We start from the raw sequence: 111480 nt of genomic DNA, 5'->3' as shown, positions 1-111480 counted from the left end.
CATCGTGCGCATGGTGACGGGCGAATCGCAGCAGCGCATGGCCGAGTTCTGCCTGATGGCCACCTTGATGCTGCAGAAAAACATGCCGCGCGCACTGGCCCAGCACCGCCAGCAGCAGTGGATCGAGTTCAACCCGCCCTATGTGGCCAGCGAGCTGCGCGTGGGCATTCTGGGCCTGGGCACCCTGGGCGCTGCTGCCGCGCAGATGCTGCGCGCCGTCGGCTACCCGGTGCAAGGCTGGTCGCAAACACGCAAGCAGATCGAGGGCGTGACCAGCTACTGCGGCCAGGATGAGCTGAGCGAGTTCTTGCGCAGCAGCCAGGTGCTCATCTGCCTGCTGCCCGATACGCCGGCAACCCGGGGCATCCTCAATGCCGCGCTGTTTGCCCAGTTGCCCACCGGCGCCCAGCTGGTCAATGCCGGCCGGGGCACCCAGCTCAACAGCGCCGATCTGGTGACCGCACTGGACAGCGGCCAGCTGGCCGGCGCGCTGCTGGATGTCACCGAGCCCGAACCCTTGCCAGCCGATTCGCCGCTGTGGACGCATCCGCGCATCATCCTCACACCCCACATCGCCGCCAGCGCCAGCCGCCGCGCCAAGGCGCGCCAGGTGGCCTTGTCGATGGCGCAGTGGCAGGCCGGCCAGGCGCTGGACAACTGCTTTGACCGGGTGCGCGGTTACTGATCAACCCGGGTAAATGCGCCGGCCAGGCAGCTGAAAGCCGGGCCGCTGCAAAGCCGCCACTGGCGCCATATCCGAGTGTTTTGCAGTGCCAAGCCCTTAGGCCGATCAAGGCTGAGCAATAGCCGCTAGGATGCGAGCCGCCCTCGTCTGCATCCCCCTTCCTCCCATGTCCACCCCTCCTCTTGTGCCCAGCCAGCGCGCCACGCTGATTGGGCTTTCTGCCGTGCTCTGCTGGTCTGTACTGGTGAGCCTATTCCGCAGTGTTGCGGAGCACCTGGGGGCGATAGGCGGGGCCGCCTGTGTGTTCTCGCTCAGCGCCTTTCTCGTCACCTGGCGCTTTGGCCTGCCGCGCGCCGCACAGCTCAAGGCCATGCACCCGGCCTATCTGCTGGGCTGCGGCCTGCTGTTTGTGCTCAACGAGATCGCGTTTTCGCTGTCGATGGGCTGGGCCAGCCACCGGGGCCAGACCCTGGAGCTGGGCATGATCAACTACCTCTGGCCCAGCCTGACCCTGGTGATGGCCACGGTGCTGGGCCTGCAGCGCTTTCGCGCCGGCCTGGTGCCGGGGGTGCTGCTGTCGATAGCGGGCATTGTGCTGGTGGTCAAGGGCGACAATGCGCTGTCCCTGGCCAGCCTCTGGGCCAATGTGCAAAGCAACCCGCTGGCCTATGCGCTGGCGCTGTGCGCGGCCTGCCTCTGGCCCTGCTACTCGGTGGTGTCCAAGCGCTACACCCAGGGCGCCAATGCGCTGCCGGCTTTTCTCTGGGCGGTGGCCGCTGTGCTCTGGATCAAGTACGCGCTCAGCCCTGAGCCACCGCTGCGTTTTACCCTGCCAGCGTTGCTGCAGCTGGGCCTGCTCAGCGGCCTTACTGCTTTGGGCTACAGCTGCTGGGACCATGGCCTGCGCGCCGGCAACCTCACGGTGATGGCCGTGGGCTCCTACTTCACCCCCGTGCTGTCGGCGCTGGTCGGCACGCTCTGGCTGCAGGTGCAGCCGTCCTGGAGCTTTTGGCAAGGCGTGCTGCTGGTCACGCTGGGCTCGCTGGTCTGCTGGTGGACCACCCGCAGCCCAGGGCCGGCAGACGGCAAAAAGCTGGCGGGCTAAGAGCTGCTTACGCAGGGCGGCATCGCCAGCCCTTGTATACACATACAAACACCTAGGCGGCGCGCCCTGGCCAAAAGCGCGCGCCGCACTATAGTGGGCAGGTTGCCCGCGTTTTTTCCGAGTTGCCCATGGACTACACCCGCCCCAACCATATCCCCACCACCGCCGAGCAAGAGGCCGAAAAGCGCCTGGAGCTGCGCGGCCTGATCGCATTTGCCGTGCTGACCGTGGTGGCGACCATCGCTGCCGCCCTGGTCTTTGGCAGCCATATTGCCTAAGCCCTGATCCCGTCATTTCTCGCCAGCCATACCGCGCCAGCCAGCCTGGCCGCCAGGTGTGGCTGCGGCGCGCTGGCCGTCTGCCTGCAGGGCTGCGCTTTTCCGGCTAGGATGCAAGGCGCCTTCCGCACCTGTCTCTGCACCCGTCCGCGTCCATGTCTTCCTCTCCCATCCCCGCTCCCCAGGCCCCTTCGCAACGCGCCACCCTGATTGGCCTGTCGGCCGTGCTGTGCTGGTCCACCTCGGTGGGCCTGTTCCGCAGCGTGGCCGAGCACCTGGGCCCCATTGGCGGCGCGGCGGCGGTGTTTAGCTTAGGGGCCTTGCTGGTCACCCTGCGTTTTGGCCGGCCGCGCCTGGCCCAGTTGCGCGCCATGCACCCGGCCTACCTCTGGGGCTGCGGCCTGCTGTTTGTGCTCTATGAGATCGCGCTGTCGCTGTCGCTGGGCTTTGCCAGCAACCGCAGCCAGACCCTGGAGCTGGGGATGATCAACTACCTCTGGCCCAGCCTGACGATTGTGCTGGCGACCGCCTTGGGGCTGCAGCGCTTTCGCGCCGGCCTGGTACCGGGCGTCTTGCTGGCCATGGCCGGCATTGTGCTGGTGCTCAAGGGGGACAGCGCGCTGTCCATCGCCAGCCTCTGGGCCAATGTGCAAAGCAACCCGCTCGCCTATGGCCTGGCGTTCTCGGCCGCCTGGCTCTGGCCTTGCTATTCGGTCATTGCCAAGCGCTATGCCCATGGCGCCAATGCGCTGCCGGCCTTTCTCTGGGCCGTGGGCGCCGTGCTCTGGGTCAAGTACGCGCTCAGCAATGAGCCTGCGCTGCACCTGTCCTGGGCGGCCATCGTGCAGCTGTGCATGCTCAGCGGCCTCACCGCCCTGGGCTATAGCTGCTGGGACCATGGCCTGCGCGCCGGCAACCTGACGGTGATGGCCGTGGGTTCCTACTTCACCCCCGTGCTGTCCGCGCTGGTCGGCACGGTCTGGCTGCAGGTGCAGCCATCCTGGAGCTTTTGGCAAGGGGTGGCGCTGGTGACGGCCGGCTCGCTGATCTGCTGGTGGTGTACCCGCAGCAAATAAAACGACGCAGGGCTGAAGCGTTCAGCCCTTGCGCGCCGCTTCCAGCGTGGCGATATCGATCTTTGTCATGCCCATCATCGCCTCGAACACGCGCTTGGCCGCAGCGTGGTCGGGGTCGGACATGGCAGCGGTCAGCATGCGCGGGGTGATCTGCCAGGAGATGCCCCAGCGGTCCTTGCACCAGCCACAGGCACTTTCCTGCCCACCATGGCCGACGATGGCGTTCCAGAGGCGGTCGGTCTCGGCCTGGTCATCGGTAGCGATCTGGAAGGAAAAAGATTCGTTGTGCTGAAAATGCGGCCCGCCGTTGAGCCCAATGCAGGCAATGCCGGCCACATTGAATGCCACCACCAGCACATCGCCCTGCTTGCCATCGGGGTAGTCGCCCGGCGCGCGGTGCACGGCGCCTACCGAGCTATCGGGGAAGGTCTGGGCATAAAACTGCGCGGCATCCAGCGCATCGCCCTGGTACCAGAGGCATACGGTATTTTTCGCGGTCATCGTCGGTCTCCTGCGTCAAGCGAAACAGACGTCTAGACTAGCTTCTAGCAGCACAGCTGCGGGTAGGACAGCGCTGCACAGCCGTGACAATGGCGCCGCAGCGGGCGCATGCGGTTCAGCCGCCGTTGCGCCGTTTCTCGCGCAGCATGAACAGGTAGAGACCCTCGACCTTCTCGCGCGCCCAGGGCGTTTTGCGCAAAAAACGCAGGCTGGAGCCGATGCTCGGGTCCAGGAAAAAGCAGCGTATCGGTATGCGCTCGCCCAGCTCTTCCCAGCCAAAGTACGCGACCAGCTCGTTCAAAATGCTCTCCAGGGTCAGGCCATGGAGGGGGTTGTTGGGCTGTTCAGCGGTACTCATGGCCGCCATTGTCGCCCAGGCCTTGCCCAAGCGGCGGGGCCAGGGCTTTGCAGGCGCTAATCCTCGTCCCCGCCCCGCAGCACCTTGCGCACCACATCACCGCCAAAACCCCGGCTGGCCAGAAAGCGCATCTGCCTGGCGCGCTCTTGCGGGCTGTCCGGCGGGCTGCCAAAACGGCGTTGCCAGACCTCGCGGGCGCGCTGCAGCTCGGTGCTGCGCAGGCGCTCGCGGGCATCTGCGATCAGCTCGGCATCCACGCCCTTGTGGCGCAGCTCCTGCAGCACGCGGTTGGCACCGTAGCGGGCGGCCTTGGTGTGGATGACGCTGTCGACAAAGCGCTCGGCACTCAGAAAGCCCTTGGCTTCGAGCTCGTCAAGGATGGCTGCCAGGTCCTCGCCCTCTTCCACATGGGGGCCAAGCTTGCCCTGCAGCTCAGCGCGCGAATGCTCGCGCTGCGCCAGGTAGCGCAGCGCACGGCCTTTGAGGGAGAGTTTGCTAAAAGACATGCGTCCTCATTGCTATAAAACAAATAGCTGCTTGCGCACAGCATCTGTGCACAAGCAGCTATCTCAGCGTTCAGACTTCAGCAGCGATCAGCCTTCGGTGCCGGTGGCGGCCGGGCCGTCCACCACGCCGTCTTCCGCAGGGCGCAGGCTGATGTTCAGGCTCTCGCGCACCTTGTTCTCGATCTCGATGGCGAGGTCGGGGTTCTCACGCAGGAACTCACGCGAGTTGTCACGGCCCTGGCCGATCTTCTCGCCGTTGTAGGCGTACCAGGCACCGCTTTTCTCGATGATGCGGGCATTGACGCCCATGTCCAGGATTTCGCCTTCGCGCGAGATGCCTTCGCCAAACAGAATGTCGAACTCGGCCGTCTTGAACGGAGGCGATACCTTGTTCTTGACCACCTTGACCTTGGTTTCGTTACCAATGGCCTCGTCACCGCGCTTGATGGTACCGGTACGGCGGATATCGAGGCGCACCGAGGCGTAGAACTTCAGCGCATTACCGCCGGTGGTGGTTTCAGGGCTGCCGAACATCACGCCGATCTTCATGCGGATCTGGTTGATGAAGATGACCATGCAGTTGGTCTTCTTGATCGTGGCGGTGAGCTTGCGCAGTGCCTGGCTCATCAGACGGGCTTGCAGACCGGGCAGTTGGTCACCCATTTCGCCTTCGATTTCGGCCTTGGGGGTCAGGGCCGCGACCGAGTCAACAACAATCAGGTCCACCGCGCCGGAGCGCACCAGGCTGTCAACGATTTCGAGCGCCTGCTCACCGGTGTCGGGCTGGCTGATCAGGATATCGCCCAGGTTTACGCCCAGCTTTTGGGCATAGCTGGTGTCCAGCGCGTGCTCGGCATCGATAAAGGCGCAGGTGCCGCCCAGCTTTTGCATTTCGGCAATCACCTGCAGGGTCAAGGTGGTTTTGCCCGAGGATTCAGGACCGTAGATCTCGATGACGCGGCCGCGTGGCAGACCACCGACGCCCAGCGCAATGTCCAGGCCCAGCGAGCCGGTCGACACCACCTGGATGTCCGAGACGGCCTCGCCTTCGCCGAGCTTCATGATGGTGCCCTTGCCAAACTGCTTTTCGATCTGGGCCAGTGCGGCGGCCAGCGCCTTGGCTTTTTCGCTGTTGGCTTCGGGCTTGGTTGCGGTGGCGTTCATGGATTTCTCCTTGCGTTTGATGGTCATGTCTTCGATCTGGGGATCCAGCTGTTTGCATATACAGCCTGGATGCTTGAACAGTAGTTTATGGGATGGGTATATTTTATAGAAGCATTTTTTTAGTCAGTTTGATTGACTATATGCACAATAGCGACTTCGCCCTTTTTCAGCCCCTGCCGGCCCGTTCGCCATGCCCATTCTTCTGCCCCATTTGCCCGATGACAGCTGGCGCCTGACCCATATGGGCCGCCTGCTGGGCCACGCAATGCGCCGCTTTGATGCCCGGGTGCTGCAGCTGATGGCCCAGGACGAGGCCGTGCCGCTGGCGCTGTCGCACCTGGCCGAACGCGACCAGGTCAGTGCCGCCCATATCCATATCACGCGCCACCTGTCGCTGGCCGGCGACCGCCTGGTGGACCTGGCCGCACGCGCCGGCATGAGCAAGCAGGCGATGGCCCAGCTGGTGGACCAGTGCGAGGCCTGGAACCTGGTGACCCGTGAGCGCGACCCGCGCGATGCCCGCGCCCGCACCGTGCGCTTTACCGAGACTGGTCTGCTGTGGCTGCAAGCCTTTGAGCGCGCCGTTACCCAGGCGGAGGAGGAGTTCCGCGCCGAAGTGGGCGAGCAGGTCGCCACCGTGGTCAAGCTTGGGCTGGAGGTGTACGGGGCCGACAGCTGAGCGCTCAATGGGCAGCGCTTGGGCCTGCTCAGCCGCGCTTGCGCTCGAACTTGTAGAACAGGTTGGGCTCGGAGACGATGTAGATATTGCCGCTGTTGTCCACGGCCAGGCCTTCTGGCTGTGGCACCCGGTCGGCCAGCCCGGCCATATCGGCCCACAGCGGCATCACGCTGAGCAGGTCACCGGCACGGCTGTATTCGTAGAGCACCGATGCCTCTTCGCCCAGCAGCAGCAGGTTGCCACTGCGCGGGTCCACCTCGATGGCGGCCAGGTCGGTGCTGGGCATGTCCTCCACCGCCGGCACCTCCCAGGTCGAGACTTTCATATCGACCCGGCCGGGTTTGAGCTTGGACAACGGGGCATCCATCACCAGCACCTGCATCGGCCATTTCTCGGTCACGGCCAGCAATTGCTGGCGCTTGGCATCCCAACCCAGGCCTTCCAGTGCGAAGTTCTTGATATGGATATCGCCCAGTTGGATGTAAGGGCTGTTTTCCAGCGACACCTCGGTCACGCCCTTGCCAAACTGCACCCAGTGGATGCGGTTGCTGCGCTCATCGGCAATCGCAAACCAGTCGCCCTGGATATGGGCAATGCCTTCGGTGTCATCGGCCCCCAGCAAGGGCGCCAGGCGCAGCAGGCGGCCATCGGTGCTCAGCTCGGCAATCTGGGGCGGGCGGTTGGTCACCGCAAACAGGGTCTTGGTCTCCGGGTTGTAGGCCAGGCCCGAGAGGTTGTCGGCAATGCCGCTGACCACCTTGGCATCAATGCTGGCCTGGTAATGCGGCAGGTTGGCAGGCGGCGCCGAGCGCGGTGCAGACTGCAGCGCATCGACATGCCCTGGCATGGCAATGACGTGGTGCCACTGCAGGTACAAGGCCGTCAAGACCAACAAGGCCGTCACCATGACTAAACGGCGCTGCCGCTGCGACGCCTGCCACCTTACCTGTACCTTGGACCCTGCTTTCATCACCACCTGCTGTTCAAAATTCGCCACCAGCCGCAGGCCTGGTGCCTGCAAGTCCTGGTCAAGACGAGGCGTTATCCTACGTGACGCATACCTCAGATGGATGAAGGTTTGGCCGGTTTTACGTCTCTGCAACAAAAAATGCAGGCGGCGATTGCGGCGCATGAATGCCTAGCCACGCCTGATTTGACTCTGCAGAGCTTCCGTGGAGTGGCCACCAACGCCATGGACTGGCCTAGAATCATTGGCAGCATCCAAATCACGACTACAACATCGATAGGAGACCGCATGCGAATACTGATTGCCGAAGACGACCAAGTGCTGGCCGATGGCCTGCTGCGCAGTCTCCGCAACTCTGGCGCCGTGGTCGACCATGTCTCCAGCGGCACCGAAGCCGATGCCGCGTTGATGGCGAACAACGCGTTTGACCTGCTGATCCTGGACCTGGGCCTGCCCCGCATGCATGGGCTGGAGGTGCTGAAAAAGCTGCGCGCCCGGGGCTCGGCCATCCCGGTGCTGATCCTGACCGCAGCCGAGAGCGTGGATGACCGGGTCCAAGGCCTGGACCTGGGCGCCGACGACTACATGGCCAAGCCCTTTGCGCTGTCCGAGCTCGAAGCCCGCGTGCGGGCCCTTACCCGCCGCGGCGTGGGCATGAGCACCAGCCTGATCCAGCATGGCCCGCTGGCCTACGACCAGGCCGGCCGCGTCGCCACCTTCGACGGCCGCATGCTGGAGCTGTCCGCCCGCGAGCTGGGCCTGCTGGAAGTGCTGCTGCAGCGATCGGGCCGCCTGGTCAGCAAGGACCAGCTGGTCGAGCGCCTCTGCGAATGGGGCGAAGAGGTCAGCACCAATGCGATCGAGGTCTATATCCACCGCCTGCGCAAAAAGATAGAAAAGGGCCCCATCCGCATTGCCACGGTGCGCGGCCTGGGTTATTGCCTGGAGAAGATCCACCCGCCTGCAGCCCACTGATCACCACCCATCCGGCGACAGCGGGGCGATGGCCGCCCCCGGCCCATTCACACAAGGACAGCCTTGGCCCTGTTTCGCAGTGAGCAGCGATCTTTGTTCGGAGAGATCCTTGACTGGATGCTCACGCCGCTGCTGCTTTTGTGGCCGGTATCGCTGGCATTGACCTGGCTGGTGGCCCAGGACCTGGCCAACAAGCCCTTTGACCGCGCGCTGGAGTACAACGCCCATGCGCTGGCGCAGCTGGTGGGCGTGCAAGGCGGCAAAACCTATTTCAACCTGCCCCAGCCGGCCAGCGAGATCCTGCGTGCCGACGATGCCGACACGGTGTACTACCAGGTCACCACGCCGGCGGGCATGTTTCTCTCGGGCGAATCGGCGCTGCCCATGCCCTCCAAGGATCTGGAACGCACCGTTGGCACGGTACAGCTGCGCGATGGCGAGCTGCGCGGCATGGATGTGCGCATCGCCTGGATCTGGGTGCAGCTGTCGCTGCCCGAGCCCAATCTGGCGCTGATCCAGGTCGCAGAGACACGCGAAAAGCGCAGCGTGCTGGCGACTGAAATCATCAAGGGCGTCATGCTGCCGCAGTTCGTCATCCTGCCGCTGGCGGTGCTGCTGGTCTGGCTGGCACTGGCGCGTGGCATCAAGCCACTGCATCTTCTGGAAGAGCGCATCCGCGCGCGCAAGTCCGAAGACCTCTCGCCGATCCACCACAAGGATGTGCCGCTGGAAGTGGTGCCCCTGGTCGATTCGGTCAATGGCTTGCTCGAGCGCCTCAACGATTCGCTGGCCACGCAGAAACGCTTTCTCGCCGATGCCGCGCACCAGCTCAAAACCCCGCTGGCGGGCCTGCGCATGCAGGCCGAGATGGCCCAGCGCGCCGATGCCAAGGAGGACGACCTCAAGCTGTCCCTGCAGCAGATTGGCCGCTCGAGCATGCGCGCCACCCACACCGTCAACCAGCTACTGTCTTTGGCTCGCGCCGAAGGGCCCAGCGCGCTGCTGCAGCGCACGCCCTGCAACCTGGCCGAGATTGTGCTGGATGCCATGCATGACGGTATTGACCGCGCGCTGGCCAAGCACATCGACATGGGCTACGACGGCATGCAGGCCGATGAGCGCGAGGTCTGGGTCAACGGCAATGCCACCTTGCTGGGCGAGCTGGTGCGCAACCTGCTGGACAACGCGATCAACTACACACCGTCCAGCGCCAGCGCGCCGGGCATCATCAATGTGCGCCTGATGGCCGACCCCTTTGGCCATGTGATCGTGCTGCAGGTGGAGAACTCCGGCCCCGGCATCCCCGAAGAAGAGCGCGAACGTATTTTTCAGCCCTTCTACCGCGTGCTGGGCAGCGAGGTGGATGGCTCAGGCCTGGGCCTGCCCATCGTGCAGGAAATCGCGCGCCAGCATGGCGCCAGCGTGGGCCTGGAAGATGCGCACCCGCGCCAGGCCCAGCGCGGCGTGGTGTTCAGCGTGTGCTTTCCGACCACCTTGGCACCCCAGCCGCAGATCTGAACCGCCTGGGCTGTAAAGCCCGGCTCAGGAGCAGCTGCGCAGCTCCTTGCCATCCATCACATGCCAGCTCTGTACGCGCTTCTTGGTAGCTGCATCCAGCTTGGGCAGGCGCAGCGTGTAGCTGACGGCCTCGGGGCGCTCGACCACCACCTTGGCGCCGCTCACGCCTTTTTTGCCCATGGTGGCCAGATGGCGCTCTGCCGCCTCTTCGCTGGAGAAGCGGCCCAGCGAGATGCCCGGCTCCAGGCTGGCGATGCGGGCGCGGTCGGTACTGATATCCAGCGCACGCAGCTCATCACGGCGCGTGTCCAGCGCTTCCTGGCTGCTGAACTTGCCGACATAGACCATCCAGCGGCCGGCGCTGGTGCTGCTGTCCAGGCGCCAGCTGCCTTCGGGCAGCTTGGCCAGTTGCAGGCGCAGCGCTTCGACCTGTTTGGCATCAAAGCTGCCGGCGATCAGGCATTCTTTTTTCTCGGGCTTTTCGGGTTTCTCTGCCGGCTTGTCAGCGGGCTTGGCCGCCAGTTTGTCGGCCTCGGCAGCCGTCGTTTTGTCTGCGCTGTCGGCAGCTGGCTCCGCAGCCGCCACAGCGGCCGGCTCGGCAACGGGGGCGGCCACCGGTGCTGGCGCCGGGGCGGGCTCAGCCGTCACCGTGCGTGCTTGCTCCTGGGCCTGCTTGGCCTCTTGCGGCGTCAGAATGCGCAGCGCATCGGGCTTGACCTGCTGCTGCACCCGCTCGGGCTCGGAGGGGTCTTCCGGGCCCCAGCCCAGGCTGCGCAGCATGCCTTGCGAGAAGGCGTAGTAGCCGGCATTGGCCAGTAGCAGCAGCACGATGGCAAAACGAATCATCTCCGCTCCTGTCTGATAGTTCTCTGATCCTGCGGCGCGCTCAGGCCGCGCCCGCCTTGGGCCGCACGCTGACTTCCGAGCTGGTCACATCGACCACGCCAGCGGCCGTCTGCACGCGCAAGGCGCCATCGGCAGCCACGCCCAGCGCCAGGCCGGCCGTGCCATCGCTCAGGCCGACCTCGCGGCCCGCCAGCGCATCACGCGCCGCATAGGCTGCCTGCAGCGGCGCAAAGCCCTGCTGCGCAAAGGCCTGGATGGCGGCCACCAGCGGCGGCACCACGGCCTGCAGCGCCTGCGGCGCGTCCCAGCGGCTGTCGAGCATCTGTAAGCTGCCAGGAATGGTCGACAGACCCTCGGCCTGCGGGGCCCGTACATTGATGCCGATGCCAATCACCACATAGCGCTCGGCCTGCTGCTGGCCATCGCCCGCATGCGTGCGGGCCGAGACAAAGCTGGCGGTCTCCACCAGGATGCCGGCCAGCTTGTGGTCGCCCGTCAGCCAGAGGTCATTGGGCCATTTGAGGCCGATCGTCGGGGTGCTGGAGCCCGCCTCAGGCAGCTGCGGCTGCAGGCTTTGCGCCACCGACACACCAACGGCCAGCGACAGGCCCGACCAGTCGGCCGGCGCCAGTGGCAGGCCCAGCGACATCAGCAGCGAATCACCGACCTCGCTGCGCCAGGGCTTGCCCATGCGGCCACGCCCTGCGGTCTGCTGCTCGGCCACCAGCAAGATGGGCTCCTGCCGGCCGGCCCGGGCGCGGCGCATCAGCTCGGTATTGGTCGAGTCGATGCTGGGCAGCACTTCGATCGTGAAGCCTGGCAACTGCGGCTCCACCGCTTCCCAGATCGCTTCTGCCGGCCAGCGGATGGGCGTGTTCTGTGCCTCGCTCATGCGTTCGCCTTGTCCGCCTTGGCCGCCTTCTGGCCCTTGGTCTTCTTGTCGGCCTTGGCTTTCTTGTCGCTCTTTTTCTTGTCCTTGGCCTTTTCCTTGCCCAGGGCCTTGTCTGCGGCCTTGGCCTTGTTCTTTTCCGCTTTGGCAGGCTTGGCGGGCTTTGCGCCATCGGCAGCTGCCGCCTTGGCCTTGCGCTTTTTGGGCAGCACCGGCTCGGGCAAATCCGAGGCGGGTACCTTGGGCTTCCAGCCGCGCTTGGGCGCCAGCATTGTGCCCCGGCATTCGGCCGCGCCGCAGTGGCAGGCGTAGTCGGCCTTGAGCTTGGCGGTGTAGCGCTCTTCGATGATCAGGCCGTAGTCATAACCCAGCTCCTCGCCGGCGCTGATATTGCGCAGCGCGCTGATGAAGATGCGGTCATCCACCTCTTCGGCAAAGCAGTTCGGGTCGCAGCTGTGGTTGATCCAGCGGGCCGAGTTGCCGCCGTCACCACCGTCGATGACGCGGTCGCCATCGATCTGGAAAAAGAAGGTGTGGTTGGGGTGGTCCGGGTCGTGCGGGTGGCGGCGCTGGCTTTCTTCGTAGCTGATGACCTTGCCCGCATATTCGACAATGACTTCGCCTTCTGCTATATCCTGCAACGCAAAAACGCCCCTGCCGTGCACGCCCGAACGCCGTACCTGGATACGACGACCTGTTGAAAAATGGGGAACATGGTTCGGCATGGGATTTTTTCTGCTACTTTAAAAATAAGCACATGCGCATGTGCGCACACGTACACATGCAGGCGCCCGCGCACATGCGCGTAAAGCGTGCATTGTAAGAGCGTGCTCAGAGAGCCAGCAACCCACAGTGTTGGCAGACCCCAGTTTGATGAGAGTGAACCCATGTCCAAGACCCTGGTCATTGCAGAAAAGCCGTCAGTTGCACAAGACATTGTTCGTGCACTGACGCCGGTGGCAGGCCAATTTGCCAAACACGACGACTACTTTGAAGCCGATACCTTCATCGTGACGAGCGCGGTGGGTCACCTTGTGGAGATCCAGGCCCCCGAAGAATTTGATGTCAAACGCGGCAAGTGGAGCTTTGCCCATCTGCCGGTCATCCCGCCTTACTTTGAGCTCAAGCCCGTCGACAAGACCAAGACGCGCCTGAACGCCGTCGTCAAGCTGGCCAAGCGCAAGGATGTCACCGCGCTGATCAACGCCTGTGACGCGGGCCGCGAAGGTGAGCTCATCTTCCGCCTGATCGAGCAATACGCCGGTGGCGCCAAGGGCGGCCTGGGCAAGCCGATCCAGCGCCTGTGGCTGCAGTCGATGACGCCGCAAGCCATCCGCGACGGCTTCAACAAGCTGCGCTCGGACAACCAGATGCTGGGCCTGGCCGATGCCGCCCGCAGCCGCTCCGAAGCCGACTGGCTGGTGGGCATCAACGGCACGCGGGCGATGACCGCGTTCAACTCGCGCGATGGCGGCTTCTTCCTGACCACGGTGGGCCGCGTGCAGACGCCCACCCTGTCGCTGGTGGTCGAGCGCGAAGAAAAGATCCGCAAGTTCGTCAGCCGCAACTACTGGGAAATCCACGCCGAATTCAACGCCCAGGCGGGCGCCTACCCGGCCAAGTGGTTCAACCCGGGCTGGAAGAAAACCGACGACGCCGAGGCCAAGGCCGACCGCGTCTGGACCCAGCAAGAGGCGCAGGCCATTGCCGACGCCGTGCGCAGCAAGCCCGCCACGGTGACCGAAGAGTCCAAGCCCACCACGCAGGCATCGCCGCTGCTGTTTGACCTGACTAGCCTGCAGCGCGAGGCCAACAGCAAGTTCGGCTTCTCGGCCAAGACCACCTTGGCGCTGGCCCAGGCGCTGTACGAGCGCCACAAGGCACTCACCTACCCGCGTACCGATTCGCGCGCGCTGCCCGAGGACTACCTGCCGGTGGCCCGCCAGACCTTCGAGATGCTGGCCCACAGCAATATGCAGCAGCTCGCGCCGTTTGCGCAGCAGGCCATTGGCGCCAACTACATCCGTGCCAACAAGCGCATTTTTGACAACAGCAAGGTGTCGGATCACTTTGCCATCATCCCGACCACGCAGGCGCCCGGCGCGCTGAGTGAGGCCGAGCACAAGCTCTACACCTTGGTGGTGCGGCGCTTCATGGCGGTGTTCTTCCCCAGCGCCGAGTACCAGGTCACCACCCGTATCAGCCAGGTCGAGGAGCACCACTTCAAGACCGAAGGCAAGGTGCTGGTCAAGCCCGGTTGGCTGGCCATCTACGGCAAGGAAGCGGCCCACGAAGTGGAAGACGCCAAGGAAGGCGACAAGGGCCAGAACCTGGTGCCGGTGCAGCCTGGCGAGAAGCCGGTGGCCGACCCGGTCGACCCCAAGGGCCTGAAGACCAAGCCGCCTGCCCGCTACTCGGAAGCAACCCTGCTGGGCGCGATGGAGAGCGCCGGCAAGCAGATCGACGACGACGAGCTGCGCGAAGCCATGCAGGAAAAAGGCCTGGGCACGCCTGCAACGCGCGCGGCCATCATTGAAGGCCTGCTGACCGAGAAATACATGCTGCGCGAAGGCCGCGAGCTGATCCCCACGGCCAAGGCCTTCCAGCTGATGACCTTGCTGCGCGGCCTGCAGGTGGAAGAGCTCTCGCGCGCCGACCTGACCGGCGAGTGGGAATACAAGCTGGCGCAAATGGAAAAGGGCCAGCTCTCGCGCGAAGCCTTCATGGCCGAGATCCAGTCCATGACCGAGCGCCTGGTGAAAAAGGCCAAGGAATACGACCGCGACACCATCCCGGGTGACTACGCCACCCTGTCCGCGCCCTGCCCCAACTGCGGCGGCGTGGTCAAGGAAAACTACCGCCGCTACGCCTGCACCGGCGTGGGCGGCAACGGCGAGGGCTGCGGCTTCTCGTTCACCAAATCGCCTGCGGGCCGCACCTTCGAGACCGCCGAGGCCGACCAGCTGCTGCGCGACCGTAAGCTGGGCCCACTCGACGGCTTCCGCTCCAAGGCCGGCTGGCCCTTTGCCGCCGAAGTGGCCATCGTGCGCGACGAGGACAACAACAACTTCAAGTTCGAGTTCCTGTTTGAGGACAACAAGTCCGACGAGGAATCGGGCGAGCTGGTGGACTTTGGCAGCCAGAACACTCTGGGCGCCTGCCCCAAGTGCGGCGCGCCGGTGTTCGAGCACGGCGCCAACTATGTCTGCAGCAAGGCCGTGCCCACGGCCCAGCAGCCCACGCCCAGCTGCGACTTCAAGAGCGGCCAGATCATCCTGCAGCAACCGATCGAGCGCGACCAGATGGCCAAGCTGCTGGCGACCGGCAAGACCGACCTGCTCGACAAGTTCGTCTCCAACCGCACGCGCCGCAGCTTCAAGGCCTTCCTGGCCTGGGACAAGGAGGCCGGCAAGGTGAACTTCGAATTCGAGCCACGCGACAGCAAGTTCCCGCCCCGCAAGGGCGCGGCCGCCAAGACGGCAACCAAGACCGCCACGAAGACCGCGAGCAAGACCGCTGCCAAGGCCACGAAGACGGCGGCCAAAACCGCTACCAAGACAGCCACCAAGTCCGCCGCTAAAACGCCCCGCAAGGTTGCCGCGACCCTGACCCCCAGCCCCGCGCTGGCGGCCGTGATCGGCAGCGAGGCCACCTCGCGCCCCGAGGTGATCAAAAAGCTGTGGGACTACATCAAGGCCAACGGCCTGCAGGACGCCAAGGACAAGCGCGCCATCAATGCCGACGCCAAACTGCAGCCGCTGTTTGGCAAGGACCAGATCAGCATGTTCGAGATCGCTGGCATTGTTGGCAAGCATGTGAGCTGATACCTTGCTGCGCCGCATTGTTTGCCAGGCCCTCGCCTGCAGCGCCCTCCTGTGGGGGGCGCAGAGCCATGCCCAGATTGCCCTGTTCGCGCCGCCCGGCGTGCACCCGGAATTTGTCGGCAAGGTGGCTACCGCCCATATCAATGTGCACAGCCCCAAAGCGCTGGAGAAGAACCTGCAGGCCGTCAAAGGATCGGCCACCAGGCTGGATCTGGATCTGGGGCCAATCCTCAACGGTCGCAAGCCGCTAAGCCAGGTGCGCACCCGCTACCGCGCCACGGACGATGCTGGCGGCCCCGCCAGCTGGCAAAAAAAGGCCATGGCGCCACTCGCAGTCAACAAGCTGCGGGTGATCCCCTCCGACGCACAGGCTCGCAAGATTCTGCGGCCCTACATGGCTGTGATCCAGCGCTACCAGGCCCAGGTAGCCACGGTTTTCATCGCCGATGAACCCTATCTGCATGGCATCCCCAAGGCGGATCTGGAACGCATGGCCATCACGGTTCGCCAGATGTTCAAAGAATATGGGATCCAGGATGTCAAGCTCGGCCTGATCTTTGCGAGTGGCATGGTGAATGCCGAGTTCGCCCAGATGGTGGACCAGGAGTCGCTGCGCTATGTTCAAAACATCGATGCCCATCGCAAAACCATCACCCGTCTGGGCGCCAAGGCCACAGCGGCTGAACGCCAATGGCTGAAGGACATCACTCGTCACCGGCTGACGACCTACGACAATGCAGGCAACCTCTACACCGGCGGCGGCGTTCCGCGCGGCTATGACCTGTATGGCTTCGATTTCTACCTGTCCACCGCATTGCAGGACCGTCTCTACGAAAACATGCTGCCGCTATTGAAGAAGCAGGTGCAGGGCGGCGAATGCGATATCAGCGCCTACACGACCATGTCCGAGCTGCGCGCGCAGCTGTCCTTCTACCAGGATGGGCCTGTGCGCCAACCCAGTGCAGCAGACAAGGCGGCGGGCCGCCCCACACCACAGCAGCAGGACAAGCACTTGCTCGACCAGCTCTACCAATGCCGCATGACGGCAGCCACCGAGATGCTGCGCAAGGAACTGGCCAAGATCGGCAGCAAGGGCAAGATTCTGGTGCTGACCGAATCGAGCAACAACGGCGTACTGGAGTTCGATGCCCGGCAAAACATCGAGAAGGACCAGCCCGAGCGCCTGATCGAATCCCGGGTGCTGGACGAAGTGCAGCGCGGCCTGGACTTTTACCAGGCGCAGCGCAAAAACGGGGACATTGCGGCGCTGGAGTTCTTCACCTTCGACAATACCTTTGACAAGACCATCCAGCTGGACATCGGTGGCTTTGTGGACATGCCCGCCGTCAAAAACCTGATCTTTGACCGCTCGCAGCGCGAGATGTGCCAAAGCGGCGTCACCGCCGCCTGCCAGAAGCACTGAGCATGACCCAGGGCGAGCCGCTGCAGCTGCTGGCCCTGGCCTTGGGCATCTACCTGCTGCTGGAGGCCAGCTTTCATGGCATGGCCTGGCTGCTCGCCCGCATCATTGACCGCGAGGAGCGCCACCAAGGCCAAATCACCGAGCCCAGCCCTGCACACTGGCGTGCCATCTTCTACCGCTTGTTTGCCGTGCTGGCCGTGCTGATGCTGAGCCACTGGTTCAGCCTGGGCTTGCATGGGCCAGACTGGCAGCAGTGGTTGCTGGGCGCCGTCATCATCGCCACCGTGCTGTCGGTGGTGGTGCTCTGCGATGCCTCCATCATCCAGAAGCTCAAGAAGGACAGCCATCCGCACTTCAGCAATATGCAGGAGATGGGGCTGCTCTACATCCTGCGCCACCTGCCGTCGCACCGGCGGTGGTATTTCAGCGCAGCCTACCTGCCCCTGGCCCGGCGCTTGAACTGGGGCATCAGCCTGCTGGCCTTCTTGCTGCTGTACCTGGATTTGCGCTTCTACCAAGGGGGCTGATACAGTGCCTGCCATGCCCCAACCCCCATTGCCACTGCCATGTACCTGCGCCCTGCCTACCGCCGGCTGATCTGGCTGGCCCTGGTGGCAGCCTGCGCTGCCGCCCTGTACGCCTGGCGTGGTTCGGCGATCATGGGCGATGCCGAACAGGCCGCCAGCGGACTGTGGCGCAAGGCCTCGTCTCCTCCTCCGCCCAGTGCCGAAGAGCTGCAACGCAGCCAGGCACGGCGCGCGGCGCCCGACGGCGGCAGCGGCCAGGCACGGCCCGCAGCCATGCCGCGCAAATGCCAGCTGAACGGCCAGACCATCTACACCGATGGCCCCTGCCCGGCAGGTAGCCAGGAGCAGATCGTGCCGGAGAACCTGTCCGTCATCCCGCGCTGAACCGGCCCGCCGCCAATACCGCAGCGCCCCACCCACATGCGCCATCTGCGCGATACTGCCTGCGTAATGCACAGCGGTGCTGCATTGCATTGACAAAGGACATGCGTGCAATCAGCGGACAGGCAATGGTTTGACGAGGCGTACTACCAGCGCTTTTATTTCGACAAGAAAACCAGCGTGGTGGACCCCGCGCATGCCGCGCGCCTGGGCGCCTTTGTCTGCAGCTATCTGCAGTATGTGCGCGTGCCCGTGCAGCGGGTGCTGGATGTCGGCTGCGGCATCGGCCTGTGGCGCGATGCGATTGCGCAGCACTTTCCGCAGGCCAGCTACCACGGGGTGGAGTACAGCGACTACCTCTGCCAGCGCTATGGCTGGGAGCAGGGCTCGGTCGTGGACTATGCACCGGCCGATGGCCAGCCCTTTGACCTGGTGATCTGCCAAGGCGTGCTGCCCTACCTGAGCCCCGCCGACCTGAAGCTGGCGCTGGCCAATCTGGCGCGGCTGAGCCGTGGCGCGCTCTATGTGGAAGCCGTCGCGCGCGAAGACTATGAGCGCGACATCATCGACGACGAGCTGACCGACCCACGCCTGTACCGCCACCGTGCCGAGCTCTACCGCCGCGGCCTGGCCCAGGGCTTTACCGAGCTGGGCGGTGGAGTGTGGCTGAGCCGGCGTGCCGATGTGCCGCTGTTTGCGCTGGAAGCGGTGCAGAACTGAGCGGCACATCGCGCGGCGCTAAACCCGCTGCGCTGCTTGGTTGGACTGGGCGACGACAATAGCGCCCGTGTCTTCTCACCCATCCTCTATCACTGCCAGTGCTCCCAGCACGGCTGGCACCCTTGTCCCCCATGCCGTCTCGCGCCTGCGCGCCGAGCGGCTGCAACGCAGCACCCGCCCTTTTCTGGCCCGAGGCGGCCCCAAAGGGGAGCGCTGCGAGGGCTGCCGGCTGCGGCCCAGCCACTGCCTCTGCGCGCTGCGGCCCACGCAGGCCACAACGGCAGGCATGTGCCTGCTGATGCACGATGCCGAGCCGCTCAAGCCCAGCAACACCGGCTGGCTGATCGCCGATGTGGTGGCCGAGACCTTTGCCTTTGGCTGGTCGCGCACGGAGAGGGATGCGGGCTTGGAGGCGCTGCTGGCCGATCCGCAATGGCAGCCTTATGTGGTCTTCCCCCAGGAGTTTGTGCACGAGCCCGGCCGCGCCGTGCAGCAGCTGCCGTCCGCGCCAGCGCAGCAGGAAGGAACGCGCAGGCCGCTGTTCATCCTGCTTGATGCCACCTGGCCCGAGGCACGCAAGATGTTCCGCAAGAGTCCTTATCTGGACCGCTTCCCGGTGCTCAGCCTGCACCCGGAGCAGATCTCGCGCTACCAGCTGCGGCGCTCGCGCCGTGACGACCATTTCTGCACCGCCGAGGTCGCTGCGCTGTGCCTGGATCTCGCCGGCGACCAGCGCGCTGCCCAGACCCTGGAAACCTACCTCGACATCTACACCCACCACTACCTGCAGGCCAAGCACCAGTTGCCACCCGACTGGTGCAGCGCCGCCCACGCGCAGCTCCAGCGCCTGCAAAGCGCTCTGTGACAGCACTGTCACTGTCGTATAAAACACGCTAATTTGGTTGCCATGGCAGCCACCATCTCGGGTGAACCCTGACAGGGTTAGCCGTCGGATTCTCCGGCCAAGCCACATCCCCTATTTGCCGGAATTCTCCTACACATGCGGCTCTCTGGGGAGTAGTGCATCCCTCTGAGCACCTCTGGACGATTGCACATCGCCAAAAACATTAGATTGCTTTTCAGAACAATCTATTCCGATTTAGGCTATTTATCGGAGGCAGGCCCGTGCATACACTAACTACATCGATCAACGAGAACCACACAAGGTGCACTGCACCACCCGTTGAGCGAACCAGCCCCTCATGGTGAGTCGCTGGAGTTCTCCAGGAGTTAAAAATGAACGCACGTATTTTCTCGATCGCCGGTGTAGCTGCTCTGATGTTGGGTGCCGGTGTTGCCCAGGCCAATCCCTTTGAAGGCGACCGCTCGATTGCTCCCCCCGTTGCCACCACCAGCGCCGTGAGCCGCGCCGATGTGCAAGCGCAATTCGTCGAAGCCCAAAAGAACGGCACCCTGCTGTTCAAGGGCGACCAGCTGCAAGCCAATGCCTTTGAAAAGGGCAACAGCAACCTGTCCCGCGCTGATGTGGTGAAAGCCGCCCATGACGCCCGCGTTGCTGGCACCTTGCCTGAAGGCGAAAGCTTCGGCGAATAAGCCCAGGCAAGCAAGCTGAGAGTGGGCCGCAGGCCGCTCTCGCAACCACCCCCGAATTTCGAATCAACCTATTTTTGGACGCCGCCGCTCTCACAGCGCAAATCCGTGATTTGCCAGCAGCGCGGGTCCTTGGAGAGAAACCATGTTTGCACGCAATATGTCCGCTTTGATGATGGCCGCTGGCCTGGTGTTTGCCGGTGCTGCCAGCGCCGCCACGACCGCCCCTGTTGGCAATGGCTCGGACTACCCCGCCTACCCTGCCGCCCACAGCACCCTGACCCGTGCCGATGTGCAGGCCCAGGTGACCGAAGCCCAGCGCAATGGCTCGATGGCCGTGATCGGTGACCGCATCAACACCTTTGGTGCCGAAAGCCGCGCCTCGACCGTGAGCCGTGCCCAAGTGCAGCAGCAAGCCCATGAAGCCCTGGTCGCCGGCAGCCTGCCTGAAGGCGAATCCTTCGGCGAATAAGTGAAAAACGCTCTGCCAGGCAGATGCTGGCAGAGCGGTCAGATTCCAGGCCTTCTTTATTGGGCAGGCTTGAAGAGAAATTACAGCGGGCATCGCCCGCCACACAACGAAAACGCATCTAGTGCGTAGCCCGGCCAGACCTTGTCCCATTGCATCTGGGCCGTGCTCTTGGTAGCCACTGCCGGTTCGCCGGCAGTGGTCTTTTTACGTCTCAGTCCAATGCAAAACCGGTTTCGGTGATCTGCAGCTGGCCGTTCTCGCCCTTCTGCAACCAGCCCTGTTCGCAGGCATAGTCCATGGCAGGCTGTTGCTCTGCAGCGCTGACGCCATTGCGCTCCAGCACATTGCCAAGGGCCTCGGCATCCAAACCATCGCCCGCGCGCAGCAGCTCCTCATTCACCATCAGGTAGAGCAGGTGCTTGGCGTTCTTGCGTGTTGCTTCTGTATCGGTCATCCGTCTTTTCCTCCATCGGCATAAAAAAACCGCAACTCGGTTGCGGTTCAGGTGGGGTGGCCCTTATTGGGCCTTTTTCATCCAATCGGACAGCTCATCGGCGTGCTCCTGCTCCTGCTCCAGGATCTGCTCGATCAGGCGGCGCGTGGTGTGGTCCTTGTCCCCGATCAGGTCGACCATCTGGGTGTAGGCCTCGATGGCGACGCGCTCGGCCACCAGGTTGGAGCGGATCATCGAATGCAGGTCCATGTCGTCGTTGTAGTCGGCATGGCTGCGGCCGCTCAGGCTGTCAGGGTTGAAGTCGGGCTCGCCGCCCAGCTGCACAATGCGCGTCGCAATGCGGTCGGCGTGGGCCTGCTCTTCCTGCGCATGCACCAGGAACTCTTCTGCAATCGCAGGCGACTCCAGGCCCGTGGCGGTGAAGTGGTGGCGCTTGTAGCGCAGGATACAGACCAGCTCGGTGGCCAGCGAGTCATTGAGCAGGCGGATGATGTCCTCGCGGTAAGGCGAGTCATTGGGCAGTACAGCGCCTTCTTCCAGGCTTTTCTTGGCGGCATCGAGACGCTTGGAGTCAAGCGCCAGCGGGGTGCGGGTTTTGTCTAGCATCGCGGCTTCCTTTGGTGGGTGGTTGTTTTTGAACACTACCCCTACAAGGTAAGCCTGCCGTAGCCCTGCGTCTGTGAGACAAGGGCTACTGTGCTTGCGCAGAAAGTTCAGAAGCCTGCGCCGGGCTGGGCCAGGTAGTCCCGCTCTTGCGGCGTGCTGCTGCGGCCCAGAATGGCGTTGCGGTGCGGAAAACGCCCAAAGCGGGTGATGACGGCCTGGTGGCGCAGCGCATAGTCCCAGGTGCCTTGCAGGTAGGTCTGCAGCTCGGCGGGTTCCGGGTGGCTGTCGCGCAGTCGGGCGGCCAGGTCGACGCTGCGCTGCTGCAGCGTCGCATCTTCGGCATGCTCCAGTGGCAGATAGACAAACACCCGCACAACTGCGGGCAGCTCCTGGTCCTGGCCGCTGTCGCACAGGCCCAGCGCCAACTGCAGGGCCTGCGGATCGCCGGCAAACGACTCCGGCGTGCCTCGGTAGATATTGCGCGTAAATTGGTCAAGCACGATGATGCGGGCCAGCGTGTCCCAGACGCTGTCGGTCCAGCCAGGCAAGTCATCTTTGAGCGCCGCCTGCACCGTCGCGCCAAACTGCGTGCGAATGCGCGCATCGAAGGCATCGGACTTGCTGAACCATTGCTGCTTTTGCTGCAGTGCTTCGCTGCTGCTGGGGCGGGCGCTACCGAGCCAGAATTGCAGAACCTCGTCGGCAGAGGCGATGGGCGTGGGTGCGGAAGCGGAGGTCATGGCGAAGCCTGTATCAATCAAAGCCTGTTTTTTACCATGCAGCCGCAGCAGCAGAAACAACAAAGCCGGGCAAGGCCCGGCTTTGTTCTGGGTGACCGCTGCTTAGGCAGTGCGCGAACCCGCAGGCTGCTGCACCGGCTTGCTGCTGGAGCGATCGCGTAGGCCCAGCGCCCAGCGCTCGATGGTGTAGAAGGACAGCGCGGCAAACGCGGCCGAGATCGGCAGGCCCAAGATCACCACCCACTGCCAGTCGGTATGGGCGCGCAGCAGGCGCACCACCGGGTAGTGCCAGAGGTAGATACCGTAGGACATCTTGCCCACCCAGACCAGGGCCGGCAGGCTCAGCATGTCGAACAGCACACCCTTTTGCTTGCTCACCGCAACGATGATGGCAGCGGCGACCAGCTCCACCAGTGCAAAGCCCCAGAGCAGTGCACCTGCGTCGTCCCACTCGTAGCCAATCACCGCAAAGGGCAGCACGGGCAGCAACCACAGAAGGTATTTCTGGCGGGCATGCAGTGCGTCCATCCACTCGGGGCGGTGCACGGCCACAGCGGCCAGCGCGCTGCCCAGCAGCATGCCGGTGGCGCGGGTGTCAAAGCGGAAGAAGATCTCATAGAAGTGCTGGCCCTGCGCCACCCAGTAGGCGCGCCAGACAAACATCAGCGCCACCAGCAGCAGCACCGGGCGCCACAGCTGCTTGCGCGCGGTATGCGCCAGCAGCAGCACCAAGAGCGGCGGCCAGATCAGGTAGAAGTGCTCCTCCACCGACAGCGACCACATGTGCAGCAAGGTGTCCGGGCTGTCAAAGAAGGCGATGCCGTAGTCGGCCAAGTACAGCGCCGAGACGACGACGTCCTGGTTCACATCATCCAGGCCGGGCCAGATCAGAGGCGCAAACAGCCAGTAGGCGGCCAGGAACAGCAGCAAGGCCGGGCCCAGGCGCAAAAAGCGGCGCTTGTAAAAGCGCCAAAAGTCCAAGCGGCCCGATTGCTGGTGTTCCTTCAGCAGCAGCGAGGTAATCAAAAACCCGCTGAGCACAAAGAACAGGTCCACACCGAAGAAGGCGCCATCAAACATCGGCGCATGGGCGTGGGACAGGAACACCAGGACGATTGCCACTGCGCGCATACCGTCCAGCGCAGGGTTGTATTTCATACGGAATCCAGACAAAACCAATGATCTCCATCTAACCGCAGCAGGGCCTAAGCTCTTGCTGCGCTCCCAGACTTGGTGTCATTTGTTGCGCTGTTTTGGTGCAGCCCGGAGGCTGCCAAACCAGCGCTTGCTGGGAATTAACATCAGTGCTTAACGCGCCAAGCGGCACGAAAGCTGACCCATCGGGCTTTGCGGCCCCCGTGTTGCCGCTGGATTCCAGGGCAAAAAGAGGATGACAACCGAGCGCCAGGGCGCGACGATTGAGAACCCGAGCCTATCGATTTAGTTCCGGCGTGGATGCTTTATTTTGTGACCAATGCAGCCTAAATGCATGCATCTTGCGGTCAGCATGCAGCGCATATGCCATCCGGCACAACACGCTGGCGCCTCGCCGTCCATCCCCTCTGCCTTGCCTGGCTCCCTGGGTCTGCGCCCGGGGCCCCTGCCTGCTGCGCACCTTGTGCACAGCCTGCGTGACGATGATCGCCTGCAGGCCCCCAAGCGCCGTGTAGGAAAAGACGAAAGGCGCCCGTCAGCACCCGGGCGCGAATTGTGCCAGCTAGCCAAGCACTGCGCCCGCAAAGGGCTTGGGCAGGCTGACAAAAAATAACATTGCAAAGAAGGCTGGGCGGGCCGGCCCAGCCGAAAAAGCGCCCCGGTGCTGCCAGGGTGACAGCTTGCGTGCTTCCCCTCGTGCAAGCCCGCAGCGCTTTGCGTACGCTCAGGCTACGCATTCTTATCTGCCATGACCACCTCTGCCCTCTCCCCCCTGCCCCAGATCCAGCACTACGAGCAATGGCTCGCCCAGCAGCACGGCCTGCGCTTTGACGACTACGAGGCCATGCATGCCTGGTCGGTCGAGCACCTGGCCGATTTTTGGCGCAGCATCTGGGACTACTACCAGCTTGAATCGCCTACGCCCATCACCGAGGTGCTGAGTGCCGATGCCATGCCGAATGCCCGCTGGTTCAGCGGCGCCCAGGTCAGCCTGCCACGCCAGCTGCTGCGCCACACGGCCGCGGCCCATCAAGCCGGGGTGCCGGCCATCGTCAGCGACAACGAGCTGGGCCAGGTGCGCGAGATGGCCTGGCCCGAGCTGCAGCGCCAGGTGGCCTCGGTGGCGGTGGCGCTGCGCAGCCTGGGCATTGGCCGGGGCGACCGGGTGGCCGCCTATATGCCCAATATCCCCGAGACGGTGGTCGCCATGCTGGCCTGCGTCAGCCTGGGCGCGATCTGGAGCGTCTGCGCCCCCGACATGGGCGTGGCTGCCGTGGTGGACCGCTTCAAGCAGATTGAGCCCAAGGCCTTGATCGCCGTTGATGGCGTCTACTACGGCGGCAAGCCGCTGGACCGCAGCGCCGTGGTGCAGGCCTTGCTGGCCGAGCTGCCTACGGTGCAGCACTGCATCAGCGTGCAAAGCCCCTATGCAGCCGCAGCGGTGGGCAGCCACAGCTGGGACTGGGCCACCACCGGCCAGGACGCGCAGGCCGTCGCGGCCTTCGAACCCGAATGGCTGCCGTTTGACCACCCGATCTGGATCGTCTACTCCAGCGGCACCACCGGCCTGCCCAAGCCCATCGTGCATGGCACCGGTGGCATCTTGCTGGCCCTGCATGTGGCGGGGCTGCACAACGACCTGGGCGCCAGCTACAGCGACAGCCATGCGGGCGAGCGCTTTCTCTGGTACAGCTCCACCGGCTGGGTGATGTGGAACATCCAGGTCAGCGGCCTGCTGTTTGGCACCACGATCACCATCTTCGACGGCCACCCGGCCGGCAGCAGCAGCCAGCCGGATTGGGGCGTTCTCTGGCGTTTTGCCGCACGCCACCACACCAGCATCTTTGGCGCGGGTGCTGCTTATTTCAGCAACTGCATGAAGGCCGGCCTCGACGTGGGCGCCATCCCGGGCCTGCAACAGGTGCGCACCCTGGGCAGCACCGGATCGCCGCTGGCACCCGAGGTGCAACGCTGGGGCAGTGCCCAGCTGCAGGCCGCAGGGGCCGGTGAGGTGTTCTGGTGCAATATCTCGGGCGGTACCGATTTTTGTGGCGCCTTTATCGGCGGCAACCGCAGCCTGCCCCAAGCGCCCGGCCGCATGCAATGCCGCTGGCTGGGCCATGCGGTGGAGGCCTGGAACGAGCAAGGCCAGGCCGTGCGCGACGAGGTCGGCGAGCTGGTCTGCACCAAGCCGATTCCGTCGATGCCGCTGTACTTCTGGAACGACCCGGGCAAGCAGCGCTACCTGGACAGCTATTTCGACCACTGGCCCGGCATCTGGCGCCACGGCGACTGGATACAGATCAACAGCGACGGCAGCTGCGTGATCTATGGCCGCAGCGATGCCACCATCAACCGCCAGGGCCTGCGCATGGGCACCAGCGAGATCTACAACGCCATCGAGGCGCTGCCCGAGGTGCAGGATTCGATGGTCATCGACCTGGAGTACCTGGGCCGCAACAGCTACATGCCGCTGTTTGTGGTGCTGCGCGATGGCCTGGTGCTGGACGCCGCCATCCAGGGCCGCATCGAGCAGGCGATACGCACCGCCCTGTCGCCCCGCTTTATCCCCGACACCATCGCGCAGGTGGCCGAGGTGCCGCGCACTCTCACCGGCAAAAAGCTGGAGCTGCCGATCAAGAAGCTGCTGCTGGGCCAGCCCGCGCAGAAGGTGCTGAACCCGCAGACCATGGCCAACCCCGGCTGCCTGCCCTGGTACGAAGCGTTTGCGGCCCAGCATCTGGCGCGGCACAGCGCGCAGCCTGCTGGTCAATAGCGGGCACTGACCACGGGGAGCTGTTGCAAAGCAGCCTTGCAACTGGCCATGGCGGTGGCTCGGTGCAATAATGGAAATCTATCGCGATGCACCCGCTGCATCCGGCCCGGCTGCCTGAACTCTCGCGTTCCGCAGCCGCAGGCCTTTTCCAACACCGAACCCCATGAACGACCGCAGGCCCCCGGCCTGCTTGTCGCTAACGCGTATGTCTTCAGCCATCTCCTTGCGCCTGGTCTTTATCCTGGGCCTGCTCTCCGCCATCGGCCCCTTTGCCATCGACATGTACCTGCCGGCCCTGCCGCAGATTGGCGCCAGCCTGCAAGCGCCCGTCGGTGCCGTGCAGGCCAGCCTGACGGCCTTCTTCCTGGCACTGGGCGTGGGCCAGCCGCTGTTTGGCACCCTGGCGGATATGTGGGGCCGCAAAAAGCCGCTCTACCTGGGCCTGGCCATTTTTGTGCTGGCCAGTGTCGGCTGCGCGCTGGCGCAGGACATCCACACCCTGGTGGTGCTGCGCTTTATCCAGGGCCTGGGCGCGGCCGCGGGCATGGCCATTCCGCGTGCGGTGGTGCGCGATCTGCACACCGGCCATGAGGCCGCCCGCATGATGTCGCTGCTGATGCTGGTCTTCAGCGTCTCGCCCATCCTTGCGCCGCTGGCCGGCAGCGGGGTGATTGCGGTCGGCGGCTGGCGCATGGTGTTCTGGGTGGTGGCCGCTGCCGCCCTCATCGGCATGGTGGCCATGGCGCGTGGCCTGCCCGAGACCCGCGCCGCCAGCAATGGCGTGGACAGCAGCCTGGGCGGCGTGCTCAAGGCCTATGGCCTGCTGCTGCGCGACTGGCACTACCTGGGCCTGGTGTTTATCGGCGCCTGCGCAATGGCCGGTTTCTTTGTCTACCTGGCCGGCTCGCCCTTTGTGCTGATCAACCACTACGGCCTCAGCACCACGCAGTACAGCATGGCCTTTGCGTTCAATGCGATTGCGTTTATCGGCGCGGCACAGTTCACCGGCATGCTGGGCAAGCGCTTTGGCCTGGTGCCCGTCGTCAAGCTGGCCGCCACCGCCAGCGGTGTGGTGATGTGCTGCCTGCTGGCCTACTACCTGATGGGCGGCGACCAGCTCGCCGTGTTGATTGGCCTGTACTTTGTTGCCAGCGGCTTGATGGGCCTTGTGATCCCCACCACCGCGGTGCTGGCGCTGGAGGCGCATGGCGAGATTGCAGGCACCGCCTCGGCCTTGCTGGGCACCTTGCAGATGCTGACAGGTGCGGTCGCCATGCAGATCGTGGGCCTGTTCTCCAGCGGCAAACCGCTGCCGATGGTGGTGGGCATGGCCACCGGCGCACTGTGTGGTGTGCTGCTCACCTGGATCACCTTGGGCGGCCAACGCGGCGCAAAGGTCTGACACCCACCAACGAAAAACGCCCCGCAGCTGCGGGGCGTTTTTACGGGGACGGATTAGACCTTGGGCTGGCGGTAGGCCAGGCAGAGCTTGTTGCCGTCCGGGTCGCGCAGGTAGGCCAGGTACAGGGCTGCAGGGCCTTCGCCGCGCCAGCCCGGTGGGTCTTCACAGGCCACGCCGCCATGGGCCACACCCACGGCATGGGCCTTGTCGACCTGCTCAGTGCTGCTGGCGGCAAAGCCGGTGGTGCTGCCATTGCCGATGCTTGCTGCCTCGCCATTGATGGGGGTGCTGACGCTGAAGGTGCCGCCGTTGGCACGCCAGAAATAGCGGTTCTTGTTGGCGGCGCCTGCGGGCACGCCCAGCTCGGCGAGGAAGGCATCGTAGAACTGGCGTGATTTCTCCAGATCGCTGGTGCCGAGCATGATGTGGCTGAACATGGGTGTCTCCTTGCAGGGTGGGAAAAAACGGTGGGGAAAGATCGGGCAGCTGCCACTATAGCGGCGCTTGCGGGCGGCTGAAAACGCGCGCTTGTCGCGCAGTATCCACCATCATCGCTGCCGGTTTGCAGCCAGCACACAACAGCGCCTGGCTGCACAAGCGGCGCTGCTTAGCCCCTGGCCCTGGTCATGTGTCGCCGGTCTGCCAACCGCCTAGCACCCACAGTGGCTATAGTCGCCCCGAGCCTCGTTCGGCTGCGCTGTCCACACATGAATTTACAAAATACCCTCGGCCCGCAGGCCGCCTCGCACCTGCGTTTGATTGGCATGGCTTTGCTCTGGGGTGCCTCCTGGCCCAGCGGCCGCATGGTGGCCCAGCACATGCCGCCGCTGGCAGCGTCGGGTCTGCGCTTTGTACTCGCCGCCGCCGTGCTGCTGGTCTGGCTGTATGCCGCAGGCGGCATGGCCGGGCTCCGGCAATGGTCGCCCAAGCGCTGGCTGGGCATGGCGGCGGCTGCAGCCACCGGGGTGTTTGGCTATGCGGCCTGCTTTTTGAGCGGCCTGCAGTACCTGCCCGCCAGCAAGGCGGCGCTGGTCATCACGCTCAACCCGGTGCTGACCTTGCTGCTGGCGGTATGGATTTTCAAGGAACGCATCAACCGCACGATCGCCTTGGGCATGGCACTGGCGGCGCTGGGTGCCGTGCTGGTCATCTCGCACGGCGATCCGGCCCAGCTGCTGGCCGGTGGCCTGGGCCAAGGGGAGCTGCTGATCCTGGGCTGTGTGGCCTGCTGGGTCAGCTACACCTTGCTGGGCCGGGCGATTCTGGCCGGAGTCGATGCGCTGTCCACCACCGCCGTCACCGCCACCATGGGCGCGCTCATGCTGCTGGCCGCCAGCCTGGTGGTGGAAGGGACGCAGGGCCTGGCCCAGGCTTTCGATGCCGGCCTGCCCGCCTGGGGCGCGCTGCTGTTCCTGGCCTGGGGCTCTACCGCGCTGGCCTATGCCTGGTATTTTGATGGCGTCAAGGCGCTGGGCGCCGGTGCCGCATCGGGCTACATCACCCTGGTGCCGGTGATTGGTGTGGCCTGCTCGGCGCTGTTGCTGGGCGAGCAGATCGATGCATCGATGCTGGCCGGCGGCGCGATGGCCATTGCCGGCACCGTGGTGATGAACTGGGGCCGGCGCACGCCGCGTGCTGCGGTGGCCGCAGCGGCAGCGCGCTAAAGGTCTAACTCCCCTCAGACCGCCAGCGGGTTCTCATCCAGCTGCGGCGGCAGCTCCGCCCAGGGCTCGTTCATGAACTGCTGGGCCGCATAGTCCATGAAGGCCTGCACGCGCGCGGGCCGGGTGCGTCCCGGTGGGGTGACGATGTTCAGCGACAGCACATCGGCCTCCCAGCCGGGCATGGCGGTCTGCAGGCTGCCATCGCGCAGCTCCTGCCATACCAGAAACGACGGCTGCAAGGCCAGGCCCATGCCGGCCAGCAGCGCGGGCTGCAGCGCCTCGGCATTGTTGACCTGCATCTGTATCGGCATCACCTGCGTGTACTCGCCATGCCGCGCATGGCGAAAGCGCCAGCTGGTGCCATAGCGCGCCAGGCTGTACTGCAGGCCCTTGTGTTTGGCCAGATCGCGCGGGTGCACCGGGTGGCCATAGCGCTCGAAGTAGGCCGGTGACCCCACCAGCAAGATGCGCACCTTGCACAGGGTGCGTGCAATCAGGCTCGAATCGCTCAGGTTGGCAATGCGCAGCGCCAGGTCAAAGCGGTCGCGGATCAGGTCCACCTGCTCGTCGGCAAAGTGCAGGTTCAGCTCCACATCCGGGTGCATCTTCATGAACTTGGGCAGGATCGGCGACAGCCGCGCAATGCCAAACGACATCGGCGCGGCAATGCGGATCTGGCCGCGCAGGCTGGTGGAGCGGTCGGTGATGTCGGCCTCCACCGCCTCGCCCTCCTGCAGGATGCGCGTGGCCCGCTCCAGCGCGCTGTTGCCGGCATCCGTCAACGCCATGCGGCGCGAGGTGCGATGGAACAGGCTGGTCTTCATGCGCCCCTCCAGCCGCGTGATGGCCTTGGAAACCGTTGCCTGCGACAGCGCCAGCTCGGCAGCGGTGCGCGCGAACGATCCGGTCTCGGCCACCTTGGCAAAAATGGCCCATGCCTCCAGGTCAGGCAGCTTGCTCATGGTTTCATCGCTTTCTCGATTACATCAAATATGGAATGAATGCTTTTCTATATTTTCTATTTTAATCATATTCAAGGCGACCTACACTTTCTTCATCGACGACAAAACACCTGGAGAAAGACATGATTGAACGACGCAGCTTTGACAGCCTGGGCGGTGCCAACCACGGTTGGCTCGATGCCAAGCACCACTTCTCTTTTGCAGACTACCGTGACGCCCAGCGCGTGAACTGGGGCGCTCTGCGGGTCTGGAACGATGACACCATCGCCCCCCAAACCGGCTTCCCACCGCACGGCCATGCCGACATGGAAATCATCACCTATGTCCGTGAAGGTGCCATCACCCACGAAGACAGCCTGGGCAACCGGGGCCGCACCGAAGCCGGTGATGTGCAAGTGATGAGCGCCGGCAGCGGCGTGCGCCACTCGGAATACAACCTGGAGTCCACGACGACCCGCATCTTCCAGATCTGGATCCTGCCCGACCGCCAAGGCGACAAGCCCAGCTGGGGTGCCAAGCCCTTCCCCAAGGGCGACCGCAGCGGCAAGTTCGTGACCCTGGCCAGCGGCATGGACGGTGATGGCGATGCGCTGCCCATCCGTGCCAATGCCCGGGTGCTGGGTGCCACGATCAAGGCCGGCGAAAGCCTGGACTACGGTTTTGAACATGCCGATCGCTATGGCTACCTGGTCCTTGCCAAGGGCAGTGCTTCGGTCAACGGTGTTGCGCTGTCCAACCGCGATGGTGCCGCCATCCATGGCGAGACCACGATCCGCATCACCGCCACGGAAGACACCGAAATCGTGCTGGTGGATGCACCGGCCCTGAACTAAGTCAGCCCAGATTCCTTTTTAAACACACGCCTTCCCCGTTTTTTCACTTTTCCAAGAGCACGCACCATGACCAACAAGCAATTTCTCGAAGTCCTGACCCCAGCCAACAGCCAGATGATCTTCATCGACCAGCAGCCACAGATGGCCTTTGGCGTGCAGTCCATCGACCGCCAGACCCTGAAGAACAACGTGGTGGGCCTGGCCAAGGCGGCCAAGGTGTTCGGCGTGCCGACCACCCTCACCACGGTGGAAACCCACAGCTTCTCCGGCCACACCTACCCAGAGCTGCTGAACGTCTTCCCCAGCAACCCCATCCTGGAGCGCACTTCGATGAACTCCTGGGACGACCAGAATGTGCGTGATGCGCTGGCCGCCAACGTCGCCAAGGGCCACAAGAAGGTCATCGTCTCTGGCCTGTGGACCGAGGTCTGCAACACCACCTTTGCCCTGAGCGCCATGCATGACGCCGGCTACGAGATCTACATGGTCGCCGATGCCTCGGGCGGCACCTCGCTCGAAGCGCACAACCAGGCCATGCAGCGCATGGTGCAGGCTGGTGTGGTGCCCGTCACCTGGCAACAAGTGCTGCTGGAATGGCAGCGTGACTGGGCCAAGCGCGAGACCTATGACGCCGTGATGGACATCGTGCGCGAACACTCCGGTGCCTACGGCATGGGCGTGGACTACGCCTACACGATGGTGCACAAGGCGCCAGAGCGTGCACAGCACGGCAACACCATCGGCCCCAAGCCCGCTGTTTAATCGTTTTAGGTGGGGGTAACGCCCCCACCCCCGCGCTCCACCACGCACCACCCACCACGCACGCCACCGCCATGACCACCTCCAGCCCCGACACCATCTTTCACAACGGCCGCTTCACCACCTTGAACAAGGCCCAACCCACGGCCAGCGCCGTGGCCATCCGCGATGGCAAGTTTGTTGCGGTGGGCAGTGATGCCGAGGTGCTGGCGCTGGCCAGCAGCGGCACCCGCAAGGTTGACCTGCAAGGCCGCAGCGCGCTGCCGGGCCTGTTCGACAACCACACCCATGTGATCCGGGGCGGCCTGAACTTCAACATGGAGCTGCGCTGGGACGGGGTGCGGTCGCTGGCCGATGCGCTGGAGATGCTGCGCCAGCAGGTGGCGATCACGCCGGCGCCGCAGTGGGTGCGCGTGGTGGGTGGCTTCAGCGAGCATCAGTTTGTCGAAAAGCGCCTGCCCACCCTGGCCGAGATCAACGCGATTGCGCCGGATACCCCCGTGTTCCTGCTGCACCTGTATGACCGCGCCCTGCTCAACGCCGCTGCGCTGCGCGCCGTGGGCTACCACCGCGACACGCCCCAGCCACCGGGCGGCGAGATTGTGCGCGACAGCCAGGGCAACCCCCAGGGCCTGCTGCTGGCCAAACCCAATGCCACCATCCTCTATTCCACCTTGGCCAAGGGCCCCAAGCTGCCCTTCGAGTACCAGGTCAACTCCACGCGCCACTTCATGCGCGAGCTCAACCGCCTGGGCGTCACCGGTGTCATCGACGCTGGTGGCGGCTCGCAGAACTACCCCGATGACTACCAGGTCATCGAAGAGCTCAACAAGCAAGGCCAGATCACCGTGCGCCTGGCCTACAACCTGTTCACGCAAAAGCCCAAGGAAGAGAAGGACGACTTTCTGCAATGGACCCAGTCGGTCAAGTACAAGCAGGGCAACGACTACTTCCGCCACAACGGCGCCGGCGAAATGCTGGTGTACTCGGCGGCCGACTTTGAGGACTTTCGCCAGCCCCGCCCCGACATGCCGCCGCAGATGGAGACCGAGCTGGAAGATGTGGTGCGCGTGCTGGTCCAAAACAAGTGGCCCTGGCGCCTGCATGCCACCTATGACGAGACCATCAGCCGCGCGCTCGATGTGTTCGAAAAGGTGCACCAGGAAACCCCCATCGACGGCCTGAACTGGTTCTTTGACCATGCCGAAACCATCTCCGACCGCTCGATCGACCGCATCGCCGCGCTGGGTGGCGGCATTGCCGTGCAGCACCGCATGGCCTACCAGGGCGAGTACTTTGCCGAACGCTATGGCCACAAGGCGATGGAAGCCACGCCGCCCGTGAAGAAGATTCTGGAAAAAGGCGTCAAAGTCTCCGCCGGTACCGATGCCACCCGCGTGGCCTCGTACAACCCCTGGGTGTCGCTGTCCTGGATGGTCACCGGCAAGACCGTTGGCGGCATGCAGATGTACCCCGAGCGCAACCTGCTCGACCGCGAAACCGCGCTGCGCATGTGGACCGAGAACGTGGCCTGGTTCTCCAACGAGGAAGGTGCGCGTGGCCGCATCCAGGTGGGCCAGTTTGCCGACCTGATCGTGCCCAACAAAGACTATTTCCAGGTGCCTGAGGATGAAATCTCCTTCCTTACCTCGGACCTGACCGTGGTCGGTGGCCGGGTGGTGTATGGCGCAGGCAGCTTTGCCCGCCATGACGACAACCCCCTGCCCCCTGCCATGCCTGACTGGTCGCCCGTGCGCCGCTTTGGTGGCTATGGCGCCTGGGGCGAGCCCGAAGGTGCTGGCAAAAACTCGCTGAACCCCGCCCGCTACCGCAGCCTGGCTGCTGGTTGCGGCTGTGGCAGCCACTGCGGCATGCACGGCCACCAGCATGCCGATGCCTGGGCCTCCAAGGTGCCGGCCTCCGACATGCAAGGCTTCTTTGGCGCACTGGGCTGCTCCTGCTGGATGTCCTGAGCGCTGCCACACCACCCACCCCCACCTATTCCCGCTGACCCGGTCCCCACCGGGCCAGCCCCCCGATCCGAGCACTTCCATGAACCACAACCATCCCGACCATCCCCCGGCGCAGCCCGCTGCCCCGGCCCAGCCTTCCGGCGGCAGCTTCGCCCCCTTGCAGCAAAAGCTGTTTGCCGTGCTGTGGATCGCCACCGTCGTCGGCAACACCGGCAGCTTTGTGCGCGATGTGGCCAGCGCCTGGCTGATGACCGACCTGTCGCCCTCGCCAACGGCAGTCGCGCTGGTGCAGGCAGCAGCCTCGGCCCCGGCCTTTCTGCTGGCCATCCCGGCAGGCGTGCTGTCCGACATCCTGGACCGCCGCAAGTTTCTGATCGCCATCCAGGTGCTGCTGGCCTGCGTCAGCATTACCTTGATGACCCTGTCGGCCATGGGCATGCAAACGGTGGGCTCGCTGGTGGCACTGACCTTTCTGGGTGGCATTGGTGCCGCGCTGATGGGACCGACCTGGCAGGCCATCGTGCCCGAGCTGGTCGCCAAGCGTGACCTCAAGTCAGCCGTAGCGCTCAACTCGCTGGGCATCAATATTGCCCGCGCCATTGGCCCGGCTTTGGGCGGTATTGTGCTGGCCGGCCTGGGTGCCTCGGTCACCTACGGGGTGGATGTGATCAGCTACGCCTTTGTGATTGCCGCACTGCTGTGGTGGCCCCGCCCCAAGGCCGAGCAAGACGACCTGAGCGAGCGCTTTGCAGGCGCCTTCCGTGCCGGCCTGCGCTATGCCCGCTCCAGCCGCGAGCTGCACGTGGTGCTGCTGCGTGCCTTCCTGTTCTTTGCACTGGCCAGCTCGGTCTGGGCGCTGCTGCCCCTGGTGGCCCGCCAGCTGCTGGGCGGTGGTGCCGGCTTCTACGGTGTGCTGCTGGGCGCCGTCGGTGTCGGTGCCATTGGCGGTGCCTTCCTGCTGCCCAAGCTGCGTGCCCGTCTGTCGTCCGATGGCCTGCTGCTGATGTCGGCCCTGGTCTCCGCTGCCGTGATGGCCTTCCTGGCGATGTCGCCGCCCCAATGGGCTTCCGTGCTGGCACTGCTGCTGCTGGGCCAGTCCTGGATCACCGCGCTCACCACGCTCAACGGTGTCGCCCAGGCCATTCTGCCCAACTGGGTGCGGGGCCGTGCGCTGGCCGTCTACCTGACCGTGTTCAACGGCGCGATGACCTTCGGCAGCCTCAGCTGGGGCTTTACCGCCAAGGCACTGGGTGTGCCCAGCACCTTGCTGGTAGGTGCTGCCGGCCTGGTCGTGATGGGCCTGATCGCCCACCGCATCAAGCTGCCCGAAGGCGAGGCCGACCTGGTCCCGTCCAACCACTGGCCCGAGCCACTGACCGCCAATCCGGTCGACAAGGACCGGGGCCCGGTGATGATCCAGATCCGCTACCACGTGGCCAAGGAGAACCACGCACCCTTCCTCAAGGCCCTCGCCCGCCTGTCTGCCGCCCGCCGCCGCGATGGCGCCTATGCCTGGGGCATCGTGCAGGACACCGCCTCCGAGGACCACTTCATGGAGTGGTTCCAGGTGGAATCCTGGGCCGAGCACCTGCGCCAGCACAAGCGGGTGACCCATAGCGATGCCGATGTACAGAGCGAAGTGGCGCAGTACCACCAAGGCAGTGAACCCCCAGTGGTCCAGCATTTCCTGTCGGTGAACCATCCCGCCCAAGGCCATGCCTGATCGTTGAACCCCAGCACCCAGTCTGCCCAGTGGCAGCCTGGGTGCTGCGTTTGAAAGCGGCCTGAAACTTTATGGTTGAGAAGTTCATAACTGGACGGGGAAATTTATTGCATCAGGTTAATTACCCGATCGCAAATAATAACCATCTTTGAACTAAGAAATTTCTTCGAGTTTTTTAGTTGATAAAGAATCACACGCCTTCATGAGTCTATTAGGAAGATACTCCTCGCTTCCCACATCAGCACTAGCATAAAAAATATCCACGCCACGCGGAAGCATGTTTCCATCATAGAATGGCTCGACTCTTTCATTCCAGCCTCTAATCTTCCCCAACTCCGTATCTGTAATAATCGCAAGCCTACCTTCAAGTAGGTGAGGATGATTCTGCCAGACGCGAGCAAGAAGCATCCAGATCCCATGTAGCTCTGGATTCCCCGAAGGTGGATCGTTCGAAATTAATTGAATAGTGTGATCCGAAGTGATATGAATCCCTTTATCACCAATATTTTCCGAGGTGACAGTAATCGCCGTTGTCACAGCGATAGTCACCCCAGCAGCAGATACTCTAGTGTTTGTATCTATGCAGTACACCCTATCGTAAAATTTAAAAATCCGATCAATACCGAAAAATGCGTGTCCAGGCCCTTGAAAATAAAAATTGATTAGCTTTTTTCCTTTTTTCTTATCATAGGCAGTTGTAATGGTGGACCTACTCGGCATTAGAATTTGCGGATATAGAAATATTGCCGAATTTACTTTTCCGACAACAAAAATCTCCCCTGTCGAGAAGTCCACTTTCACTTCTTGAGCAACTATTGGTTCTTCAAATTCGATCTCAACAGTTATAGAGCGAGGCTCTCTCTGCTGCTTAGGCTTCTTGAACGGTTTGATCATTGAACCACTGGTATCAAGCAAACTGCTTTGCACCCCATCCAAGGTAAGTTTAATAACTTTTCCCGGAGGGGCATTCAGAGGAAATTGCTGCACAAACAACTGCTGTCCAGATGAGTGTTTCATACTGTTAAATGTTCAACCTTAGCGCCAAGGAATTTTCCATCAAATATTAACCATCACTATTAATCTCTCAAATTTTTCGATTTCCGCTAACGAGTGATTGTGATATTTATCGACAGCATACACGCGCCAGCACCGAGGGTTATAACAACACGAGGAAGCCAAGCAGTGGTTTGGGACGACCTTCGGCCACGTACACGTCTATTAGGCTGATTCTCAACGTTTTAAATCACGCCCGCCGCTGCCGCCGGGCGTGCAGGCCCCTCAAAGCTGATCAGCCGCGCTCAAAAGCCTTTGCACATTGCCAGCCCAGCGCTGCCAGCGGGCCGGCCTTGGCGCCGGTGGCCACCGCATCGGCGGCAGCGGCCGTGCCATCGGCGGCGCGCTGCGCAATGCCGTAGAGGATGGCGGCCATGCGGAACAGGTTGAAGGCCAGGTAGTACTCCCAGAGGGGCCCTGGGTCGCGGCCCGTGCGCTCGGCATACAGCGCCAGGTACTGGCGCTCGTCAGGGATGCCCAAGGCCGCCAGATCACAACCACCCATGCCGCGCCACAGCGCAGGCGGCACGCGCCAGGCCATGCCGTGGTAGGCCAGGTCGGCCAGCGGATCGCCCAAGGTGGACAGCTCCCAGTCCAGCACGCCGATGATCTGCGGCTCCGTGCGGTGCCAGACGAGGTTGTCCAGCCGGTAGTCGCCATGCACCAGGGTGGTCTCTTCGGCCTGCGGCAGATGCTGGGGCAGCCAGTCCATCAGCTGCTGCATCGCAGGGTCTACAGGCAGCCGCAACTGCTGGGTTTGCTGGCTCCAGCGCTTGGTTTGGCGCGCCACATAGCCGCCCGGGCGGCCATAGCTGCCCAGGCCCAGCGCGGCCGGGTCCAGCTGGTGCAACGCGGCGATCACGCGGTTCATCTCACCATACAACGCGCCGCGCTCGGCAGGTTCCATCCCGGGCAACGCCGGGTCCACCAGCACCCGGCCGTCCAGAAAATCCATCAGGTAGAACGGCGTGCCCAGCAGTTCGGCATCGTCGCAATAGGCCAGCATGCGCGGCACCGGCACAGCCGTGCCGGCCAGGGCCTGCATCACCTGGTGCTCGCGGTCAATCGCATGCGCACCGGCCACCAGGCTGCCAGCGGGCTGCTTGCGCAGCACCATCTGCCGGTCGCCCAGCTGCAACTTGTAGGTGGGGTTGGACTGGCCGCCCGCCAGCACGCTGACGGCGACTGGCTCCCCATTCGACAGGCCCAGGCCCTCCAGATAAGGCTGCAGCCGCTGCGCCAGCGCCTGGGGGCTGTGGCTGGCGGCGTTCACAGCGGGCGCGGCGCTGCGGGCACCGCCTGGATGATCGCCGGCACACCGCGCTCGGCCTGCGCATCCTTCTCGGCCGCCTGCACCAGCTTGCGCGCCATGCTGAAGCGGTGCACCTCGCTGGGGCCGTCGTAGATGCGGAAGGCGCGCATGTCCATGAAGATGCGCATCACCGGGGTCTCCATGGTCACGCCCTGGCCGCCCAGAATCTGCACACAGCGGTCCACCACGCGCCATTCGGCCTCGGAGCAGACCACCTTGGCCCGGCTCGATTCATAGCTGCCCTGCTCACCCTGGTCCAGCAGCCAGGCGGTGTGCCAGATATGCAGGCGCGCAGTATGCAGATCCATGTCGTTGTCGGCCAGCATGAAACCCACGCCCTCATGCGAAGACAGCGGTTTGCCAAAGGCCGTGCGGCGGCGGGCATAGGCCAGCGCCACATCCTGCGCACGCCGGGCCTGGCCCAGCCAGCGCATGCAGTGCGTCAGCCGCGCGGGCGCCAGGCGCACCTGGGCATAGCGAAAGCCCTTGCCGACCTCGCCCAGGATGTCGCTGGCGGGCACGCGCAACTGGTCAAAACGCAGCACGCCGTGGCCGCCGGTAAAGCAGGCATCCATCGCATCCATCGAGCGCTCCAGCGTGATGCCGGGCCGGTCCATATCGCTCAGAAACATCGTGGCGCCGCCGTCTTCGGTGCGGGCCATGATGATGGCGTAGTCCGCCCCTTCGGCGCCGGTGATGAACCATTTCTGACCGCTGATCAGGTAGTCATCGCCATCGCGCACCGCCACCGTGGCCAGCGCGGCGGGGTCGGAGCCGGCACCGGGCGCCGGCTCGGTCATTGCAAAGCAGGAGCGCAGCTGGCCGGCTACCTGCGGGCGCAGCCAACGCGCCTGCTGGGCCGGGGTGGCCACCGCCTCCATCAGGTGGATATTGCCTTCATCGGGCGCATGGATGTTGAGCGCCGTCGGGCCCAGCCAGGAGTAGCCGGCTTCTTCAAACACCACCGCCTTCTCGATATGCGTGAGCCCCAGCCCGCCCAGCTCGCGCGAGGCATGGGGCGTGAGCAGGCCGGCCGCGCGGGCGCGCTCCACCAGTTCGCGGCGCAGCGCCTCATCGGGGCCATGGCGGCTTTGCCGGGCATCGTTCTCCAGCGGAATCACCTGCTCGGCGATAAAGGCGCGGGTCTTGTCGCGCAGCGCCAGCAGTTCGGGGGACAGGGAAAAATCCATGGTGCGGTCTTCGGGTAAGGGGGCCTGCAAATGGTGCCATGCGCCGCGTGCCAGGCGGTCACAGTTGAGACAGAGCGGTCCGCTGCCGTAGCGCCGGGCCTGCCGATGACACCCTGGTGTCGTACCCCGGTCTTGCAGATGGGCTATAAACAAAGGATGCCCATCCAAGCCGAATCTGCAGCTCTTACCCCTGAGGCCACCGCTGAGGCCTATACCCGCCACCTGCCACTGGCGGGCACCACCAATTTCCGCGACCTGGGCGGCTACCAGGGCCTGGACGGCCGCACGGTGCGCTGGCGCAAGCTGTTCCGCTCCGACCACCTGGCCTTGCTCAGCCCCGAATCCCAACTGCAGCTGCTGCGCGAGCTGGGCGTGGCCCGCTCGGCCGATTTTCGCGGCCAGCGCGAGCAGACGGTGGACCACTATGCAATCGACGGCCTGCAGCACCACTCGCTGGCCATCGAGCCGACCCTGGTGCAGCGCGCCTTCAGCCTGATGCAGCAAGGCCAGCGGCTAACGCCCGACCACACGGTGGTGTTGATGCAGGACACCTACCGCAGCTTCATCCATGACAATGCCGCGCCATTTGCGCAGTTCTTCGAGATGCTGCTGGACAGCGATGCGCCCATCGTCTTCCACTGCACCGCTGGCAAGGACCGCACCGGCTGGGCCGCCACCTTGCTGCTGACCACCCTGGGCGTGCCCCAGGATGTCGTGCTGCAGGACTACCTGCTGACCAACGACTACTACCACCGCCCGGCCGAAGCCGTGGCCGCTGCCGCCCACATCCCCGAGGAAGTGCTGCAGGTGCTGTGGCGGGTGCAGGAACCCTTCCTGACCGCCGCGATCCAGCCTGTGCTGCAGGACTACGGCAGCATCCCCAACTATGTGGAAAAGGTGCTGGGCGTGGATGCAAAGGCACAGCAAAAGCTCGCGCAGATGTATCTGGAATAATCGGTTGTTCCTTCGACTTACGGCCACTGTACTGGCCGCCCGCCGATGAACAATCTCCCCTCCTCCCCGCGCCCGCCAGGCGCATCCCCTTGGACACCCCGCCAGATCGCATTGGCCACCCTCCTGGTGCTGGCCGTTGTGCTGTGCTGGCTGCCGGCTTTTCAGACCATGGCCGACCGCTATGTGGACGACGGCCTGCAACGCTCCCTGCTCAGTTTTGCGACTGCCCGTGCGCTGCACAGCGTCGTCTCGGTGCTGCAGGGCACCGAGCTGGCCGTGCAGCCGATGGGCGTGGGCCTGACCTTGACCCTGGGCCAGGTGCTGGCCCCCATCAGCGACCTGGTGGCGCAGTTTGCCGACTGGATGCTCTGGGCCAGCATTGCCTTTGGCCTGCAAAAGCTGCTGCTGTCCATGGGGGGCAGCTATGGCGTGACAGGGCTGCTCAGCCTCATCGCGCTGGCCTGGCTGCTGCTGCGCTGGCGCCAGCAGACGGTGCCGACCTGGCTCAGCCGCTTGCTGGTGGTGCTGCTGTTTACCCGTTTGGTGATGCCCGTCACCATCATCGGCAGCGAGGCGCTGTTCCAGCACTTCATCGCGCAGACCTACCAGGAAAACCAGATCGCCACCGAAGGAGCAGTGGGCCAGCTGCAGCAGTTTGATGTGCGCGCCCCGGCCAAGGCGCCAAGTGCGGACGCAGCCACGCCGACCCCGCCGGCCAGTCCGGCTGTGGCGCCGTCATCCAGCCTCTGGGAGCGCTTCAAGCAATGGGGGCAGCAGGCCCAGCAATCGGCCAGCCAGGCGGCATCCGGGGTGCAGGATCTCGTGCGCAACCCGGGCGATGCACTGCGCGACAAGCTCAGCGAGCTGCAGCAGCAGCTCGATCAGCAGGTGGAACGGCTCGTGACCTTGATGGTGGTGTTTGCGCTGCAGACCCTGGTGATACCGCTGGTGCTGGTCTGGGCGCTGCTGCAGCTGTGCAAGGGCTTGCTGGCCGGGCCACGCCAGCCAGTTGCCAAATAGCCGCGTTGTTTACAGCGCAGCGTGCCACTGCGCAATCGCTGCGCCCACCTTGGCCATCACCTCGTCGCTTTGTGCGGTCGTGCGCTCGCCACCGGTGAGGTAGGCGGTGATGATCAGGCCTTCCGACGCCGCATTGGGCCAGGCGATCAGGCAGTCGTTGGCAGTGCTGTGGGCACCGGCACCGGTCTTGCCGCCCACGCGCCACTCTGACGGCAGGCCTGCGCGCACGCGCTTGTCGCCGGTGCGGCTGTCGCTCAGCCACTGCTGCAGCATCGCGCGGCCATAGCCCTTGAGCACATCGCCCAGCAGCAGTGCCTGCAGGGTCGCCTGCATCGCACGCGGCGTCGTGGTGTCGCGCGGGTCGCCGGGCTCGGCCGTGTTGAGCAGGGGCTCGATGCGGTCCAGGCGCGTGGCCTTGTCGCCCAGGGTGCGCAGCCAGGCCGTCAAGGCTTCGGGTCCACCGCTGGCGCGCAGCAGCAGGTTGGCGGCGACGTTGTCGCTCAGCACCACAATCGCCTCGCTCAGCTCCAGCAAGCTGATGCCGCCGGGCTGGTCCTTGTACTTTTCCGTCACTGGCGCATAGGGCACCATGTCGGCCGAGGTCACCAGCACCTGCTGGCCCAGATCCAGCGCACCGGTTTGCCCCAGGTACAGCACATGGGCAGCCAGCAAGGTCTTGAAGGTGCTGCACATCGGAAAGCTCTCATCGCTGCGGTAGCCGGCCTCGCCGCCGGTCTCGGCATCCAACGCATAAACGCCCAGGCGGCCACCGCTCTGGGCTTCAATCAGGGTCAGCGCCTTGTGCAGCGCACGGTCGGCACGGGGATGGGCAGACTGGCGGGATGCGCATCCGGCCAGGCCAAAAACGGAGCCGCTACCCATTACCAGGGTGGCGGCTACAAAGTGGCGTCGTTGCATGGTCTTGCTCGGTAGAGGTTGTCATCCCGGAGGATGGATAGCTACCGAGCATACCCCGGCCCAGCGCCTGGCGACACGATATGGCGCAAGCTTTGCGGCGCCCGGGCAACAGGCCCGGAGCGCGCTCAGGCCTTTTCGATCTTCAGAGCGACCTCGTCGAGCAAAGCGGCAATCTTGTCGATCTGCTCGGCCGACAGTGCCGTCTCGCCGTCGCCAGCCATCTTCAGGCGCAGAGCCATCTTGAAGTTCTCGATCGCGCGCACCAGCTGCGGCGGGCGCTGGCGGGCATCGCGGTCCTTGCCTCGGGCCAGGCGCGTCAGCAGCAGCTGCAGCGCATCGGCTTGCTCGGTCAGGGCCTGTTCGCCTTCGGCAGTGATGGTGTAGCGCTTGCGGCCGCCTTCGGATTCGCTGGCCGTTGCATGGCCCATGTCCACCAGGTAGCTCAAGGTGGGGTAGATGGTGCCGGGGCTGGGCTGGTAGTCGCCGCCGACCAGCTCGCCCACGGCGCGGATCACGTCGTAGCCATGGCTGGGTTGCTGGCCAATCAAATGCAGCGCCAGCAGCTTGAGGCCGCCAGCCTCGAACATGCGCTCACGCTTGTGCGCCAGGTGGCGCGCAGCATCTGGCCCGTGGCCATGGCCGTGTGGGCCGTGGCCCGGGCCATCACCATGGTGGCGTGGGCCTCGGCCAGGGCCACCCTCTTCGCCCATATGGCGGCCCCGGGGGCTGCAGAGGTGGTGGTGGTGATGAAAGTGGTGATGGGGATGTGGCATCTGTGTTCCTTTACTAAGATGCATCTAAGATATATCTTTCAATCGAAGATTTCAAGCGGATTTTTTGTAAAGATATATCTTTACTGCCGATACCGACATCCCCACACCGTCCGCGCATCAACGGAAAATATATAAAACATATACAATTCGCGTATGTTTTATAGAGGATAGCCATGGGCATCGTCAAAATTTCCGACCCGATGCATGAGAACCTGCGGGTCGCGGGCGCGGCGTTGAGCCGTTCGATCAATGCGCAGGCCGAGCACTGGATGCGGGTAGGCATGCTTGCCGAGATGTACCCCGATCTGGACCACCGCGCGATCTGCCAGGTGCTGGTGCAGGCGGAGCTGGACGGTGGCCTGGATATCCATTCGCTGGTGGCCAAGGCAAGGATGGCGGCATGAAGCAACGCATCACGCCTGTGCATACCGCCAGCGAGCTGGCCAGTGCGCGCCAGGCCGCGCAGCTGGCGGCCGAGGTGCTGGAGATGATTGCGCCCCATGTGGTGCCGGGGGTCAGCACCGCGGCGCTGGATGCCATTTGCCACGACTACATCGTGAACGTGCAAAAGGCGGTGCCAGCCAATCTGGGTTACCAGGACTACCCCAAGACCATCCTGACCTCGGTGAACCATGTCGTCTGCCACGGCATTCCGTCCGAGGACCGGATTCTGAAAAAGGGCGACATCGTCAACATCGATGTGGCGGTCATCAAGGATGGCTGGTTTGGCGATACCAGCCGCATGTATTTTGTCAGCACGCCCAGCATTCTGGCCAAGCGCCTGGTCGAGACCACCTACGAGGCGCTGCGCGCGGGGATTGCCCAGGTGCGGCCGGGCGCCACCTTGGGCGATATCGGCCATGCGATCGAGACGGTGGCCAAGCGCGCGCGCTTTGGTGTGGTGCGCGAGTTCTGCGGCCATGGCATTGGCCAGACCTACCACGATGCCCCGAATGTGCTGCACTACGGCAACCCGGGCGAGGGCCTGGTGCTGGAGGCCGGCATGCTGTTCACGATTGAGCCCATGCTCAATGCCGGCAAGCGCCAGGTCAAGACCCTTGCCGATGGCTGGACCGTCGTGACCCAGGACCATTCGCTGTCGGCGCAGTGGGAGCACATGGTGGCGGTGACGCCCGATGGCCATGAGGTGCTGACCACCTGGCCAAATGGCACCGGCAGCTACGCGCCGGTCTAAGTCTTAGTCGCCCTGCCCGGCCGCCTCAGCGGGGCGAGGATCGACATCCACCACCAGCCGCTCGGGCTCGACCAGCGCATCCAGGTGCTTGCAGGCCCATTTGCTCTGGCCATCGATGCCGGCCACCGTGTGGCCGTCGGCGATGACATCGCCGTGCTCGACCAGGTAGACGCTGGTATTGAACACAAAGCGCGAGACTTCGGCAGGGTCCATCTCGGAGAACAGCAGCTGCACATCGGGCACGCCAAAGGTGGCGCCGCCCAGGCTGTCCATCAGCATCTCGCCGGGGCGGTTGCTGATGTTGAAAAAGCGCACATTGACGACGCCGTAGTAGATAAAGCCGTCGGCATGGGCTTGCAGGTAGCGCTGCGGGTTCAGCAGGCAGCCGGCATTGGTCTGGCTGATGGCAGTGACGCCTCCGTTCTCGATCAGCACATGCATGACGGCCTGCAGGATCTCCAGCCGCTCGGGCACCGGCAGGCCCCGGCCCATGAACTCGCTCACCAGCACGCAGTGCTGGCACTGGGCCAGCGCACTTTCCTTTTCGGGCCAGTCCCAGGTCTGCTCCAGCGCGCTGGCGTAGTCGGTGGCGTCCATAGTCTCGCCCGCGCGGATGATCGCGATCTCGCTGGGCACGCCTTTTTTGTCGCTGTAGTCGACGCAGTAGTCGCGCAGCGCCAGCAAGATGGTGTCGCCATCTGCGACCAAATCCACCGTGCCCAGGCGCTCGGCCAGCGCGGCGCGCAGGGTTTCGCCATCCAGCATTGCGGGCTGGGCGTACAGCGCTTCAAAGGCCCACATATCGGGGGCCATGCGGAGCTCGGGATTGGGGGGTGCCATGGTGCGCTCTCGGGCAGTGGAGAAAGCCGCATCTTGCCACGGCGCGCCCAGGCCTTGTCACTTCGGCTTTACCGGAGAGGCCTAAGATGGCGCCACTCAGTGGAGCAAAAAATGGATAACAGCGATCTGGAATATGTAGGCTTTTGGGCGCGCGTCGGTGCGGCCTTGATCGATACCGTGGTGTTGCTGGTCATCATCACCCCGGCCCTGGTGGCGATATACGGATGGGAGTACTTCATGGCGGAAGGCCTGGTGCAAGGCCCGGCCGATGTACTGATCAGCTGGGTGCTGCCTGCGGTTGCCTGCATCTGGCTGTGGCACAAGCTGCGGGCCACGCCAGGCAAGATGCTGATTGGGGCCGAGATTGTGGATGCCGAGACCGGAGAGGCGATGAGCCTGGGCCAATCTGTCGTCCGCTACCTCGGCTATTTTGTGTCCATCATTCCGCTCTGCCTGGGCCTGATCTGGGTGGCCTTTGACCAGCGCAAGCAGGGCTGGCACGACAAGATTGCCGGCACGGTGGTGGTGCGCCGCAAGGGTGGGCGCACCCAGCCGGTCACGTTCAAGGACCAGCGGCTGGGCTAAGCCGGCCCGCTTCTGGGGCCAGCCTGCGCCTCTCAGTCCAGGTGGGTCAGCAGGTGCAGCCAGAAGCGCGCCCGCATCTCCAGTGTCGACACCAGGATGTGCTCGTACACCGTGTGGGCACCGTCACCATCGGCTCCAAGGCCGTCCAGCGATGGCACGCCCATGGCCGAGGTGAAGTTGGCATCGCTGCCGCCGCCGGTGGGGGGCGCTTCTTCCAGCGCAAAGCCGGCTTCGCGGGCCGATTGCTGGGCCTTGGCCAGCAGTGCTTCGGCGCGTGCGTCCTTGACCATCGGCGGGCGGTTCACTTCCACATCGATATCCAGCGCCAGGCCTTCACCCACAGGGCGCAGTGCGCGCATCTTGCCCACCAGCTCATCGGCGGCCTGCAGATCGGGCAGGCGGAAATCGACCACGCATTTGCAGAAGGCCGGCACGGTGTTGGTGGTGGTGCCGCCCTCGATGGTGCCCACGCTCACGGTCACGCCGCGTTGGTAGTCGGTCATCGCTTCCAGCGCCAGGATCTGGTGCGCCATTTCGCGGATCGCGCTGCGGCCCTTGTCATGGGCGACGCCGGCATGCGATGCCAGGCCCTTGACGCCCAGGCGCAGCATGCCGGTGCCCTTGCGTGCGGTCACGCAGCGGCCGCCATTGGCGCGGGCAGGCTCGGCCACCAGGCAGTAGCGGGCATTGCGGGCAAAGGCCTCGATATGCTTGCGCGATGCGTGGCTGCCGGTTTCCTCGTCAGGCACGATCAGCAGGTCCACCGGCAGCGGGGTGCTGCCTGGCGTGGCCACGGCGCTCATGGCCGTCAGCGCCAGGTAGATGCCGGCCTTCATATCGTAGCCGCCGGGGCCGTAGAGGCGGTCGCCTTCAATGCGGATCGGGTTGTCGGCCAGCATGCCGATGGGGTGCACGGTGTCTGCGTGGCCCAGGATCAGCAGGCCTTCACGGGTATCACCCTCGGCGCGGTTCGTGATGTGCAGCACGGGCAGCACCGGGCCGGGCGCATGCTTGCCTTCGGCCTGGGTCTCGATCACCGTGGCGCGCAGGCCAGCGGCTGCGGCCTGGGCGCGCATCATCTCGATCATGCGGGCGATCGACGCAGGGTTGTTCGATGGCGATTCGCAGCGCATCCATTCCGAGATGCCGTCCACCAGTTGTTGCGTTGTTGCTTGCATGCTTGTTCCTTGGGTCTTGTCGAAAAGTGATGTGGGTGGTCAGGCGGTGACGCGGCCAGCCCAGGGGGCCAACCAGTCCGCATCGGGCATGCGCCCCTCAAACCACAGATGGGCGCAGACATGGCTCATGGCCTCGCCATCGTGGCCGATGCCTGCCACTTCATGCAGCTGCCAGGCCAGCGGAATGCCCAGCCGGGCTGCGGCCTGTAGGCCGGCTGCATAGTAGTGGTGGGCACGGGCAAAGCGGTGCGGGCCCTGGCGCAGTGCGGCGGGCTCGGCCGGCAGGTTGGGGTCCTGGGTGTCGGTGTCGCGGTCGCCCGCCAAAATGACCAGCGGGGTGCGCAGCAGCTGGGCCAGCGCCCCATCGGCCAGGCCAATGCCGGACAAGCCTTGCGGAAAATCCTGCTGGGCATCGGGCAAGGTGTACCAGCCCGGGTTGCCCGCCGCCACGCCGGCAAAGCCGGCAGCACCCAAAGTGCTGACCAGGCGGTGCACAAACTGGCCGCCGGCCGAATGGCCAAACAGGTAGAGCGGCTGCTGCTGCACCACCCCGGCATCGCGCAGCTGCCGGGCCAGGTTTACCACCGCCTGGTAGGCCCAGTAGTCACGCGGCTGCAGGTCGCCCTCTTCGCTCCAGACGCTGCCGTTGTTGTAGCTCTCCACGCCCGGCCAGTGCTCGTTCCCAAAGGTGGGGGCGATGATCTGCAGGCCATAGCGGTCTGCCGCGGGCATCCAGAAGTCGCGGTAGTCGTCGCCATTGCGCAGCACGCCGTGCTGCACCAGCACCACCGGTGCATCGGCGGCTACGCCTTCAGGGCGGTAGCAGTTCAGGGTGATCGGCAGGTAGAGCGCGCCGTCACCGGCTTGCCAGTCGATGGCAAAACGGCCGTGCTGCTGGGTAAAACGTTGCCAGTCCATGCGGTAGTGTCCTCCGTAGTCGTCCAGCGATCAGTCCAACAAATGACAGGCGGTCACATGGCCGGCTGCCGTCTCGCGCAGGCGTGGCACCTCCTGCTTGCAGCGCTCCATCGCATGCGGGCAGCGCGGGTGGAAGGTGCAGCCCGAGGGCGGGTTCAGCGGCGAGGGGATCTCGCCCTTGATCGGGGTGAACACGCGCTTGCGCCGGCCCACATCGGGCACCTCGGCCAGCAGCGCCTGGGTGTAGGGGTGCTGGGCCTGGCCAAAGATCTCGGCCGTGGGCGCCATCTCCACGATCTTGCCCAGGTACATGATGGCCACCTTGTCGGAGATGTGGCGCACCACGCCCAGGTCATGGCTGATGAACAGGTAGGTCAGCCCGCGCTGGGCGCGCAGGTCCATGAACAGGTTGATCACCTGCGCCTGGATGGACACATCCAGTGCGGCCACCGGCTCATCGCAGACCAGGAACTCCGGCGTCACCATCAGCGCGCGGGCAATGCCGATGCGCTGGCGCTGGCCACCGGATATCTGGTGCGGCAGGCGGGCGCGGTACTCGCTGGCCAGGCCCACTTCGGCCAAGGCGGCATCAACACGGCCGGGCACTTCGGCCGCTGGTGCCAGCTTGTGCACATGCAGCGCCTCGCCCAGGATCTGGTGCAGCTTCTGGCGCGGGTTGAGCGAGGCCTGCGGGTCCTGAAACACCATTTGCACGCCCAGGGTGTAGGCCAGCTTGTCCTGGCCGCCCAGCTGGCTCACATCCTGGCCCTTGTAGAGCAGCTGGCCTTCGGTCGCAGGGTGCAGGCCGGCCACGACGCGGCCCAAGGTGGACTTGCCGCAACCGGATTCGCCCACCAGGCCCAGCACCTCGCCCTTGGCGATCTGCAGGTTGACGCCGTTGACGGCATGCACGGTGCGCGTCTGCGCAGGCTGCCGGGCGACGGCGCCGACAATTTTCTGCAGCAGATCGGGCGCGCTGACAAAGCGCTTGTGCACATCGCGCAGTTCAATCACAGGGGTAGTCATCGCGGTCATGCGGCAGGTGCCTCCAGCGGTACAAAGCAGCGGAATGCGCGGCCGGGAATGGTAGTGACGGGGGGCTGCTCATCAACGCAACGCGGGGTGGCGCGGCCGCAGCGCGGCGCAAAGGCGCAGCCGGGCACGCGGCCCGACAGGCTGGGCGCCATGCCGTTGATCTGCGTGAGCCGCTCGCCCGGCGTGGCCTGGGCGGGCAGCGAATTGAGCAGGCCCTGGGTATAGGGGTGGCGCGGGGCATCCAGCACCTCGGCGACGGTGCCGGTCTCGACAATGCGGCCGCCATACATCACCGCCACCCGGTCGGCCAGCTCGGCGATCACGCCCAGGTCGTGGGTGATCCAGATCAGCGCCGTGCCCTGGGCCTGGCAGATCTGCTGCATGCGGTAGAGGATCTGGCCCTGGATGGTGACATCCAGCGCCGTCGTGGGCTCATCGCAGATGATCAGGTCGGGGCGGTTGAGCATTGCAATCGCGATCGCCACGCGCTGGCGCATGCCACCCGAGAACTCATGCGGGTAGCTGCGCAGGCGCTTCTCCGGCGCGGGAATGCCGACCATGGCCAGCGCCTCCACGCAGCGCTGCAGCGCCTGTGCCTTGGGCAGCTTCTGGTGCGCGTCGATGGCTTCGAGCATCTGCTCTTCGATGCGCAGCACCGGGTTGAGCGTCATCAGCGGATCCTGGAAGATCATCGCGATGCGGTCGCCGCGCAGCTTGCGCATGGACTCGGCCGACAGTTCGCGCAGGTCCTGGCCCTTGAACAGCACCTTGCCCTGGGTGACTTCACCGGGGGCATCGATCATGCCGAAGATGGAGAAGCCGGTGACCGATTTGCCCGAGCCGGATTCACCGACCAGGCCCAGAATTTCACCCGCCTCCAAGCGGATATCGATGTCGCTGACGGCGGGCCAGGCGCCCTCTTCGGTGTGGAACACCGTCTGCAGATCTTGTACTTCAAGCAAAGGGATAGTCATTACTTCCTCGGGTCCAGAGCTTCACGCAGGCGGTCGCCGATCAGGTTGATCGACAGGATCAGGGCCAGCAGCGCCAGGCCGGGGAACATGCTGATCCAGTAGTCACCCGACATCAGGTACTGAAAGCCGTTGGCAATCAGCAGGCCCAGGGAGGGTTCGGTAATCGGCACACCCACGCCCAGGAAGGACAGGGTGGCTTCGAGCACGATGGCATTGGCAATCTGGATGGTGGCAAACACCATCACCGGGCCCATGCAGTTGGGCAGCAGGTGGCGCGTCATGATGCGCCAGCCGGGGAAGCCCAGGTTCTTGGCCGCCTCGATGTATTCCTTCTTGCGCTCCTGCAGGGCACGGCCGCGCATGATGCGCGCGTAATGCGCCCACTGCACCAGCACGATGGCGATCACCACCTTGTCCACCCCCCGGCCCAGAATGGCCAGCAGCACCAGCGCCACCAGGATGGTCGGAAAGCCGAGGATGAAGTCGACGATGCGCATCAGCACCGTATCGACCCAGCCGCCAAAATAGGCCGCAACCAGGCCCACCAGGCTGCCGATGATGGTGGCGAGCACCACGGCGCTCAGGCCCACCATCAGGCTGATGCGCAGGCCATGCAGGATGGCCGAGAGCATGTCGCGGCCCTGGTCGTCGGTGCCCAGCCAGTAGGTCATGCCCGAAGCGGCTTCGGATACCGGCTTGAGGCGGCCGTCCATCAGGTCGAGCGCGCCCAGGTCATAGGGGTTTTGTGGCGACAGAAACGGCGCCAGCAGCACCACGGCCAGCAGCAGCACGAGGGCAATCACCGCACCTTTGACGGAGGGCTTGCTGCGCAGTTTCTTCAGAATGGCACGCCGCTGGGGCGTGTCTTGCAGGGGCTGGGCCCGCTTGCTGGGATCGATGGTCATCAGGGATTTATCGGGCTGCATCATTGGGCCTCCTGCAGCTGTACGCGCGGATCCAGCACGGCATAGGCCAGGTCCACCAAGAGGTTGATCATCACGAAGATGAAGGTGACCAGCATCACATAGGCCACCACCACCGGGCGGTCGAGCTTGTAGATGCTGTCAATCAAAAGCTTGCCCATGCCGGGCCAGGCGAACACGGTCTCGGTGATGGTCGAGTAGGCGATCAGGGTGCCGAACTCCATGCCGATCACGGTGACCACGGGGATGAGGATGTTGCGCAGGATGTGGCGGGTCAGGATGCGGCGCTCGCTGATGCCCTTGGCGCGCGCGAACTTCACATACTCCTGGGTCTTGGCCTCCATCACGCCGGTGGCGGTAAGCCGCAGCACCAGCGCGATATTGCCCAGCGCCAGGTTGATGGCCGGCAGCATCACATGGCTCCAGCCATCGGCAGTGAACAGCGACAGCGGCACGCCCAGCACATTGACCGTGTCACCCCGGCCCGACGACGGCAGCCATTGCAGCCAGACGGCGAACATCAGGATCAGCATCATGCCCTGCCAGAAGTTGGGCAGCGAAAAGCCCAGCACCGAGCCACCCATCAGGCTGCGGCCCAGCGGCTTGTCGTTGAAGAGGCCGGCCACCAAGCCCAGCGGAATGCCGATCAGGCAGGTCAGCCCAATGGCGACCACGACCAGCTCGAAGGTCGCGGGAAAGCGCTGCACGATCAGCTCGATCGCGGGGATGCCATGCACAAAAGAGGTGCCCAGGTCGCCCTGGAAGGCGCGGGTCAGAAAACTCCAGTACTGCAGCCAGACCGGCAGGTCCAGCCCCAGGCGCTTGATCATCGCCTGGCGGTCTGCATCGCTGGCCTCGGCGCTCACCAGCAGCTCGATGGGGTCGCCCACCGCGTAGACCGCCATGAACACCACCAGCGAGACCGCCAGCAGCACCAGAAAACTTTGCACCATGCGGCGCAGGATATAGACGATCACATTACGTCCTCAAAATTAGAATGCCATGCGCTGTCACCTGCATGGTTGTCGCCCTCTGTGGAGTCTTTTCATCGTGGGGCGTACAAAATCACAAAGCCCGCATGGCCCCACCACTGGAGCTGGATGCGGGCCATGCCAGGGACCGGGCCTGTCTTGCGCCCGGTGTGGCATCAGCTTGCTATTTCGGTTTGACCGACATGGCCAGCGTGTACTGGTCGCGTCGGCCTTCGTAGCTCAACCCTTTCTTGAATGCCCAGATGCTGCTCTCGAAGTGCAGCGGAATCAGGGGTACATTGGCCAGCGCAATCTGCGTGGCCTGCTGGTAGGCGGCCTTGCGCGCGTTCGCGTCCATCTGCGACATGGCCGGCACAAACACCTGGTCAAACGCGGGCAGGCTAAAGCCGCCATAGTTGCTGGTGCCCAGGCCCTTGTCCTTGTCGGTAGTGGCCACCCAGTACTGGAACAGGCCCGAGGCCTCGCCGTTCTCCGATGGCCAGCCGCCCATCGCAAAGCTGAACTCGCGCTTGGCGCGCTTGGGGAAATAGATGGCTGCCGCCTGTGCATCCACCGTGGTCTTGATGCCGATGCGGGTCAGGTACTGGGCCACCGCCTGCGCGATCTGGCCGTCGTTGATGTAGCGGTCATTGGTGGTGGTCAGGGTCAGCTCAAAGCCTTGCGGGTAGCCGGCCTCGGCCAGCAGCTTCTTGGCGGCTTCGGGATCGAACTTGATCTCGGTGGGCTTGTCGAGGCTGCCGAACATGCCCGTGGGCATGTACTGGTTGGCGACGGTGGCCATGCCATCCATCAGCCGTTGCACGATGGCCTTGCGGTCAATGGCCATGTTGATGGCCTGGCGCACGCGCAGGTCCTGCAGCGGGTTCTTGCCATCGGCGGCCTTGGCAAACGGGCTTTGTGCGCGGCCGGCATCCGGCTGGAAGAAGATCAGCCGGGTGGACGGCGTGGCCACAAAGTCGAGCTTGCTGTTGTCCTTGATGCGCGGCAGGTCGCGCGCAGCGGGGCTTTCGATGATGTCGTAGTCCCCGGACATCAGGCCCGTCAGGCGCGGGCCGGCATTGGGCACGGGCACCATCTTGACGGTCTTCCAGTGCGGCTTGCTGCCCCAGTAGCCTTCGTTGCGCTCCATCTCGATACCGGTGCCCTTGACATAGGACTTGAGCTTGTAAGGGCCCGTGCCGATGGACAGCTTGCCGGTGTTGAAATCGGCCACCGTGGGCCAGGGCGAGGTGACGCCGCAGCCTTCCTTGGGCGCAAAGCGCAGCTTGTCGAACTTGGCGATGCCGCTCCAGATGATGGGCAGCGAACGCGCCAGCTCATTGGGCATCGTCGGGATGGGCCGCTCGCTCTTGATGATGACGGTGTAGTCATCGGGCGTCTGCACATCGCTGAAGCTCTGAGCCGGCTCCATGTAGGAGCGTGAGACATTGGTCTCGTTGTTCAGCACGCGGCACAAGGTGAACAGCACATCCTTGGAGGTGAAGGGCTCGCCATTGGAGAACTTCACGCCCTGGCGCAGCTTCAGCTCCCAGGTGTTGTCATCGACGGCGCGCCAGGACTGGGCCAGCCCCGGGATCAGCTCCATCTGCGCGTTGCGGTTGATCAGCGACTCGAAGATATGGGCCGAGAACGCGTCGTTGGTGGTGACCTTGTGGTAATGCGGGTCAGCGGCGGTGGGCTCGGAGGCGAGGCCGATGGTCAGCGACTGGGCGGCAGCCATGCCCGCAGGCAGGGCCAACGCAGCCAGGCTGGCCAGCGACAAGGGTGTGCGGCGCGAGATCTTCTTGATAGACACAGGTCGTTCCTCCTTGGTTAAAAGCCTCGTAGGGCAATGCAAGTGCCGTGCCACTACCTATTCCTCATCGCCCACGCCGGGGTGCAAGAACCTGTTCTAAGACCCCGGCTGCCGCAAGCGCCTTGCTTACTTGGCGGGCTTGACCGACGTCGCCAGCGTGTACTGGTCGCGGCGGCCTTCGTAGCTCAGCTCTTTCTTGAAAGCCCAGATGCTGCTTTCAAAGTGCAGCGGGATCAGCGGCACGTTGTCCAGTGCGATCTGGGTGGCTTGCTCCAGCATGGCCTTGCGCTTGGCAGAGTCCACCGTCTTGGCTGCCGGGATGTAGACCTTGTCGAAATCGGCATTGCTGAACGCGCCGTAGTTGCTGGTGCCCAGGCCCTTGGGCGAATCGGTGCTGGCCACCCACAGCTGGAACAGGCCCGAGGCTTCGCCGTTCTCCGAAGGCCAGCCACCCATCGGGAAGCTGAACTCACGCTTGGCGCGCTTGGGGAAGTAGATGGAGGCGGTCATCGCATCGACCTTGGTCTTGATGCCGATGCGGGTCAGGTACTGCGCCACGGCTTGCGAGATCTGCGCATCGTTCATGTAACGGTCGTTGGTCGACGACAGGGTCATCTCGAAGCCGTTGGGGTAGCCAGCTTCGGCCAGCAGCCTCTTGGCGCCTTCGGGATCGAACTTGATCTCGGGGGCCTTCACGCTGCCAAACATGCCATCGGGCATGTACTGGTAGGCGGGGGTGGCCATGCCGTCCATCAGGCGCTGCACGATGGCCTTGCGGTCGATGGCCATGTTGATGGCCTTGCGCACGCGCAGGTCCTGCAGCGGGTTCTTGCCATCAGGGGCGGTCACAAAGGGCGACTTGTCGCGGCCAATGTCGGGCTGGAAGAACACCAGGCGGGTGGATGGCGTGGCGACAAAGGCCAGCTTCTTGTCTTCCTTGATGCGGGCCAGGTCGCGGGCGGCCGGGTTCTCGATCAGGTCGTAGTCACCAGACATCAGGCCGGTCAGGCGGGGGCCGGCATTGGGCACGGCCACCATCTTGACGGTCTGCCATGCAGGCTTGGGGCCCCAGTAGCCGTCATTGCGCTCCAGGGTGATGGCATTGCCCTTCACATAGGACTTGAGCTTGAACGGGCCGGTGCCAATAGCCATCTTGCCGCTGTTGAAATCGGCCACCGTGGGCCAGGGGCCCTTGTAGCCGCAGCCTTCCTTGGGCGCGAACTTGAGCTTGTCGTGCTTGATGATGCTGCTGGAGATGATGGGCAGGTTGCGCGCAAACTCGGCCGGGATCAGCGGCACAGGCTCGGCGGTCTTGACGATCACGGTCAGGTCATCGGGGGTCTGCACGTCGGTGATCAGCTTGGTCGTATCCATGTACGACTGCGAGACATTGGTCTCGTTGTTCAAGGTGCGGCAGATGGTGAACAGCACGTCCTGCGAGGTGAAGGGCGCGCCGTTGGAGAACTTCACATCCTTGCGCAGCTTGAACTCCCAGGTCAGGTCGTCCAGGTTCTTCCACGAGGTGGCCAGCGAAGGCACCAGCTCCATGTTGGCAGTACGGCCCACCAGCGAGTCATAGACATGCGCCGAGAACGAGTCGTTCGTCGTCATCTTGTGGTAGTGGGGATCGGCCGCTGTCGGCTCGGAGGCCAGGGCAATGGTCAGGTGTTGGGCGTGGGCGGCGCCAATGAGCGAGGCACCCACCAGCGCCAGGGCGCGCTTGTTCAATGCGAAATTCATGTCTGTCCTTGGGATCTTGGCTGGCACTGCATGGATGCAGCGCTTTCGAACCGGGAGGCAGGACGTTGGTGCACCAGCGCGCGCCATCATCCGCAGCCGGAAAGCCTGCGAATTCTCACACGAAAATTACATCGGCTCACGCTCACGCGGCCCGCGAAAAGTGGGCATTTACCCCAATAAAACAAGGAGATGGGCCATCTTTACCTGACATTGTTCGTGCAGCACACAATGTTATGCAAGCTGCGCAACAATGCGATCCCTGCGGGTGGGAAAATCCAGCACACGTACCGCACCCAGATCGGTACGATGCGCATCCACCCGCCACCTGCCAATACGCTTTCCAACCCCTATGCGCCGCCGCCTTTTTTTGGCCTCCAGCCTGTTTGCCGCCAGCATGCTGGCCGCCTGCTCCCTGCTTGCCCCTCCCAGTTACACCCTGTCTGCCGCCGAGCTGCAGACCATCGTGGCCAAGTCCTTCCCCCGCTCTTATCCACTGCTTGGCTTTCTGCAGCTTGATGTGCAGGCCCCCAGCCTGCAGCTGCTGCCCGAGAGCAACCGCATCCAGGCGACGATGAGCGCCGACATGTCTGGCAAGGTGCTGCCCCACCGCCTGGACGGCACCATGGTGCTGGACTTTGCACTGCGCTATTCGCCGGCCGACCACAGCCTGCGCGCCACCCAGGTGCAGGTGAAGTCGCTGCAGATGAACGGCCTGCCCGAGGCGATGGAGGTGATGCTGCATGCCTATGCGCCGCGCGCGGCCGAGCATGCGATGGAGGATGTGGTGGTACACACCTTGCGCCAGGAGGACCTGGACCGCCTGGACAAGGCCGCCGAGCTGCCGGCCACCTTCAAGGTGACCGCCGAGGGCCTGCGCATCGAATTTGTGAAGCCCAAGGACGAGAAGTAGGCCGACAGGCCTGCGCCCAATCTGCTTTATGCTGCTGGCAAGGCGCACACCTGCAAGCCGCCTGCCTATTGTTTGGAGAGATCCCTCATGAGCACCCTTGCCGATTTCAGTATCACCCGCAAATGGCCGGCCACCCGGCCTGATCTGCTGCAGCTGTATTCGCTGCCCACGCCCAATGGCGTCAAGGTCTCCATCCTGCTCGAAGAACTGGGCATGCCCTATGAAGTGCACAAGATCAGCTTCGAGAGCAATGACCAGACCTCGCCCGAGTTTGTCGGCACCTTCCCGAACAACAAGATCCCGGCCATCATCGACCCCAATGGCCCGGGCGGCCAAGCGATTGCACTGTTCGAGTCCGGCGCCATCATGGTCTACCTGGCCGAGAAGACCGGCATGTTCCTGCCGCAGGATCCCGTCAAGCGCTACGAGACCCTGCAGTGGCTGATGTTCCAGATGGGCGGCATCGGCCCGATGTTTGGCCAGGTCGGTTTCTTCAACATCTTTGCCGGCAAGGATTTTGAGGACAAGCGCCCCCTGACCCGCTATGTGGACGAATCCAAGCGCCTGCTGACCGTGCTGAACAAGCACCTGGCCGGCAAGGAATGGGTGGCCGGCGACACCTACACGATTGCCGATATGGCCATCTTCCCCTGGATCCGCAACATGATCGTGCGCTACAACGCCGAGGCCCTGATCGGCTGGGGCCAGTACCCCGAAGTCAGCCGCGTGCTCAGCCACTGGCTGCAGCGTCCGGCCGTGCAGCGCGGTTTGCTGATCCCCTGATCTGCTGAATCTTCCAACAAAAAATGCCAGCCCGAGGGCTGGCATTTTGCTGTGTAGCAGACGCTTAAACGGCTGCGCTCACGATGATTTCGACCAGCAGCTCGGGACGAGCCAGCTTGGCTTCGCAGGTCGCGCGGGTCGGCATATTGGCCTTGTCGGCCCATTCGCCCCAGACCTGGTTCATGCCGGCGAAGTCCTTGTCGATGTCCTTGAGCCAGATCTGCACGGTCAGCAGGCGCGCCTTGCTGGTGCCTGCTTGCTGCAGGTAGCCGTCGATCTTGGCCAGCACGTCGCGGGTCTGGGCGCCAATGTCGCCCGAGATGTCGCCAGCGGTCACGCCCGCCACATAGACTACGCCGCCGTGCACAACGATGCGGCTGAGGCGTTCATTGCTGTCAATACGTTGGATGTCGTTGCTCATCATTTACTCCCTGAGATAAAAATACGACCGCTGCAGCTAGGCAGCAGCAAAGCGGTCTACACGAAACGCCGAAATCGGCAAGGTACTGGTGCCCTGGGTCACCAGCTCGGCCACAATGCAGCCGGTAATCGGACTGAGCTCAAAGCCATGGGCAGAGAAGCCAAAGGCATGCACGAGGTTATCAGCCCCGGCACTCGGGCTGATGACAGGAATCTCATCGGGCATAAAGCCCTCGATACCGGTCCAGGCCCGCGCGATGCTCACATCGCGCAGATGCGGGAACAGGTCGATGACGGTCTGCGCGCTCTTGGGCATGCGGTTGAGGTCGACCATCGCATGGCGCTGGCTGGCATCGGCCTCGCAGCGCAGGCCGCCACCAATCACTACCGTGCCATTGTCGAACTGCTTGAACGACAGCGGCCGGCCCATCGCGCCCAGCACGGGTTTGACAAACGGCGCCACACGCTGGGTCACCATCAGCATCAGGCCGCCCGCCACCATCGGCACCGGGTCGCCCACCTGCGCCGCAAAATCTGCCGCCCAGGCGCCTGCGGTGTTGACCAGCCAGGGTGCATGGAACCTGCCCTGCGCGGTGCTGGCCTGCCACATGCCGCTTTGCTGGTCCACCCGCAGCACAGGCGCCTGCTCGACGATCTGCACGCCCAGCTTTTCTGCCGCCAGGCGGTAGGCCGTGGCCACCTTGTAGGGCAGCGCATAGCCATCGCGATCGGCCCAGATGCCGCCCACCACATGGGGCGAGATGCTGGGCACCAGCTCGCGCACCTGCTGCTGGTCCACCCATTGCTCATGGAAAAAACCCAGGCCGCTGAGCATGGCCACGCGCGCCTTGGCCTTGATCTCATCGGCCTCGTTCTCGGCCACCTGCAATTGGCCCGAGGGCACAAAGCCGCCGTCGCTGCCGATGATGTCGGCCAGGCCATGCCAGAGCTGCTCGCGCGCGGCCAAGGCCAGCGGAATCTCGGCCACATGGCGGCCCAGGGTGCGCACGCCACCGGCATTGACACCGGAGGCATGGCGGCCGCAGTACTCGGCCTCCAGCAGGCGCACGCGCAAACCTGCCTTGGCCAGCTGGAAGGCGCTGGAGAGGCCTTGCAGGCCGCCCCCGATCACCAGCACATCGCTGCTGCCCGATGCCGGGCTGGCTATGCCGGCCATGTCACAGGCCTGCGGCCAGCTGGGCCAGCGACAGCGACTTGAGCGGCGGACGGATGCGGTAGTAGCCCACGTCCTGCGGCGACAGCTTGGCTTCCTTGGCGATGATTTCGGTCACCGTCAAACCGCATTGGCGGCCCTGGCAGGGGCCCATGCCGCAGCGGCTGAAGGACTTGGTCTGGTTCGGGCCCACGCAGCCCAGTTGCACCTGCTCGCGGATCGAGCCGGCAGTCACCTCTTCGCAGCGGCAGACGACGACCTCGTCGGCCGGAATGCGGAACTCGTCCTTGGGCCGGTACTGCTGGTTCAGGAAGGGGCGGATGCGCAGATGCTGCGCGATCTGCGCACGCTGCTGGGCACCGTCTTCGCTCGTGCCAAAGCCCAGGCTGTTGGCCACGGCGATGCCGGCCAAGGCACCCTGCATCTCGGCCACCAGTGCGCCGCCAATGCCGGCGCCGTCACCGGCGATATAGATGCCGGGCAGGCTGGTCTGGCCCCATCTATCGAGCACGGGCACCCAGCACAGCTGTTCATCGTCCCAATGGTGCTCGGCCCGCAAGGACCAGGACACCTGGGTGTTGGGCACCACGCCCTGGTGCAGCAGCACCAGTTCGCAGTCGATCTGCTGGGCGCGGCCCGCGCTGCTAAAGCTCACCAGCCGCACCGCGTCTTCCCCCTCAATGCGCAGGCCGCCCACATCCTTGAAGAAGGGAATGCCGGCCGACTTGATCTCGCGCAGCAGGCCCAGGCCCTTGCGCACATAGCCCCAGCCGGCCAGCAGCGACGAGGCATGGCTGATCGCCAAACGCCAGTCGGTGCCCGCCGAGGTGTCGAGCACCGCGCGGATTTCCACACCGGCACGCAGGTACTGCGCGGCCAGCAAATAGAGCAAGGGGCCGCAGCCCGCCAGCACCACCGGCACCTGGGGTACAACGGCGGCGTTCTTCAGCAGGATCTGGCCGGCGCCTGCGGTCATCACACCGGGCAGGGTCCAGCCCGGCACGGGGAAAGGCCGCTCCATCGCGCCGGTGGCAACCACCAGCGACTTGGTCTCGATGCGGGTGGTGCGGTCGTTGCGCAGCACATGCACCGTCTTGTCAGGGTCGATCTGCCAGACCGAGGCGCCCGCCCAGTGGGTCAGGCCACTGGTGCGGATCTGCTCGGCCAGCGATTTGCCGTAGACATAGTCGGAGCCGAGGATGCGCTCACGCTGGGCATCGGTCTCGGTGATGCTGCGGTAGATCTGGCCGCCCACCTTGGGTTGCTCGTCCAGCAGCAGCACATCCAGGCCGCGCCGCTTGGCCGCCAGGGCCGCTGCCATGCCGGCGGGGCCGGCGCCGATCACGACCAGGTCGCGCACCTGGCTGGGCGCGTCGTTCAAAGGGATAGTGGGGTTAGACATGCTTGGCCTCCTGCGCATCCAGCAGGCTGGGCGCCGCTTGCATGGTGGTCACTTCCATGCCGTCTTCGGGGGTGATCAGGCAGGCCTGCTGGTTGGGCCGGCCATTGACGTCGACCATGCACTCAAAGCACACGCCCATCATGCAGTAAGGCGCGCGGGCGCCCTGGCCCACGGGCGAGACACGCACCGCGGTAACGCCAGCCGCCAACAGGCCAGCGGCCAGGCTGGCGGCGGGCGACATGCGCACCACGGCGCCGTTGACCAGCACCGACACCGTGCCAGCGGACCCGGCCTGGTGGCCAGGGAGGTATTTGAAAAGGGCTTTAGATGCCATAGGGTTTCACTTCCGTTTCCGGCGTAAATCGTGTCGCGGGGAATGCCTCGATGGCGGCCGGCCGCAGGCCCGTGGCCACCCAGGGGGCGATGCAAAAGACGTGCTGGGCCGCCAGGGTGACGCCGCTGTGGCAGGTCACCGCAAAGGCGCCGGGATGGCTCTCGGACTCCTGGTACATAGGAAAGCCGTCGGGCGACATCACCCGCAGCGCGGCCCAGGTGCGCACCACGCGGGCCTTGGCCAGCAACGGGAAGCACTTGACCGCACGCGCCGCGATCTTGGCGCTGACCGGCACGCGCACCATGTCGTCAAAGCCCAGCTCCTCCATCGAGTCGCCGATCTGCACCGTGCCCTCATCGGTCTGGCGCACATAGTTGGTGGGGTGGGGCAAGAAGGGCTGCACCCGCTCGGTGATGAAGACCTGGCCCTTGTTGGGACGCACCGGCACAAACATGCCCACCATGGCCGACAGCTTTTGCGTGGCATGGCCGGCAGCAATCACGATGCGCGGCGCCTGCCAGGTATGCGTTCCAGCGCTGACGTGGAAGATGCCGCCTTCCTTGCGGATGGCATCGACCTGCATGCGGTTGTGGATGCGCGCGCCCTTGGCGATGTTGGCGCTGTAGAGCGCCCGCAGCAGCTTCAAGGGGTTGCAGTGGCCGTCCATCGCCGAGTAGGTGGCGCCCACCACCTCGGGGCCCAGGCCCGGCAGCTGCTGGGCGGCCTCGTCGCGGCTCAGCACCGTAGTGCGGTAGGCGGGGTCGCCCACCTCGGACTCCAGCCAATGGAGCTTGGCCAGGCGCTGGGCCATCTCTTCCTCGCTCAGGCAGATGTGCAGGCCGCCGGGCTGCATCAGCTCGACGTCGATGCCGGTCTGCGCCTGCAGCTCATCGCGCAGTGCAGGCCACTGGCGGGCCGAGCCAAAGCTCCAGCGGGCGTAGTCCGCCATGCCGTAGCCCTTGCCCTGCACCCAGACCAGGCCGAAGTTTCCTCGTGAAGGGCGAATCGTGTCGTCCGCGCCGTCGATGATCGTGACCGACAGACCCTGGCGCAGCAGCCCGTAAGCCACGGAACTGCCCACCAAGCCTCCCCCAATCACAATGACATCGCTGCTATGTGTGTTGTTGTTCATTCTTCTCTCTCAACCTTTGCCAATCAGGACCTTCTCCAGGCCGACCAGCTTGTCCAGGATGACCATCAGCACCAGGGTGCCGACGATCAGCACGGTAGAAACCGAGGTCACCAGCGGGTCGATGGTCTGGGCGATGTGGTTGTACATGGCGACCGGCAAGGTCATCGTGCCGGGGGTGGCCACAAACACCGTCATCGTCAACTCGTCAAAGCTCTGGATGAAGGAGAGCATCCAGCCGCCGGCGATACCGGCCATCAGCATGGGCACGGTGATGCGCATGAAGACGGTGCCGCGCGATGCGCCCAGCGACAGGCCGGCATGCTCGATCTCGCGGTTCATGCCCGTGGCTGCGGCCAGCACCATGCGCAAGGCATAGGGCATGATGCAGATCACATGGGTGAACATGAGCCAGAAGAACGAACCCGACAGCCCGGCGATGTTGAAAAAGCGCAGGAAGGCCGCGCCCAGCACCACGTGGGGAATCATCAGCGGCGACATGAAAAAGGCCATCAGCACCTCGCGGCCGGCAAAGCGGTAGCGGGTGATGGCCAGCGCAGCCGGCACCGCCAGCGCGATGGCAATCGAGGCCGAGGCCAGGCCCAGCTTGGCCGAGAACCAGAAGGCCGACTTGATCTCCGTCGCATCCAGGATGGCGCGGAACCAGCGCAAGGACAGGCCATCGGTGGGGAAGGAGATGAAGCCCTTGTCGGTAAAGGCCACCGCCACCACCACGACCAGCGGCGCCAGAATGAAGCTGATGAACAGCGCGTGGAAGACCAGCGCCAGAGGACTGTTTTTTTGCATGGCTCAACCCTCGAAAACAGCTTTGAAGCGGCGCTCGATCCAGCGATTGCAGCCCACGATGATGACGACGTTCGCAACCAGCAGCACCACGGCAATGGCAGCGCCCAGCGGCCAGTTCAAGGTGTTGAGGAACTCGTCGTAGGCGGCCGTAGCCACCACCTTGAGGCGGCGTCCGCCCAGCAGTGCCGGCGTGGCAAAGGCCGATGCCGAAAGCGCGAAGACGATGATGCTGCCCGAGAGAATGCCCGGCAGCAGCTGGGGCAGCACCACACGGCGGAACACGGTGCGCTGGCTGGCACCCAGGGACAGGCCGGCGTTCTCGACCTGGGGATCGAGCTTTTGCAGCGAGGCCCAGACGGAGATCACCATGAAGGGCACCATCACATGCACCATGGCGATGGTCACGCCGGTCATCGTGAAGGCCAGGCGCAGCGGCTCATCGATGATGTGGAACAGCATCAGGCCCTTGTTGATCAGGCCGTTGTTGCCCATCAGGATGGACCAACCCAGGGTACGCACCACCACCGAGATCAGCAGCGGTGCCAGGATGATCAGCAGAAACACACCGCGCCAGCGGCCGCGCATGCGGGAGATGATGATGGTCTCGGGCACACCCAGCACCACGCAGAGCACGGTGACGATGGCCGACATCAGGGCCGTACGGCCAAAGATCTCCAGGTAGTAGCTGTCGCTGAAGATCTCCAGGTAGTTCTTCAGCGAATAGACCTTCTGGATGCCTTCCATGCCATTGAAGACATTCAGCGACAGAATGGCCGTCAAAGCCAGTGGCGCCAGCAGCATGGTCACAAAGACCAGCAGGCCGGGCCCGGACATGGCCCAGGGTTTCCAGCGGTTCTTGCTATCCACGGCTGGCCTCCTGCTGGGTCAGCACGCGCACATCCTCGGGCGACCAGTTCAGGCTCACCTCGTCGCCCTCATGCAGTGCAGCGCGGCGTGCATTGGGCAGGCTGATGTGGATGTCGCCCAAGCCGGTGCTGACATTGACCACCCACTGGCTGCCCAGGAACAGCAAGGTCTTGATCGTGCCGGGCAGGCCGCCCTGGCCGGCCGGGGCCACCTCGATGCGCTCGGGCCGCAGGTAGACCACCACCGGGCCGCTGTCCACCGGGCTGGGCGCGCCCAGCACAATGTCGCCGATCTTGACGGTCTCGCGGCTTTGGGCCTGGCCTTCGAAGCGGTTGGTCTTGCCCAGGAACACCGAGGCAAAGTCGCAGGTCGGCTTGTCGTAGATCTGCTGGGGCGAATCGACCTGGGCGATCTGGCCGTTGTGCATCACCGCAATGCGGTCGCTCATGGTCATCGCCTCGACCTGGTCGTGCGTCACCAGGATGGTGGTGATGCCCAGCTGGCGCTGGATGGCGCGCATCTCGACGTGCATTTCCTGGCGCAGCTTGGCGTCCAAGTTGGACATGGGTTCGTCCAGCAGCAGCACTTCGGGCTGGATCGCCAAGGCGCGGGCAATGGCCACACGCTGGCGCTGGCCGCCGGAGAGTTCACGCGGGTAACGGGCACCAAGGCCATGCAGGCGCACCAGTGCCAGCGCGTCCTGGATGCGCTTTTGCATCACGTCGCGGCTGAGTTTGCGCATCTCCAGACCGAAGGAGATGTTCTGCTCCACCGTCATGTGGGGGAAGAGCGCATAGCTCTGGAACACCACGCCCATGCCGCGCTGCTCGGGGCGCAGCTGGGTGATGTCCTTGCCGTCGAGCACGATGCGGCCCTGGCTGGGGTCCAGAAAGCCGGCAATCATCTGCAAGGTGGTTGTCTTGCCGCAGCCCGAAGGGCCGAGCAGCGATACGAACTCACCGCGATGGACTTCCAGGTTGAAGTCCTTGACGGCAACAAAATCCCCGAACCTCTTGGCGAGGCCCTCGATACGTAGAAAACTCATGTGAAACTCCGGGGCCTGCGGCCCGCGTGGGGCGGCGCGGCAGGCCTGTGTATGATTTAGCGCCTATCCCTGGCGTCCTGGCAAGGAGGCCAGGGATGAATCAGAGGCGCTCACACGGCCCTTGAGACGAGGCGCAAAGCCGCAGGCAGTACAAAAGGTACGACAAGGCTTTGCAACGAAGTATCAAGGGTTGTGTGAGTGGCTCTTAACGCTCGACCGTGCGGTTCCAGCGATTGGTCCATTCGGAGCGCTTGACGTTGACGATCTTGTAGTCCACGGTCTTCAACTGGGCGATCTGTTCCGGGCCATAAGGCACTTGCTTGGCGACCTTCTCGTCGAGCTTGACCTTGCTGTTCATGGGGCCCCAGGCCTGGGTCTCGGCCAGCGCGGCTTGCGACTCGGGGGTGTAGAGGAACTGCATGAACTTCTGTGCGCCGGCCTTGGGCTGCTTCTTGGCAACGGGGCAGACGGAGGTGAACAGCGCAAACGCGCCTTCCTTGGGGTAGACGAACTTCACGGGAAAGCCAGTGTCAGCCAGCGCCTTGACGCGGCCGCTGCCCCAGACGCCGATGACGGCATCGCCGTTCTGGAACAGCTCGGTCATCTTGCCGGGAGAGGGTTCCCAGGCCAGCACGTTCGGGCCCACATCCTTGATCAGCGCCTGGAAGCCAGGGTCGATGTTGTTGGCGCCGCCGCCGTTCATTTCGGCAAACATCAGCAGGGTCTGCAGACCGTAGCCGTTGTTGATCGGCGGGATCACGGTCTTGCTCTTGAACTTCTTGTCCTTGAGGTCGTTCCACGAGGTAGGCGCTGCCCAGCCGGCCTTCTTGAAGGCTTCTTCGTTGTAGAACAGGCCGGTGGCGATGACGCCCAGGTTCAGCGACTTGTTGCCCGCCGTCTTGGCCATGGGGTAGAGGTCGTTGTAGACCGGTGCGGCTTCGATATCGCCGCAGAAGCCGAACTGCACGGCCTGCTCCATCGGGCCGTCATCCATCAGCGCCACGTCGTACTGGGGGTTGTTCTTTTCCGCCTGGAGCTTGGCCAGGGTGTCGGTGGAGTTGCCAGGCACGTAGATGACCTTGTTGCCGGTCAGCTTCTCATAGGCCGGAATGATCTTTTGCTTGAAAGCGGTCTCGGTCGAGCCGCCATAGCCACCGACATAAATGTCTTCAGCATGGGCAATGCCAGCGGTGGCAGCAAAGGCAGCAGCCAGGGAGAGAGCCAGACGGGATGCGGTCATCGAAATTACCTCCAGAAAGTGGGTGGGGCCAAAGTGAAATTCAATCTGTCTGGTAGCCAATGATAGGCATCTGCAGGCAAAATTGAATCGGTGAATTCCTGCTTCAATGCCTTTATGGGATGGAAATTTCTCAATCGATAAGCCATTGAAATAACTACTAAATTAGTAATTTTGTAGACTATTCGATTGCATTACGCCATCAACTCATGTCTTTACAACATGGATAAGAAGATCACACTGCGCCATCTGGAGGCGTTTCGGGCGCTGATGCTGCGCCGCTCGGTCACGGCAGCGGCCCAGTCGCTGGAAGTGACCCAGCCGGTGGTCACCCGGCTGATTGCCGAATTCGAGGCGCGCATCGGCATGCCGCTGTTCGAGCGGGTCAAAAGCCGGCTGCAGCCGACGTCAGCAGCCACCTTGCTGCTGGAAGACGTGCACCAGGCCTTGATGGGCATCGAGCGTATCCGCAACATCTCCGAGAACGTGCGCTTTCGGCGTCTGCAGCGACTGGAGGTGACGGCCGCACCCGCCATGGCGACCTCGTTCCTGCCCAGCGCCATTGCCAAGTTCAGCGCCCAGTTCCCCGAGACCCTGGTCACCTTGCATATGCAGGCCTCGCCGGCCGCACTGGACATGGTGCAGGCCGAGCGCTGCGATATCGGCTTTGTGATGCTCTCGCCCGACCACACCCGCTTCAAGGGGCTGGAGACCTTGGTGATCGGCAAGCTGGTGGTGGCGGTGCCCGCCGGGCACAAGCTGGCGCGCAGAAGCAGCCTGTCACCGATCGACTTTGTCGACGAGCCCCTGGTGTCGCTGCCGACCATGATGGAAACCCGCACCAAGCTCGACAGCCTGTTTCTGGTCAACCGCGTGCAGCGCCGCGTGAACATCGAGACCCAGATCTCGTATGCCGCCATCAAGCTGGTCGAGGCCGGCGCCGGCCTGGCCATCATCGACCCGCTGACTGCCTGCAGCTACCACGGGCCCGATGTGAAGTTTGTGCTGTTCGAGCCCGCCGTCCCCTGCGAGTACTCGATGGTGGTCTCCAACCGCCATGCCTCCACCTTGGTGCTCAAGCCCTTTATCGACCTGGCCAAGGCAGAGATCAAGCGCATGCTGCCCAAACGCTGGATCCTCTAACGAGCGTTTGGGCGGAGCCTGCGGATAGGAGCCTGTTTACTCCGGCGTAATGCCCGCCGCCTTGATCACCTGCCCCCACTTGGTGGTCTCGGTGGCCTGGAACTGCGCCAGCTCGCTCTGGCTGGTGGTCCAGGGGTCGGAGCCCGACATCTCGAAGAAGGACTTGGCAGCGGCACTGCCAACCGCCTGCCCCAGCAGCTGGTTGAGCTTGGCGCTGACGGCGGCGGGCACATTGGCTGGTGCATAGGCAGCAAACCAGTAGCCCATGTCATAGCCCTTCACACCGGCCTCGGCAATCGTCGGCACATCGGGCAGCTGGGCGCTGCGCTTTTGCGTGGAATAGCCCAGCGCGCGCAGCTTGCCGGCCTTGATCTGCGGCACGCCGGTGGAGACGTCGGTGATCATCAGGTTGATCTGGCCGCCCAGCAGGTCGGTGATGGCCAGCGGGTTGCTCTTGTAGGGCACATGCAGGATGTCCACATCGGCGAGCTGCTTGAGCATCTCGCCAGCGACCCGGCTCGACGAGCTGCCGCTGCCAAAGCTGAGCTTGCCCGGGTTGGCCTTGGCAAAGGCCAGCAGATCGCTCACCGAGTGGTAAGGCGCATTGGCCGGCACCACCAGCACCTGGCCGCCCTTGCCCAGGCCGGTGATCGGCGTGAAGTCCTTGACCGGGTCATAGGACAGCTTGCGGTAGAGGTGGATATTGGCCGCATGCGTGGTGTTGGTGGTGATCAGCACCGTGTAGCCATCGGCCGGGGCCTTGGCCACCGCCTGCGCCGCAATCATGCCGCTGGCACCAGCCTTGTTCTCGACGATCACCGGCTGGTGCGTCTGCTCGGTGACCGCCTGGCCCAGCGCCCGCGCCAGCTGGTCGGTGGCGCTGCCGGCCGCAAAGGGCACGACAAAGGTGATGGGTTTGGACGGAAAGCTCGCTTGCGCAAAGGCCAGCGGGCTGATGGCCAAGGCCGTGGCACAGGCCAGCAGGTGGCGGCGGGTGGAAAATTTCATCTTTTGTCTCCGGTTGGTTTCTTATTCAGTGGTAGTTGGCAGGGCCGCATCGGCCGGCCCGACCAGATGGGCCTGCAAATGCGCCGGCAGCACGATCGGCATTTGCAGCACGCGAAAGCACAGGGTCTTGCCGTGGCTGTCGAGGTTCAGCGCGTCGTTGACGCCGCCGTCCAGCACCTCGTCGAGCACCAGGTTCATCGCCTGCAGCTGGGGCAGCAGGTAGCGCTGCACCTGGCGGGGCTGGCGGTCAGCAAACAGCGCGGCAACGGCGGCCTCGGTGACTTGTGCGCAGATGGCATCCCAGAGCGCGGGATGCCAGGCGATCACGCTGATGTTGGAGCGGTTGCCCTTGTCGCCGGTGCGCCCATGGGCCAGGCGGTAGAGCGGGACGGTGATGTGGTCGTTCATGTGGCGGCCTCCTCTTGCGCAGCCCAGACAAAGCCCGTGGCAATCAGTGCCTGGGGTACCAGGCAGGAGACCATGCCCAGGCGCTGGCGCATATGGCTGCGCACGCCACCACCACCGGCGGGTCCGCAGCAGTACAGCGCATTGATCTCGCGCGGCAGGCGCGCTGCGGTGGCCTTGTCGGCATGCTGCCAGGCCATGCGCAGCCGTACATCGGGCGACGCAGCCGACAGATCAGCGCCGGCCAGCCAATCGCTGGCATCGTTGCCCCAGACACTGGTGACGCCAATCAGGTCGGTGCGCAGCGGCGCAATGCCCTGCAGACGCTGGGCGACGGTCTGCGCCGCCAGCCGCGCACGCTCGGCCGCACGCGGGCCGGCGTAGGAAATCTCGGCCTCGGCAAACCAGCCCGAGGCATAGCAGGTGTTGACCTTGAGCGCCTCGGGGCGCGGATGGCCGATGACGCCCTCCAGCCGCACGCGGTTCTCGCCCTCAGTCCTCACCTGGGCCTGGCTGATGTCGGCCACCACATCGGGGGTCAGGTAGCAGCGGGGGTCGTGGATTTCGTAGAGCAGCTGCTCCTTGACGGTGGCGGTCGTGATGCAGCCGCCGGTGCCCTCGGGCTTGAAGATGCTGCAGTTGCCGCTGTCGTCGATCTCGGCGATCGGGTAGCCCAGCCGGTCCATGCCCGGCACATCCTTGTAGCCCGGGTCGGCAAAATAGCCGCCGCTGACCTGGGTGCCGCATTCCAGCAGGTGGCCAGCCATCGTCGCGCGGGCCAGGCGGTCCCAGTCGTCCCAGGCCCAGCCAAAATGCGCCATTGCCGGGCCCAGTACCAGGGAGGGATCGGCCACGCGGCCGCAGACCACGATATCGGCGCCCGCCTGCAAGGCCTCGGCGATCGGCCGCGCACCAATATAGGCATTGGCGCTGACCAGCGGCTGCTCGGGCATCTGCGCACCCAGGGCCTGGGCCAGCATGGGCCGGTGGGCCGGGCCGCTCAGGTCATCGCCCTGCACCACGGCAATACGGGGGGCGCGCAGGCCCAGGCTGCGGGCCAGGGCCACAATGGCGCGGGCGGCGCCTTGCGGGTTGGCAGCGCCAAAATTGCTGACGATGCGGATGCGGTGGGCCAGGCAGTCGTCCAGCACTGGGCGCAGCAGCTCCAGCAGCAGCGGCTCGTAGCCGGCTTCGGAGTCGTCGCGCCGGGCGAGCTGGGCCAGCGCCAGGGTGCGCTCGGCCAGGGTTTCAAAAATCAGAAACGCGGGCTGCTGCAAGGCGATCAGCGCCTGCACCACTGGCGCTGCCGCATCCACCCGATCGCCTGAAAAACCGGCCGCGCAGCCTATCAGCATGGGCGCGGGCGCTGTCTTGTCTGTCTGCATAGCATCTCCTGCTGGCCACTATAGAAAATAGGTTCTATGTTGTGAAATCGATAATTGAGATTGATTAATCTGCAACGCAAATGAATCTATCCCACCGCGACATCCAGGCCTTTCTGGCGCTGGCCAGCCAGAAAAACTTCACCCGGGCAGCCAGCCTCTGCCACCTGTCCCAACCGGCGTTCAGCGCGTTGATCCGCAGTTTGGAGACCACGGTGGGCCTGCGCCTGTTCGAGCGCAGCACCCGGCATGTGCTGCTGACGCCCGAGGGTGAGCAGTTTCTGCTGTCGGCGCAGCGCATTGCGGCCGAATTTGCCGCCTGCGAAAAAGCCATGCGCGACACCGCCCAGCTCAGCCATGGCAAGGTTGCCGTGGCCTTGCTGCCGTCGCTGGCGGCGGGCTGGCTGCCCCCGGTGCTGCGCAGCTTTGCCAGCCAGCACCCCGGTGTGCAGCTGCAGGTCTTCGATGTGCTGTCCGAGCCCTGCATTGCGGCGGTGGCCAATGGCGATGCCGACTTTGCGCTGGCCGCCATCCGCGCCGACACGCCGGATCTGCGCGCCGAGCCTTTTTGCAGCGATAGCTTTCACCTGGTCTGCCCGGCCGACCACCCGCTGGCCGCGCTGGACGAGGTACTACTGGCCGATCTGGCGGCCTGGCCCTTTGTGCACCTGGCCCGGCACAGCAGCGTGCGCCAGTACCTGGATGCCGCCTTCTTCCCCCAGACCATGCAGACCCTGGTGGAGGTGGAGCAGCTCGCCACCGTGATGGGCCTGGTCAAGGCCGGCCTGGGTATCAGCGTGGTGCCGGCCCTGACTTTGTTTCACTTTGTACAACCTGGCCTGGTCACGCGGCCGCTGCATCTGCCCGGCATGGACCGCCAGATCTACATGGTGCGCCGGCGCGAGCCCAGCCTGTCCTTGGTGGCCCAGGCGCTGTACGAATTGATGCAACGGCAACGACCGGTCTTTGCAAGAATGGATTGATTCGCATGTAGAAATCGCTGGAGATGCCCCCTGCCTATCCCCTCCCCGCCTCCCTGGGCCAGCCCAGAGGCGCTTGAACCCTGGCCGCCACTGCGCCCGCGCATGGCGGCGCTGCTCGCCTGGGGCAGCGGGGCGGCACTGCTGGCCTGCACGCTGCGTGTCTTGCTGGACTACCCCATCTGCGCCAATGACGAGTCCGCCTGGATCCATATCGCCCGTCAGCTGGACCGGGGCGTGGACTGGCCGGTGTCCAGCCCTGCCTTTGTCGACCTATTCGCCCTGTTTGCACGGAGCCAACGATCCAGCCCCGCCACCTCGATAATCATTCGCAATATTTATTGCAAATCTTTGTGCCCGTAGGCACAAAACCCTGGTTTAGGCCCTTTTTTGGGATGCAGGCGGCAGGTTTCAGGCCGTTTGTCATACACGGTGCAGCGCCGCGCTACCGGGTCGAGAAACTGGCAATCACCGCTGGCGCGGCGCGCCATCGTGAAGATATTGTGCTTGGGGTTGTAATGGTCGATCAGCCGGGCCTTGAGCAGGCGCTTGGCGATTAGCTTGTGCGCAATATTGTCGACCTCGAAGGCATCGACCAGGCCCAGGCGCACCAGGTCGGGCAGTTGCACCTCCAGCGGCATGGTGCAGCAGTTGGCCGCGCAGCTGTCGCAGAGCCCGGCCTTGTACTTGGTCCAGGTCTCCAGGCGGTCAACATCAACAATTCGGATCGGGGATTTCATGGCGGGGCGCTGCGCAAGCGGCCTGGCAGAAGTGGCCGCTTATTTTTCGAGCCCGCCAGTATCGCGCCAAAGCGATGTCTGGGGCCTGCGCTGGGGCATCATCCCTGCTTCCACCACACCGTGCCATCGCGCTCTTCCACCGCCACCGCATCCAGGCTGGAGCCCCGGCAGGGTCCGCCGACGCATTTGCCGGTATCGGGCTGGTAGATGGCGCCGTGGTAGGGGCAGAGGATGAACTGGCGGCCGCTCTCCAGAATGTCGCCATCAAAATCCATGGGCACGCTGGCGTGCTGGCACTCATTGATCCAACCGTGCAGCTGGCCTTGCCAGCGGATCACAAAGGCCTTCTGGCCATTGGGCAGCTGGAAGAAAAAGGGCTTGCCGTTGTCCTGCAGGTCGGCGCTGGCGCCCAGGGGTTCGGTGCCGTCAAACAGGATCGTGGGGGTGCTGGGCTCGGTCATGGCGGGCGCGCTATCGTTGTCGTTGTCGTCAAAAAGAAAAGGCAGCCGCCCCATGCGCATTGCACGCGGCGGCTGCCCGATGGGCTGGCTGTATTTATACGCTGGCTGCCGTGGTCGGCATGCTGGCAATCACCTGCGCCACAGCGGCGGTCAGCTTCTTGGCATAAGGCACATGCAGGAACTCATTGGGTCCGTGCGCATTGCTCTTGGGGCCCAGCACGCCGCAGACCATCATCTGCGCCTTGGGGAAGCCGGCGCTGAGCATGCCCATCAGCGGGATGGAGCCGCCCTGGCCGATAAAGCCGCAGTCCGCACCAAAGTGCGCGCGGCTCGATTGGTTGAGCGCGTTCAGGAACCAGTCGCTGGTGTTGGGGGCATTCCAACCATTGGCGCCGCTGGCGCCTTCCCAGGTGACCTTGGCCTGGTAGGGCGCGTTGTCTTCCAGCAAGGTCTTGAGCTCTTGCATGCACTGGGTGGCATCGACCAGCGGGGGCAGGCGCAGGCTCAGCTTGAAGGCGGTGTAGGGGCGCAGCACATTGCCGGCATCCTGCAACGCGGGCAGGCCTTCGGCACCGGTGACGGACAAGGTCGGCTCCCAGGTGCGCTTGAGCAGCGCTTGCGTGGGGTCGGTGGTGGTGGGCAGCGCAAACAGGCTGGAGCCATTGCAATCAAAATGCGCCCAGGGGAAGCGCTTGTACAGCTCGTCGCCCAGAATGCCGGCTGTGGCCTGCGCCTGGGTCAGGCGCTCTGCCGGCACCGCGCAGTGGAAGCTTTCCGGCAGCAGGCGGCCGGTCTTGCTGTCTTCCAGGCGGTCCAGCACCTGGCGCATGATGCGGAAGGACGAGGGCACGACGCCCGAGGCATCGCCCGAGTGCACGCCCTCGGTGAGGATCTCGACCTTCAAGGTCCCTGCGACCATGCCGCGCAGGCTGGTGGTCAGCCACAGCTGGTCGTAGTTGCCGGCGCCGCTGTCCAGGCAGATGACCAGGCCCACATCGCCCAGGCGGGGCTTGAGCATGTCGATATAGACCGGCAGGTCGCCCGAGCCGCTTTCTTCGCAAGTCTCGATCAGGCCGACGATGCGCGGGTGCGGCACGTTCTGGCGCTTGAGCTCTTGGATGGCGGCCACGCTGGCGTAGGTGGCATAGCCGTCATCGGCGCCGCCCCGGCCATAGAGCTTGCCGTCTTCGTATTTGGGGGTCCAGGGGCCCAGGTCATTGCGCCAGCCGGAGAACTCGGGTTGCTTGTCCAGGTGGCCATACATCAGCACGGTCTGCGTGCTCTGCGCCTGGGTGGCAGGCACTTCAAAGAACAGCACCGGCGTGCGGCCCGGCACGCGCACCACTTCCAGGGTCAGCCCTTCGACCTTCTGCGCCTCGATCCAGCTGGCGGCATTGCGCACCACCGTGTCGATGAAACCATGCTGCTCCCAGTTGCCATCAAAGCCCGGCGACTTGGCGGGGATGGCGATGTAGTCGGTCAGCTGGCGAAGAATATCGCGGTCCCACTGCTGGCTGATATGGCTGAGGGCAGCATCGGCTTGCAGCTGGGTGGCGTCTAGGCGGGCGTTCATGGGTGAATCTCCTGGTGGTGCTGCCACGAAAGGGGCAGCCGCAGCCATAAGCGTACCAGCGCAGGCGCCCCTCGGCTATCGCCTGCGGCAAAGCCCTGCTGCCGTTGTACAGCGCAGGGCCCGCCGGGCAAGGCCGGCTGCGGGGATCAGAGGTGCTCGAAGTGAAACACCGCCGTGCCGGCACGCGCATTGGGCAGCCAGCGCCGCACCTCGCCGTTCTGCAGGCCAAAGCTGTCCAGAATGTGCAGCTTGTTCTTGAGCGCCAGCACCTCGAAATCCTTGAAGGTGCCGACGCGGATGTTGGGCGTGTCGTACCACTGGTAGGGCAGGCGCTTAGTCACCGGCATGCGGCCTTGCAGGATGGACAGGCGGTTGGGCCAGTGGGCAAAGTTGGGGAAGGCCACCACGCCCTGCTTGCCGATGCGCGCGGTCTCGCGCAGCATCACCTCGGCATTGCGCAGATGCTGCAAGGTGTCGATCTGCAGCACCACATCAAAGCTGTTGTCCTCGAAGATGGCCAGGCCGTCTTCCAGGTTCAGCTGCAGCACGTTCACGCCCCGGCGCACGCAGGCCAGCACATTGCTGTCGTCAAACTCGATGCCATAGCCGCTGCATTCGCGCTCGCGCTGCAGGTAGGCCAGCAGGCTGCCGTCGCCGCAGCCCAGGTCCAGCACGCGGGCGCCCTTGGGCACCAGGTTGGCAATGGCCTGGAAGGTGGAAGAAGACTCGGTCATACCGCCTCCTGGGTGCTGGGCTGGCCAGCGCTCAGTTCGCGGGCCATGTTTTCAAAATAGGAGCGCATCACGCCCATGTAGCGGGCATCGTCGAGCAAGAAGGCATCGTGCCCATGGGGGGCGTCGATCTCGGCATAGCTGACGGTGCGGCGGTTGTCGAGCAAGGCCTTGACGATCTCGCGGCTGCGCGCTGGCGAAAAGCGCCAGTCGGTCGTGAAGCTCACCAGCATGAAGCGCGCCTTGGCGCCCGCCAGCGCCTGGGTCAGGTCGCCGCCAAAGGGCTTGGCCGGGTCAAAGTAGTCCAGCGCCCGGGTGATCAGCAAATAGGTGTTGGCATCGAAGTAGTCGCTGAACTTGTCGCCCTGGTAGCGCAGATAGCTCTCGATCTGGAACTCCACATCCTGGGTGCTGTATTTGAGGTCCATGCCTTCGCGCAGCTGGCGGCCGAACTTCTGGTTCATCACATCGTCGCTCAGGTAGGTGATGTGGCCGATCATGCGGGCAATGCGCAGGCCGCGCTTGGGCACCACGCCGTGCTGGTAGAAGTGGCCGCCGTGGAAGTCGGGGTCGGTCACGATGGCGCGACGCGCCACCTCGTTGAAGGCGATGTTCTCGGCCGACAGGCAGGGCGCGCTGGCCACCACCACCGCATGGCGCATGCGGTCGGGGTACTGCAAGGTCCAGGACAGCGCCTGCATGCCGCCCAGGCTGCCGCCCAGCACGGCCGCCAGTTGGGTGATGCCCAGCCGATCCAGCAGCAGCGCCTGGGCATTGACCCAGTCTTCCACCGTCACGACGGGGAAATCGGCGCCATAGACCGAGCCGCCGTCCGGATTCATGTGCATGGGCCCGGTCGAGCCAAAGCAGGAGCCCAGGTTGTTGACGCCGATGACAAAGAAATGGTTGGTATCGACCGCCTTGCCCGGGCCGATCATGTTGTCCCACCAGCCCTCGCTCTTGGCCTGGCCCTCATAGTGGCCAGCCACATGGTGCGAGGCATTGAGTGCATGGCAGACCAGGATGGCGTTGGAGCGGTCGGCGTTGAGCTGGCCGTAGGTCTCGTAGGCCAGATGGTAGTCGCGGATGGAGGCGCCACTTTGGAGAGGGAGCGCCTCCGGGAAATGCATTGATTGGGGTGTCGCAACGAATGACATAAAAAACCCGGCAACGCTAAAAACGAGGCCGGGTCGATGGAATGCAGTCGCCTACCGAGTCTTTAGCTGGATTTATAAAGCGCCCGCAAGCTGAAGCAAATCGGCGCCGTGAAATCTCAGTGTACTGCAAATCGGCAGCAGGTGTGCTGCATCAACTGCCGCCCAGGTAGAGCCGGTTGGAGCTTTTGACCTCTTCCATCACGGCGTAGGTGCGGGTCTCGCGCACGCCGGGCAGCTGCCACAAAACCTCACCGGCAAAGTGGCGGTAGTGGTTCATGTCGGCCACGCGGATCTTGACCAGGTAGTCAAAGCCGCCAGCCACCATATGGCACTCCATGATCTCGGGCCGCACCTGCACCGCCGCCTTGAACTCGTCAAACACATTGGGCGTGGTGCGGTCCAGCAGCACCTCGATGAAGACCAGCATGGCCGCGCCCAGCTTTTGCGGGCTCAGCCGCGCCTCGTAGCCGGTGATATAGCCCTCCTTGGTGAGGCGCTGCACCCGGGCCAGCACGGCCGTGGCCGACAGCGACACCGCCTCGGCCAGCTTCAGGTTGGAGATGCGGCCGTCCCGCTGCAGCACGGCCAGAATGCGCAAATCGATGCGGTCCAGGTCATCCGGGGGGTCGATGATGGCGGTCATGGGCAGAATTTTTCACTAAGAACGAGCCATATTATGGAGAGAAATTCAAACCACAAACGATCACACTGGCGGCATTCACTATCTACTCTGAACACGAGCCCGCCATGACTGCCAACGCCGTTGTTGACAACCAGCCCTCCACCACCTCGCCGTTTACGGCCGCAAACAGCAGCCCATCTGGTGCAAGCGCTCCTGTTTTTAATGAGCTGGTATCGGCCTTGCAGCCTGCCTCGGCGCTGCGCGCCGCCATCACCGCCGCCTACCGCAAACCCGAGACTGAAGCGCTGGAGGCACTGCTGCCCCAAGCCACGCCGCACGCCGCCATCGCCCAGGCGGGCGATGCGCTGGCGCTGCAGCTGGCCCGCACCCTGCGCGAGCGCAAGGCCGACAGCGGCCGCTCCGGCCTGGTGCAAGGCCTGCTGCAGGAGTTTGCGCTGTCGTCGCAAGAAGGCATTGCGCTGATGTGCCTGGCCGAGGCGCTGCTGCGCATCCCCGATACCGCCACCCGCGATGTGCTGATCCGCGACAAGATCGCCCACGGCCAGTGGAAGGCCCACGTGGGTAAGAGCCCGTCGATGTTCGTCAATGCCGCTGCCTGGGGCCTGGTGCTGACCGGCAAGCTGGTGGCCACGCACAGCGAAGGCTCGCTGGGCCAGTCGCTCACCCGCCTGATCGGCCGGGGCGGCGAGCCGCTGATCCGCAAGGGCGTGGACATGGCCATGCGCATGATGGGCGAGCAGTTCGTCACCGGCGAGACGATTGGCGAAGCGCTGAAGAATGCCGAGCGCCTGGAGGCCAAGGGCTTCCGCTACTCCTACGACATGCTGGGCGAAGCGGCAATGACCAGCGATGACGCCAAGCGCTACCTGCGCGACTACGAAAACGCCATCCATGCGATCGGCAAGGCCAGCAATGGCCGGGGCGTCTACGAAGGCCCGGGCATCTCGATCAAGCTGTCGGCCCTGCACCCGCGCTACAGCCGCGCCCAGTACGACCGCGTGATGGCCGAGCTCTATCCCGTGGTGCTGCAGCTGGCCGTGCTCGCCAAGAGCTACAACATCGGCCTCAATATCGATGCCGAAGAAGCCGACCGCCTGGAGCTGTCGCTGGACCTGCTGGAAAAGCTCTGCTTTGCGCCCGAGCTGGCCGGTTTTGCCGGCATCGGCTTTGTCGTGCAGGCCTACCAAAAGCGCTGCCCCTATGTGCTGGACTTCATCATCGACCTGGCGCGACGCAGCCAGCACCGTTTGATGGTGCGCCTGGTCAAGGGCGCCTACTGGGACAGCGAGATCAAGCGCGCCCAGATCGACGGCTTGGAAGGCTACCCGGTCTACACCCGCAAGGCCTACACCGATGTGTCCTACCTGGCCTGCGCACGCCAGCTGCTGGCCGCGCCCGATGCGATCTACCCCCAGTTCGCCACGCACAACGCCCACACGCTGGCCACCATCTACCACCTGGCCGACCCGGCCCGCTACCAGCCCGGCCAGTATGAGTTCCAGTGCCTGCACGGCATGGGCGAGCCGCTGTACGAGCAAGTGGTGGGCCGCAATGCCAGCGAGAACCTGGGCCGCCCCTGCCGCATCTATGCACCCGTGGGCACGCATGAAACCCTGCTGGCCTACCTGGTGCGCCGCCTGCTCGAGAACGGCGCCAACACCAGCTTTGTGAACCGCATCGCCGACCAGGACATCCCCCTGGCCAAGCTGGTGGAAAACCCGGTAACCACCGCCCAGCAATGGGCGCAGAGCGAAGGCCAGCTGGGCCTGCCCAACCCGCACATTGCCCAGCCGCGCGCGCTGTATGGCGCAAGCCGCAGCAACTCGGCCGGTCTGGACCTGTCCAACGACAACCGCCTGCGCGCGCTGCAGCAAGACCTGCAGGCCAGCGCAGAGATGGCCTGGCATGCCCAGCCCATGCTGGCCGATGGCGCCCCCGCCTCCACCCAGCCCAGCGAGCCCGTGCTGAACCCAGCCGACCACAGCGACCAGGTCGGCACCGTCACGCAGGCATCGACCGAGCAGGGGGAGTTTGCGCTGGCCGCTGCCCAAGCTGCTGCCGCCCGCTGGCAGGCCACCCCCACTGCCCAGCGCGCCGATTGCCTGGCCAAGGCCGGTGACTTGCTTGAAGCCCATATGCCCACCCTGATGGGCGTGCTGGTGCGCGAGGCCGGCAAGACCTGCTCCAACGCGATTGCCGAAGTGCGCGAGGCGGTGGACTTTTTGCGCTTCTACGCCGCCCAGGTGCGCAGCTGGGGCCAGGCGGATTACCGGGCCCTGGGCCCGGTGGTCTGCATCAGCCCCTGGAACTTCCCGCTGGCCATCTTCAGCGGCCAGATTGCTGCCGCGCTGGCCGCTGGCAACACCGTGCTGGCCAAGCCGGCCGAGCAAACACCGCTGATCGCCGCCGCTGCCGTGCAGGCGCTGTGGCAGGCCGGCGTGCCGCGCGATGTGCTGCAGCTGCTGCCCGGCACCGGCGAGACCGTGGGTGCCCGCCTGGTGGGCGACAGCCGCGTGCAGGCCGTCATGTTCACCGGCTCGACCGAAGTGGCCCGCATTCTGCAAAAGACCCTGGCCCAGCGCCTCGATGCCCAGGGCCAGCCCGTCACCCTGGTGGCCGAGACTGGCGGCCAGAACGCGATGATCGTGGACTCGTCCGCCCTCGCCGAACAGGTGGTGGTGGATGTGCTGTCCTCGGCCTTTGACTCGGCCGGCCAGCGCTGCTCGGCGCTGCGCGTGCTCTGCGTGCAGGACGAAGCCGCCGACCGCCTGCTGCACATGCTGCGCGGCGCGATGCAGGAGCTCAAGGTCGGCAACCCCTGCCAGCTCAAGACCGATGTGGGCCCCGTCATCGATGCCGAGGCCAAGGGCGTCATCGACCAGCACATTGCGCGCATGCAGGCTGCCGGTCACCAGGTCTGGCAAAACGGCAGCGCCAGCGCGCAAGGCACCTTTGTGCCGCCCACGGTGATCGCCATCCGCCAGCTGTCTGAGCTCAAGCGCGAGGTCTTTGGCCCGGTGCTGCATGTGCTGCGCTACCGCCGCGAGAGCCTGCCCCAGCTGCTGGCCGACATCAATGCCACCGGCTACGCCCTCACCCTGGGCCTGCACACCCGCATTGACGAGACGATCAACCAGGTGGTCAATGCTGCGCATGCCGGCAATATCTATGTGAACCGCAACATCGTTGGCGCCGTCGTCGGCGTGCAGCCCTTTGGTGGCGAAGGCCTGTCGGGCACGGGCCCCAAGGCCGGCGGCCCGCTGTACATGCTGCGCCTGCTCAGCCGCATGCCAGCCACGGCCACGGTCGATGCACTCGCCCACCTGCCCCGCATGGCGGGCGATGAGGCACCGGCCCCCAGCACCGGCCAGCGCGGCAATGCCCATGGCCTGGAGCAAGCCGATGCCGCGCCGGCCGCTGCGCTGGATGCGCTGCAAAGCTGGGCCAGCCAGCAAGGCCAGGGCGATCTGGCAGCGCTGTGCCAGCGCTATGCCGCCCACACCGGCAACGGTTTTGCGGCCGAGCTGCCCGGCCCCACCGGCGAGCGCAATCTGTATGTGCTGAGCGGCCGCGAGCGCGTGGGCTGCGTGGCCAGCACCAGCAGCCTGCTGCTGGCCCAGCTCGCCGCCGTGCTGGCAGCTGGCTCCACCGCCGTGTGGCCTGCCAACAGCAACCATGCCAGCCTGCTGGCACAGTTGCCCGCCTCGGTGCGTGCATCTGTGCAACTGTCTGCGCACAGCGAGCAGGCCTTCCTGCAGTCCGAAGCCTTTGATGCACTGATCGTCGATGCCGCCAGCGGCTGGCTGGCCAGCGGCAGCAGCCTGGCGGCCCGCGCCGGCGCCATTGTGCCGATCACCGCCCAGGCGGCCGATGGCAGCGTGCCGCTGTTCCGCCTGCTGGCCGAGCATGCCATCAGCATCAACACCGCAGCGGCCGGCGGCAATGCCAGCTTGATGACCTTGGACTGAGGCTGAAGCTTGGGGCGCCGCCCCATCAAAAAAGGGCTGGTGATCGCAAGATCCCCAGCCCTTTTATTTATTTAGTTAGCGCGTTGCCAATGTTGCAAGCGCTGCCAGCACTATCAGTCCATCGTCGTGAACAGCGCAGCCACGCCCAGCACCAGGAAGATCACCGCGCAGACGCGGTGGATCCAGCGGATCGGCAGCTTCTTGGTGATCTTGTCGCCAAACCAGACCACGGGTGCATTGGCCAGCATCATGCCGATCGTAGTGCCGGCGACCACCCAGTAATAAGAAGCGGGGTACTTGGCGGCCAGGCCTACGGTGGCCAGTTGGGTCTTGTCGCCCATCTCGGCCAGGAAGAACAGCAGCACCGTGGTGCCGAACACGCCCCAGCGGCCGCTGCTCTTACCGGCTTCGTCCTCGTCGATCTTGTCGGGGATCAGCATCCAGCCGGCCATCAGGATGAAGGACACGCCCAGAATCCAGCGCAGCACATCGGGGCCCAGCATGGTGGTGATCCAGGCACCGACGGCGCCGGCGAGCGCATGGTTGACCAGGGTCGAGACAAAGATGCCCAGCACAATGGGCCAGGGTTTGCGGTATTTGGCAGCGAGGACGAGCGAGAGCAGCTGTGTCTTGTCGCCCATTTCGGCAAGGGCGACGACAGCAGTGGAGAGGAGAAAGGCTTCCATGTGGGGATCGTTATTGCAGCCGGATATAGCAAGACAGCATTGACCGCATCGCGACTCCGGCATTGGGATCGCAACGTGGTCAATGGTCTCGCCCAGCATCCTCATCACAAGGTGCTGTGTACGCCATAGGCCGCGAAGGCCCAAGTTTGTTGACGCACACTCCGCGGCGCATTGCACGCCCGGCAGGCTACTCCCCAAAGACTGGCGCATCATACGCCCAAAAGCGATGCTGCGCCGCAACACCCACTGCCGCCAGGGAAAATACCAAGCCCCGCTTGCGGGAACTGTCAACACAGCGTAAGGCGATTCACCCATAATGGTGAAGCTCAATGTGCCCCCGGGTACACTAGAGCGCGCGGTGATCCGTCTTGGAAGTTGTCACAGGTTTGTTGATTGCATCAGGCTCCATCGCTTTTTTTACTTTTTTCGGAGTCCTCAAATGGGCAACAAACTTTACGTGGGCAACCTGCCTTACTCTTTCCGTGACAGCGATCTGGAAAGCACTTTCAGCCAATTCGGTACCGTTTCCAGCGCCAAGGTCATGATGGAACGTGACACCGGCCGTTCCAAGGGCTTCGGCTTTGTGGAAATGGGTTCGGACGCTGAAGCACAAGCTGCTATCGAAGGCGTGAACGGCCAAGGTTTCGGCGGCCGTAACCTGGTCGTGAACGAAGCACGTCCAATGGAAGCCCGTCCTCCACGCAGCGGTGGTTTCGGTGGTGGCAACCGTGGCGGCTTCGGCGGCGGCGGTGATCGCGGCGGCTTCGGCGGCGGCGATCGCGGTGGCTTCGGCGGCGGCGATCGCGGTGGCTTCGGCGGCGGTGGCCGTGGTGGCTACGGTGGCGGCAGCTACTAAGCACATCACCTCCAAAACCTCTTAAGGGTTTTGACGGTTAGATGACGGGTTTTCCCGGAAAAAAGGCCTCTTTGAGGCCTTTTTTGCATCTGGTTGCAGCTTCTGCGCCACAACTGAGGGGCAGAACTATGCCATTCTTGGTTTTTATGCCAGAAAATAAAGGATGGAGTCTTCCTCCATTGGGCTACTGCGATGAATGACCGGTGTTTTTCGGGACTCCATCGCATTATTTAAGAGTTATCAGGAGTCCCTCAAATGGGCAACAAGCTTTACGTCGGTAATTTGCCATACCAGGTTCGCGACAACGATCTGGAACAGGCCTTTGGTCAGTTTGGCAGCGTAACCAGCGCCAAGGTGATGATGGAACGCGACACGGGTCGCTCCAAGGGTTTCGGTTTTGTGGAAATGGGCAGCGATGAAGAAGCCCAAGCTGCGGTCAACGGTCTGAACGGTCAGCCTCTGGGTGGCCGCAATCTGGTCGTGAACGAAGCACGTCCCATGGAGCCACGTCCTCCCGGAGGCGGCTTTGGCGGCCCACGTGGCGGCGGCGGTGGCTTTGGTGGCCCCCGTGGCGGTGGCGGCGGCTTCGGCGGCGGTAACCGTGGCGGTGGTGGCTACGGCGGCGGTGGTGGCGGCGGCTATGGCGGCGGCGGTGGTGGATACGGCGGTGGCGGTGGCGACCGTGGTGGCTACGGCGGCGGCGGCGGTGGCAACCCCGGCGGCGGTTATGGCGACCGTGGCGGTCGCGATGGCGGCGGCGGCCGTGGCGGCAATGACCGTGGCTTTGGTGGTGGCGATCGTGGCGGTGACCGCGATGGCGGCTTCCGCAGCCCCTACGGCAATGGCTCGCGCAACCGTGGCGGCAACCAAGGCTACGACAACAACGACGACTATTGATGTCTGCCGGCACACCCTGGCGGTGTGCCCTCAGCAACGACAAAGCCCCGCCAGGGGCTTTTTTCATGCCCGGGCGCCAGCCAAAGCAGCGCCGATGACGCGCCCTGCCCGGCTGCCAGCGCGTGCATTGCCAATGCCCAGCGCATGGCTGCATGGGCGGCACATCCGCGCAGCAGAATCAGGCGCCGCTAGAATGGCGCCAGCTTTTGTTCAACCCTTCGACATCCGCACATAGCCAGGCCCGCCCGTCCCTCGTGGCACACGACGCATGGGGCTCCGCCACTTCGGATCACTAGGCTTTTGGAGTGCGCCGTGTCGCTTTTCCAGATTTTTTCCCGTCGCGCATCGGCCGTCTGCTGCAGCAGCCGGGCCGCGTATGCCTGCGCGTGGCAGGCAGCAGCCCGGTGGTGAAGCGCGACGCCCCCTCCGCGACCCAAAGCGATGCACCACAAGCGCCCAGCGCGGATGCGCTGGCATCGCTGTACCAGCGTTGGCGCAGCCCGCTGGTGCGCTTGTTCCAGCGGCGCAGCCATAGCCGTGAGCAGTCCGAAGAAGCAGCCCAGGAAGTGTTTGTGCGCCTCGCCGTCTCGGGCAAGCAGCTCGCGCCCGAGGAAGAAAAGCCCTACCTCAGCACGGTGGCACGCAGCGTCAGCACCGACGACTGGCGCAAGGCGGGACGCGGGTCCGCGCCGGAGATGGTCTCGGTCGACAGCGACGAGGAGGAGCTGGCTGCGCTGCCGAGCGACGATACACAATCGCCGCTGGAAATAGCGGCCCAGCGCCAGCGCATCGCCCGCCTCAACGATGCCGTGGCCGAGTTGCCCGAGCGCCAACGCCAAGCCTTTTTGCTCAACCGCATCGACGGGCTGAGCCACGACGAGGTGGCCGCCGCGATGGGCATCAGCCCGCGCATGGTCGCCAAGCACCTCAGCCGCGCGATGGCCTACTGCCAATTGCGGCTGAACTATGCCAGCCTGGCGCAGATGCAGCGCCTGCTCTCGCCCCACGACGATCCCCGCGACGAAAGCGCCGCAGAGCGCAAGGACCTGCCATGACCGACGCTTTGCGCCCTGCATCCCCGGCCCTGCCCGAGCAGGCCTTGATCGACCTGCACGAAACCGCTGCCGACTGGTTCATGCGCCGCAGCGATCCGGGTTGGACCGGCGCCGACGAACGCGCATTGGAGGCCTGGCTGGCCCAGGCAGCGCTGCACCGTGAGATTTTTGCGGCCATGTCGCTGACCAGCCTTGATCTGCACCGGATTCCGCTGGCGGCCGATCCCTCCTGGCGCCCCCAGGCCCATGCACAGGCAACACCTCAGCAAGCAGCACCATCACCGCGCCCGGCCAGGCAGGCCGCTGCCGCCACCCTGCCCTCAGCGGGCTGGGCCCGTCGCCACTGGGCATCGGCAGCCGTCTGCGCCAGCCTGGTGCTGCTGCTGGGCGGCGCTTATGGCTGGCAGCGCTGGGACAACACCGCCAGCTTCCAGCTCGATGTGGCGACCGGCCATGGCGAGACCCGTAGCATCCCGCTGCCCGATGGCTCCAGCATCGCGCTGAACATCGACAGCCAGTTGCAGGTGCGCTTCTACCCGCGCCGGCGCGAAGTCGTGCTCGGCCAGGGCGAGGCTTTCTTCCAGGTCGCCCACGACCGCAGCCGCCCCTTTACCGTGGACAGCGGCGCCAGCCAGGTCAAGGTGGTGGGCACGGCCTTTAACGTACGTGCTGCGCCGCCCCAACTCGTCGTCAAGGTGTTGGAAGGCCTGGTCGAGGTGCGGCCCGACCGCCAGGCCCCACGAGGTCCGGTGCTGCGTCTGGGCCCTGGCAACGGCCTGGCCATCGACCCCGCCACCGGCCAGACCCAGAGCCTGCAAGCCGCGGCGGCCAGCGTTGGCGATTGGCGCAGCGGGCAGATCCAGTTCCAGCGCGCGCCGCTCGCCGATGTGGCACTGGAGCTGTCGCGCTACCTGGGGCAATCGGTGGTGCTGGCCCAGCAGGACCTGGCGCGGCAGCCAATCTCGGGCGTGCTGTCCACCGCCAGCCCGCAGCTTTTTTTGCAGGCCCTGCCCGAGCTGCTGCCGCTGCGGGTGCAGCAAATGGCCGATGGCAGCTGGCGCATCTCCCGCCGCTGAAGCAGTACGCAGCATTCAAAAACACATATTGATACATATTGAGGGCCTAGCGCGGGTTCTGACTTTGCCCGCTAGCCACGTTCTTTAGCTGTAGGAGATGCGAATGCTTCGTATCTCTCGACTGCCAGCCAGCAGGGCGAAGCGCCATGCCTTCGCCGATCCAGCCAACGGTCCTCACGCATGCGCAGCAGCAGGCGCGCAAGACAGCGTTGGCAAACACCAGGGGCAGCGCCCCTGGTCATGCATCCCTCTGGGTGGTGCAGCGACCCGGCCGCCAGCGGCCTCCGCCGTCTTGTTCGTCTGCGCTGCGCTGTAGCGCAGGCAGGGGTCTGTGTGCATCGACGACATAACAGGAATTCAAATGCGAGCAAGAAAATGGAGCGGCGCGGTGGCGCGCAGCACGGGGGCCAAGTCGGATACCAGCGGAGCGGCAGTGGCGCAGCCCGCAGGGTTCTGCACCACGGCGGCCTTGGTGGCAGCTGCGCTGCTGGCAATGGCCCAGCCTGCCGTAGGCCATGCCCAGGCGCAGCAACCCAACCAGCAGCAGGCGCGCGTGGCCTTCAGCATTGCCGCCCAGCCCCTTCCCGCCGCGCTGCGCGCCTTTGCGGCCCAGGCCAAGCAGCAGCTGCTGTTTGACGAGGACAAGCTGGCAGGCCTGCAGGCCCCGGCGCTGCAGGGCAGCTATGCGCCCAGCGATGCGCTGCAGCGGCTGCTGGCAGGCAGCGGCATGGTGGCCACGCAAAGCAGCCCGGGGCTGTTCACCATCAAGGAAGCACAGCTGGCCAGCGAGGACCAGGTCGTCACCTTGCGCGAAGTGCGGGTCGAGGCCCGGCGCCTGGGCGAAACCGAGGGCACGGGCTCCTACACCAGCGATGGCATCACCCTCGGCAAGACCGCACAGGCCATGCGCGAGATGCCGCAGTCGGTCTCGGTACTGACCAAGCAGCGGCTGGAAGACCAGAACATCACCGACCTGGGCAAGGCGGCCGAGCAGATCGTGGGCCTGACGGTGCAGGACAGCGGCCACCGCCTGACCGACATCTACTCGCGCGGATTTGCGATCGACAGCGTACAGATCGATGGCGGTGCGCCCATGTCCACCTCCAGCGGCAACTACACCTTCATCTCCTATGACATGACGGAGTTCGACCGGGTCGAGGTGCTGCGCGGCGCCGCCGGCCTGCTTAATGGCACGGGCAACCCGGGTGGCGCTGTGAACCTGGTGCGCAAGATGCCGACGGCCAAGCCCCAGCTCAAGCTGACGGCCAGCGCCGGCCGCTGGAACAACTACCGCACGGAAATCGATGCCTCCGGCCCGCTGGCCTTTGACGGCAAACTGCGCGGCCGTGCGGTGCTGGCCTATGAAGACCGCGATTACTTCACCGACCTGCGCTCCACGCAGAAGCCCACGCTCTACGGCGTGCTGGAGGCCGATCTGGGCCCGGACGCGGTGCTGGCCCTGGGGGGCCGTTACCAGCACATCAAGGAGCAGGGCACGCCGCAGGGCTTTCCGCGTTACAGCAATGGCGCCGATCTGCGCCTGCCGCGCAACACGGCACTGACGGCACCCTGGGCCTTTGAGGACAGCACTTCCACCGAGCTGTTTGCCAAGCTCAGCTGGCGCCTGGCACCGCGTTGGACCCTGCGTGCCAACGCCACCGTGACCAAGGAAGACCGCGACGTCAACGGCGGCTATGTCTCGGGCGCCGTCAATCCAATCACGATGGCGGGATCGCGCTGGGTGGGCTCGGACCAGCACAGCGAGAACCAGCAGCAGATGCTGGACGTCAACCTCAGCGGCGCCTTTGATATGTTCGGCCGCACGCATGAGCTGCTGGTGGGCGCCGACATGCAGGACATCAGCAGCAAGTGGCAGAGCTTTGTGGTGGAGCGCGCCACCGGCCAGGTGGCGGACCTGTTCAACATCGGCTCGACGCCCTATGTGTCCGGCAACCTGGACCGGGGCCAGCTGTTTCGCAGCTACGAGCCCAATGACACCAAGCAGTACGGCGTGTACGGAACCCTGCGGCTGGAAGTGGCGGACAAGACCAAGCTGGTCGTCGGTGCCCGCGCCAACAAGTACAAGTTCAACCAGGTCTACAGCACCTACCTGGACAACAGCTGGCAGATGACCGACACCTGGCGCATCGCCAGCGCGACGCAGTACAAGGAGCCGACCCAGGTCGTGCCCTTTGGCGGGCTGATCTACGACCTCTCGCCCGAGTGGTCGGCCTATGCCAGCTATGCCGAGATCTTCAACCCGCAGGCCTATTACAAATCAGGCCCCGCGCCGGGCAACGGGCTCAAGCCCATGCACGGCAGCAACAGCGAAGTGGGCGTGAAGGGCGAGCTGCTCGGCGGCAAGCTCAACACCTCGTTCGCGCTGTACCGCGTGGTGCAAAAGGACCGCGCCATCCAGGACGCGCGCTACCCGGTCAGCGAGACGCTGTTTGCCGGCGCCTGCTGCTATGTCAATGCCGGCAAGGTGGTCAGCCAGGGTCTGGACATGGAGGTCAATGGCGAAGTGGCGCGGGGCGTGAACCTGTACGCCGGCTACACCTACAACAGCAACCGCAACAAGACCGACAACGCGGTGTTCAGCACCATCACGCCCAAGCATTCGCTGAAGTTCTTTGGCACCTGGCAGCTGCCCGGCGAGGCCTCGGCCTGGAAGATCGGCAGCGGCGCCACCATCAACAGCAAGCAGTATGTGAAGGGCACGGCAGCCACCTGGAACGAGGCGGCCCAGAACTGGAGCGGCCCGTCCGCTCCGTTCGCCTATACGCAAGGCGGCTATGCGGTGTGGAATGCGCTGGTCGAGTACCGCGTGAACCCGAACTGGAACGTCTCACTCAACGTCAACAACCTGTTTGACAAGTGGTACTACCGCACGGTGGGCACCTCGACCTTGGGCAACTACTATGGCGAGCCTCGCAACTGGATGCTGACGCTGCGCGGACGCTTCTAATGCTGCAGTGCCCTGGATCCGGCGCCAGCCTTAGTGCTGGCCTGGGTCCTGGTCCTGCGCCTCTTGCACCCGCTCACGGTGGCGGTGCTTGCGCGGGCGGTTGGCCAGTGCGCGGTCATACAGCGCATTGGGCAGGCAGCGCAACAGCCTGGCCACCCAGCCCATCTGCCAGGGGATGACCGCATAGCTGCGCGCCTTGGCAATCACCGCAAAGGCCTTGCCGGCAAAGGCCTCGGGCTGCATCAGGAAGGGCATGCCGTAGCGGTTGTGGCTGGTGAGCGGCGTGGCCACAAAGCCCGGGCAGATGGTGACCACCTGCACGCCGCTGCGCTGCAGCTCCACCCGCAGGCTCTCGCAGTAGCTGATGACCGCCGCCTTGCTGGCGCAGTAGGCGCCATGGCCGGGCAGGCCGCGTATGCCGGCCACGCTGGCAATGCCGACCAGCTTGCCGCTGCCGCGCGCCTGCATGGGCCGCACAAAGGCATGGAAGGTCGCGGCCATGCCGATCACATTGGTGGCATAGGTCTGGGCCATGACCTCCAGGTCCTCGCGCTCGGCCGTGTCGATGCCGTAGCTCACCCCGGCATTGGCGACCACCACATCGGGCAGGCCTTGCTGCTGCAGGCACTGTTCGCAAGCGGCAATGATCTGGTCCTGGTTGGCGACGTCCGCGCCATAGATGGCATAGCGGCTGGCATCCATGCCCTGGTCCTGTGCCCAAGCCTGCATCACGGCGCTGCGGCGCGCCACCAAGGCCAGGCGGTAACCGGCCTGGTAATAGCGCCAGGCCAAAGCCTGGCCGATGCCGCTGGAGGCGCCGGTGATCAGCACCAGCGGTGCGTTGCTTGGAGGGGTGGACATGCGGCGCTCAGCGTGCGGGCTGGAGCACGCCCTTGACCCGGCCCTTGAGTTCTGCGACCTGGGTGATGTTGTTGAAGACCATGGAGTCGGCCGTGAAGCGGTCCTGGCCCCGGATGATCTCGACCGGCTTGTTCGAGCTCACCCGCTCTTCGTTGACGAAGGCATGCAGAAACTCGCCCCGGAACTCCATCTGCGGCGCGCCTGGCTTGTTGCTGGTGCGCACCACCTTGGCATTGCCAAACAGCTGCACTTCCGAGCCATCGGCATTGGACAGCGCGCGGTTGGCGGTAGCCACGGTGACTGAGCCATCCAGGCGGATGGCGCGCATCGTGGCGGTGTCGATCTCCAGCGTGTCGGTGTCCATGAAATGGCGCATCTTCTTGCCCTGGATCTCGCTGGTCAGCACACCGGTGCCATCAAAGCTGCGCACCGAGAAGTCGTTCATGTAGTAATCCACCTCGTGGCCGGGCACCACCGTCTCGCGCACGCTCTGGGGCTTGGGGGCATTGCGCACCAGCCACCAGGTGCCCAGCGCCAGCAGGCCCATCAGGATCACCGGCAGGTAGATGGACGACAGGTCCATAAAGCGTCGCACGCGAGATTTCATTGTCCGTACCGATCAAGCAGGTTGACATAGGCGCCGCAAGCGGCCAGCACGGCGTCGCAGAGCTCACGCGCGGCACCGGCACCACCGTGGCGGCTCGTCACCCAGTGTGCCACGCCCAGCACTTCGGGGTGGGCGTTGGCGGGGGCGCAGGCCAGCTGGCAGCGGCGCAGTACCGGCAGATCCGGCCAGTCATCGCCAATGGCTGCCGCCTGGTGCCAGTCCAGGCCCAGCGCCTGCAGCATGTCCTGGGCGGCGGGCAGCTTGTCCTCGGTGCCATAGCGCACATGAGCGATGCCCAGCGCCGCCAGGCGGTGGCGCAGCGGCGCCGAATCGCGTCCGGTGATGACGGCCGGCACAATGCCGGCCTCGCGCAGCATCTTGAGGCCATGGCCGTCGAGCGTGTGGAAGCGTTTGAGCGTCTCGCCCTGCTCGCTGATGTAGAGGCCGCCATCGGTGAGCACGCCATCCACATCGAAAAACACAATCTTGATGCCCTGGGCGCGCAGCAGCAGCTCAGCAGGCCACTGCTGGGCGGGGGTAATGGGGGGCAGGGTCAGGGTGCTGGCCATCAGATCACCTTGGCCCGCATCAGATCACCCACATGCACAATGCCCACCAGGTGCTGTTCGGCATCGGTCACCAGCACGCTGGTGATGCGGTGGGCCTCCATCATTGCGGCGGCATCGGCAGCCAGCGCGTCGGGCGATATCTGGCGTGGCGTGGCATGCATCACCTCGGCAGCGTTCAGGCCGCGCAGTTCGGCACCGGCCTCAATGCGGCGGCGCAGATCGCCATCGGTAAACACGCCTTGCAGCAGGCCATTCGCATCGACGATGGCAGCGGCCCCCATGCCCTTGGCGCTCATCTCGCGCATCAGGTCGCTGAAGCTGGCGTTTGGCAGCACCGTCGGCAGTTCAGCGCCGCTGCGCATCACGTCCGCCACATGGGTGAGCAGGCGCCGGCCCAGTGCACCACCGGGGTGGGAGCGGGCAAAATCCTCGGCCTTGAAGCCGCGCGCATCCAGCAGCGCCACGGCCAGCGCATCACCCATCGCCATTTGCGCGGTGGTGCTGGCCGTGGGGGCCAGGTTCAGCGGGCAGGCTTCCTTGTCCACCTGGGTGTTGAGCACCCAGTCGGCATGGCGGGCCATCGAGGACTGCAGGTTGCCCGTCATCGCGACCACGGGCACGCCCAGGCGCTTGAGCACCGGCAGCAGCACGGAAATCTCGCCACTCTCACCGCTGTTGGAGATGGCCAGCACCAGGTCCTGGCCCGTCACCATGCCCAGATCGCCATGGCTGGCCTCGCCCGGGTGCACAAAAAAGGCCGGCGTACCGGTCGACGCCAGGGTGGCGGCAATCTTGCGCCCCACATGCCCGCTCTTGCCCATGCCGGTGACCACCACGCGCCCGGGAATGTCCAGCATGCGCTGCACCACCTGGACAAAGTTGTCGTCCAGGCGCTGCGTCAGTGCCGCAATGGCCTCGGCCTCGATCGCAAAGGTAGACGCCGCCAGGCGCAGAATCTGCGCCGCTTCAACGGGGCGCTTGGGCTGTAGGGTGCTCATGGAGGCTGATTTTATCGGAGCGCCCGCGCCCCGGCGGGCGCAGGTCATTGCCAAACATGCTTAACCTGCTCCTCGTTATGGGTGCTGCTGCCGCAGTTGGACTACCATGGCGGGTCTTCCCCTCTGCGACCCCACCATGCACGCTCCCGACGTCAACGCCTTTTTGCGTCACCACATCCGCACCGTTCCCGACTGGCCAGCGCCGGGCGTGCAGTTCCGGGACATCACCCCGCTGCTGCAGAACCCGCAGGTCTTCCATGTGCTGATCGACGCCTTTGTGCACCGCTACATGTCTCGCGACATGCGCCCCGATGTGGTGGCCGGGCTCGATGCGCGCGGCTTCATCCTCGGCGCCGTCATCGCCTACCAGCTCAAGGTGGGCTTTGTGCCGATCCGCAAAAAGGGCAAGCTGCCCTTCACCACGGTGGAGGAGACCTATGAGCTCGAATACGGCAGCGCCACCGTGGAGTTGCATGCCGACGCCGTGAAACCCGGCGACAAGGTGCTGCTGGTCGACGACCTGATTGCCACCGGCGGCACGATGATGGCCGGCAAGAATCTGCTGGAAAAGCTGGGCGCCCAGGTGATGGAGGGCGCCGCCATTGTCGACCTGCCCGAGCTGGGCGGCTCCAAGCGGCTGACCGATGCCGGTCTGCCGCTGTTCACCTTGGTGGATTTCGCGGGGCACTAAGCCCAGGGTCTACAACGGCTCAGTGCAGATCGCCGTACTGGGTATTGCTCAGGCCGCCAAAGCTGGTGTCTGCCGTGGGCGCGGGTGCACCACCGCGTTGCGCGGCTTCACGGGCGATCTGGGCGTTGTGCGCGGCGCTGCGGGCCGGCGGCACAATGGGTGCGGGCCGGGGCGCGGCACTGGTCGCAGGGCGGCTGGCCGGTGCTGTCCCATCCAAGGCCGGCACCGGGTTCATCGCCGCTTCCAGCAAGGCCTTCTTGAAGGCGGCAATTTCTGCTTCATCGACCGGGTCCATGCCCAGCGGCACGGGCACCACGGCGGGCTGGGGCGCGGCAATGCCGCTGGCGGCCTTGCTGCTGACCACACCCAGCTGGGCATTGAGGCGCCAGTACACCGAGGTGATGACGATCTCGAAACGGGTCTTGGCCGAATAGGCGATCAGCGCCTCGATCTGTGTGAGCTTGTCGGGCGAGGCGCAGTGCTCCTGCGCCAGATCCACCATCACGATGAACTGCGTGGCGCGCTTGTCCAGCGCCAGCACCTTGAATTTGTAACCGGCCGACAGAATGCCGGAGCGCACCATGGATTCGCGCACGGCTGAATACACCATCTCGCGGCGGGCCGAGCGCTCACCGGGGCGCGGCGCAGCGCTGTCGTGCTGGGGTGCAGCCGCCATGGGCCTGGCGGACACCAAGGGGCTCTGGGCGGCCAGCATATCGTGCTGACCCATGCCTAACGGCTCGGCAAACATGGTTTGCGGCCCCAAGGGCGCAAAGGCCGATTTTTTTTCTGGTCGACTGAACCATTTGGCAAATATAGACATGCCACTCCCTACCCTGATCAGAATTTGCCCCGCGGACGCGATGCTTGATACTTTGTCAAGTCTCGTCGTACGCGGGTACCGCCTGCGGCTGGACGCTGTGGGTCAACCGCAAACCCTCGGTTTGCTGTTCCTTGTCCGCGCATACCCAACGGTCACCCGTTTCATCGCGCAACAGGCGTTTGTAATTGTAGGGAGAAGTATTGCATACCCTGGTCAGAAAAGCGCGCGCGATTTGACCAATGCCAAGCTTTATGTTGCGGCAACGCGGCGTTTTCGGTTGCCCAGGCGCTTGGCCAGCACCGATCCGGCCGCCATGGCCAGCGCCACGGCCACGGTGGGCTGGCGGTTACACAATTCGGTAAAGCGAATGCTCGACAGCCCCCAGAGGCGGCAACCGGCCACCGCCTGCACGGTGGCATTGCGCGGCTGGTGCGAGAAGAACGCGCCTTCGCCGACAATGGAGCCCGCGCCGACGATGGCCAGGCGAATGCGCTGCTTTTCATCCTCGAAATGCACGCTGAGGCTGCCGCTTTCGACGAAAAACAGGGTGCGCTCCTGCGTACCCTGCTGAAACAGCACCTGCGATGCCGCCAGCTGGGTCTGCGTCAGATAAGGGGCCAGGATCTCCCACTGCGCAGCCGTCAGCGGGTTGATCATGCTTTCCTCGTCCTGGCAATTGTTGATGGCTGTCACCAGGGGCTTGATGTCATTGGCGCTACTGAACATGGGATCCTCCTCCGCAATCCTGGCGGTGGATCCACCAGTGATCTATCGAAATTCCTAATCCAAGAAATCTAACCTAGCGGCTGCACAATGGCTGAGCGGTAGGACAAAAATTTGTAAGCAGTTTCGTCCAGCCCACAATTCCTGACCAAGCAAGCCGCCCCCTCTTTTTCTCCTAGACGTATTTTTGATGCCATGCATGCATTACTAGAGGCCATCGCCACCATGCCCGCGAGCCAGCAGGCGCAACGCCTCTTCCACGGCCGAGGCGGCCTGTTTCCCGGCTGCGAACACCTGTCGCTGGACCTGTACCCACCCGCAGTGGTGCTGACCAGCTTTGCGCCACTGGCCGATGAGGCGCTGCAAAGCGTGGGGGATGCGCTGCAGCAGCGCTGGCAGCAGCTCTACCCGGGCGAGCCGCTGACCTGGGTCTACCAATGCCGGGCCTTGGGCGCGGCCGAGACCCGCCTGGTCCAGGGCAGCCTGCCCGAGCCCCATACCGTGCAGGAAGACGATGCCCGCTACCAGGTGCATGTGCTGCGCGGGCAAAACCATGGCCTGTTTCTGGACATGGCCGAGGGCCGGCGCTGGGTGCGCCAGTTCATTGCGCGCCAGCCCGACCCGGAGCGTTGCACCGTGCTCAATATGTTCGCCTACACCTGCGCGTTCTCGGTAGCGGCGCTGCAGGCGGGCGCCGGCCAGGTGGTCAATATTGATATGAGCAAGGCCGCGCTGGCCAGCGGCCAGCAGAACCATCGGCTCAACCAGCTGGCGGGCGGCCAGTTCTGGGGCCATGACATTTTCAGCAGCTGGGGCAAGATCACCCGCACCGGGCCGTACCAGCTGGTGATCATGGACCCGCCCAGCTACCAAAAGGGCAGCTTTGTCGCCACCAAGGATTACGCGCGCCTGATCAAGCGCCTGCCCGATCTGCTGGCTCCCGGCGGCTTTGCGCTGCTCTGCCTGAACGCCCCCGAGCTGCCACTGGCCTTCTTGCAAGATCAGATGGCCGAGCTGGCGCCGGAGCTGGAGTTCATCGAGCAGGTGGCCAACCCCGCGATCTTTGCCGATGTCTCGCCCGACCGGGCCCTCAAGGTGCTGGCCTACCGCATGCCCAGCTGAGGCTGGGCCGCCGGTTACTGGTTGCTGGGCTTAGTCAACAACCACCAGCTTGCCGCGCATAGGCTCGGCATGCGTGGGGAAGGAGCAGAAGTAGGTGTAGTCCTCGCCCTTGCTCAGGCGCTCGACCGGGAAGCTCACCGAGGCATGCTCGCCGCCCGACAGCATCTGGGTGGCAGCCAGCACGCGGGCATCGCCTCGGCTGAGCCAGGCGCGCTCGGGGCCGGAACGCTGGCCTTCGCGGATCACCGCCTCGGTGTCCTTGCTGCGCGTCAGCACCCAGTTGTGGCCCGCTTCCTGCCAAGGCTTTTTGCCGGTGTGCAGCAGGTGCACGGTGAACTGCGCGCAGCGCTTGCTCACGCGCAGCTCGGTCAGGTCAAATTTTTTGCCCGGCTGGCCTTGTACATGGGCTTCACAGACCGGTGCTGGCGCGGATGCGGGCGCAGCGGGCTGCGCGAAGGCGGCGCTGCTGGCGCCCAGGGTGGCGGCGCAAAGGGCGAGGTGGTGCAGAGAGATCTTCATGGTTGGTCGCTTGGGTCGTTAAGAAAGAGGGAATCGGCGCTGAGGCGGTGCATGGGCAGCCGTTCAGGCCAGCAGGCCATCCACCATCACCTGCGGAATGCCGCGCGAGCAGGGCTCGACACGGGCCTGCACGCCATAGACACGGGCCAGCAGTTCGGGGTTGATCGCATCGCTGGGCAGGCCATCGGCCTGCAGCTCGCCGTTCTGCAGCACCAGCACACGGTCGGCATGGCGCAGCGCCAGGCCCAGGTCATGCAGCACCACCAGGGTGACCATGCCGCTGCGCCGGGTCTGCTCACCCACCAGCGCCATCACATGGAACTGGTGGTTCAGGTCCAGCGCCGACAGCGGCTCATCGAGCATCAGCACCTGGGGCTGGCGGATCAGCGCCTGCGCCAGGCCGGCCAGCTGTGCCTGGCCGCCCGATAGCTCATCGAGGTGGCGCATCGCCAGGTGGTCAATGCCCAGTTGCTGCAGCAAAGCGGCGCACTGCATGACGGCATCCTGGGCCGGCTCCGCGCCTGCATGCAGGCTGTGGGGCGAGGCCTTGCGCGCCGCCATCAGCGATTCGATCACGCGCAGATGCACCGCCGCCGGCAAGGCCTGGGGCTGGTAGACCACGCGTCGGGCGCGCTCTGCCAGGCTGGCCTTGTCCAGCGACTGCCCTTGCAAGCGCACCTGGCCGCTGGCACGGGTCAGCCCCGCCAGCGCGCGCAAAAAGGTCGATTTGCCACTGCCATTGGGGCCCAGCACCACGGTGACGGTGCCCGGCTGCAGATCGGCCACCGACAACGAAGGAATGACCACGCGCCGGCCATAGGCCACATGCAGTCCGCTGATCTGCAAACCGCCGCCGCTCATGCCCGCCCCCGGGTGCGCAGCACAATGGCCAGAAAGAAGGGAATGCCCACCAGCGAGGTGACAATGCCCACCGGCACAATGACGCCCGGCACCAGCGCCTTGGACGCCACCGAGGCCAAGGACAGCACCAGCGCTCCAGTCAAGGCCGAGGCCGGCAGGTAAAAGCGGTGGTCATCGCCCACCAGCCGGCGCGCAATATGCGGTGCGACCAGGCCAATAAAACCGATGCTGCCGACAAAGGCCACCGACAGGGCCGCCAGCAGGCTGATGCGCAGCAGCGCGCCCAGGCGCAGGCGCCGCACATCCACACCAAAGCTGGCCGCGCGGTCCTCACCCAGGCGCAGCGCGGTCAGCCGCCAGGCATTGCGCATGGACAGCGGCAGCACCACCGCCAAGGCCAAGGCCAGCGCACCCAGCTTGGGCCAGGTCGCCCGCGAGAGGCTGCCCATGGTCCAGAACACCAAGCCCTGCAAGGCCTCGGCCGTCGCCACAAACTGCAGCAAGGACACCAGCGCATTGAAGCTGAACACCAGCGCAATGCCAAACAGCACCACGCCGGTGGCGCTCATGCCACCCCAGCGGGCCACCAGATCAAGCAGCAAGGCCGAGGCCATCGCAAACACAAAGGCATTGGCCGGCACCGCCCAGGAGGAGGGTATGCCCGGCAGGCTCCAGTCCAGCACAATCGCCAGCGCTGCGCCAAAGGCGGCGGCCGACGAGAGCCCCAAGGTAAATGGGCTGGCCAGCGGGTTGGCCAGCACGGTCTGCATCTCGGCGCCCGCCAGGCCCAGCGCCAGGCCGACGGCCACCGCCATCAAGGCATAGGGCAGGCGGATGTCCCAGACAATCACACGCAGCGCTGGCGGCGCGGCATCGGGCGTGTACAGGGTTTGCAGCAGCTGCGGCAGCGCCAGGCCCGATGGGCCGGTGGTGAAGTCAAACAGCAGGGCCGCGACAATCGCACCGGCCAGCAGCGCCAGCACCAGCAGGCGCCAGCCCGTCAGGCGCTGGTAGGCCTGGGCGCGCTGGCGGGCCTGGGCCCCATCCACCGCAGGGCTGGCCGCCCCTGCCAGGCCAGCCGCGCCTGCGGCCAGCGGCGGCACGGCAACCCTCATGGCTTGGCCTTCAAGGGGGCGATATCGCCCCAGTACGCGCCTTGCATCGGCAGCGCCGGCAAGAAGCGCTGGTTGATCTCGGCCATCGTCGCCTGCGGGTCCACATCGGCAAAGCGCTCGGGGTAGAACCACTTGGCCATGGCCTCGATCGCCAGGATATTGGTGGGCGCATCGTAGAAGTTGTGCCACAGGCCATGGGCGCGGCCCGAGCGCACGGCGCTCAGCGTCTCAAAACCCGGGCGCTGGGTCAGCTCACGCAGGCTGCTGCCCAGTTGCGCGGCGCTCACCCCTTCGCCCGCCCGCACCATGGGGCGGCTGCCCTGGGGCCGGCTGCCTGTGGCGATGTACACAGCCGGGTCCTGGGCGATCAGTGCTTCCTGGTTCAGGTCGCCAATCGCGCCGGGGATCTTGCCTGCCGCGATGTTGATGCCACCAGCGGCGTCAATGAACTCACCCACATTGCCTTTGCCGGCCGTGTGGCAGCAGCCATCCCAGACACCGGCCAGCAGCTCGGCAAACACCAGTGGGCGCTGCTGCGCAGGGATGTCCTTGACCCGCGACTGCACGCGCTGCAGATGCGTCTCGTAGAAATCGGCATAGGCATTGGCCTGCGCCTCGCGGTGCACCGCCTGGCCCAGGATGCGGATGCTCCTGGCGGTATTGCGCACCGGTTGGGCGCGGAAGTCGATGAACACCACGGGCACGCCGGACTTCTCCAGCGCCTGCACCAGGCTGCTTTGGCGGCCCGGGCCATGGCCGCCCAGGCCAAAGATGGCGATATCGGGCTGGGTGGACACCGATTTCTCGTAGCTGACGCTGTCTTCCGAGGTACGGCCAATCAGCGGAATCTGCGTGATCTGCGGAAAGCGCTGCTGGTAGGCCGCCCAGCCATTGGGATCGGCAAAGGCCAGCTCGCCTTGCCAGCCCACAATGCGCTTCAAGGGCTCAGCGCCCTCCATCAGCGCCAGCGCATACAGAAAGCGGCCCTCGCCCAGCAGAATATGCTCCACCTTGGCGGGGATCTGCACGGTGCGGCCGACGATATCCACCACGGTGCTGCCCTGCGCGGCTGGGGCCTCCGCTGCAGCTTGCGCCGGAGCAGCCATGGTCAGACCCGTGGCCAGGCCCAGCCCCAGCGCCACACCCAGCGCGCGCAAGCGCATGCCCGCTTGTGCGGCAGTACGAAAAAGGGCCGGCATGCGGACCAGGGATGTGCCTGCAGCTTGCAGTGCCGGGAAGAGCTTCAATGCGGTCATGGTCACAACAAACTAGAATGAAAATCGTTCTTATTGATCAGTGAGCCGCCACTCTAATCAGCGCCGCAGCGGCCCAGCCGCCACCGCCCGCCTGATTTGCAATGCCATGTTTTCCCCCCGCCCTCCAACACAATCCATTACTTATCCGGAGAAAACCGTGACCTCGCCGCCCCTCGCCAGCCTGCCCGGCAAGGCCCGCATCCTGGTGGTCGATGACGACCCCGAGATCCGCGAGCTGCTCTGCGACTACCTGCGCGCCCAGGGCATGCAGGCAGCTGCCGTGGCCGATGGCCAGGCCATGTGGGACTGGCTGGCCCGCCACAGCGCCGACCTGGTGGTGCTGGACCTGATGCTGCCCGGCGTCGATGGCCTGGCGCTGTGCCGCAGCCTGCGCGAGCGCACCCCCATCGCCGTGGTGATGCTGACGGCGCGCGGCGCGCTGATGGACCGCATCCTGGGGCTGGAGATGGGGGCCGACGACTACCTGCCCAAGCCCTTTGACCCGCGCGAGCTGCTGGCCCGCATCACTGGCGTCCTGCGGCGCACGCGCCAGGTGCCGGCATCGATGCACGAGCCCGAGCACCTGGCCACCCTGCGTTTTGCCGGTTGGACCTTGAACATGCAAAGCCGCAGCCTGCATGACCCCAAGGGCCTGCTGATCAGCCTGGCCCAGTCGGACTACCGCGTGCTCTGCGCGCTGGCGCAGAACCCGCAGCGCACCCTGAGCCGTGACTACCTGGCCGAATACACCTTTGGCCGCGAGCGCCAGGCGCTGGACCGCGCCGTTGATGTCTGCATCAGCCGCCTGCGCCAGCACCTGGAGCCCCAGCCACGCCAGGCCCAGCTGCTGCGCACCGTGCGCAATGCCGGCTATGTGCTCGCCTGCGAGGTCGAGACGCTGGCGTGAGCACCGCCCCCATCGTTCCCACCGCCCAGCGCGCAGGCCGCTGGCTCCCCCACTGGTTGTCGTGGTTAGCGCGGCTGTGGCCGCAAACCCTGTCCGGCCGCATCGCCGCCATCCTGGTCATCGGCATGCTGGCCGCCCAGGCGATGACCGGCACCATCTGGTGGGAAATGCGCCGCAGCCAACTGCTGGATGTGCCCTTGCGCCTGGTGGCGGCACGCAGCGCCGATACGCTGGCCTTGCTGCAAGCCAGCCCGCCCGAGCAGCGTGCCGCGCTGCTGGCGCAGTGGCAAGGCAGCCGCTACCAGTTGCATCTGGTCGATGCACCCGATGCCACGCAGACCTCGCCCTACCCCGAAGCCCAGGCCTTGATGGGCCAGGTGGTGCGCGAGCGCCTGGGCCAGGCCGTGCCGCTGCAATTGCAGCAGTTGGCGCTGCTGGGCGAGCGCAGTACCGACGGCCGCCGTAGCCCCGTGCTGTTGGCCGACAAACCCGAAACCCATGTGCGTCTGCTGCTGCAACTGCAGGACGGCCCCTGGCTGCAGATCGATGCGCAGGAAGGCGAAATCGGCCAGCCCGTGCGGCCCCTGCAGGCGCTGGCTGACTATGTACTGCGCGTCTACCTGCTGCGCAGCCTGGTGATTGTGGCCGTGGCCCTGGTGGCAGTGCGCCTGGCCATGCGTCCCCTGCAGCGCCTGGCCGCTGCCGCCGAAGCGCTGGGCCGCAACCTGCAAAGCCCGCCGATGGATGCGCGGGGCCCGCGCGAAGTGCAGCAGGCAGCCCAGGCCTTCAATGCGATGCAGCAAAAAATCAACGAAGGTCTCGCCGAGCGCACCCGCTTCCTGGCCGCCGTATCGCATGACCTGCGCTCCCCCATCACCCGGCTGCGCCTGCGCGCTGAAATGCTGGAGCCTGATGCGCTGCGCGCCAAGTTCCGCAAGGACCTGGAAGAAATGGAGCACATGGTCGCCTCCACCCTCGACATGCTCACCGGCGCCCACGCCAGCGGCCCGCGCCAGACCATGGACATCAATGCGCTGGTGCATGGCGTGGCACAAGACATGCACGAGTCCAGCGGCCTGCCGGTGCCCGTCAGCGGCCAGGCGCTGCAACCCTATACCGGCTACGCCCAAAGCCTGCGCCGGGGCCTGCAGAACCTGGTGGAAAACGCGCTGCGCTATGCCGGCGATGCGCAGTTGCATGTCGACGACGATGGCCAACAGCTGCGCATCCACGTGCGCGACCACGGCCCGGGCATCCCCGCCGCGCAGATGGCAAGGGTGCTGGAGCCCTTCTACCGCATGGAGCACTCCCGCAATGCCGATTCCGGCGGGGTGGGGCTGGGGCTGTCGATTGCGCAGACAGTGGCACAGGCCCATGGTGGGGAGCTGTTGTTGCGCGCGGCGGATGGGGGTGGGTTGGAGGCGGTGCTGGTGTTGCCTCGGGGGGATGCTGCAGAAAGCGCCGCTAGCGCACCGCACTAAGCGGGCGGACTGGCTTATTTGCCAATACAAAAGCTCGAAAAAATCACACCCAGCAAATCATCCGACGTGAATTCGCCGGTGATGGCATTCAGCGCATGCTGGGCCAGGCGCAGCTCTTCGGCCAGCAGGTCGAGTGCAGGGCTGTCCACATGCAGTTGGGCATGGGCGATGTCCAGGTGCTCTTCGACTTGTTGCAGCGCCTGCACATGGCGGGCGCGGGCGATGTAGGTGCCTTCGGCGGCGGGCTGCCAGCCGGCTATGGCCAGCAGTTGCTGGCGCAGGGTGTCCAGGCCATCGCCGGTTTTGGCCGACAGCACCAGCGGGGCCTGCTCGCCCGCCGGGGCAGCGGCAGCAGCGGTGTTGAACTGCGTAGCGGCCTCGGCACTTTGCCGGCGGGCCTCGTAGGGGGTCAGCGCATCGGCCTTGTTCCAGACCTGCAGCACCGGCACGGTGGCGGGCAGTTGCTGCTGCAGGTTGGCGGCGATCTGGCGGTCGGCCTCGGCATAGTCGGGCTCGGCCATGCGGGTCAGGTCGTGCAGAAACAGCACGGCATCGGCGGCGGCGATTTCTTCCCAGGCGCGGGCAATGCCGATGCGCTCGACCTCGTCGCTGCTCTCGCGCAGGCCGGCGGTGTCGATCACATGCAGGGGCACACCTTCGATCTGGATGGTCTGCGCAACCTTGTCGCGCGTGGTGCCAGCAATGGGGGTGACGATGGCCAGCTCGGCACCCGCCAGCGCGTTGAGCAGGGAGCTTTTGCCGGCATTGGGCTGGCCGGCGATCACGACCTTGATGCCCTCGCGCAGCAAGGCGCCCTGGCGGGTGCGCTGCATGACGGCCTGCACGGTGGCGCGCAGCTGGTCCAGCTGGCCATAGGCATCGGCCTTTTGCAGAAAGTCGATTTCCTCTTCGGGGAAATCCAGGGTCGCCTCAACCAGCATGCGCAGGTGCACCAGCGCGTCGCGCAGGCGGTGTACCTCTTGCGAGAACGCGCCGGTCAGCGAGCGGCTGGCGCTGCGTGCCGCCGCTTCGGTGCTGGCGTCGATCAGGTCGGCAATCGCCTCGGCCTGGGCCAGGTCGATCTTGTCGTTCAGAAAAGCGCGCTCGGTAAACTCCCCCGGCTCGGCCAGGCGCAGATTGGGCAGCAGCGGCTTGCCACTGTCTGCCTCTGCCTGCGCGGCCTCCAGGCAGCGGGCCAGCAGCAACTGCAGCACCACCGGGCCGCCGTGGGCCTGCAGCTCCAGCACGTCCTCCCCGGTGTAACTGTGCGGCGCTGGGAAGTACAAGGCCAGGCCTTGGTCGATGGCCTGGCCATCCGCCGCCTTGAAAGGCAGGTAGCTGGCCTCGCGCGGCTTCAGGGCCTTGCCGCAGAGGCGCTCGACCAGCGGCGCAATCGCCTTGCCCGACACCCGCACAATGCCCACCGCTCCGCGCCCGGGGGCAGTGGCAATGGCAACAATCGGATCGTGGTGGCGGGCAAGCATGGGCAGGTCTCTGGCTCTAGTGGGGGCAAGCCCCACATTATCGGGCGGCAGCGCCAGCCGCCTGCGCCGCAGGCTATTGGCCGGCCCGGTGTCCGCCCTGCACCCACCCCGCCGCCCATGAAAAAAGCCTGCTGGCGCAGGCTTTGGGGTGGTCGGATCAAGCAGGCTTACTTGATCGTGGTCCAGGCGGGGATGGGGCGTGCATCGGCGCGGTAGACGGTGTCGATGCCCTTGCGCATGGCCCAAGGGAAGATCTGGTGGTGCACCGGGATGGTGTAGAAGTTGTCCTTGGCCATCTTCAAAGCGTCGTTCATCAAGGCATCGCGCTTGGCCGTGTCGGTCTCGGTCTTCAACGCGTCGATCTTGGCGTCCAGCTCCTTGTCGGCAATGCGGCCGCCGTTGTAGACACCGCCGCCCGCTGCGCCCTTGCTGTGGATCAGTGCATCCAGCGAGTAGAGCGCATCAAAGGTGGCCACACCCCAGCCGAACAGGTAGGCGTTCGGGTCGGAGTTCATCACGCGGGTCACAAACTGGGCCATCGGCGTGGCTTGCAGGCTGGTCTTGATGCCAATGCGGGTCCACATGGCGGTGACGGCCTGGCAGATGGCCTCGTCGTTCACATAGCGGTCGTTCGGGCATTCGAGCTTCAGGTTGAAGCCATTGGGGTAGCCCGCTTCGGCCAGCAGTTTCTTGGCGCCTTCGACGTCGTACTTGGCGGCACGCTCTTCCAGTTCCTTGCTCCAGCCGTGCACCATTGGCGCCACCATGGTGCCCGCGGTGATCGACATGCCGCGCATGGTGCGCTTGTGCAGGCCTTCGGTGTCAATGGCCATGTACATGGCCTTGCGCACGCGCACATCCTTCATCGGGTTCTTGCCCGGGGTGCCAGCGCCTGGCAGCTCGTCGCGGAACACGTCTAGGCCCAGGTAGATGGTGCGGTTTTCGGTGCCTTCGAGCAGCTTCAGCTCGGCGGTCTTCTTGATGCGCTCCTGGTCTTGTGGTGGTGGGTCGACCATGAAGTCCACCTGGTTGGAGATCAGCGCAGCAGTGCGGGTGGCGGCCGACTTGATGGGGGTGAAGACGATTTCGTCCACATTGCCGGTGGGCTTGTCCCACCAGGCGGCGTTCTTCTTCAGGGTCAGCTTCACATCGGGCTGCCAGCTGACGGCCACGAAGGAGCCCGTGCCATTGGTGTTGCGGCTGGAGTAGCTTTCTTCCTTGCCGGCGTAATCCTGGGTCTTGACGGCGTTGTTCTTCTCGGCCCAGGCCTTGTTCATGATGCGTGCTTCGGTCAGCTCGCGCAGCAGAATGGGGTTGGGGCCTTTGAGGATCAGATCGACGGTGAAGTCATCGACCTTCTTGACTTCCTTGATGCTCTGGGTAGCGCTCATCATGTTCGATGGCGGGGTCATGATGCGGGTCAGCGAGAAGACCACGTCATCGGCGGTGAAGGGCGCGCCGTCGTGGAATTTAACGCCCTTGCGCAGCTCGAAGCGCCACTGGGTGGGGCTCACCTCGGTCCACTTGGTGGCCAGTGCCGGCTCCAGCTGGAAGTCCTTGCCATAGCGCACCAGGGGCTCATAGACCTGCTGCAGGAAAGCATGGGTGGTCTGGTGGTTCTGTGCGTGGGGGTCCAGGGTCAGGATGTCGTTGGCACCTGCCCAGCGCAAGGTGGCCGCCTGGGCTGCACCTGCACAGATCAACACTGCCAGCGCTAGCGCGCTAGGTCGAAAAACCGATACTTTCGCCATACCTCAACCCCTTGTTTGTTGAACACATTTTCAAACAAGTCATGCTAACGAAAAAACGGTCGCTGATGCGACCGTTTGGGAGAGGTATCCGGGAATGCCCGCCTAGGCAATCCCTGCATTGACAAATGCCGGCTACTTGAACTTTGGCAGATTGAACTGCGGTGGCACACCCATTCGGGTATTGATGATCCACTGCTGGGCAATCGACAGCAAGTTGTTGGTCAGCCAGTACAGCACCAGGCCGGCCGGGAAGAAGAAGAACATCACGCTGAACATCAGCGGCATGATCCACATCATCTTGGCTTGCATCGGATCGGGTGGTGCGGGGTTCAGCGCCGTCTGCAGCAGCGACGACAGGGTCATCAGCACAGGCAGGATGAAGAACGGATCGGGCACCGACAGGTCATGGATCCAGCCGATCCAAGGCGCGTTGCGGATTTCCACCGACGACAGCAGCACCCAGTACAGCGCGATGAACACGGGGATCTGGATCACGATCGGGAAGCAACCACCCATGGGGTTGACCTTCTCTTCGCGGTAGATGCGCATCATCTCCTGCTGCATCTGCTGGGGCTTGTCCTTGAGGCGTTCACGCATCTCCATGATGCGGGGGTTGATCGCCTTCATCTTGGCCATCGATGCGTAGGCCTTGGCATTGAGCCAGTAGAACGCAATCTTCAGCAGCATCACCAGCGCCACGATCGACCAGCCCCAGTTGCCGATGAAGCCGTGCAGCTTGTCGAGCAGCCAGTACAGCGGCTTGGCCAGAATCGTCACCCAGCCGTAGTCCTTGACCAGTTCCAGACCAGGAGCGATGGCTTCCAGGGTCTTTTCGATCTGCGGGCCCACGAACAGGCGCGCATCGATGGCCTTGCTCTGGCCGGGAGCAATCTCGCCCAGGTGGGTGATCTCGCCCACCGAGTACAGGTTGGTGCCGGCCTTGCGCACATAGATGTCGCGCTGCGTGCCTTGGGGCAGCAGCCAGGCGCTGGCAAAGTAGTGCTGGACCATGGCCACGTAGCCGTTGTCTGCAGCCTTGTCCACGCTGTCTGTCTTGCCGTTTTCGATGTCCTTGAAGTCGACCTTGTGGTACTTCTTGGCTTCGGTGTAGACAGCAGGACCGGTGAAGGTGGAGTAGAACGAGGATTCGCCGGCAGGCTTGTTGCCATCACGCGTCAGCTGCAGGTACAGCTGGGGGTTGACTGCGGCAGAGCCGGTGTTCACCACATCTTGCTTCAGGCCAATCGCGTAGTCGCCGCGCTTGAGGGTCCAGGTCTTGACCAGCTTGACGCCGCCCAGATCAGGCGACTCGAACACCACGTTCAGCTCGTTCTGGCCATCAGCCAGCTCGCGCGGACCGGGCTTGAGGGTCATCGCCGTCTTGTGGGTCGGGAAGTTGCCACCAATCAGACCGGTCTGGGCCACGTAAACGCGGTTGGCGCTCTCGTCGAGCAGCTTCACGGGCTTGGTCTTGTCGTCCTGGTCGGCGTACTTGAGCAGCTCGGCACCGATCAAGGATGCGCCTTCGCTGTCGAAGGTCAGGCGCAGCAGGTCGGAGGCCACGGTCAGCTTTTCGCGTGCAGCAGCGGGGGCTGCAGCATCGGCGCCGGCCGTGCCGGGCACGTTGCTGGCGTTTGCAGGCGCCGCAGGGCTGGCGGCGCTGGCAGCGGGCAGACCGTTGTCGGTGCTGACTGCATCTGCAGGCGCCTGGGCCGTCACCTCAGGTGTGGGGAAAAATGTGGGTTTGCGACCATTGTGGATTTGCCACTTGTCCCAGAGCAGGACCAGGGAGAAACCAAATATCACCCACAAGATGGTGCGGCGAATATCGTTCATGAAGACTTCTCAGAGGGGGAAGAGGATGAATCGGCGGGAGTCACCAGACGACTGAACCAGCGTGGATGCGCGGGGACCGGGTCATGGCCGCCCTCGCACCAGGGATGGCAGCGCACCAGGCGGCGCACTGTCAAATAGCTGCCCATGGCAGCACCGTGCTGTTCCAGCGCCTGCAATGAATAGGCAGAGCACGTGGGCTCGAACCGGCAGGCAGAACCTAGCCAAGGGCTCAGCAGCAGCCTGTAGCCGCGTACCAAACCCATGAGCAAGCGTTGCATCATACGCTAAGCGCCTTGGCGCCTTCGTTGCGCTCGGCTTTGGCCGGCTGGCTGTTCTTGTGCGCCCGGGCAAACAGCTGCATCAGCTCGGCCCGCACCGCTTGCTTGAGCACGTCGGAGCTGGGGCTGATGAACTGCTTGCGGTCAAAGGTGCTGCGCAGGCGCACCACGTGGGCGGCCACCGGCAGCTGCGCCTCATGCAGCGCAGCAACAGCATAGATCTGCCGCTTGATGGCGTTGCGCGTGACCGCGCGGCGTGCCCAGCGCTTGGGCACCATGGCACCCAACCAGGTCGCCTCAAACGCAAAAAGAGCCGGTGGCACAACCTTGGCAGGTTGGTCACCAGGCCCTGATGGGGCAGCATCGCTGCCCGAGGCGTCGGCAGGCAAAACCAGCCTGTGCAGCGCAAAGTGCGCCGTACGGGCGATGGTGCCACCTGCCATGGCGGCTTGGAATTGAGGGCGAGTCTTAAGGCGATGCATAAGTGTCACCCACTGGTGCACTACCTGGCACCCAGGGGGTGCCCGTCACCCTGTCAGCCTTACAGGCCCAGACGCTTGCGGCCCTTGGCGCGGCGTGCGTTGATAACAGCGCGGCCACCCTTGGTCTTCATGCGGACGAGGAAACCGTGGGTACGGGCGCGGCGAACTTTGGAAGGTTGGTAAGTACGTTTCATGATGCAATTCCTAGAGAGGCTTGGTTCCGGTTTGTTGGCTGCTTGCGTCCATAAATGAACACAAAGGCAACCAAGCTCAAGCCCTGCTCAAGCGCAACACCGGTGAAATAGTGCGGACCACCCCCATGGCAACGGAACAAACTTAACAAGCTTGGTTGCCAGCGCGGACGGACACGCGCGTAAAAATTCGCCCTGACATGCAGGGAAACCGCAAATTATCGCAGTGTTTACTGTCCTTGGCAATTACTTGGCTTTGTCCTCGGTTTTTTCTGTAATATGCGCAGACTTTTGCCAAGTCGGCCGCCAGCCCATCAAGGAAACCCGAGCATGGGGTTTGTGCAGACAAGTCCGTTGTGTGGATAACTTTTGCACAAGCTACAATAGGCGGCCGATCAACCTTCCCCCTTATCCACAATAACAACAGCGTGGGGGACGAATCTTTCCGTGGGATAACAATGGATGAAGCCAGCCTGGGCCAAGGTTTGTGGCGTGCAGTTGTAGAGCAACTCGCCCAAGAAATGCCCGAGCAACAGTTCAACACCTGGATCAAGCCGCTGACCGCTGTCGTGTCGGACGACTTGTCCAAGGTCACGCTCTATGTGGCCAACCGTTTCAAGCTTGACTGGATTCGCGCCCAATACACCGGCCGCCTGGCCGCCATGCTGGAAGAAACCTACGGACAACCCGTGGCCATCGAGTTGGCGATTGCCCAGCGCGATGCTGCTGTGCGCACCGTCGTTCGCCCGCCTGTGCGCAGCGGTGGCGCGCTGGCCGCGTCCGCGCAAGGCAGCGGCACCTCGTCGGGCATGGGCCTGGGGCCTTCGTACGGGCCTGCCAGCCGCAACCCCGGCCAGGCTGCCGCCAACGCGGCCGAGCAGTACCGCAACAGCATCCAGATCAGCGACGCCAGCCCCGCGCCGCAGGGCCAGCCCAGCAGCGCCGAGGGCGATACCGGCAATGCCAGTGGCAACTTCCGCAACCGCCTGAACCCGGTGCTCACGTTCGACACGCTGGTCGAAGGTACCGCCAACCGCATGGCACGCTCGGCGGCCATGCACGTGGCAGCCTCGCCCGGCCATCTGTACAACCCCTTGTTCATCTACGGCGGCGTCGGTCTGGGTAAGACCCACTTGGTGCATGCGGTGGGCAACAAGCTGCTGGCCGACAACCCGGACGCCAAAGTTCTCTACATCCATGCCGAGCAGTTCGTCTCGGATGTGGTCAAGTCCTACCAGCGCCGCACCTTTGACGAGTTCAAGGAGCGCTACCACTCGCTCGATCTGCTGCTGATCGACGATGTGCAGTTTTTTGCCAACAAGGACCGCACGCAGGAAGAGTTCTTCAACGCTTTTGAAGCGCTGCTGGCCAAGAAGAGCCACATCGTGATGACGTCCGACACCTATCCCAAGGGTCTGGCCAACATCCACGAGCGCCTGGTCTCGCGCTTTGACTCCGGCCTGACGGTGGCCATCGAGCCGCCCGAGCTGGAAATGCGCGTCGCGATTCTGATCAACAAGTCGAGGGTTGAAGGCACGGAGATGCCCGAGGAAGTGGCCTTCTTCGTCGCCAAGAACGTGCGCTCCAATGTGCGCGAGCTCGAAGGCGCGCTGCGCAAGATCCTCGCTTACTCGCGCTTCAACCAGAAGGAAATCTCCATCCAGCTGGCCCGTGAGGCGCTGCGCGATCTGCTGTCGATCCAGAACCGCCAGATCAGCGTGGAGAACATCCAGAAGACCGTCGCGGACTACTACAAGATCAAGGTCGCCGACATGTACAGCAAGAAGCGCCCGGCCAGCATTGCCCGCCCGCGCCAGATTGCCATGTATCTGGCCAAGGAGCTGACCCAGAAAAGCCTGCCGGAGATTGGCGAGCTGTTTGGCGGTCGCGACCACACCACCGTGCTGCACGCCGTGCGCAAGATCGGTGGCGAACGCCAGCAATTGACCGAGCTGAACCAGCAATTGCACGTGCTGGAGCAGACCCTCAAGGGCTAGCCGATGGAATTTTTTGATTTCGCCAATTGCCTGCGCGCCGCAGGCACAATGGCAAATGGGACAGGTGCAGAGGGGGCTCCGTGCACAACTGCCGTCCACAACAACACCGCAATTTGACAAGAGGTTGAAATGATTGTTCTGAAGGCCACACAAGACAAAGTCATCGCAGTACTGCAGTCGGTCGCCGGTATTGTCGAGCGGCGCCACACTTTGCCGATTCTGGCCAATGTGCTGATCCGCAAGACCGGCAATGCCCTGCAGCTGACCACCAGCGATCTGGAAATCCAGATCCGCACCACGGCCGAGCTGGGCGGTGACATGGGTGACTTCACCACCACCGTGGGCGCCCGCAAACTGATCGACATTCTGAAGACCATGCCCAGCGACCAGACCGTGAGCCTGGAGACGCAGCAGTCCAAGATGATCCTCAAGGGTGGCAAGAGCCGCTTCACCTTGCAGACCCTGCCTGCGGAAGACTTCCCGCTGGTGCAAGAGGCGCCCTCCTTTGGCCCCGTGTTCAGCGTGCCGCAAAAGGTGCTCAAGGACCTGATGAGCCAGGTCTCGTTCGCGATGGCCGTGCAGGACATCCGTTACTACCTGAACGGCATCCTGTTCGTGGCCGAGGGCAACACCCTGAGCCTGGTGGCCACCGACGGCCACCGCCTAGCCTTTGCCAGCGCCACGCTGGATGTGGAAGTGCCCAAGCAGGAAGTGATTCTGCCGCGCAAGACCGTGCTGGAACTCCAGCGCCTCCTGTCGGACGCCAGCGGCGACAACCAACCCGTCATCGAGATGCAGTTCGCCAGCAACCAGGCGCGCTTCACCTTTGCCGGCATGGAATTCGTCACCAAGCTGGTCGAGGGCAAGTTCCCCGACTACAACCGCGTCATCCCGCGCAACCACCCCAACAGCATTACCCTGGGCCGCGCGCCACTGCTGGCCAGCATGCAGCGCACGGCCATCATGACCAGCGACAAGTTCAAGGGCGTGCGCCTGACCATCGAGCCCGGCACCCTGCGCATTGCGGCCAACAACGCCGAGCAGGAAGAGGCTGTGGACGAGCTGGACATCGACTACGGCGGCCCGGCTGTCGAAGTCGGCTTCAACGTCACCTACCTGATCGATGTGCTCTCCAACATGGGCCAGGACATGGTGCGCATCGACTTTGCCGACAACAACAACTCGGCGCTGATCACCAACCCGGAAAACGACACCTTCAAGTACGTGGTCATGCCGATGCGCATGTAAGCGACGGACACGACCCATGCGCCGGCTGGCAGATGCAGGCCGGCGCAGGACCGAGATTTATTTGATTCAAAGACATGGCAGGGCGCCGCGCCCTGCCAGTGCAGTACCAAGGCAGCTTCATGACCGCAGAAAACCAGCCGGAACAATCCCCCAGCACGCCAGGCCCCGATGCCGGCGGCTATGGCGAAGGCGCCATCCAGATCCTGGAAGGGCTGGAGGCTGTGCGCAAACGCCCGGGCATGTACATCGGCGATACCTCGGACGGCACCGGCCTGCACCACCTCGTGTTCGAAGTGGTAGACAACTCCATCGATGAGGCCCTGGCCGGCTATTGCGACGACATCCTGGTGACCATCCATGCCGACGGCTCGCTGTCGGTGGTGGACAACGGCCGCGGCATTCCCACCGGCGTGAAGATGGACGACAAGCACGAGCCCAAGCGCTCGGCCGCTGAAATCGCACTGACCGAGCTGCACGCTGGCGGCAAGTTCAACCAGAACAGCTACAAGGTCTCGGGCGGTTTGCACGGCGTGGGCGTGTCCTGCGTGAACGCGCTGTCCATCAAGCTCAAGCTCATCGTGCGCCGCGAAGGCCAGGTGCACCAGATCGACTTCTCGCGCGGCTTTGTGCAAAACCGCCTGATCGAGGTCATCGGCGGCGTCGAAGTCTCTCCCATGCGCATCGTTGGCGCGACCGAAAAGCGCGGCACCGAAGTGCACTTCCTGCCCGACCAGGAAATCTTCAAGGAAAACTACGAGTTCCGCTACGAAGTGCTGGCCAAGCGCCTGCGCGAGCTGTCCTTCCTGAACAATGGCGTGCGCATCCGCCTCAAGGACGAGCGCGATGGCAAGGAAGACGACTTCTCCGGCGCCGGCGGCGTGCAGGGCTTTGTCGAGTTCATCAACGGCACCAAGAAGGTGCTGCACCCCTCCGTGTTCCACGCCGAAGGCAGCCGCCCGGCCGAAACTTATGGCGGCATCCCCGGCACCGAGATCGGTGTTGAAGTGGCCATGCAGTGGAACGACGGCTACAACGAGCAGGTGCTGTGCTTCACCAACAACATCCCCCAGCGCGATGGCGGTACCCATTTGACTGGCCTGCGCGCGGCGATGACCCGCGTCATCGGCAAGTACATCGCCGACCATGACCTGGCCAAGAAGGCCAAGGTTGAAGTGACCGGCGACGACATGCGCGAAGGCCTGTGCGCGGTGCTCAGCGTCAAGGTGCCTGAGCCCAAGTTCAGCAGCCAGACCAAGGACAAGCTGGTCTCCAGCGAAGTGCGCGCACCCGTCGAAGACATCGTCGGCAAGCTGCTGACCGAGTACCTGGAAGAAAAGCCCAACGACGCCAAGATCATCTGCAACAAGATCGTCGAAGCCGCCCGCGCCCGTGAAGCCGCCCGCAAGGCCCGCGAAATGACGCGCCGCAAAGGCGTGCTCGACGGCATGGGCTTGCCCGGCAAGCTGGCCGACTGCCAGGAAAAAGACCCGGCGCTGTCTGAAATCTACATCGTCGAGGGTGACTCCGCAGGTGGCTCGGCCAAGCAAGGCCGCGATCGCAAGTTCCAGGCCATCCTGCCGCTGCGCGGCAAGATCCTGAACGTGGAAAAAGCCCGCTACGAAAAGCTGCTCTCCAGCAGCGAAATCGTCACCCTGATCACCGCGCTGGGCACCGGCATCGGCAAGGTGAGCGAAGACTCGGGCAAGAGCAGCAACGACGACTACAGCCTCGCCAAGCTGCGCTACCACCGCATCATCATCATGACCGATGCGGACGTCGACGGCGCCCACATCCGCACCCTGCTGCTGACCTTCTTCTACCGCCAGATGCCTGACCTGGTCGAAGCCGGCCACATCTACATTGCGCAGCCACCGCTGTACAAGGTCAAGAACGGCAAGGAAGAGCTGTACCTGAAGGACGGCCCTGCGCTGAACCAGTTCCTGCTGCGCGTGGCGCTGCAAGGCGCCAGCGTCAGCACTGGCGGCGCCAACCCCCGCAACATCGATGGTGAAGAGCTCAGCCGCCTGGCGGCCATGCACCTGGCGGCCGAAACCGTCATTGATCGCCTCTCGTCCTACCTGGACGCCGAAGCACTGCGCGCCATCGCCGACGGCGTGCAGATCCGCCTCGACACGCTGGACGACGCCATGGTTTGCGCCCCCGTGCTAGAGGCCAAGCTGCGCGAGCTGACCACCACCGGCGTGCCCGCCGAGGTGACTGGTGAGCTCGATCCGCACACCGAAAAGCCGATCCTGCGCATCAGCCGCCACCACCACGGCAACATCAAGAGCTCCATCCTGACCCAAGAGTTTGTCGAAGGCCAGGACTACGCAGCACTGGCCGCCGAAGCCCAGAACTTCCACGGCCTGCTCGCCGAAGGCGCCAAGGTCACCCGTGGCGAAGGCGAAAAAGCCAAGGTCGAGAAAGTGGGCGATTTCCGCGAAGCCATGAAATGGCTCATCAGCGAAGCCGAACGCACCACCGCGCGCCAGCGCTACAAAGGCCTGGGCGAGATGAACCCCGGCCAGCTCTGGGAAACCACGATGGACCCCGAAGTCCGCAGCCTGCTGCAGGTCAAGGTCGGCGACGCCATCGAAGCCGACCGCGTCTTCACGATGCTGATGGGCGACGAGGTGGAACCACGCCGTGACTTTATCGAGACCAATGCGTTGCGGGCGGGGAATATTGATGTGTGATGGGCAGTCGGCCCGTAAGGCGTCGTATTGTTTGCGACTCGCGACACCCATTTGCGACTGGATGCCACAAGCCAAACGACTCACCTATCTTTAGGCGTTAAATGAAGGCTCCTGGCATAGCCAGCAAAAAGAGCCCGGATTCTTCCGGGCTCTTTTTTTATACCTTGACCCGTCCGTATTAGCGTTGACACCTTGGACTTACCCAAAGGGATAAGCAAGATGGAGTCTAGGACTAAGCGGACACAGAGCGATTACACGCT

General features: G+C 64.5%; 108 protein-coding genes and 1 riboswitch (1 of these 109 only partly in view). Of the genes, 45 read left to right on the top strand and 63 right to left on the bottom strand.

Annotated features, from left to right (window positions below):
- The 4 genes from EDF71_RS09220 to yddG (EDF71_RS09210) all read left to right on the top strand — a co-directional run.
- Positions 1 to 685, top strand: partial view of a glyoxylate/hydroxypyruvate reductase A gene (locus tag EDF71_RS09220; RefSeq protein ID WP_208301015.1) — the 3' portion only. It extends 272 nt beyond the left edge of the window; 685 of the gene's 957 nt are visible here — the last part of the coding sequence; the start codon falls outside the window, past its left edge; it ends in the stop codon at positions 683 to 685.
- Between the two features lie 166 nt (positions 686 to 851).
- Entirely contained in the window at positions 852 to 1790 is a 939-nt protein-coding gene (gene yddG / locus EDF71_RS09215; protein WP_133856285.1) for an aromatic amino acid DMT transporter YddG, read from the top strand.
- 128 nt (positions 1791 to 1918) lie between these two features.
- Entirely contained in the window at positions 1919 to 2068 is a 150-nt protein-coding gene (locus EDF71_RS24970; protein ID WP_166656497.1) for a hypothetical protein, read from the top strand.
- Positions 2069 to 2223: 155 nt separating this feature from the next.
- Positions 2224 to 3144, top strand: a complete 921-nt coding sequence (yddG, locus tag EDF71_RS09210; protein WP_133856284.1) for an aromatic amino acid DMT transporter YddG — start codon at positions 2224 to 2226, stop codon at positions 3142 to 3144.
- 21 nt (positions 3145 to 3165) lie between these two features.
- On the opposite strand, the gene EDF71_RS09205 is transcribed toward yddG (EDF71_RS09210), so the two are convergent.
- The 4 genes from EDF71_RS09205 to recA form a co-directional block, all read right to left on the bottom strand.
- Complete coding sequence (locus EDF71_RS09205) at positions 3166 to 3645, bottom strand: VOC family protein (protein ID WP_133856283.1); 480 nt, start codon at positions 3643 to 3645, stop codon at positions 3166 to 3168.
- A gap of 115 nt (positions 3646 to 3760) precedes the next feature.
- Entirely contained in the window at positions 3761 to 4012 is a 252-nt protein-coding gene (locus EDF71_RS09200) for a VF530 family protein (RefSeq protein ID WP_133856282.1), read from the bottom strand.
- 47 nt (positions 4013 to 4059) lie between these two features.
- Positions 4060 to 4509, bottom strand: coding sequence for a recombination regulator RecX (gene recX / locus EDF71_RS09195; RefSeq protein ID WP_133856281.1), 450 nt, complete (start codon positions 4507 to 4509; stop codon positions 4060 to 4062).
- Positions 4510 to 4596: 87 nt separating this feature from the next.
- Positions 4597 to 5673 (bottom strand): recombinase RecA, encoded by a 1077-nt coding sequence (gene recA / locus EDF71_RS09190; protein WP_133856280.1) that lies wholly within the window; start codon positions 5671 to 5673, stop codon positions 4597 to 4599.
- A 190-nt stretch (positions 5674 to 5863) separates the two neighbouring features.
- Between recA and EDF71_RS09185 the strand changes: the two genes are divergently transcribed.
- On the top strand, positions 5864 to 6352 hold the full coding sequence (locus tag EDF71_RS09185) for a helix-turn-helix domain-containing protein (protein ID WP_133856279.1): 489 nt from the start codon (positions 5864 to 5866) through the stop codon (positions 6350 to 6352).
- A 28-nt stretch (positions 6353 to 6380) separates the two neighbouring features.
- Here EDF71_RS09185 and EDF71_RS09180 read toward each other — a convergent pair whose 3' ends face one another.
- On the bottom strand, positions 6381 to 7322 hold the full coding sequence (locus EDF71_RS09180; RefSeq protein WP_166656496.1) for an SdiA-regulated domain-containing protein: 942 nt from the start codon (positions 7320 to 7322) through the stop codon (positions 6381 to 6383).
- A gap of 285 nt (positions 7323 to 7607) precedes the next feature.
- Between EDF71_RS09180 and EDF71_RS09175 the strand changes: the two genes are divergently transcribed.
- Both EDF71_RS09175 and EDF71_RS09170 read left to right on the top strand, forming a co-directional pair.
- Complete coding sequence (locus EDF71_RS09175) at positions 7608 to 8294, top strand: response regulator transcription factor (RefSeq protein ID WP_133856277.1); 687 nt, start codon at positions 7608 to 7610, stop codon at positions 8292 to 8294.
- A gap of 63 nt (positions 8295 to 8357) precedes the next feature.
- Complete coding sequence (locus tag EDF71_RS09170) at positions 8358 to 9812, top strand: sensor histidine kinase (protein WP_133856276.1); 1455 nt, start codon at positions 8358 to 8360, stop codon at positions 9810 to 9812.
- A 24-nt stretch (positions 9813 to 9836) separates the two neighbouring features.
- Here EDF71_RS09170 and EDF71_RS09165 read toward each other — a convergent pair whose 3' ends face one another.
- From EDF71_RS09165 to EDF71_RS09155, 3 genes are read right to left on the bottom strand one after another with little or no spacing between them, the layout of a single operon-like run.
- Positions 9837 to 10658 (bottom strand): SPOR domain-containing protein, encoded by an 822-nt coding sequence (locus tag EDF71_RS09165; RefSeq protein ID WP_133856275.1) that lies wholly within the window; start codon positions 10656 to 10658, stop codon positions 9837 to 9839.
- 40 nt (positions 10659 to 10698) lie between these two features.
- Positions 10699 to 11550 (bottom strand): biotin--[acetyl-CoA-carboxylase] ligase, encoded by an 852-nt coding sequence (locus EDF71_RS09160; protein WP_133856274.1) that lies wholly within the window; start codon positions 11548 to 11550, stop codon positions 10699 to 10701.
- Positions 11547 to 12272, bottom strand: a complete 726-nt coding sequence (locus EDF71_RS09155) for an SET domain-containing protein-lysine N-methyltransferase (protein WP_133856273.1) — start codon at positions 12270 to 12272, stop codon at positions 11547 to 11549. Before EDF71_RS09155 ends, EDF71_RS09160 begins: the two co-directional genes overlap by 4 nt.
- 162 nt (positions 12273 to 12434) lie before the next feature.
- Here EDF71_RS09155 and EDF71_RS09150 point away from each other — a divergent pair, with 162 nt between their 5' ends.
- From EDF71_RS09150 to EDF71_RS09115, 8 genes are all read left to right on the top strand, one after another.
- Positions 12435 to 15371 carry a DNA topoisomerase III gene (locus EDF71_RS09150; protein ID WP_133856272.1) on the top strand — a complete coding sequence of 979 codons (2937 nt, stop codon included), beginning with the start codon at positions 12435 to 12437 and terminating at the stop codon, positions 15369 to 15371.
- A 4-nt stretch (positions 15372 to 15375) separates the two neighbouring features.
- On the top strand, positions 15376 to 16794 hold the full coding sequence (locus EDF71_RS09145) for a hypothetical protein (RefSeq protein ID WP_133856271.1): 1419 nt from the start codon (positions 15376 to 15378) through the stop codon (positions 16792 to 16794).
- Positions 16795 to 16796: 2 nt separating this feature from the next.
- Complete coding sequence (locus EDF71_RS09140) at positions 16797 to 17321, top strand: hypothetical protein (RefSeq protein ID WP_133856270.1); 525 nt, start codon at positions 16797 to 16799, stop codon at positions 17319 to 17321.
- 39 nt (positions 17322 to 17360) lie between these two features.
- Positions 17361 to 17705 carry a hypothetical protein gene (locus EDF71_RS09135; protein WP_133856269.1) on the top strand — a complete coding sequence of 115 codons (345 nt, stop codon included), beginning with the start codon at positions 17361 to 17363 and terminating at the stop codon, positions 17703 to 17705.
- A 105-nt stretch (positions 17706 to 17810) separates the two neighbouring features.
- Positions 17811 to 18422 carry a class I SAM-dependent methyltransferase gene (locus tag EDF71_RS09130; protein ID WP_133856268.1) on the top strand — a complete coding sequence of 204 codons (612 nt, stop codon included), beginning with the start codon at positions 17811 to 17813 and terminating at the stop codon, positions 18420 to 18422.
- Between the two features lie 67 nt (positions 18423 to 18489).
- A complete protein-coding gene (locus tag EDF71_RS09125) occupies positions 18490 to 19287 on the top strand; it encodes a tRNA-uridine aminocarboxypropyltransferase (protein WP_243854237.1) in 798 nt (265 codons plus the stop codon).
- 371 nt (positions 19288 to 19658) lie between these two features.
- Entirely contained in the window at positions 19659 to 19976 is a 318-nt protein-coding gene (locus tag EDF71_RS09120) for a DUF4148 domain-containing protein (protein WP_133856267.1), read from the top strand.
- Between the two features lie 142 nt (positions 19977 to 20118).
- Entirely contained in the window at positions 20119 to 20445 is a 327-nt protein-coding gene (locus tag EDF71_RS09115) for a DUF4148 domain-containing protein (protein ID WP_133856266.1), read from the top strand.
- Positions 20446 to 20656: 211 nt separating this feature from the next.
- Here the strand turns inward: EDF71_RS09115 and EDF71_RS09110 are convergent, their stop codons facing one another.
- The 4 genes from EDF71_RS09110 to EDF71_RS09095 form a co-directional block, all read right to left on the bottom strand.
- The gene (locus tag EDF71_RS09110; RefSeq protein WP_133856265.1) at positions 20657 to 20899 is read right to left on the bottom strand and encodes a hypothetical protein; all 243 of its coding nucleotides are present in this window, start codon (positions 20897 to 20899) and stop codon (positions 20657 to 20659) included.
- A 63-nt stretch (positions 20900 to 20962) separates the two neighbouring features.
- Positions 20963 to 21505 carry a ferritin-like domain-containing protein gene (locus EDF71_RS09105; RefSeq protein WP_133856264.1) on the bottom strand — a complete coding sequence of 181 codons (543 nt, stop codon included), beginning with the start codon at positions 21503 to 21505 and terminating at the stop codon, positions 20963 to 20965.
- Positions 21506 to 21612: 107 nt separating this feature from the next.
- Positions 21613 to 22245 carry a DUF924 family protein gene (locus tag EDF71_RS09100; protein WP_133856263.1) on the bottom strand — a complete coding sequence of 211 codons (633 nt, stop codon included), beginning with the start codon at positions 22243 to 22245 and terminating at the stop codon, positions 21613 to 21615.
- A gap of 102 nt (positions 22246 to 22347) precedes the next feature.
- Entirely contained in the window at positions 22348 to 23403 is a 1056-nt protein-coding gene (locus EDF71_RS09095) for an acyltransferase (protein WP_133856262.1), read from the bottom strand.
- Positions 23404 to 24148: 745 nt separating this feature from the next.
- Here EDF71_RS09095 and EDF71_RS09090 point away from each other — a divergent pair.
- Together EDF71_RS09090 and EDF71_RS09085 are read left to right on the top strand one after the other, a co-directional pair.
- On the top strand, positions 24149 to 26176 hold the full coding sequence (locus EDF71_RS09090; protein WP_133856261.1) for an acetoacetate--CoA ligase: 2028 nt from the start codon (positions 24149 to 24151) through the stop codon (positions 26174 to 26176).
- A gap of 205 nt (positions 26177 to 26381) precedes the next feature.
- Positions 26382 to 27578 (top strand): multidrug effflux MFS transporter, encoded by a 1197-nt coding sequence (locus EDF71_RS09085; RefSeq protein ID WP_133856260.1) that lies wholly within the window; start codon positions 26382 to 26384, stop codon positions 27576 to 27578.
- A 53-nt stretch (positions 27579 to 27631) separates the two neighbouring features.
- Here EDF71_RS09085 and EDF71_RS09080 read toward each other — a convergent pair whose 3' ends face one another.
- Complete coding sequence (locus tag EDF71_RS09080) at positions 27632 to 28015, bottom strand: VOC family protein (RefSeq protein ID WP_133856259.1); 384 nt, start codon at positions 28013 to 28015, stop codon at positions 27632 to 27634.
- Between the two features lie 270 nt (positions 28016 to 28285).
- Between EDF71_RS09080 and EDF71_RS09075 the strand changes: the two genes are divergently transcribed.
- Entirely contained in the window at positions 28286 to 29242 is a 957-nt protein-coding gene (locus EDF71_RS09075; RefSeq protein WP_133856258.1) for a DMT family transporter, read from the top strand.
- A gap of 14 nt (positions 29243 to 29256) precedes the next feature.
- Here the strand turns inward: EDF71_RS09075 and EDF71_RS09070 are convergent, their stop codons facing one another.
- The gene (locus EDF71_RS09070) at positions 29257 to 30204 is read right to left on the bottom strand and encodes a LysR family transcriptional regulator (RefSeq protein WP_133856257.1); all 948 of its coding nucleotides are present in this window, start codon (positions 30202 to 30204) and stop codon (positions 29257 to 29259) included.
- A 122-nt stretch (positions 30205 to 30326) separates the two neighbouring features.
- On the opposite strand from EDF71_RS09070, the gene EDF71_RS09065 reads away from it, so the two are divergent.
- The 4 genes from EDF71_RS09065 (at position 30327) to EDF71_RS09050 (ending at position 35492) form a co-directional block, all read left to right on the top strand.
- Positions 30327 to 31037 (top strand): pirin family protein, encoded by a 711-nt coding sequence (locus EDF71_RS09065; protein WP_133856256.1) that lies wholly within the window; start codon positions 30327 to 30329, stop codon positions 31035 to 31037.
- Positions 31038 to 31103: 66 nt separating this feature from the next.
- Positions 31104 to 31799, top strand: a complete 696-nt coding sequence (locus EDF71_RS09060; protein ID WP_133856255.1) for a hydrolase — start codon at positions 31104 to 31106, stop codon at positions 31797 to 31799.
- 71 nt (positions 31800 to 31870) lie between these two features.
- Positions 31871 to 33769, top strand: coding sequence for an amidohydrolase (locus tag EDF71_RS09055; protein WP_133856254.1), 1899 nt, complete (start codon positions 31871 to 31873; stop codon positions 33767 to 33769).
- A gap of 79 nt (positions 33770 to 33848) precedes the next feature.
- A complete protein-coding gene (locus EDF71_RS09050) occupies positions 33849 to 35492 on the top strand; it encodes an MFS transporter (protein WP_133856253.1) in 1644 nt (547 codons plus the stop codon).
- A gap of 153 nt (positions 35493 to 35645) precedes the next feature.
- Here the strand turns inward: EDF71_RS09050 and EDF71_RS09045 are convergent, their stop codons facing one another.
- From EDF71_RS09045 to EDF71_RS09035, 3 genes are all read right to left on the bottom strand, one after another.
- Positions 35646 to 36479: a hypothetical protein gene (locus tag EDF71_RS09045; RefSeq protein WP_166656495.1), complete on the bottom strand. Its 834-nt coding sequence runs from the start codon at positions 36477 to 36479 to the stop codon at positions 35646 to 35648.
- Between the two features lie 301 nt (positions 36480 to 36780).
- Positions 36781 to 37776, bottom strand: a complete 996-nt coding sequence (locus EDF71_RS09040) for a phosphotransferase family protein (RefSeq protein WP_243854247.1) — start codon at positions 37774 to 37776, stop codon at positions 36781 to 36783.
- 38 nt (positions 37777 to 37814) lie between these two features.
- Positions 37815 to 39047 (bottom strand): acyl-CoA dehydrogenase family protein, encoded by a 1233-nt coding sequence (locus tag EDF71_RS09035; protein ID WP_133856251.1) that lies wholly within the window; start codon positions 39045 to 39047, stop codon positions 37815 to 37817.
- A 156-nt stretch (positions 39048 to 39203) separates the two neighbouring features.
- Between EDF71_RS09035 and EDF71_RS09030 the strand changes: the two genes are divergently transcribed.
- Together EDF71_RS09030 and EDF71_RS09025 are read left to right on the top strand one after the other, a co-directional pair.
- Positions 39204 to 40001 (top strand): tyrosine-protein phosphatase, encoded by a 798-nt coding sequence (locus EDF71_RS09030; protein WP_133856250.1) that lies wholly within the window; start codon positions 39204 to 39206, stop codon positions 39999 to 40001.
- Positions 40002 to 40046: 45 nt separating this feature from the next.
- Entirely contained in the window at positions 40047 to 41021 is a 975-nt protein-coding gene (locus EDF71_RS09025; RefSeq protein WP_133856249.1) for a hypothetical protein, read from the top strand.
- Positions 41022 to 41030: 9 nt separating this feature from the next.
- Here EDF71_RS09025 and bla read toward each other — a convergent pair whose 3' ends face one another.
- Positions 41031 to 41939 (bottom strand): class A beta-lactamase, encoded by a 909-nt coding sequence (gene bla, locus EDF71_RS09020; RefSeq protein ID WP_133856248.1) that lies wholly within the window; start codon positions 41937 to 41939, stop codon positions 41031 to 41033.
- A 125-nt stretch (positions 41940 to 42064) separates the two neighbouring features.
- Entirely contained in the window at positions 42065 to 42712 is a 648-nt protein-coding gene (locus tag EDF71_RS09015) for a PadR family transcriptional regulator (RefSeq protein ID WP_166656494.1), read from the bottom strand.
- A 173-nt stretch (positions 42713 to 42885) separates the two neighbouring features.
- On the opposite strand from EDF71_RS09015, the gene EDF71_RS09010 reads away from it, so the two are divergent.
- A complete protein-coding gene (locus EDF71_RS09010; protein ID WP_133856246.1) occupies positions 42886 to 43116 on the top strand; it encodes a ParD-like family protein in 231 nt (76 codons plus the stop codon).
- The gene (gene map / locus EDF71_RS09005) at positions 43113 to 43907 is read left to right on the top strand and encodes a type I methionyl aminopeptidase (protein ID WP_133856245.1); all 795 of its coding nucleotides are present in this window, start codon (positions 43113 to 43115) and stop codon (positions 43905 to 43907) included. The genes EDF71_RS09010 and map overlap by 4 nt, the downstream gene beginning before the upstream one ends.
- 3 nt (positions 43908 to 43910) lie before the next feature.
- Here map and EDF71_RS09000 read toward each other — a convergent pair whose 3' ends face one another.
- A complete protein-coding gene (locus EDF71_RS09000) occupies positions 43911 to 44747 on the bottom strand; it encodes a DUF4261 domain-containing protein (protein ID WP_133856244.1) in 837 nt (278 codons plus the stop codon).
- Positions 44748 to 44858: 111 nt separating this feature from the next.
- Between EDF71_RS09000 and EDF71_RS08995 the strand changes: the two genes are divergently transcribed.
- The gene (locus EDF71_RS08995; protein WP_133856243.1) at positions 44859 to 45332 is read left to right on the top strand and encodes an RDD family protein; all 474 of its coding nucleotides are present in this window, start codon (positions 44859 to 44861) and stop codon (positions 45330 to 45332) included.
- Positions 45333 to 45364: 32 nt separating this feature from the next.
- On the opposite strand, the gene EDF71_RS08990 is transcribed toward EDF71_RS08995, so the two are convergent.
- The 8 genes from EDF71_RS08990 to EDF71_RS08955 all read right to left on the bottom strand — a co-directional run bounded on the left by EDF71_RS08990 (position 45365) and on the right by EDF71_RS08955 (position 54887).
- Entirely contained in the window at positions 45365 to 46510 is a 1146-nt protein-coding gene (locus tag EDF71_RS08990) for a M20 family metallopeptidase (RefSeq protein ID WP_133856242.1), read from the bottom strand.
- A gap of 39 nt (positions 46511 to 46549) precedes the next feature.
- Positions 46550 to 47428 carry an alpha/beta hydrolase gene (locus EDF71_RS08985; RefSeq protein WP_133856241.1) on the bottom strand — a complete coding sequence of 293 codons (879 nt, stop codon included), beginning with the start codon at positions 47426 to 47428 and terminating at the stop codon, positions 46550 to 46552.
- Positions 47429 to 47458: 30 nt separating this feature from the next.
- Positions 47459 to 48463, bottom strand: coding sequence for an oligopeptide/dipeptide ABC transporter ATP-binding protein (locus tag EDF71_RS08980; protein WP_133856240.1), 1005 nt, complete (start codon positions 48461 to 48463; stop codon positions 47459 to 47461).
- Complete coding sequence (locus tag EDF71_RS08975) at positions 48460 to 49437, bottom strand: ABC transporter ATP-binding protein (protein WP_133856239.1); 978 nt, start codon at positions 49435 to 49437, stop codon at positions 48460 to 48462. Before EDF71_RS08975 ends, EDF71_RS08980 begins: the two co-directional genes overlap by 4 nt.
- On the bottom strand, positions 49437 to 50363 hold the full coding sequence (locus tag EDF71_RS08970; protein ID WP_243854236.1) for an ABC transporter permease: 927 nt from the start codon (positions 50361 to 50363) through the stop codon (positions 49437 to 49439). The genes EDF71_RS08975 and EDF71_RS08970 overlap by 1 nt, the downstream gene beginning before the upstream one ends.
- On the bottom strand, positions 50363 to 51337 hold the full coding sequence (locus EDF71_RS08965; protein WP_133856238.1) for an ABC transporter permease: 975 nt from the start codon (positions 51335 to 51337) through the stop codon (positions 50363 to 50365). Before EDF71_RS08965 ends, EDF71_RS08970 begins: the two co-directional genes overlap by 1 nt.
- A gap of 178 nt (positions 51338 to 51515) precedes the next feature.
- Positions 51516 to 53132, bottom strand: a complete 1617-nt coding sequence (locus tag EDF71_RS08960; RefSeq protein WP_133856419.1) for an ABC transporter substrate-binding protein — start codon at positions 53130 to 53132, stop codon at positions 51516 to 51518.
- A 141-nt stretch (positions 53133 to 53273) separates the two neighbouring features.
- Positions 53274 to 54887, bottom strand: a complete 1614-nt coding sequence (locus EDF71_RS08955) for an ABC transporter substrate-binding protein (protein ID WP_133856237.1) — start codon at positions 54885 to 54887, stop codon at positions 53274 to 53276.
- Between the two features lie 349 nt (positions 54888 to 55236).
- Here EDF71_RS08955 and EDF71_RS08950 point away from each other — a divergent pair, with 349 nt between their 5' ends.
- Both EDF71_RS08950 and EDF71_RS08945 read left to right on the top strand, forming a co-directional pair.
- Positions 55237 to 55797 carry a DUF1439 domain-containing protein gene (locus EDF71_RS08950; protein ID WP_166656493.1) on the top strand — a complete coding sequence of 187 codons (561 nt, stop codon included), beginning with the start codon at positions 55237 to 55239 and terminating at the stop codon, positions 55795 to 55797.
- A gap of 87 nt (positions 55798 to 55884) precedes the next feature.
- Complete coding sequence (locus EDF71_RS08945) at positions 55885 to 56580, top strand: glutathione S-transferase N-terminal domain-containing protein (protein ID WP_133856235.1); 696 nt, start codon at positions 55885 to 55887, stop codon at positions 56578 to 56580.
- 64 nt (positions 56581 to 56644) lie between these two features.
- Here the strand turns inward: EDF71_RS08945 and EDF71_RS08940 are convergent, their stop codons facing one another.
- From EDF71_RS08940 to EDF71_RS08900, 9 genes are all read right to left on the bottom strand, one after another.
- On the bottom strand, positions 56645 to 57001 hold the full coding sequence (locus EDF71_RS08940; RefSeq protein ID WP_133856234.1) for a RidA family protein: 357 nt from the start codon (positions 56999 to 57001) through the stop codon (positions 56645 to 56647).
- Positions 57002 to 57037: 36 nt separating this feature from the next.
- The gene (locus EDF71_RS08935) at positions 57038 to 58177 is read right to left on the bottom strand and encodes an FAD-dependent oxidoreductase (RefSeq protein WP_133856233.1); all 1140 of its coding nucleotides are present in this window, start codon (positions 58175 to 58177) and stop codon (positions 57038 to 57040) included.
- Between the two features lies 1 nt (position 58178).
- Positions 58179 to 59576: an NAD(P)/FAD-dependent oxidoreductase gene (locus EDF71_RS08930; protein ID WP_133856232.1), complete on the bottom strand. Its 1398-nt coding sequence runs from the start codon at positions 59574 to 59576 to the stop codon at positions 58179 to 58181.
- Positions 59569 to 59910, bottom strand: coding sequence for a (2Fe-2S)-binding protein (locus EDF71_RS08925; RefSeq protein WP_133856231.1), 342 nt, complete (start codon positions 59908 to 59910; stop codon positions 59569 to 59571). Before EDF71_RS08925 ends, EDF71_RS08930 begins: the two co-directional genes overlap by 8 nt.
- Positions 59900 to 61042: an FAD-dependent oxidoreductase gene (locus tag EDF71_RS08920; RefSeq protein ID WP_133856230.1), complete on the bottom strand. Its 1143-nt coding sequence runs from the start codon at positions 61040 to 61042 to the stop codon at positions 59900 to 59902. Before EDF71_RS08920 ends, EDF71_RS08925 begins: the two co-directional genes overlap by 11 nt.
- A gap of 9 nt (positions 61043 to 61051) precedes the next feature.
- Positions 61052 to 61846: an ABC transporter permease gene (locus EDF71_RS08915; RefSeq protein ID WP_133856229.1), complete on the bottom strand. Its 795-nt coding sequence runs from the start codon at positions 61844 to 61846 to the stop codon at positions 61052 to 61054.
- 3 nt (positions 61847 to 61849) lie between these two features.
- The gene (locus tag EDF71_RS08910; protein ID WP_133856418.1) at positions 61850 to 62680 is read right to left on the bottom strand and encodes an ABC transporter permease; all 831 of its coding nucleotides are present in this window, start codon (positions 62678 to 62680) and stop codon (positions 61850 to 61852) included.
- Between the two features lie 25 nt (positions 62681 to 62705).
- Positions 62706 to 63758, bottom strand: coding sequence for an ABC transporter ATP-binding protein (locus EDF71_RS08905; RefSeq protein WP_133856228.1), 1053 nt, complete (start codon positions 63756 to 63758; stop codon positions 62706 to 62708).
- Positions 63759 to 63963: 205 nt separating this feature from the next.
- A complete protein-coding gene (locus EDF71_RS08900) occupies positions 63964 to 64998 on the bottom strand; it encodes an ABC transporter substrate-binding protein (RefSeq protein WP_133856227.1) in 1035 nt (344 codons plus the stop codon).
- Between the two features lie 219 nt (positions 64999 to 65217).
- Here EDF71_RS08900 and EDF71_RS08895 point away from each other — a divergent pair, with 219 nt between their 5' ends.
- Positions 65218 to 66138 (top strand): LysR substrate-binding domain-containing protein, encoded by a 921-nt coding sequence (locus tag EDF71_RS08895; RefSeq protein WP_133856226.1) that lies wholly within the window; start codon positions 65218 to 65220, stop codon positions 66136 to 66138.
- A gap of 36 nt (positions 66139 to 66174) precedes the next feature.
- Here the strand turns inward: EDF71_RS08895 and EDF71_RS08890 are convergent, their stop codons facing one another.
- The 3 genes from EDF71_RS08890 to EDF71_RS08880 are packed head-to-tail and all read right to left on the bottom strand — an operon-like array spanning position 66175 to position 68936.
- Positions 66175 to 67146, bottom strand: coding sequence for a tripartite tricarboxylate transporter substrate binding protein (locus EDF71_RS08890; protein ID WP_133856225.1), 972 nt, complete (start codon positions 67144 to 67146; stop codon positions 66175 to 66177).
- Positions 67147 to 67167: 21 nt separating this feature from the next.
- Complete coding sequence (locus EDF71_RS08885; RefSeq protein ID WP_133856224.1) at positions 67168 to 67554, bottom strand: hypothetical protein; 387 nt, start codon at positions 67552 to 67554, stop codon at positions 67168 to 67170.
- Positions 67551 to 68936: an acyclic terpene utilization AtuA family protein gene (locus tag EDF71_RS08880; RefSeq protein WP_133856223.1), complete on the bottom strand. Its 1386-nt coding sequence runs from the start codon at positions 68934 to 68936 to the stop codon at positions 67551 to 67553. Before EDF71_RS08880 ends, EDF71_RS08885 begins: the two co-directional genes overlap by 4 nt.
- A gap of 80 nt (positions 68937 to 69016) precedes the next feature.
- Here EDF71_RS08880 and EDF71_RS08875 point away from each other — a divergent pair, with 80 nt between their 5' ends.
- On the top strand, positions 69017 to 69916 hold the full coding sequence (locus EDF71_RS08875) for a LysR family transcriptional regulator (protein WP_133856222.1): 900 nt from the start codon (positions 69017 to 69019) through the stop codon (positions 69914 to 69916).
- A 102-nt stretch (positions 69917 to 70018) separates the two neighbouring features.
- Positions 70019 to 70276: a hypothetical protein gene (locus EDF71_RS08870; RefSeq protein WP_133856221.1), complete on the top strand. Its 258-nt coding sequence runs from the start codon at positions 70019 to 70021 to the stop codon at positions 70274 to 70276.
- Here EDF71_RS08870 and EDF71_RS08865 read toward each other — a convergent pair.
- The 6 genes from EDF71_RS08865 to EDF71_RS08840 all read right to left on the bottom strand — a co-directional run bounded on the left by EDF71_RS08865 (position 70252) and on the right by EDF71_RS08840 (position 75218).
- Entirely contained in the window at positions 70252 to 70653 is a 402-nt protein-coding gene (locus tag EDF71_RS08865; protein WP_116925485.1) for a YkgJ family cysteine cluster protein, read from the bottom strand. The genes EDF71_RS08870 and EDF71_RS08865 overlap by 25 nt on opposite strands.
- 98 nt (positions 70654 to 70751) lie before the next feature.
- Complete coding sequence (locus EDF71_RS08860; RefSeq protein WP_166656492.1) at positions 70752 to 71114, bottom strand: Rieske 2Fe-2S domain-containing protein; 363 nt, start codon at positions 71112 to 71114, stop codon at positions 70752 to 70754.
- 94 nt (positions 71115 to 71208) lie between these two features.
- Positions 71209 to 72687, bottom strand: coding sequence for a M20 family metallopeptidase (locus EDF71_RS08855; protein ID WP_133856219.1), 1479 nt, complete (start codon positions 72685 to 72687; stop codon positions 71209 to 71211).
- Positions 72688 to 72833: 146 nt separating this feature from the next.
- Positions 72834 to 73421, bottom strand: a complete 588-nt coding sequence (gene metW, locus EDF71_RS08850; protein WP_133856218.1) for a methionine biosynthesis protein MetW — start codon at positions 73419 to 73421, stop codon at positions 72834 to 72836.
- Complete coding sequence (locus EDF71_RS08845) at positions 73418 to 74575, bottom strand: homoserine O-acetyltransferase (protein WP_133856217.1); 1158 nt, start codon at positions 74573 to 74575, stop codon at positions 73418 to 73420. Before EDF71_RS08845 ends, metW begins: the two co-directional genes overlap by 4 nt.
- 151 nt (positions 74576 to 74726) lie before the next feature.
- Positions 74727 to 75218, bottom strand: a complete 492-nt coding sequence (locus EDF71_RS08840; protein WP_133856216.1) for an Lrp/AsnC ligand binding domain-containing protein — start codon at positions 75216 to 75218, stop codon at positions 74727 to 74729.
- A gap of 104 nt (positions 75219 to 75322) precedes the next feature.
- Here EDF71_RS08840 and putA point away from each other — a divergent pair, with 104 nt between their 5' ends.
- Positions 75323 to 79186, top strand: a complete 3864-nt coding sequence (putA, locus tag EDF71_RS08835; RefSeq protein WP_133856215.1) for a trifunctional transcriptional regulator/proline dehydrogenase/L-glutamate gamma-semialdehyde dehydrogenase — start codon at positions 75323 to 75325, stop codon at positions 79184 to 79186.
- Between the two features lie 113 nt (positions 79187 to 79299).
- Here the strand turns inward: putA and EDF71_RS08830 are convergent, their stop codons facing one another.
- Complete coding sequence (locus EDF71_RS08830; RefSeq protein ID WP_021025439.1) at positions 79300 to 79872, bottom strand: TMEM165/GDT1 family protein; 573 nt, start codon at positions 79870 to 79872, stop codon at positions 79300 to 79302.
- A gap of 94 nt (positions 79873 to 79966) precedes the next feature.
- Positions 79967 to 80080: riboswitch (yybP-ykoY riboswitch) on the bottom strand.
- 231 nt (positions 80081 to 80311) lie between these two features.
- On the opposite strand from EDF71_RS08830, the gene EDF71_RS08825 reads away from it, so the two are divergent.
- From EDF71_RS08825 to EDF71_RS08805, 5 genes are all read left to right on the top strand, one after another.
- Positions 80312 to 80728: an RNA-binding protein gene (locus tag EDF71_RS08825; RefSeq protein WP_133856214.1), complete on the top strand. Its 417-nt coding sequence runs from the start codon at positions 80312 to 80314 to the stop codon at positions 80726 to 80728.
- Between the two features lie 255 nt (positions 80729 to 80983).
- Positions 80984 to 81625 (top strand): RNA-binding protein, encoded by a 642-nt coding sequence (locus tag EDF71_RS08820; protein WP_133856213.1) that lies wholly within the window; start codon positions 80984 to 80986, stop codon positions 81623 to 81625.
- A 305-nt stretch (positions 81626 to 81930) separates the two neighbouring features.
- A complete protein-coding gene (locus EDF71_RS08815; RefSeq protein WP_243854235.1) occupies positions 81931 to 82680 on the top strand; it encodes a sigma-70 family RNA polymerase sigma factor in 750 nt (249 codons plus the stop codon).
- Positions 82677 to 83756 carry a FecR domain-containing protein gene (locus EDF71_RS08810; protein WP_133856212.1) on the top strand — a complete coding sequence of 360 codons (1080 nt, stop codon included), beginning with the start codon at positions 82677 to 82679 and terminating at the stop codon, positions 83754 to 83756. Before EDF71_RS08815 ends, EDF71_RS08810 begins: the two co-directional genes overlap by 4 nt.
- 361 nt (positions 83757 to 84117) lie before the next feature.
- Positions 84118 to 86724, top strand: coding sequence for a TonB-dependent siderophore receptor (locus tag EDF71_RS08805; RefSeq protein WP_133856211.1), 2607 nt, complete (start codon positions 84118 to 84120; stop codon positions 86722 to 86724).
- A 30-nt stretch (positions 86725 to 86754) separates the two neighbouring features.
- On the opposite strand, the gene EDF71_RS08800 is transcribed toward EDF71_RS08805, so the two are convergent.
- The 4 genes from EDF71_RS08800 to EDF71_RS08785 are packed head-to-tail and all read right to left on the bottom strand — an operon-like array spanning position 86755 to position 89759.
- Entirely contained in the window at positions 86755 to 87585 is an 831-nt protein-coding gene (locus EDF71_RS08800) for an SDR family oxidoreductase (protein ID WP_133856210.1), read from the bottom strand.
- A gap of 7 nt (positions 87586 to 87592) precedes the next feature.
- Positions 87593 to 88192, bottom strand: coding sequence for an LPS export ABC transporter periplasmic protein LptC (lptC, locus tag EDF71_RS08795; protein ID WP_133856209.1), 600 nt, complete (start codon positions 88190 to 88192; stop codon positions 87593 to 87595).
- Positions 88189 to 88761, bottom strand: coding sequence for an HAD hydrolase family protein (locus tag EDF71_RS08790; protein ID WP_208301014.1), 573 nt, complete (start codon positions 88759 to 88761; stop codon positions 88189 to 88191). The genes lptC and EDF71_RS08790 overlap by 4 nt, the downstream gene beginning before the upstream one ends.
- Entirely contained in the window at positions 88761 to 89759 is a 999-nt protein-coding gene (locus EDF71_RS08785) for a KpsF/GutQ family sugar-phosphate isomerase (RefSeq protein ID WP_133856208.1), read from the bottom strand. The genes EDF71_RS08790 and EDF71_RS08785 overlap by 1 nt, the downstream gene beginning before the upstream one ends.
- Positions 89760 to 89895: 136 nt before the next feature.
- On the opposite strand from EDF71_RS08785, the gene EDF71_RS08780 reads away from it, so the two are divergent.
- Positions 89896 to 90450, top strand: a complete 555-nt coding sequence (locus EDF71_RS08780; protein WP_133856207.1) for an adenine phosphoribosyltransferase — start codon at positions 89896 to 89898, stop codon at positions 90448 to 90450.
- Between the two features lie 19 nt (positions 90451 to 90469).
- On the opposite strand, the gene EDF71_RS08775 is transcribed toward EDF71_RS08780, so the two are convergent.
- Both EDF71_RS08775 and EDF71_RS08770 read right to left on the bottom strand, forming a co-directional pair.
- The gene (locus EDF71_RS08775; protein ID WP_166656491.1) at positions 90470 to 91180 is read right to left on the bottom strand and encodes a hypothetical protein; all 711 of its coding nucleotides are present in this window, start codon (positions 91178 to 91180) and stop codon (positions 90470 to 90472) included.
- A gap of 342 nt (positions 91181 to 91522) precedes the next feature.
- Entirely contained in the window at positions 91523 to 91999 is a 477-nt protein-coding gene (locus EDF71_RS08770; RefSeq protein ID WP_021024746.1) for a cyclic nucleotide-binding domain-containing protein, read from the bottom strand.
- A 192-nt stretch (positions 92000 to 92191) separates the two neighbouring features.
- Here EDF71_RS08770 and EDF71_RS08765 point away from each other — a divergent pair, with 192 nt between their 5' ends.
- Positions 92192 to 93118, top strand: coding sequence for a class I SAM-dependent methyltransferase (locus tag EDF71_RS08765; protein WP_133856205.1), 927 nt, complete (start codon positions 92192 to 92194; stop codon positions 93116 to 93118).
- A 30-nt stretch (positions 93119 to 93148) separates the two neighbouring features.
- Here the strand turns inward: EDF71_RS08765 and azu are convergent, their stop codons facing one another.
- From azu to EDF71_RS08745, 4 genes are all read right to left on the bottom strand, one after another.
- On the bottom strand, positions 93149 to 93637 hold the full coding sequence (azu, locus tag EDF71_RS08760; protein ID WP_133856204.1) for an azurin: 489 nt from the start codon (positions 93635 to 93637) through the stop codon (positions 93149 to 93151).
- A gap of 63 nt (positions 93638 to 93700) precedes the next feature.
- Positions 93701 to 94498, bottom strand: a complete 798-nt coding sequence (locus tag EDF71_RS08755) for an ABC transporter ATP-binding protein (RefSeq protein ID WP_133856203.1) — start codon at positions 94496 to 94498, stop codon at positions 93701 to 93703.
- Entirely contained in the window at positions 94495 to 95613 is a 1119-nt protein-coding gene (locus EDF71_RS08750; protein ID WP_166656490.1) for an iron ABC transporter permease, read from the bottom strand. The genes EDF71_RS08755 and EDF71_RS08750 overlap by 4 nt, the downstream gene beginning before the upstream one ends.
- A complete protein-coding gene (locus EDF71_RS08745) occupies positions 95610 to 96869 on the bottom strand; it encodes an ABC transporter substrate-binding protein (RefSeq protein ID WP_243854234.1) in 1260 nt (419 codons plus the stop codon). The genes EDF71_RS08750 and EDF71_RS08745 overlap by 4 nt, the downstream gene beginning before the upstream one ends.
- Before the next feature lie 106 nt (positions 96870 to 96975).
- On the opposite strand from EDF71_RS08745, the gene EDF71_RS08740 reads away from it, so the two are divergent.
- Together EDF71_RS08740 and EDF71_RS08735 are read left to right on the top strand one after the other, a co-directional pair.
- Positions 96976 to 97776 (top strand): response regulator, encoded by an 801-nt coding sequence (locus EDF71_RS08740; RefSeq protein WP_133856202.1) that lies wholly within the window; start codon positions 96976 to 96978, stop codon positions 97774 to 97776.
- Positions 97773 to 99257 carry an ATP-binding protein gene (locus EDF71_RS08735; RefSeq protein WP_243854233.1) on the top strand — a complete coding sequence of 495 codons (1485 nt, stop codon included), beginning with the start codon at positions 97773 to 97775 and terminating at the stop codon, positions 99255 to 99257. The genes EDF71_RS08740 and EDF71_RS08735 overlap by 4 nt, the downstream gene beginning before the upstream one ends.
- A 14-nt stretch (positions 99258 to 99271) precedes the next feature.
- On the opposite strand, the gene mnmE is transcribed toward EDF71_RS08735, so the two are convergent.
- From mnmE to rpmH, 6 genes are all read right to left on the bottom strand, one after another.
- Complete coding sequence (gene mnmE / locus EDF71_RS08730; RefSeq protein WP_133856201.1) at positions 99272 to 100741, bottom strand: tRNA uridine-5-carboxymethylaminomethyl(34) synthesis GTPase MnmE; 1470 nt, start codon at positions 100739 to 100741, stop codon at positions 99272 to 99274.
- Between the two features lie 167 nt (positions 100742 to 100908).
- Positions 100909 to 102492: an ABC transporter substrate-binding protein gene (locus tag EDF71_RS08725; RefSeq protein ID WP_133856200.1), complete on the bottom strand. Its 1584-nt coding sequence runs from the start codon at positions 102490 to 102492 to the stop codon at positions 100909 to 100911.
- Positions 102493 to 102624: 132 nt separating this feature from the next.
- Positions 102625 to 104328 carry a membrane protein insertase YidC gene (yidC, locus tag EDF71_RS08720; RefSeq protein WP_133856199.1) on the bottom strand — a complete coding sequence of 568 codons (1704 nt, stop codon included), beginning with the start codon at positions 104326 to 104328 and terminating at the stop codon, positions 102625 to 102627.
- On the bottom strand, positions 104325 to 104609 hold the full coding sequence (yidD, locus tag EDF71_RS08715; RefSeq protein ID WP_084635722.1) for a membrane protein insertion efficiency factor YidD: 285 nt from the start codon (positions 104607 to 104609) through the stop codon (positions 104325 to 104327). Before yidD ends, yidC begins: the two co-directional genes overlap by 4 nt.
- On the bottom strand, positions 104606 to 105088 hold the full coding sequence (locus EDF71_RS08710; RefSeq protein WP_133856198.1) for a ribonuclease P protein component: 483 nt from the start codon (positions 105086 to 105088) through the stop codon (positions 104606 to 104608). The genes yidD and EDF71_RS08710 overlap by 4 nt, the downstream gene beginning before the upstream one ends.
- Positions 105089 to 105147: 59 nt before the next feature.
- Complete coding sequence (gene rpmH / locus EDF71_RS08705) at positions 105148 to 105282, bottom strand: 50S ribosomal protein L34 (protein WP_084635723.1); 135 nt, start codon at positions 105280 to 105282, stop codon at positions 105148 to 105150.
- A gap of 455 nt (positions 105283 to 105737) precedes the next feature.
- On the opposite strand from rpmH, the gene dnaA reads away from it, so the two are divergent.
- From dnaA to gyrB, 3 genes are all read left to right on the top strand, one after another.
- Positions 105738 to 107276: a chromosomal replication initiator protein DnaA gene (gene dnaA, locus EDF71_RS08700; protein WP_133856197.1), complete on the top strand. Its 1539-nt coding sequence runs from the start codon at positions 105738 to 105740 to the stop codon at positions 107274 to 107276.
- Positions 107277 to 107405: 129 nt separating this feature from the next.
- Positions 107406 to 108524 (top strand): DNA polymerase III subunit beta, encoded by a 1119-nt coding sequence (gene dnaN, locus EDF71_RS08695; RefSeq protein ID WP_133856196.1) that lies wholly within the window; start codon positions 107406 to 107408, stop codon positions 108522 to 108524.
- Between the two features lie 119 nt (positions 108525 to 108643).
- A complete protein-coding gene (gene gyrB / locus EDF71_RS08690; protein ID WP_133856195.1) occupies positions 108644 to 111220 on the top strand; it encodes a DNA topoisomerase (ATP-hydrolyzing) subunit B in 2577 nt (858 codons plus the stop codon).
- Positions 111221 to 111480 lie beyond the last annotated feature (260 nt).

This window comes from Comamonas sp. JUb58, from assembly GCF_004364775.1.
GTDB lineage: Bacteria > Pseudomonadota > Gammaproteobacteria > Burkholderiales > Burkholderiaceae_C > Comamonas.
Note: the sequence above shows the minus strand (reverse complement) of the source record. Positions and strands in the feature narration are given on the sequence as shown.

Coding starts and splice junctions, on each gene's coding strand:
- yddG (WP_133856285.1), top strand. CDS start 852: ATGTCCACCCCTCCTCTTGTGCCCAGCCAGCGCGCCACGCTGATTGGG.
- EDF71_RS24970 (WP_166656497.1), top strand. CDS start 1,919: ATGGACTACACCCGCCCCAACCATATCCCCACCACCGCCGAGCAAGAG.
- yddG (WP_133856284.1), top strand. CDS start 2,224: ATGTCTTCCTCTCCCATCCCCGCTCCCCAGGCCCCTTCGCAACGCGCC.
- EDF71_RS09205 (WP_133856283.1), bottom strand. CDS start 3,645: ATGACCGCGAAAAATACCGTATGCCTCTGGTACCAGGGCGATGCGCTG.
- EDF71_RS09200 (WP_133856282.1), bottom strand. CDS start 4,012: ATGGCGGCCATGAGTACCGCTGAACAGCCCAACAACCCCCTCCATGGC.
- recX (WP_133856281.1), bottom strand. CDS start 4,509: ATGTCTTTTAGCAAACTCTCCCTCAAAGGCCGTGCGCTGCGCTACCTG.
- recA (WP_133856280.1), bottom strand. CDS start 5,673: ATGAACGCCACCGCAACCAAGCCCGAAGCCAACAGCGAAAAAGCCAAG.
- EDF71_RS09185 (WP_133856279.1), top strand. CDS start 5,864: ATGCCCATTCTTCTGCCCCATTTGCCCGATGACAGCTGGCGCCTGACC.
- EDF71_RS09180 (WP_166656496.1), bottom strand. CDS start 7,322: ATGAAAGCAGGGTCCAAGGTACAGGTAAGGTGGCAGGCGTCGCAGCGG.
- EDF71_RS09175 (WP_133856277.1), top strand. CDS start 7,608: ATGCGAATACTGATTGCCGAAGACGACCAAGTGCTGGCCGATGGCCTG.
- EDF71_RS09165 (WP_133856275.1), bottom strand. CDS start 10,658: ATGATTCGTTTTGCCATCGTGCTGCTGCTACTGGCCAATGCCGGCTAC.
- EDF71_RS09160 (WP_133856274.1), bottom strand. CDS start 11,550: ATGAGCGAGGCACAGAACACGCCCATCCGCTGGCCGGCAGAAGCGATC.
- EDF71_RS09155 (WP_133856273.1), bottom strand. CDS start 12,272: ATGCCGAACCATGTTCCCCATTTTTCAACAGGTCGTCGTATCCAGGTA.
- EDF71_RS09150 (WP_133856272.1), top strand. CDS start 12,435: ATGTCCAAGACCCTGGTCATTGCAGAAAAGCCGTCAGTTGCACAAGAC.
- EDF71_RS09140 (WP_133856270.1), top strand. CDS start 16,797: ATGACCCAGGGCGAGCCGCTGCAGCTGCTGGCCCTGGCCTTGGGCATC.
- EDF71_RS09135 (WP_133856269.1), top strand. CDS start 17,361: ATGTACCTGCGCCCTGCCTACCGCCGGCTGATCTGGCTGGCCCTGGTG.
- EDF71_RS09120 (WP_133856267.1), top strand. CDS start 19,659: ATGAACGCACGTATTTTCTCGATCGCCGGTGTAGCTGCTCTGATGTTG.
- EDF71_RS09115 (WP_133856266.1), top strand. CDS start 20,119: ATGTTTGCACGCAATATGTCCGCTTTGATGATGGCCGCTGGCCTGGTG.
- EDF71_RS09110 (WP_133856265.1), bottom strand. CDS start 20,899: ATGACCGATACAGAAGCAACACGCAAGAACGCCAAGCACCTGCTCTAC.
- EDF71_RS09105 (WP_133856264.1), bottom strand. CDS start 21,505: ATGCTAGACAAAACCCGCACCCCGCTGGCGCTTGACTCCAAGCGTCTC.
- EDF71_RS09100 (WP_133856263.1), bottom strand. CDS start 22,245: ATGACCTCCGCTTCCGCACCCACGCCCATCGCCTCTGCCGACGAGGTT.
- EDF71_RS09095 (WP_133856262.1), bottom strand. CDS start 23,403: ATGAAATACAACCCTGCGCTGGACGGTATGCGCGCAGTGGCAATCGTC.
- EDF71_RS09090 (WP_133856261.1), top strand. CDS start 24,149: ATGACCACCTCTGCCCTCTCCCCCCTGCCCCAGATCCAGCACTACGAG.
- EDF71_RS09085 (WP_133856260.1), top strand. CDS start 26,382: ATGTCTTCAGCCATCTCCTTGCGCCTGGTCTTTATCCTGGGCCTGCTC.
- EDF71_RS09080 (WP_133856259.1), bottom strand. CDS start 28,015: ATGTTCAGCCACATCATGCTCGGCACCAGCGATCTGGAGAAATCACGC.
- EDF71_RS09075 (WP_133856258.1), top strand. CDS start 28,286: ATGAATTTACAAAATACCCTCGGCCCGCAGGCCGCCTCGCACCTGCGT.
- EDF71_RS09070 (WP_133856257.1), bottom strand. CDS start 30,204: ATGAGCAAGCTGCCTGACCTGGAGGCATGGGCCATTTTTGCCAAGGTG.
- EDF71_RS09065 (WP_133856256.1), top strand. CDS start 30,327: ATGATTGAACGACGCAGCTTTGACAGCCTGGGCGGTGCCAACCACGGT.
- EDF71_RS09060 (WP_133856255.1), top strand. CDS start 31,104: ATGACCAACAAGCAATTTCTCGAAGTCCTGACCCCAGCCAACAGCCAG.
- EDF71_RS09055 (WP_133856254.1), top strand. CDS start 31,871: ATGACCACCTCCAGCCCCGACACCATCTTTCACAACGGCCGCTTCACC.
- EDF71_RS09050 (WP_133856253.1), top strand. CDS start 33,849: ATGAACCACAACCATCCCGACCATCCCCCGGCGCAGCCCGCTGCCCCG.
- EDF71_RS09035 (WP_133856251.1), bottom strand. CDS start 39,047: ATGGATTTTTCCCTGTCCCCCGAACTGCTGGCGCTGCGCGACAAGACC.
- EDF71_RS09030 (WP_133856250.1), top strand. CDS start 39,204: ATGCCCATCCAAGCCGAATCTGCAGCTCTTACCCCTGAGGCCACCGCT.
- EDF71_RS09025 (WP_133856249.1), top strand. CDS start 40,047: ATGAACAATCTCCCCTCCTCCCCGCGCCCGCCAGGCGCATCCCCTTGG.
- bla (WP_133856248.1), bottom strand. CDS start 41,939: ATGCAACGACGCCACTTTGTAGCCGCCACCCTGGTAATGGGTAGCGGC.
- EDF71_RS09015 (WP_166656494.1), bottom strand. CDS start 42,712: ATGCCACATCCCCATCACCACTTTCATCACCACCACCACCTCTGCAGC.
- EDF71_RS09010 (WP_133856246.1), top strand. CDS start 42,886: ATGGGCATCGTCAAAATTTCCGACCCGATGCATGAGAACCTGCGGGTC.
- map (WP_133856245.1), top strand. CDS start 43,113: ATGAAGCAACGCATCACGCCTGTGCATACCGCCAGCGAGCTGGCCAGT.
- EDF71_RS09000 (WP_133856244.1), bottom strand. CDS start 44,747: ATGGCACCCCCCAATCCCGAGCTCCGCATGGCCCCCGATATGTGGGCC.
- EDF71_RS08995 (WP_133856243.1), top strand. CDS start 44,859: ATGGATAACAGCGATCTGGAATATGTAGGCTTTTGGGCGCGCGTCGGT.
- EDF71_RS08990 (WP_133856242.1), bottom strand. CDS start 46,510: ATGCAAGCAACAACGCAACAACTGGTGGACGGCATCTCGGAATGGATG.
- EDF71_RS08985 (WP_133856241.1), bottom strand. CDS start 47,428: ATGGACTGGCAACGTTTTACCCAGCAGCACGGCCGTTTTGCCATCGAC.
- EDF71_RS08980 (WP_133856240.1), bottom strand. CDS start 48,463: ATGACCGCGATGACTACCCCTGTGATTGAACTGCGCGATGTGCACAAG.
- EDF71_RS08975 (WP_133856239.1), bottom strand. CDS start 49,437: ATGACTATCCCTTTGCTTGAAGTACAAGATCTGCAGACGGTGTTCCAC.
- EDF71_RS08970 (WP_243854236.1), bottom strand. CDS start 50,363: ATGCAGCCCGATAAATCCCTGATGACCATCGATCCCAGCAAGCGGGCC.
- EDF71_RS08955 (WP_133856237.1), bottom strand. CDS start 54,887: ATGAATTTCGCATTGAACAAGCGCGCCCTGGCGCTGGTGGGTGCCTCG.
- EDF71_RS08950 (WP_166656493.1), top strand. CDS start 55,237: ATGCGCCGCCGCCTTTTTTTGGCCTCCAGCCTGTTTGCCGCCAGCATG.
- EDF71_RS08945 (WP_133856235.1), top strand. CDS start 55,885: ATGAGCACCCTTGCCGATTTCAGTATCACCCGCAAATGGCCGGCCACC.
- EDF71_RS08940 (WP_133856234.1), bottom strand. CDS start 57,001: ATGAGCAACGACATCCAACGTATTGACAGCAATGAACGCCTCAGCCGC.
- EDF71_RS08935 (WP_133856233.1), bottom strand. CDS start 58,177: ATGGCCGGCATAGCCAGCCCGGCATCGGGCAGCAGCGATGTGCTGGTG.
- EDF71_RS08930 (WP_133856232.1), bottom strand. CDS start 59,576: ATGTCTAACCCCACTATCCCTTTGAACGACGCGCCCAGCCAGGTGCGC.
- EDF71_RS08925 (WP_133856231.1), bottom strand. CDS start 59,910: ATGGCATCTAAAGCCCTTTTCAAATACCTCCCTGGCCACCAGGCCGGG.
- EDF71_RS08920 (WP_133856230.1), bottom strand. CDS start 61,042: ATGAACAACAACACACATAGCAGCGATGTCATTGTGATTGGGGGAGGC.
- EDF71_RS08915 (WP_133856229.1), bottom strand. CDS start 61,846: ATGCAAAAAAACAGTCCTCTGGCGCTGGTCTTCCACGCGCTGTTCATC.
- EDF71_RS08910 (WP_133856418.1), bottom strand. CDS start 62,680: ATGTCCGGGCCCGGCCTGCTGGTCTTTGTGACCATGCTGCTGGCGCCA.
- EDF71_RS08905 (WP_133856228.1), bottom strand. CDS start 63,758: ATGAGTTTTCTACGTATCGAGGGCCTCGCCAAGAGGTTCGGGGATTTT.
- EDF71_RS08900 (WP_133856227.1), bottom strand. CDS start 64,998: ATGACCGCATCCCGTCTGGCTCTCTCCCTGGCTGCTGCCTTTGCTGCC.
- EDF71_RS08895 (WP_133856226.1), top strand. CDS start 65,218: ATGGATAAGAAGATCACACTGCGCCATCTGGAGGCGTTTCGGGCGCTG.
- EDF71_RS08890 (WP_133856225.1), bottom strand. CDS start 67,146: ATGAAATTTTCCACCCGCCGCCACCTGCTGGCCTGTGCCACGGCCTTG.
- EDF71_RS08885 (WP_133856224.1), bottom strand. CDS start 67,554: ATGAACGACCACATCACCGTCCCGCTCTACCGCCTGGCCCATGGGCGC.
- EDF71_RS08880 (WP_133856223.1), bottom strand. CDS start 68,936: ATGCAGACAGACAAGACAGCGCCCGCGCCCATGCTGATAGGCTGCGCG.
- EDF71_RS08875 (WP_133856222.1), top strand. CDS start 69,017: ATGAATCTATCCCACCGCGACATCCAGGCCTTTCTGGCGCTGGCCAGC.
- EDF71_RS08870 (WP_133856221.1), top strand. CDS start 70,019: ATGGCGGCGCTGCTCGCCTGGGGCAGCGGGGCGGCACTGCTGGCCTGC.
- EDF71_RS08865 (WP_116925485.1), bottom strand. CDS start 70,653: ATGAAATCCCCGATCCGAATTGTTGATGTTGACCGCCTGGAGACCTGG.
- EDF71_RS08860 (WP_166656492.1), bottom strand. CDS start 71,114: ATGACCGAGCCCAGCACCCCCACGATCCTGTTTGACGGCACCGAACCC.
- EDF71_RS08855 (WP_133856219.1), bottom strand. CDS start 72,687: ATGAACGCCCGCCTAGACGCCACCCAGCTGCAAGCCGATGCTGCCCTC.
- metW (WP_133856218.1), bottom strand. CDS start 73,421: ATGACCGAGTCTTCTTCCACCTTCCAGGCCATTGCCAACCTGGTGCCC.
- EDF71_RS08845 (WP_133856217.1), bottom strand. CDS start 74,575: ATGTCATTCGTTGCGACACCCCAATCAATGCATTTCCCGGAGGCGCTC.
- EDF71_RS08840 (WP_133856216.1), bottom strand. CDS start 75,218: ATGACCGCCATCATCGACCCCCCGGATGACCTGGACCGCATCGATTTG.
- putA (WP_133856215.1), top strand. CDS start 75,323: ATGACTGCCAACGCCGTTGTTGACAACCAGCCCTCCACCACCTCGCCG.
- EDF71_RS08830 (WP_021025439.1), bottom strand. CDS start 79,872: ATGGAAGCCTTTCTCCTCTCCACTGCTGTCGTCGCCCTTGCCGAAATG.
- EDF71_RS08825 (WP_133856214.1), top strand. CDS start 80,312: ATGGGCAACAAACTTTACGTGGGCAACCTGCCTTACTCTTTCCGTGAC.
- EDF71_RS08820 (WP_133856213.1), top strand. CDS start 80,984: ATGGGCAACAAGCTTTACGTCGGTAATTTGCCATACCAGGTTCGCGAC.
- EDF71_RS08810 (WP_133856212.1), top strand. CDS start 82,677: ATGACCGACGCTTTGCGCCCTGCATCCCCGGCCCTGCCCGAGCAGGCC.
- EDF71_RS08805 (WP_133856211.1), top strand. CDS start 84,118: ATGCGAGCAAGAAAATGGAGCGGCGCGGTGGCGCGCAGCACGGGGGCC.
- EDF71_RS08800 (WP_133856210.1), bottom strand. CDS start 87,585: ATGTCCACCCCTCCAAGCAACGCACCGCTGGTGCTGATCACCGGCGCC.
- lptC (WP_133856209.1), bottom strand. CDS start 88,192: ATGAAATCTCGCGTGCGACGCTTTATGGACCTGTCGTCCATCTACCTG.
- EDF71_RS08790 (WP_208301014.1), bottom strand. CDS start 88,761: ATGGCCAGCACCCTGACCCTGCCCCCCATTACCCCCGCCCAGCAGTGG.
- EDF71_RS08785 (WP_133856208.1), bottom strand. CDS start 89,759: ATGAGCACCCTACAGCCCAAGCGCCCCGTTGAAGCGGCGCAGATTCTG.
- EDF71_RS08780 (WP_133856207.1), top strand. CDS start 89,896: ATGCACGCTCCCGACGTCAACGCCTTTTTGCGTCACCACATCCGCACC.
- EDF71_RS08775 (WP_166656491.1), bottom strand. CDS start 91,180: ATGGGTCAGCACGATATGCTGGCCGCCCAGAGCCCCTTGGTGTCCGCC.
- EDF71_RS08770 (WP_021024746.1), bottom strand. CDS start 91,999: ATGTTCAGTAGCGCCAATGACATCAAGCCCCTGGTGACAGCCATCAAC.
- EDF71_RS08765 (WP_133856205.1), top strand. CDS start 92,192: ATGCATGCATTACTAGAGGCCATCGCCACCATGCCCGCGAGCCAGCAG.
- azu (WP_133856204.1), bottom strand. CDS start 93,637: ATGAAGATCTCTCTGCACCACCTCGCCCTTTGCGCCGCCACCCTGGGC.
- EDF71_RS08755 (WP_133856203.1), bottom strand. CDS start 94,498: ATGAGCGGCGGCGGTTTGCAGATCAGCGGACTGCATGTGGCCTATGGC.
- EDF71_RS08750 (WP_166656490.1), bottom strand. CDS start 95,613: ATGAGGGTTGCCGTGCCGCCGCTGGCCGCAGGCGCGGCTGGCCTGGCA.
- EDF71_RS08745 (WP_243854234.1), bottom strand. CDS start 96,869: ATGACCGCATTGAAGCTCTTCCCGGCACTGCAAGCTGCAGGCACATCC.
- EDF71_RS08740 (WP_133856202.1), top strand. CDS start 96,976: ATGTTTTCCCCCCGCCCTCCAACACAATCCATTACTTATCCGGAGAAA.
- mnmE (WP_133856201.1), bottom strand. CDS start 100,741: ATGCTTGCCCGCCACCACGATCCGATTGTTGCCATTGCCACTGCCCCC.
- EDF71_RS08725 (WP_133856200.1), bottom strand. CDS start 102,492: ATGGCGAAAGTATCGGTTTTTCGACCTAGCGCGCTAGCGCTGGCAGTG.
- yidC (WP_133856199.1), bottom strand. CDS start 104,328: ATGAACGATATTCGCCGCACCATCTTGTGGGTGATATTTGGTTTCTCC.
- yidD (WP_084635722.1), bottom strand. CDS start 104,609: ATGATGCAACGCTTGCTCATGGGTTTGGTACGCGGCTACAGGCTGCTG.
- EDF71_RS08710 (WP_133856198.1), bottom strand. CDS start 105,088: ATGCATCGCCTTAAGACTCGCCCTCAATTCCAAGCCGCCATGGCAGGT.
- rpmH (WP_084635723.1), bottom strand. CDS start 105,282: ATGAAACGTACTTACCAACCTTCCAAAGTTCGCCGCGCCCGTACCCAC.
- dnaA (WP_133856197.1), top strand. CDS start 105,738: ATGGATGAAGCCAGCCTGGGCCAAGGTTTGTGGCGTGCAGTTGTAGAG.
- dnaN (WP_133856196.1), top strand. CDS start 107,406: ATGATTGTTCTGAAGGCCACACAAGACAAAGTCATCGCAGTACTGCAG.
- gyrB (WP_133856195.1), top strand. CDS start 108,644: ATGACCGCAGAAAACCAGCCGGAACAATCCCCCAGCACGCCAGGCCCC.